The organism is Winogradskyella sp., assembly GCF_013213835.1.
Lineage (GTDB): Bacteria > Bacteroidota > Bacteroidia > Flavobacteriales > Flavobacteriaceae > Winogradskyella.
This window is the reverse complement of the sequence record NZ_JABSSU010000004.1, coordinates 57,672-173,014: the sequence shown is the minus strand read 5'-3', so window position 1 is coordinate 173,014 and position 115,343 is coordinate 57,672. Positions and strand designations below refer to the sequence as shown.

Here is a 115,343-nt window from a genome sequence, read left to right as displayed (position 1 = left end):
TTACGACCATTAAGTTGATGATGGTGATGTGAGTGGTTATGAGAATGAGAGTGACTCAATGATAACGTGTTTTGTCATGCTGAACTAATTTCAGCATCTCATCAGTCAAAATACGCTAAAAAAAGTAATTATTCAATGAGATGACATTGAATAAATTAGCAAGATAAATTAATCTTTTCTACGCGTCTTTGGTGTCGTCCACCTTCAAACTCTGTAGTTAAAAAGGTTTCTACAATTTGTACAGCCTGTTGCGGAGCTGTATATCTTGCAGGTATACAACATATATTGGCATTATTATGTTGTCTTGTAAGTTCAGTAATTTCTTTAGTCCAACACACGCCAGCACGCACATTCTTATATTTATTTGCAGTCATCGCTACACCATTTGCTGTACCACAAATTAAAATACCAAGATCTACTTTATTATCATTAACATCACTAGCAACCGGATGTACAAAATCTGGGTAATCTACACTATCAGCTGTATCTGTTCCGTAATTATTAACAGTATAACCTTTAGATTCTAGTAATTCAATAATTGCTTTTTTGTATTCAGGACCTGCGTGATCGTTACCTATAGAAATTGTCATTTTTTTGTCTTTGCGAGCGCTTTAAAGCAATCTCTTTGTTATTAAATTGAATTTATGCAAAATTACAAATAAGATGTAGGTTTATAAACATGTTCACACCACTTTTAATTACTTGTTAATATCTATCAATAACTCTTAGTAAAAATCTCTTGTTTTATTCCGGAAAATTAACAATTGGTAACTTTCAGTTAACATACAAATCTATTTATGTAAATTTTTTGTGAAGTTATGAGCACTAAATGGTTTGTTGTTAACCTATGTTAAGTTAATTTATTATTAAAAATTAACAGTGAATTACGTTATCAACAATTGTTAATAGCATATATAAAATGCTTCAAAACTAATGGTTTAATTCAGTTTATAACTGTTAATTTCCTTTCAATAATTTTCAATAAAACACTTATCAAAATAAAGCTTCAAAAAGTTATACCGCTATTAACAAACAATAATAATCACTATAATTTTTTAAAATTTTAAAAGAAAAAATAATTAATATAATACTAAATGTGAATAAGTGTTTTTCATTTATTTAACCTTATCTAAACATTTTTAAAATTTAATACTGTAGCTTTGTTGTAAACTTAATAAGTTCTTCTTTCCTGTTATTAAGTTTAATATACTGTCATTCCTGCGTAGGCAGGAATCTATAATAATTCAAGATTCTTCACTCTAATCAGAATGACAACTTAAAAATGAAAACAATATATGGCTAGAAAAAGAAATAAAAAGTCAAGAAAAAATAATATTTCAAATCTTACAAACACCATTCTTGGTATACTAAAAAAAGAACGAAACAAATCCTTTAACTATAAACAAATTGCTGCTATTATCGGTGTAAATGATGCTAGTAGTCGTAATCAAATCATAAAAACCTTAGCAAAACTAGCAGCTAAACAAGAAATAGAACAAGTAGATCGTGGTAAGTTTAGAGCAATAGTGTTTGCAGAGTATTATACTGGTATTTTAGATTTATCGTCAAAAGGAAATGGTTATGTTATAAGTGACGAATTTGATGAAGATGTGTTTATAGCATCTAATAATATCAACAAAGCATTAGACGGTGATGAGGTAGAATTCTATGCTTACAAACGCAGAAAACGAGGTAAGGTAGAAGGTGAGATTACTAACATATTAAATCGAGCTAAAACCGAGTATGTTGGTACCATTCAAATTCATGAGAATAAGAATTTTGCATTTGTAATTGCAGACAGTTCAAAGATGTATAAAGACATTTTTGTACCAATCAATAAAACTAAAAAGGCTGAAGATGGTGATAAAGTATTAATTACCTTAACTGATTGGCCAGAAAAGGCAGATTCACCTTACGGAAAGGTTAAAGAGGTTTTAGGTAAACCAGGTGAACATAGTACAGAGATCCATTCTATACTTGCAGAATATGGGTTACCACATGAGTTTCCTTACGAAGTTGAACAATATGCTAACAAGTTAGATACTTCTATTACTGAAGAAGAAATCGCTAAACGTCGCGATATGCGACAAGATTTAACTTTTACTATAGACCCAAAAGATGCTAAAGATTTTGATGATGCTTTATCTTTTACGGTTTTGGAAAATGGATTGTACGAAATAGGAATTCACATTGCAGATGTATCACATTACTTAGAAGAAGGCACTGTTTTAGATGATGAAGCTTATGAACGTGCAACTTCTATTTATTTAGTAGATCGCGTAGTACCGATGCTTCCAGAGATTTTATCTAATGGTGCTTGTTCTTTAAGACCACACGAAGAAAAGTATACCTTTTCTGCTGTTTTTAAAATGAATGATAAAGCCGAAATTAAAGACCAATGGTTTGGAAGAACAGTGACGTATTCTGATGCACGTTTTGCTTATGAAGAAGCTCAAGCAATTATAGAGCAGAATGTCACGCTGAGCGCAGTTGAAGCGTCTCAACTTAACACCACAATACCAAAAGAAGTCTCATTAACTGGTGAAGCATATAACACAGATGAAAATATTGCATTTGCAGTACTTAAATTAGATGAACTTGCTAAAAAGATGCGTTCAAAACGTATGCGTACTGGCGCCATTTCTTTTGATAAAGTTGAAGTAAAATTTAATTTAGATGAAGCCGCAAATCCGGTTGGAGTATTCTTTAAAACAAGTAAAGATGCTAATAAATTGATTGAAGAATTCATGTTATTAGCTAATAGAAAAGTATCTGAATTTATAGGAAAACAAAATCCAAAGAAAACCTTTGTATACCGTGTACATGATGAACCAGATGAAGCTAAACTAGCACAATTACAAAATGTTGTTGGTCGTTTTGGTCATAAACTAAATTTTAAAGACCGTAATAGTGTAGCATCTTCATTAAACCAATTATTAAGCGATGTAGTAGGGAAGAAGGAGCAGAATTTAGTAGATACCTTAGCAATAAGAACTATGGCAAAGGCCGAATACACAACGCATAATATTGGTCATTATGGGTTAGCTTTTGACTATTATAGCCATTTTACATCACCAATTCGTCGTTATCCAGATGTGATGGCGCATCGTTTATTACAACATTATTTAGATGGTGGACAATCGGCAAATGAAGAAGTATACGAAGAGAAATGTAAGCACTCTAGCAACATGGAATACTTAGCTACAAAAGCCGAACGAGATTCTATTAAATACATGCAGATTCGTTTTATGCAAGACCATCAAGATGAAGAATTTTTAGGTGTAATTTCTGGTGTAACAGATTGGGGAATTTATGTTGAAATTGTTCAGAATAAATGTGAAGGTATGGTAAGTGTAAGAGATATGAAAGACGATACCTATGATTTTGATCAAGACCATTATGCAATGATTGGTAGAAATACACATAGTATGTATCAGCTTGGTGATGAAGTAATTGTGAAGGTAAAAAACACAGATTTAGTAAAGAAACACTTAGACTTTTACATGGTTGGTAAAGCTGAATAAACACCAATTTATCATGCTTAATGTTTTTTAATATCTATAATTAAAATATAAATTATTATGTCAACACAAGATAAATGCAGTGTTTGTGGTTCTAATAAGTTAATGCATGATTTAACTATTGTAGACCATGGACATATGGATGCAAAACATGATTTATCTGTTCATATAAAAACTTCAGATAGACTTATTTTTAATACCTTTAAAAAATCAAAATTAAACGCTTGTATTTGTGGTTCTTGCGGATCAGTAAACTTATCTGTAAATAATCCTCAAGAGTTATGGCAGGCATATTTAAAGCATAAATCTCTATGATATTAACAACAACAAATTCAATAGAAAACTTTAAGATAATAGACTATTTAGGTATCGTAACAGGAGTGGCAATTGCTGAAGAAAAACTTGTTATGGGATTTAGTATGACTAAATACCTAACATCTATTAGAAATAGTGTTGATAGTACAAAGGAAAGAGCTTTTCAGCAATTACAAGAAAATGCAAAGCAATTAAACGCTAATGCAGTCGTTGGTATTAAAGTAGAAATTGAACTTATGTCTAGTAACTATGCTATGGTTTCTGTCACAGGCACTGCTGTAGCCGTTGCTGTTTAAAATAAAATGTATTTGAAATGAAGAAAATTATAATCGCACTAGTCTTAGTATGTAGTATTTCAGCATTTGCTCAAAAAACTATTGAAAGGGAAATAGGTGAATTCAGTACTGTAAAAGTATATGATTTAATCAATCTTAAGATGTATAAGTCCGATGTGAATAAAGTAGTAGTTGCTGGTGATAATAAGGATGATGTTCAAATCATAAACAAAAATGGTAAATTAAAAATCAGAATGATTTTAGAAGAGAGTTATGATGGTGAAGATACAGTTGTAAAACTCTATTATACGTCAGTAGATGTTGTTGATGCTAATGAAGGCGCAAAAGTGACATTTAATGAACCTATAGAACAGTATGAGATCGATTTTAAAACACAGGAAGGTGCTGAAATTACTGCTGAAATAAAAACAACCTATGCTAATTTCAGAGCTGTAACAGGCGGTGAAATTTATGTAACCGGAAGTTCAAAAAATCAAGATATTTCTATTTATACTGGCGGCGTTTTTAACGGAGAAGAATTCATTACAGAAAATACAGAAGTTAGCATTAGTGCTGGTGGTGAAGCATATGTTTATGCAACTGAATACGCGGATATTAGGATAAAGGCTGGAGGAGATGTATATATTTACGGAAAGCCTAAGGAAGTTGATGAAAAAAGAGTTTTTGGTGGAAGAATTAAACGTATGTAATTGGGTTTTGTTTTTTACATTTGTGTAAACTAGAAGCAACTACATGTTTGATGACATCTTAACAGCAATTCCATTCGGAATAATCCTTTCCTTTACCATAGGACCTGTTTTCTTTGTCTTATTAGAAACTAGTGCAACAAAAGGTTTTACTAGTGCAATTATTTTTGATTTAGGTGTCATTTTCGCAGATGTGGTTTTTATCCTACTCATTTTTATGAGTACAGATACATTGTTAGAAAAGATAAAAGACGATCCTAAATTATTAGCTTTTGGTGGCGTTTTGCTCATTGTTTACGGACTAATATCTTTTATAAAAGTTTCTAAATCATTCAGATCTATTGTTAGGGAACATCATAAAATAAGGTTACCAAAAAAAGATTATGGTAAATTATTTGTAAAAGGTTTTCTTCTCAATTTCATAAACATTGGTGTTTTATTAGGTTGGTTAGGTTTTATAGTTATTGGTACATCAATTACGAGTTCAGAAAATGGTGTTGTTGTTTTTATCGTAACAATGTTGACAGCATATTTTTTAACAGATCTAGTCAAAATTGCAGCTGCAAAACGACTTAAAAATAAACTAACACCAAGACGTATTTTTAAAACAAAGAAGATTGTAGCATTGGTAATCTTAGGTTTTGGAATTTTATTACTCTCTCAAGGACTTTTCCCAGAAATTTATGAAAAAGGTAAAGAGCAAATAGATAAGGTGAATCCTATTCATTAAGCCATGACTTACAATGAGGTTATAGAACGCTTTGATACATTAAAGGAACCTGAAAAAGTTACTTTTAAGAAGACAAAGTTTGGCATTGTAGCTCATAATTCTCTTGGTATTTATCATAAAGATTTGCGTTTAATTGCTAAAGAAATAGGGAAAGACAATAATCTTGCTTTGCAGTTATTTGACAGTAGCATTTACGAAGGTCGATTACTATGTAGTAAAATATTTAGACCTCAAGACGTGACCGAAGAACTCATGGAAAAATGGGTTGTAACTTTTGAAAACTGGGAAATTTGTGACAGTTTCTGCATGGCTTTATTTGCTAAAAGTAAGTTTGCATTAGCTAAAATTTTAGAATGGACACATAGAAATTCGGAGTTCGAAAAAAGAGCAGGATTTGCAATTATGGCTGCTTATTGTATGGCAGATAAAACTTCTGATAATAACTTATTTGAACAGTTTTTTCCAATCATAAAAAGAGAAGCTAATGATGACAGAGTTTATGTAAAAAAAGCTGTCAATTGGGCGTTGAGAAGTTTAGGTAAAAGAAATAGAGATTTAAATAAACTTGCAATTGAAGTTTCAAAACAGCTATTAGAATTTGATAGTCCATCAGCGAATTGGATTGCAAAAGATGCTTTAAAAGAGCTTCAAAAAGATAATGTTAGAATGTCTGATTATCCGAGACATATTTACAGAGCAATCTGATTTAATTACTAATTATGAAATATATCAGAACTTTAGTTTTAGTATTTACACTGTTGTATGTCAGTAATTTAAATGCTCAATTTACCTGGACACCTGCAAAGGTAATTTTAAAAAATGGTGAATCATTTAGAGGATTAGTCAAGTTTCCTAAAAACTTTAATAGCATAATAACTATTGGATCTTCAAAATTTAAATATCGAAAAAACAAAAAATCTAAAGTTCAAAAATTAGGTAGTGATACTGTGGAAGAAGTGGTGTTTGGTGATGAAGACTTTAGAACTGTTCACTTTAAATATGTATCGGTAAGCAAGAATAGGTCTATTTTAATGGAAGAAATAATAAGAGGAAAAGTGAGTTTGTTTGCTAGAACAACTTTAACCACTGAAACAATAGTTGATTATACTTTAGAAGATTATGAGACAACCATTTATTACGACAAAATAGACTATTATTTAATTAAAGAAACAGAGATCAAAGCGACGAAGGTTCCTGCAGTCACCACAAAATACATGTATAAGAGTTTCATAAAGAAATATTTTGAGGATTGTGATAAATTAGTAGGTTATATTGAAGATGAACTTTATAGTCGCAATGAATTATTAGAGCTCGTAGAAGATTACAATTTACTATGCGATGAATAAGTCTAGTATAAAAAAAGATATGTCCTAATGGTAATAGCTTTTTGAAGAGTGGACGAATTAGAAGCGCATTAGACTGTAATTAAATTTTTCAAAAATTTATATTTAGAATACTCTCAACATATGTTGAGAGTAAAAATAGTTTTCAAGCAGATTCTGAACCGAATAAGTTTTAATTAATTTTCTTAAAATTTACTCATAAAAAAAGCTACTACTTAAAAAAGTAATAGCTTAATGAAATTTAGAGGTGTCGAGCGGATTCGAACCGCTGTAGATGGTGTTGCAGACCACTGCCTAGCCACTCGGCCACGACACCTTTTTGCAAGGGCAAATATATAAATTATATACGTTTTACCATATATAGGTTTACTTTTTTCGCTTTTCTGAAAGTATTATTGTCACCTTTTCAACATCACCACCAATAGGAGGATTTATTTTACTTACAGTAACTTTAGCTTTTTCTACAAGTTGGTCCTCTTTAAAAATGCGATCAATAATAAGTTTAGCAACGGTTTCAAGAAGTTTTTTAGGTTTTGCCATTTCTTCAACGACTATCTTATTAAGTAATACATAGTCAATGGTATCTTCCAATTCATCAGATTTTGCAGAAGGTAATAAGTTACCTTTTACTTCTACATCAACTCTATAATCGCTACCAATAGCTGTTTCTTCCTTTAAACAACCATGGTTTGCAAAAACTCTTATGTTTTCAACTTTTATTATTCCCATGTTGCGAAGATAAACCTTCTGTCATTATTTCTGTCACACTGTGCTTGTCGAAGTGCTAATTTGTAAAAAAGTCAAAAATATTACTCATTGCACTAGTTTTCGCCTTAAAGAACTCAGTATATGTGCATTTTTTACAAGTAACTGATGTGAATTTTTTATTCTGAATATCAAATATTTTAGACAACGTGCCACCTGTAGCTCTCATTTCATCAATTTCATAAGTTGTATTATCGCATTTAGGACATCTATAATTCATCGTTTTTGGTTTTAGTTATACATTCTATAAGTGTTGAATGGTGCATAAATGTTACATTTTGCTTAGTTTTGCAGTCGAAATTTTTCAATAATGTCAGATTATAAGGCACTCAATTTTATTGAGCAAATCATAGAAGAAGACTTAGCTAATGGTTTATCAAAAGATAAACTAAGGTTTCGTTTTCCACCAGAACCAAATGGTTATTTACACATTGGTCATACCAAGGCTATAGGTATTAGTTTTGGTTTAGGTGAAACCTATAATGCACCAGTAAACCTTCGTTTTGATGATACCAATCCTGCAAAAGAAGAGCAAGAATATGTTGATGCTATAAAGCGCGATATTGCTTGGTTAGGTTACAAATGGGAAAACGAATTGTATTCATCTGATTACTTTCAGAAGTTATATGACTGGGCAGTTCAGATGATAAATGACGGATTGGCTTATGTAGATAGCCAAACGTCTGAAGCGATGGCTGAACAAAAAGGCACACCAACGCAAGTTGGTACTGCGAGTCCATATCGAGATAGAAGCATTGAAGAAAATCTTGATTTATTCACAAGAATGAAAAACGGTGAATTTGAAGCGGGAACTCACGTGCTTCGTGCCAAGATTGATATGGAGGATCCAAATATGCTCATGCGAGATCCAATAATGTACCGTATTATGTATGCACATCATCATAGAACAGGTGATGATTGGTGTATTTACCCAATGTATGATTGGACGCATGGTGAAAGCGATTATATTGAGCAGATTTCTCATTCATTATGCTCGTTAGAATTTAAACCTCACAGAAAGCTTTATAACTGGTTTAGAGATCATGTATATAATTACAGCAATGATTATCTACCAATGCCGCCGAAACAGCGCGAATTTGCACGTTTAAACTTAAGTTATACTATTATGAGTAAGCGTAAGTTATTACGTTTGGTTAATGAAGGTATTGTAACAGGTTGGGATGACCCAAGAATGCCAACTATTTCAGGATTGCGACGTCGTGGATATACACCTAAATCCATTAGAAATTTCATAGAAAAAGTTGGTGTTGCTAAGCGTGAAAATGTCATTGATGTATCGCTTTTGGAATTTTGTGTTCGAGAGGATTTAAATAAAACAGCTAATCGTGTGATGGCAGTTTTAGATCCTGTAAAAGTGGTTATTACTAATTATCCTGAAGACAAAGAAGAATGGTTAGAAGCTGAAAATAACCAAGAAGACGAGAACGCCGGATATAGAAAAGTGCCTTTTTCTAGAGAAATCTATATCGAAAAAGAAGATTTTAAAGAAGAGGCTGGCAATAAGTTCTTTAGATTAAAATTAGGTGGAGAAGTACGATTAAAGAATGCATACATCATTAAAGCTGAAAGCGTGGTTAAAGATGATACCGGAAACATTACTGAAATCCATTGTACTTATGATACAGACACGTCTAAAAAAGTAAAAGGAACATTGCATTGGGTTTCTATAAAACATTCCATTAAAGTTGAGGTTAGAGAATACGATAGGCTGTTTATGGATGAAGCACCAGACAGTCATGGAGACAAAGACTTCATGGAATTCTTAAATCCAAATTCACTGACTGTTAAAGAAGCTTTTGTAGAACCAAGTTTAGCCGAGGTTAAAGTAGGTGAGCAGTTCCAATTTCAAAGATTAGGTTACTTTAATGTTGATAATGATTCTACTGCGGAACATTTAGTATTTAATAAAACGGTTGGACTAAGAGATACCTGGGCAAAACAAAAACCAAAGCCTCAAAATAATCAAGGACAACCAAAACCACAACAGCAAAGACCGCAGCGCAAACCAATTGATGTGATTAAGCAATTAGGGAAGAAATACACGAATCTTCCTGAAGAAAAACAGCAAAAAGTAAGAGCTGAGATATTAGAGCTTGCTAAAGATGTGTTTTACGAGGATTTGGAGCCGTTATTTGGTACAGCTGCAAAAAAAGTAGGCACACGTATTGCAACAATGTTAAGCTTGTCCGTTTTGCTTAAAAATGGCTTAGAACACAATGATGCTATCAATCAATTTATCTCGAAAGCATTAGAAGATAAGAACGAGCTTTTAGTTGCTGAAGCAAAAGCAATAAATTAATAGAATTGTTATGCTGAATTTATTTCGGCATCTCATTAACAAAACCTCTAAGAAATTCGCTTGGAGGTTTTGTTGTATTTTTAATTCAGATAATAAAAACGACAACATTGAAGCCTTATCTTTCATTATACTTCATTTTAGTATTAGTTCTTCTTTCTTGTGAAAAAGATAATAATACAAATCAACCTAGTGGTTCAGACCTAGATTATTGTACAAATACTAATCGGTTTTCTGATATTGATACATTTAGTGTATCTGATGTAGCGTCCGAAACAAATGTTTTATACGGACAGGCAGAAGATTGGCAGGGCAATCTTATTAACCTTGAGTTTGATGTGTATTATCCAAATGACAATGTTGAGGATTTAGAAAATAGACCAGCGATCTTATTAATTCATGGAGGTGGTTTTATAAATGGAAGTAAAGAGGGTTGGACTGATGAATGTGTCGCTTTTGCTAAAAAAGGTTTTGTGGCAATAACCATGAACTATAGATTAGGATGGGATACAAGTAACCCTGAAAATAGGATTAATGCTATTTACAGGGCACAACAAGATGCTAATGCTGCCATGAGAGATATTGTACATAACGCATCCGATTATAACATTGATTCAAATAGGTTGTTTATTGGTGGTGGAAGTGCAGGTGCAATAACAGCCCTAAATGTGATATATGGAAATCAAGAGGACTGGAACACATTTATTCCCAATATTCAAGTTGAAAACGGAAGTCTTAACGGATCAGGTAATAATTTGACAGATCAATTTTCAATTAAAGGCGTATTTAACAATTGGGGAGCAACATTTATTGATTTTGTACAAAGTTCTGAAATGAAACCTCTCATTTCATTTCATGGTGACATGGACGCCACGGTTTCTATAGATGAAGGAGAATTCGGATTATCAGGCTCTAGAGTATTAACAAACTTGCTAAACGAGAATAATGTTTGTACTGATTTTACAATTCAAATAAATGGTGGTCATGGTATATATACGACCACATCAGGTCGACAATTTAGAGTAGATAGAGCAACCTGTTTTTTCAAAAGTATAATGTGTAATTCTTGTGATACATTTTATAGTACGGAACAAGTATTGCCAACTTGTTCTAATCCTTAAGATTTGTCTTAACAAATAGTTTTGTACTTTTAAATCATACTAACTATAAATCAAGTAAAATGGAATTAAATGTTTTAGCAATTGTAGTTGCTGCAATTGTGCCTCTATTTGTTGGTGCCATTTGGTACAACCCAAAAGTATTTGGAAACACCTGGATGAAAGCATCTGGAATGACTGAGGAGAAAATAAAAAGTGGAAATATTGCTGTTATTTTTGGTGTCACTTTAGTCTTATCATTTATGTTGGCGTTTTCTGTAAATGGCATGGTAATTCATCAGATAGCTGCTGAACAATTAGCATTTACAAATCCAGATTCAGAAGCTTTTAAAGCTTTTATGGAAGAGTTTGGTAATGTGCATCGTTCTTATGGCCATGGTGCATTGCATGGAGCAATAGGAGCTTTATTTTTTGTATTGCCAGTATTAGGTATTAATGCACTCTTTGAACGCAAAAGTGGAAAATATATTTTTATTAATGTTGCTTATTGGGTGGTTACTCTAGCAATAATGGATGCTATTCTTTGTGGATGGCAATAATATAATTCCTGCTTTCGTAGAAATCTTATAAAAACAAAAAAAACCTTTAGAATTAATTTTCTAAAGGTGTTTTTTATTCCAAATAACCCTAAAAACTATTCCTCGTTTTTAGGTTTTTTAGCATTTTTCATTGCTTCACCAATCTGATTACTAGCTGTAAAACTTGCAACCATATCGTTAAGCATATTACTACCAGCCTGTGGCGAATTAGGTAATAAAATTAAGTTACTGTTTGTTTCTTGGCCAATAGATTGTAACGTGTCGTAGTGTTGTGTTACTACAATAAGAGCAGAAGCTTCTTGTGAGTTAATTCCAACTTTATTTAATACTTCTACAGACTCTTCAAGTCCACGCGCAATTTCTCGTCTTTGGTCCGCAATACCTTGACCTTGTAAACGCTTACTTTCAGCTTCGGCTTTAGCTTTTTCCACAATAAGAATACGTGCAGCATCACCCTCATATTGTGCCGCTACTTTTTCTCTTTCAGAAGCATTAATACGGTTCATTGCAGCTTTTACTTGCGCATCTGGGTCAATATCTGTAACTAAGGTTTTAATGATATCGTAACCGTATTCAAACATGTATTCTTGTAAATCTCTTTTTACGGCAATAGCGATATCATCTTTTTTTACAAAGACATCATCAAGCTTCATTTTAGGAACTTCGGCACGTACCACGTCAAATACAAAAGATGTAATTTGGTCATGAGGATAATCTAGTTTATAAAAAGCATCATATACTTTATCTCGAATAACTTTATACTGTACAGAAACTTTAAGACGCACAAATACGTCATCTAAAGTTTTGGTTTCAATTATGACATCTAATTGTTGAATTTTTAAACTTAGCTTACCCGAAATACGGTCAACTAATGGAATCTTTATTTGTAAACCAGAATGTCTAATACTTTGAAACCTACCAAAACGTTCAATGACTGCTGCCGTTTGTTGTTTCACAATAAAGAAAGCAGATATTAATATAATAACTGAGAAAAAAATGATAACATAAATAAAAGGTGAACCCATAATTATAGTTTTAAGTTAGTGTATATGAGAGATTAAAAGTAAGTAATATTCGTATAATTTCATTAGGTTTGTTGGAACAAGCCTCAAATTTTATATGAAATATTTCAAACCTATATTATTAGTAGTTGTAACTACCACTTTTGTTACAAATTCTTTTGCTCAACATAGAAGAGTCGTTATTAAAAATGGGTTTTCTATTGGTGGCGGAATTACACAGTTTAATATTCTTACAGATAATTTTGAAACCACACAATCTAACGGTTGGATTATTAATGCATCAGCCACAGCTGAGGTTCCTCATAAGTGGTATGATGTGAGTTATTCAATACAATTGTCCGATAATAATTTTGAAGTGGCAGGTTTGTTTTTTGATGAAGATGTTTTTATTGAAAGACAAATAGAATATAATCTTATGGCAGCACAATTATCCTTTTTAATGCATGCTAAGGTTGTAAAAAATGTGTTTTCAATAGATTTTGGCCCAATGCTGCAATACAATAGCAAGCTTGAATTACAATCTAATAATCCTGAAAATTTAGCGGTTAGAATTAATGAAACTGCGGTTGCAGCAGATGCAATTACAAATATCTCTCAGTTTAATGTTAATGGAGTAGTGGGAGCAACTTTAGGTTTTAAGTACATAAAGTTTAGAGCCCAATATATTTATGGCTTTACCAATATCCTTGGAAAGCTAAATAAAGAAGATATAATTTCTAAGGATTTTAAAGGCAATCAAAGCTTGATTGCCTTAATGGCTCTAATAAATTTTTAGGCTTCTATTAAATTTTGAATTCGTTTTAGACTTTCAGCTTTACCAATCATAAACATTATATCAAAGACATCTGGACCTTGTAAAGCGCCAACCAACGCCACACGCAATGGCATCATTACTTTACCAAAGCCTATTTCTTTAGAAGTTATCCAACCTTTTATTGCAGTTTGAAGTGTTTCTTTTGAAGAATCGTCAGCTTGTTCAACAACAGTAACTAATTCTTCTAAAAGTTGTTTAGTGTCGTCTTTTATGGCTTTTTTGAGTGCTTTTGCATCAAACTCTTTTGGCGCAGCAAAGAAGAAATGCGTTAAGTCCCAAAAGTCAGACACAAATGTTGCCCGCTCTTTAACTAGGTCAATCACCATTTCTATATAGTTGATGTCTATATCTGCAAGTTCTGAAGTTGAATTCTTAAAAGCTTCAGCTAAACCAGCATTAGACTGTACTTGCATGTACTGATGATTAAACCATTTGGTTTTATCTGGGTCAAAACGCGCACCTGCTTTATTAACTTTCTTTAAATCGAATGCATTTACAAGCTCATCTAAGCTAAATATTTCTTGTTCTGTGCCTGGATTCCAACCTAAGAAGGCTAAAAAGTTAACTACAGCTTCTGGGAAATATCCATCTTCGTTATAACCACGAGAAACATCATTGGTTTTTGAGTCATTCCATTCTAAAGGAAATACTGGAAAACCTAATTTATCACCATCACGTTTGCTTAATTTTCCTTTTCCTGTAGGTTTTAAAATCAATGGTAAATGTGCAAATTCTGGTGCATCCCAACCAAAAGCATCATATAACAAATAATGAAGTGCTAAAGAAGGTAACCATTCTTCCCCACGAATGACATGAGAGATTTTCATTAAATGGTCATCTACAATATTGGCAAGGTGATAAGTTGGCATACCATCACTTTTAAACAATACTTTATCATCTAAAATATTAGTGTCTATTTTTATCTCACCTCTAATAATATCTTGTAACACTAAAGTTTCATCTTGTGGCGATTTAAATCGAATGACATAATCTTCACCAGCATCAATTTTAGCTTTTACATCTTCTTCAGATAACACTAATGAGTTTACTAAACGACCTTTTTCTCTGTTGTGCCAGTTGTAAATAAAAGTTTTACCATTGGCTTCATGGTCTTTTCTATGTGTATCTAATTGTTCTGCAGTATCAAAGGCATAATATGCTTTTCCTTCAGCAACTAATTGGTCTGCATATTGCTTATACATAGCTTTACGCTCGCTTTGTCTGTAAGGACCAAATTGACCAGGTTTAGCCGGACTTTCATCAAAAGGAATGTTCAGCCATTCCATTGACTTTACGATATAATCTTCAGCACCTTCAACAAACCTATTTTGGTCTGTATCTTCTATACGGAGCACAAAAGTACCGCCGTGTTTTTTAGCAAATAAATAGTTGAATAAAGCAGTTCTTACACCACCAATATGTAAAGGTCCTGTTGGACTAGGCGCAAAGCGCACACGAACATTTGACATTATCTCTTTTTTTGAAGGGCCAAAGATACTAGACAATATACAGATGTCAAAGTAATTAATTCTTTAAGCTAATACAGAAGGAATCATTTCCTTTGGTACACGTTTGTTCATAATTGAGAACCAAACAGGTGGAATTAGAGAAAGCACCATAGATGTTGGGTAACCATAAGGCATTTGAGGACTTTCATCATAACATTCTAAGATTTGATATTTTTTTGAAGATTTAAAATGATGGTCACTATGCCTTGTAAGTTCATACAATACTATTCGTCCAACGACATGATTAGAATTCCAAGAGTGCATTTCTTTGACACGTTCATAACGTCCAGATTTAGTTTTGAGTCTTAGTAACCCATAATGTTCTATATAATTAACAGTTTCCAACAATAAAAAGCCAACAATTCCAGATAATATAACAAACGTTAGTATCAGTTTACCGAAAAAAAACAGCGTAAGAATCATATAAGTAATTTGTAAAGGCGTATACCAAAGCATATCGTTTTTTAGTGATACAAAAGATGATTTAGAATTTTTGAGAAGCTTGTACTGAATTTTCCATGCGTTAATATACTGTCTTACTGTTGAGGTGATCCAAAACGAATATACACTTTGATTATATTTAGCAGTCGCTGGGTCTTCTGGAGTGGCAGCATGTAAGTGATGGCCGTAGTTATGCTCTATGTAAAAATGCATGTAGAAAGAAGGTAGGAGAAGTGCTTTACCAATAAAACGTTCATTAGTTGTTTGTCTATGACCCAATTCATGCGCAACATTAATACCATTAACACCCAAAACAATGCCAACAGAAAAAACAAGACCAACAAATTCGTAAGTAGCTATTTCGTTATGATTAATGGTAAAAACTGCGAAAAATATAATACCAAACACAAGTGGTAAATTAAGATAGAGCAACCAATCGAAAATTCTTTTTTTGAGTCGACTTTTAACTTCACTTTCTTCTAAGTTTTCATTATTTACAGGTAAAATTAATTCAAAAACTGGAATACAAATAAACGTGAAAAAAGGTGTCAGCCATACAAATTGACCTCTAAATGTTATCCCTAATAGTGCCATCAATGGTATTGAAAAAGCAGCCAAGTATTTTAAATCTTTCATGTAATATTTTAGGTTTTTAACACTTTGATAGATGATCTTAACAGAATCTTACCAAATTTAAATAATTTACAATTAAAATAAAATTGTAGTTTAGTTAGTTAGAATAAGGCATGAGCAATTTCCAATCCATAAAAAGTAAATTACAAGAGTTCATAAAAAAGTATTATACTAATGAACTTTTAAAAGGCGCAATCCTATTTTTTGCCATAGGTTTTCTATATCTCATTGTTACACTTTTTGTAGAATACATGTTGTGGTTAAACCCAACAGCAAGAACTTTTTTATTCTGGATATTTGTTGCTGTTGAATTAGGTTTGTTTGTAAAGTTTATAGCAATTCCGTTGGCGCATTTATTCAATTTGAGAAAAGGAATTGATTTTGAAACAGCTTCACGCTTAATAGGCAATCATTTTCCTGAAGTTAATGACAAACTGCTTAATGTTTTACAATTAGAACAAAACCCAACGCAATCCGATTTACTCATTGCAAGCATAGAGCAGAAGTCTAAAGAGCTACAACCTATTCCTTTTAAATCCGCAATTAACTTTAAGTCTAATAGAAAGTATTTAAAGTACGCCGCAATTCCTGTGGCAATTATATTGTTATCTCTCGTTACAGGACAAATCAATTGGTTTAGTGACAGTTACGAGCGTGTTGTAAACTACAAAACAGCTTACGAGCCACCAGCACCTTTTCAGTTTTTTGTATTAAATGAATCATTGCAAGCAGTTGAAGGTAAAGACTTTACGTTAAATATTTCAACAACTGGAGATGTCATTCCAGAGAATGCTCAAATACATTTTAATGACCAATCGTATTATTTGCAACAAGTTGCACCAGGTGAATTTCAATATACCTTTAGTCTTCCTAAAAATGATATTGAGTTCAACCTTTCAGCAAACGAGGTGAATTCAAAATCGTATCAATTAGAAGTGGTTAATACACCAAGTTTAGTGAGTTTTGAGATGGTTTTGGATTATCCAGTTTACACCAAGAAACAAGACGAGGTTTTAAAAGGAACAGGTTCTGCTGTCGTTCCTGAAGGTACTAATGTGACTTGGAGAGCAATGACTAATGCTACAGATGCAGTAAATATTTATGCCAATGACACCTTAAGCTTTTTAAAAGGTGATGATGACACGTTTGAAGCTACTAAGCGGTTGTTCAGTAATTACAATTACACCATTTCTACAAGTAATACACAGCTAAAAGATTACGAGAATTTAGCATTCAACATCAGCACTGTTAAAGATTTATATCCAGAGATAAATATCGAAGTACAAAAAGACACCATAGACCAACAAAGTTTGTATTTCTACGGACAAGCGAGCGATGACTTTGGGTTGACAAAACTCAATTTGGTGTACTATCCAAGTGATGATGAAACTCAAAAAGTAAAGTTGCCAATTTCAGTTTCGAAATCTAACTTTAGGGAGTTTGTAAGTGCGTTTCCAAATCAATTTAATCTCGAAGAAGGAATAAGTTATCAATTGTATTTTGAAGTTTTTGATAACGATGCCATCCATAATTACAAGCGTACAAAGAGTAGCGTGTTTAGTTACAGAAAACGAACAAAAGAAGAAGAAGAACAAAAGCAACTACAAGAGCAAAATGAAACCATAAAAGACATTGGTAAGACGTTTGAAAAGCTTCAAGAGCAAGACAAAAAATTAGAAGAATTTTCTAAAACCCAAAAAGAAAAATCAGAATTAAATTTTAATGATAAAAAGAAGTTTGAAGATTTCTTAAAACGTCAAAAGCAACAAGAGCAATTGATGAAGAACTTCAACAAGAAACTTCAAGATAATTTAGAAGAGTTTCAAGAAGAAAAGAAAGAAGACCAATTCAAAGAAGATTTAAAAGAACGTTTAAAGGAAAATGAGGAGCAACTCAAAAAAGACGAAAAACTTCTAGAAGAATTAGAGCAACTAAAAGATAAAATCAACAAAGAAGAGTTTACACAAAAACTTGAAGAATTAGCGAAGCAAAACAAGAACAAGAAACGCAGTATGGAACAGCTTTTAGAATTAACAAAGCGTTTCTATGTGATGAAAAAAACTGAAAAAATTGCTAACCAGCTTGAAGACTTATCTAAAAAGCAAGAAGAACTTTCTAAAAAAGGTGAAGAGAATACAAAGGATAAACAAGAAGAGTTAAATAAGGAATTCGACAAACTCAACGAAGATATTGAAGACCTAAAACAAGAAGATAGAAGACTCAAAAAACCGATGGATGTTCCTGTTGATGAGTTTTTAAAAGACGGAATTGAGTTTGACCAAAAAGAAGCAAAGGAAGCTTTAGAAGAAAAGGAGAAGAACGAATCAGAATCACAGCCACAAGAAGCTAAAGAGCAAGAACAAAAAGCAAAAGAGAAACAAAAGAAAGCTGCTAAGAAAATGAAACAACTTAGTGAGCAAATGATGTCTATGCTTGGTGGAGGAGGAGGCGGAGGCGAACAAATTTCTGAAGATATTGAAACGCTTCGTCAAATCCTTGAAAATCTATTGTTGTATTCTTTCGACCAAGAAGACTTAATGAATACCTTTAATAGTATAGATATTAACAATAATAAGTATGGTAAATACATTATTAAGCAGAACAATCTTAGAGAGCATTTTGAACATATTGATGATAGTTTATTTGCATTATCATTACGTCAACCCAAGATTTCCGAGAAGGTAAATTCACAAATAACTGAGGTTTATTTCAATATAGATAAAGCATTAGGTCAACTTACCGAAAACAGACTGTATCAAGGTGTAGCTTCCCAGCAATATTCAATTACTGCTAGTAATGAATTAGCAAGTTTTCTTAGTGACATTTTAGATAATATGGAAATGTCAATGAATCCATCATCTGGTTCTGGTGGTGGAGAACAGCTTCAAGATATTATCATGTCTCAAGAAGAACTTAATAAGCAGATGGAAGAAGGTGTGAAGAAGAGTGAAGAAGGCAAGGAAGGAAAAGAAGGAGAACAAGGCAACAAACCTGAAGGTGAGCAGCCAAGTCAAGAAGGAAAAGAAGGAGAAGGAAAAGAACCTGGCGAACAAGGTCAACAAGGACAAGAAGGGCAAAATGGTTCTGAAGGTGAGAATGGACAGCAAGGAGGACAACAAGGCCAGAACGGCAAACAGAATGGTGAAGGTAATTCAGAAAGAAATGGAGAGAATGATGGTGGTGATGGTAAAAACGGAAAGGGAAAAGATGGTAAAGGAACCGAAGGAAAAGAAGGTAAAAATGATGGTTATGGCGAAGGTGGAAAAGAAGAACAAAACGCAGAGCTGTTTAAAATTTACCAACAGCAACAACAGTTAAGACAAGCCTTAGAGGATAAGCTTTCTAAGGAAGGGAAAATTGAATCCGCTGGTGAACTAATCAAGCAAATGGAAGATATTGAACTTGACCTATTAAACTATGGTTTTACCAATCAGACATTGCAAAAAATGATGGAAGTTCAGCACCAACTTTTAAAGTTAGAGAACGCTGCTTTTATGCAGGGTCAAGACACAAAGCGTGAGTCTGAAACAAATGAAAAGGATTTCAATAATGTAAACAACAACCAAATACCGACGGCTAAAAAATATTTCAATACTACTGAAATCTTAAACAGACAGGCATTACCTTTGCAGAATCATTTTAAGAAGAAACTTCAAGAATATTTTAAAAGCAATAATGATTAATTTCAACTACGAAACTGAGTTTAACCTAGCGAATTCTGAAGGGGAAATCAAATGGATTTCTGACACGATTAAAGAAGAGAATCACAACCTAGGTGAGATTAATTATATCTTTTGTTCAGACGATTATTTACATAAAATTAATGTTGAATTCCTCAATCACGATACACTAACAGACATCATTAGTTTTGATTATACAGTTGGAAAAGAAGTGCATGGTGATATCTATATTTCCATAGATAGAGTAAAGGATAACGCTTCAGATTTCAATACAGATTTTGCTAATGAATTAGCAAGAGTTATGATTCACGGCATACTTCATTATTGCGGATATAAAGACAAGACCGAGAAAGATGCTGAGTTGATGAGGTCTAAGGAGGACTACTACTTGAATAAGCGTTCGTAAATCACAGTATTTCAGCGTATATTTGCAAATTCAAAAATCAAAATTATATAGTTGTTCCACGTGGAACATTAATACATAGGTTATGTTTAGTGATGTTTATGATGTTATTGTAGTTGGTGGAGGACACGCTGGAAGCGAAGCTGCCGCTGCCGCTGCAAACATGGGAAGTAAGACGCTTTTGATTACAATGAATCTGCAAAATATAGCTCAGATGTCGTGTAATCCTGCAATGGGTGGAATTGCTAAAGGTCAAATTGTAAGAGAAATTGATGCGCTTGGTGGTTATAGCGGTATTGTATCTGATACGTCTGCTATTCAGTTTAAAATGCTTAATAAATCTAAAGGACCTGCGATGTGGAGTCCAAGATGTCAATCCGACAGAATGCGTTTTGCTGAGGACTGGAGACTGCTTTTAGAACGAACACCTAATCTTGATTTTTACCAAGAAATGGTATCTGGTTTAATCATTGAAAAGGATAAGATTGTTGGTGTAAAAACATCGCTTGGAATTGAAGTTAAAGCTAAATCTGTTGTCTTAACAAACGGAACATTCCTTAATGGATTAATACATATTGGCGATAAGAATTTTGGTGGTGGTAGAGCTGGAGAAAGAGCGGCCACAGGAATTACAGAAGAGCTTATCGATATTGGTTTTAATTCTGGTAGAATGAAGACAGGAACACCGCCAAGAGTTGATGGTCGTTCTTTAGATTATTCTGTTATGATAGAACAACCTGGTGACCATAATCCAGAAAAATTTTCATATCTAGATATTACAAAACCATTGACAGAACAACGTTCTTGTCATATGACTTACACTAGTCCAGAAGTGCATAATTTGCTGCGTGAAGGTTTTGATAGGTCGCCAATGTTTAATGGAAGAATTAAAAGTGTTGGACCAAGATATTGCCCTTCTATTGAAGATAAGATTAATCGTTTTGCAGATAAGGATAGACATCAATTATTCGTAGAACCAGAAGGTTGGAATACGGTTGAGGTTTATGTAAATGGCTTCTCAACATCATTACCTGAAGATGTTCAGTTTAAAGCTCTACGTTCTGTAAAAGGATTTGAAAACGTAAAATTCTTTAGACCTGGATACGCCATTGAATATGATTATTTCCCACCAACACAATTGAAGCATACATTAGAAACTAAGTTGGTAGAGAACTTGTTTTTTGCTGGTCAAATTAACGGAACTACTGGTTATGAAGAAGCAGCATCTCAAGGTCTAATGGCTGGTATAAATGCGAGCTTAAAGGTTCAAGAAAAAGACGCTTTTACTTTAAAAAGAGATGAAGCTTATATAGGTGTTTTAATAGATGATTTAATTACTAAAGGCACAGAAGAACCTTATCGTATGTTTACGTCTCGAGCTGAATATAGAACATTATTAAGACAAGATAATGCTGATTTTAGATTAACACCTAAAGGTTATGAGCTTGGTTTAGCTTCTAAAAAACGCCTCAAAAGAATGGAGCAAAAGCAGTCAAAATCGGATGCTTTTGTTCAGTTTTTTAAAGACACAAGTGTGAAACCTGATGAAATAAATCCTGTTCTAGAATCAAAGAATTCTGCCAAAGTGAAACAACAGGATAAGATGTTTAAGCTGTATGCAAGACCTAATATTACTATTGATGATATGCGTCAAGTTGCTTCTGTAGAAAGTTATATTTCTGATAATAGATTGGATAATGAAGTGATTGAGCAAACAGAGATTCAGGTAAAATATGCCGGTTATATAGAAAAAGAAAAGAACAATGCAGACAAGTTAAACCGTCTCGAAAATGTAAAGATTCCTTCAAATTTTGATTACTCAAAATTGAAATCTATGAGTATGGAAGCTAGACAAAAGTTAACCGAAATTCAACCAGTTACCATTTCTCAAGCGTCAAGAATTAGTGGAGTTTCACCAAATGATATTTCAGTATTATTAGTTTATTTAGGAAGATAATATTCCTGCATACGCCGGAATCTCAATAAACATATTTAATGTTCCACGTGAAACATCTCTTGGTGGCTTCGAGAGCCTCAGCCACCAATCTGGTCATTGAGGCTCTCGAAATGACCATATAATGAATCAAGAAAAACTGTACTTAGAGCTTAAAGATTATTCTGTTTCAGGTGAAGATTTTCAACTTCTCTATAATGAAGAGTTGGAGATGTTAGAAACATTTCCACAACCAAAAACAGAAAAGTTATCTGAATATTATAAAAGCGAAGATTATATTTCACATACAGACACAAAGCGAAATCTTTTAGAAAAGGTTTATCACATCGTTAGAAGTATTTCGTTAAAAAAGAAATTGAGATTGATTAATTCTTTTAATTCAGAATCTAAAACACTTTTAGATATTGGATGTGGTACAGGCGATTTTTTAGATACTGCACAAAAAGATAATTGGAACGTTACCGGAATTGAACCAAATGAAAATGCAAGACAAATCGCTAATTCAAAAACAATTAACGCAGTTTTTGAAATAGAGCACCTAGAACAACTAGAAGAACATAGTTTTGATGTCATTACGCTTTGGCATGTTTTAGAACATCTTCCAAATTTAGAAATGCACATAACATTGCTTAAAAAACTTTTGAAGCCAAATGGAACATTAATTATAGCTGTTCCTAATTATAAAAGTTTTGATGCTGAATATTACAAACAGTTTTGGGCAGCTTATGATGTACCGAGACATTTGTGGCATTTTTCAAAAACATCTATTGAAAAGTTATTCCGAAAAGAAGATTTTAAATTAGCAGATACACTTCCAATGATTTTTGACGCGTATTATGTAAGTCTACTTTCAGAAAAATATAAGTCGGGTTTTATGAATCCGATTAAAGGCTTTTGGATTGGTATACGTTCAAACTTAAAGGCGAAGCGCTCAAAAGAGTATTCTTCACATATTTATATCTTAAAACACAAGAATTCTTAAAATAAAAAGCATTACTTAATGTTTATGCTTTGAAAGGTGTAATTAGGTTGTTAAAAATTGAAACGCTTTTAAATCGCTTTATTTTCGATTGTTTTTTATAGTTTTTGGATATTGAATTCAAAACTTGTTATTGAATTTACTAATAGTTTCTTTTTTCGTCATTTCACACGTTTACTTGATTACATTTGCAAAAATTTAATTTCAGAATAATCATGAAAAGAATAATTGTAGCTTTAATTGTTTTGGTATCATTTTTATCTTGTCAAGAACAAGCGAAAATTGGTTTTATCGATCGCACTAAAGCAATTAATGAATACCAAGCGAAAATTGATGTAGAAGAAAAATACAAGCCAAAAAATGAGGCTTTCATAAAAAGACGTGATAGTCTGGTAAAACAGTTTGAGTTTGATTATCAAAACGCTGCTGTTAAAGCACAAAGAATGTCACCAAAGCAACAACAAGAGTTGGGTCAAGAGTTTCAGAAGAGAGAAGCGTTGTTAGGGCAACAACTTCAATTCGAAAAAGAGCAGTTAGAAAAAGCTTTTAGTGCAGAAATAGACTCTACAGTTGCGCGTTTTAAATCTTTTGTAAAAGATTATGGTAAGAAAAACGGTTACAACTTTATTTTAGGAACTAGCGAGTTAACAAACTCAGTACTTTACGGTGAAGAAACTGCTGATATTACGGAAGAGCTTATTAAAGCTGTAAATGAAGATTACAAGAAAGAATAGATACTTTAAATATTTATAAGAAAGAGCTGAGCAATTACGCTTGGCTTTTTTTATGTAATAAACGCGTTAATTTTATTGATAAGTCCGTAAGAATAATCTTAGAATTTCCGTTGCGTTCAATATGGTAAATAGCATCTTGTAATTCGTTAGAAATCTCTAAAATATTAGAGTCGTGAACAAAAGGCGCAAATTTCTCAAGTTTAAAATTTTCAGACCTTGGCTCTAAATACACAAGTTCGCTTGCGTTATAATTAAGAAACAAAGCTTGTCTGAAATAATTAAGACAAAAGCTTAAGAATTTCTTCTGGGTTTCGCGTCCAGTTTTTGCAATTTCTTCAGACCACGAAATAAGATCGTGGATTGCACTTTTGTTTCCTTTTGCTTTAAAGGCAGAACGCACCCAAACTACAAACCATTTTTCAAACTGAATATCTTCACTATCTTGATAAATAAGATCACAAGCCTTGTTATAATTACCATTAGATTGATGCGCAATTTTAGCTGCAACAGAATGTTCTATATGATATTGTTTTACTAAACCTTCTGCAATAACATCTTCTGCTAATGGTGGAAAATTAAGTATTTGACAGCGCGAACGAATTGTATTTATAATTTGTTCTTCGTCTTCGGCAATAAGAAGGAATATGGTCTTTTCTGGCGGTTCTTCAATAAGTTTAAGCAACTTGTTTGCAGCAGCAGTATTCATCTTTTCTGCCATCCAAATCAACATTACTTTATAGCCACCTTCATAAGACTTTAGAGATAGAGACTTTACAATTTCTAAAGCTTCATCAACACCAATTTGTCCTTGTTTGTTATCAACACCAAGTAATTTGTACCAATCAAAAAGGTTTCCATATGGCTGTTGCTCAAGTAGTTGTCGCCATTCTTCTAGATAAAAATTAGAAACAGGTTTACTTTTTACTTTGTCACTTGTAGTTACAGGAAATGCAAAATGCAAATCTGGATGCGAGAAGTTTTTAAACTTAAGATTACAAGAATCGTTGCCACCAGTATTTTCACCGTTAGTATTGCCACAAAGTATGTATTGAGCATAGGCTAAAGCCATAGGTAAAGTCCCAGATCCTTCTGGACCAACAAACAATTGTGCATGGGCAATTCTGCCTGCATCAACACTTTTTGTGAGGTGATTTTTAATGTGTATTTGACCTAAAACTTCTGAAAAAAGCATGAGGCAAATATAAATTAATTATAATAGTAACGAATCAATCGATTTCGTAAAAAAACAGCTTTTATCCGTTGCTTTTATTGACTACATTTGTGTTTCAATTTTCAAAACATAACATAATGAAAACGATAAACGACTTCAATTTCGAAAACAAAAAAGCATTAATTCGTGTAGATTTTAATGTGCCATTAAATGACAATTTTGAAGTAACGGACGCTACTAGAATAATATCTGCTAAACCAACAATAATAAAGATTTTAGAAGATGGCGGAAGTTGTGTGTTAATGTCTCACTTAGGAAGACCAAAAGGCGCACAAGAAGAGTTTTCATTAAAACATATCATTTCAGAAATTGAAGATGTTTTAGGCGTTGAAGTAAAATTTGCTAGCGATTGTATCGGTGAAGAAGCAGTACAAAAAGCTGAAGCATTACAACCAGGACAAATTTTATTGTTAGAGAATTTACGTTTTCATGACGAAGAAAAGAAAGGTGATGAAGCGTTTGCAGAAAAACTTTCTAAATATGGTGATATCTATGTAAATGATGCTTTTGGTACAGCACACAGAGCACATGCATCTACAACAATTGTAGCTCAGTTTTTCCCAGAAGCTAAATGCTTTGGTAGTTTGTTAGCTAAGGAAATTGAAAGTATAGATAAAGTACTTAACAATAGTGAAAAGCCAGTTTTAGCAGTTCTTGGTGGAGCAAAAGTGTCTTCAAAAATCACAGTTATAGAAAATATCTTAGATAAAGTAGATCACTTAATTATTGGTGGCGGAATGTCATTTACCTTCATAAAAGCACAAGGCGGAAAAATAGGTAATTCTATTTGTGAAGATGATAAAATGGAATTAGCATTAGATATTTTAAAACAAGCTGAAGCTAAAAATGTACAAGTTCATATTCCTGTAGATGTGGTTGCTGCCGATGATTTTAGTAATGACGCTAATACACAAGTTGTTGATATCAATCAAATTCCAGATGGTTGGCAGGGCATTGACGCGGGTCCAAGAACTTTAGAAAATTTTGACAAAGTAGTGAATCAATGCAAAACCATTTTATGGAATGGACCACTAGGTGTTTTTGAAATGGAAAACTTTGCTCAAGGTACAATTGCACTAGGCCATTCTATCGCTAATTCAACAAAAAACGGAGCATTCTCGCTTGTTGGAGGTGGAGATTCTGTTGCTGCCGTAAAGCAGTTTGGGTTTGAAGATAAAGTAAGCTATGTAAGTACTGGTGGAGGTGCAATGTTAGAAAGTTTAGAAGGAAAAACACTTCCAGGTATTGCTGCTATTTTAAGCTAACTTTCAGAAAAATACTATTTTTAGAAATACAAGCGTTAGGTAAATACATCTAATCAGTTCATAAATGCGCAATATATTCATCATATGTTTTGGCTTCTTTCTAGCCGCTAATTTCACATTTTCTCAAGAGAATAAAACGGTTACAAAGGACACTGTAATTGATGGAAAACCTAATGTTACCGGTAAAGTCATTCCAGTAGAAATGGACTCCATCAATTTAAAAAACTTAGAAGACCTACCTGAAGTCGCTGAACTAGAACAAAAATGGTTAGAGGAATTGTATAACAATTCACTTTATGATACTATTTATAAAACGGTTTCTGAGTTGACTTATGAGCATGTTGATTATCCTGAATTAACAACGGATACTTTAAAAGCAAGGTTAGAACGTTTAAATGCAAGAACACCTTTTAATGTGGAATATAATCCTCAATTAGAAAGTGTTATTAAAAAATACCTTAAGCATAGACGAAAATCTTTAGAACGTCTCATGGGTTTAAGCCATTTTTATTTCCCAATGTTTGAGCAAGAATTCGACAATTATAATATTCCATTAGAGATGAAGTATTTATCAATTGTTGAGTCTGCATTAAAGCCAAAAGCAAGGTCTAGAGTTGGCGCGACAGGTTTGTGGCAATTTATGTTTGTTACAGGGAAAGAGTATAACTTAGAAGTGAGCAGTTATGTTGATGAACGAAGCGATCCTGAACGTGCAACAACAGCAGCAGCTCAATATTTGTCTAGATTGTACAAGATTTTTGGTGATTGGGATTTAGCGTTAGCGGCATATAATTCTGGTCCGGGAAATGTAAATAAGGCCATTAGAAGATCTGGTGGTTATCAAAATTATTGGAATATTAGACCATTTTTACCTAGAGAAACAGCGGGCTATGTACCTTCCTTTTTAGCAACAATGTACATTTTTGAATTTGCAAAAGAGCATGGTTTTAAACCAGAACGACCACCATTTCAGCATGTACAAACAGATACGGTTCATGTGAAGCAAATGATAACTTTAGATCAGGTATCTGAGGTTACTGGTGTTAATATAGAAGAACTTCAGTTTCTGAACCCGTCATACAAACTAGATATTATTCCTAAAATAGAAGGTAAAACTTATGCGCTGCGTTTACCTCGAGAGGTAATCGGTATATTTACAACGCATGAAGAGAAGATTTATGCTTTCGCAAAATCAGAATTTGATAAGCGCGAAAAACCATTACCAGAGCTTGTAAAAGTTGACACTAAAATTAGGTATAGGGTGCGCAGTGGTGATTACCTTGGTAAAATTGCTAGGAAATATGGAGTAAGAGTAAGCCAAATAAAACGTTGGAATGGACTAAGAAGTAACAATCTTAGAATAGGTCAGAGATTAACGATTTATCCTCGAAATCCAGTCGCTAAAACCAAGCCAAAATCTACAAAGACGACGGTTAATTCTAAGGGTAAAACCACATATAAAGTTAAGTCTGGTGACTCACTTTGGAGTATTGCACAGAAATTTCCAGGAGTTTCTGTTCAAAATATTAAAGATTGGAACGATATTAGTGGTAATAAACTAAAAATAGGTCAGACGCTTATTGTGTCCAAATAAATAACCAATAAAAACACTAATTTATGAGAGCTTTGTACGCTTTATTTTTCGTGATCCTTTTAGTCTCTTGCGAAGAAAAAAAAGAAGATGGTAAGATTTATTTACCAGAGTCTAATGGAAATTTAAATAGTATTTCAGTCGTTGTAGACAACGATTTATGGGATGGCAAAGTCGGTGGAACCATAAGAAATATTTTTGCTGCACCACTTAATGGTTTACCAGTTCCTGAACCGATGTTTAAAATAAGACAAATTCCACCACAGGTATTTGATGGATTCGCAACACGCAGCAGAATTATACTCAAAATAGAAAAAGGAAACTTAAAGCCTACTACCGAGATCGTAAATGACGCTTTTGCTAAGCCTCAAACAGTTGCTGTTATTGGTGGTAAAACAGATGAAGAGATTATTTCTCAACTTCAAGAAAATAAAGCAAAAATCATTGATGTTTATAATAAAGAGGAAGTAAAGGAAAAACAGAGAAGAATCAACCTTTCACTGCTTGATGATGCAAAAATGGAGAGTAAACTTGGTTTTACGATTAATGTGCCATCAGCATACAGAATTAGTAAGGAAACAGATGATTTCTTTTGGTTAAGAAAGAACCTTAGTAACTCTAAAACTATTGAACTCATGATTTATGAAGTTCCGCTAGAAACGATTTCAAAAGGAGACAGTACGATTGTGGATATTGTAAAAATGAGAGATAAGATTACTAAAACAGAAATTCCTGGTGAAGATGGTATCTATATGTCAGTTGAAGATGCTTATGCGCCATCAATGTTTGAAACAATCATAGATAACAAGCCAGCATATGAAGTGCGTGGTATATGGGAAATGAATGGTTTTACCATGGCTGGTCCGTTTATAACATATGCTATTGAAGACAAAGTGAACAAACGTTTTTTCATTGCTGATGGCTATGTGTACGCACCATCACTAAATAAAAGTGAATATGTTTTTGAACTAGAATCGATTATTAAATCAATACAGATTAAATAAACAGTTATGTCATTCAGAGTGAAACGAAACATCTCGTTTTTTATAACTCGGATTATATTTTGAATAACACTAACAAAAAAGCCAACTGTAAAGTTGGCTTTTATTTATTGAAGAATTTATTAAGTTATTCTTTTTCCTTAAGGTCTTTAGTATCCTCTTTGCTAGCGTCTTTAAACTCTTTAATACCACTGCCTAATCCTCTCATTAATTCAGGTATTTTTTTACCACCAAAGATTAATAAAACCACCACCACAATTAATGTTATTTGCATTGGCCCGATAGCTAAAGGAATCATATTTAAAGTCATAATTTCTAATTTAGGCTACAAAGTTAATAATTAAACTTTAATTAGCGCGTTGTTAACCTAACTTTAGCACGGGTTGTCGGTAGCATTTCACTAATTTAATTACTTTTGTTTTAATGGCGGAAAAGAAAAAAAAGTCAAGAGAGTTTACAAAAAAGCTACTTCATAAGTATAGGCTTGTAATTTTAAATGAAGATACTTTTGAAGAGCGATTTGCTATTAAATTAACAAGACTTAATGTATTTGTCTTAACCTCTATTTCTGCAATTGTTCTGGTGTTTTTAACCACATTGTTAATTGCCTTTACACCATTACGAGAGTACATTCCGGGTTACTCTTCTGCGAGATTAAAAAAGAAAGCCACAGAATTAAATTATAAAACCGATTCATTACTTCAAGAATTAGAAGTCAATAAGCAATATTATGCTTCAGTAAAAAAAGTGTTGACAGGCGATGTTAGTGCTTTCGGTTTTAATAGAGACTCAATTCTAGAAGCTTCAAAAATAGACGTTGATATTAATGAAGTACAAACCAACAGAGAAGATTCATTATTAAGAGATAAAGTAGAAAAGGAGGACAAATACAACTTATTTGACGATTCAGATCAGACTAACTTTGTGTTGTTTCCACCTGTTAATGGCACCATTTCACAAGAATATAATATTAAAGAAAAACATTTTGCAGTAGATATCGTTGTAGCAAATAACACACCTATAAAAGCAACAGCAGACGGAACCGTAATTTTTGCCGAATGGACAGTAGAAACTGGATATGTAATTATTTTAGAGCATAACCAAGAACTCATTTCTGTTTATAAGCACAATTCTAGTATCACAAAATCGCAGGGTGAATTAGTCAAAGCAGGAGAAGTAATTGCCATGTCTGGTAATGGTGGTGAATTAAGTACTGGACCACATTTACACTTCGAACTTTGGAGCAAAGGCTATCCTGTAAACCCAACAAATTTTATTGATTTTCAATAATGCCATCAATTAAAGCAGCACTTTCAAAACCATTTGCAAAACTCATTGCAAAACGCATCAAAAAATGGTCATCTAGACCAGTTGAAACTCAGCAAAAAGTATTTAAAAGCTTAATTACTGAAGCGAGTCAGACAGCATTTGGAAAAGATCATAATTTCAAAAATATAAACAGTTACGAGGATTTTATTGCTCATGTACCAGTTAGAGATTATGAAGCATTAAGACCATATGTAGAACGTGTAGTTGAAGGCAAAGAAAATATACTTTGGAAAGGCAAACCCATCTATTTTGCTAAAACTTCAGGTACAACTTCTGGAGCTAAATACATACCTATCACAAAAGAAAGTATGCCAACACATGTAGAAGCGGCGAGAAATGCCATTCTCATGTACATCAACGAAACAGGCAATTCAAAGTTTGTAGATGGTAAGATGATTTTTCTTCAGGGTAGCCCAATTTTAGAAGAAAAAAACGGAATTAAACTCGGAAGACTTTCAGGTATTGTAGCGCACTACGTACCAAAATATCTTCAAAAAAACAGAATGCCAAGTTTAAAGACCAATTGTATAGAAGATTGGGAAACTAAGGTAGATGCCATTGTCGAAGAGACGATTAATGAAAACATGACTATTATCTCTGGAATTCCTTCATGGGTTCAGATGTATTTTGAAAAATTGATTCAAAAGAGAAATAAGAATGTTGGAGATATTTTTAAGAATTTCAATCTGTTCATTTTTGGTGGGGTTAATTACGACCCTTATCGTGCTAAATTCGAAAAACTTATCGGGAGAAAGGTAGATACTATTGAATTGTATCCAGCAAGTGAAGGGTTTTTTGCGTTTCAAGATAAGCAAGGTGAAAAAGGCATGCTTCTTCAATTAAATTCAGGCATTTTTTATGAGTTTATTGAAGCAGACCAATTTTTTGAAGAAAATCCAAAACGTATTACAATTAAAGATGTTCAATTAGGTGTCAATTATGTAATGATAATTTCTACCACAGCAGGTCTTTGGGCTTATAATATTGGAGATACAGTTCAGTTTACATCTCTTTCACCTTATAGAGTTATTGTAAGTGGTAGAATAAAGCACTTCACTTCTGCGTTCGGTGAACACGTAATTGGTAAAGAAGTTGAACAAGCTATGCAAGAAGCGATACAAGGCACCTCAATAGCCATAAACGAATTTACGGTTGCACCACAAATTAATCCTAAAGGCGGATTACCGTATCACGAATGGTTTATAGAGTTTGAAAATCAACCTGAAGATGAGGTAGAATTCATTCAAAAACTAGAACAATCATTGCAACAACAAAACAGTTATTATTTTGATTTAATTGAAGGCAATGTGTTGCGTCAATTGGTTATTACCAAAGTAAAAAAAGACGGATTTCAAACTTATATGAAATCTATTGGTAAGTTAGGTGGTCAAAATAAAATTCCGCGTTTATCTAATGATAGGAAAATTGCAGATAAGATGTACGAACTGCAATTGACTAAATAAGCTATATTTGTAGGTTAAAATACTGTATGAGTTCAACTAAGAAAAGACAAGGCAGAACAAGAGCACAAGAAAGTTCTAACGCCATAGAGCGCATGTATATTACAATGCGCCATTTGTTCAATAGAGGATTTTATAAACCCATGGGAGTTTCTGGTGAAACTTTAAGAGAAGCATTACTACTATTAAGACCAGAAATTTATGGTTCTATTGGTGAAGAAAAAGCTGAACTCGAAGGGCTTTTATATGTGATAGATAGATTGCCAATTGGGATTGAGGAATGTACGTTTATTAACCTTACAAGTGATGAAGGCTATGGTAATTCCCATTTTAAAGCTATAATTCCGCCAAAGCGAAGACGAAATTGCTACCGTATAGATGAAGAGCAAATGAATATCGAAATCACCAGAGGACGTTCTGAAATTTATGATATTCTGACGCATTTAACCTTTTTATTTGTTGAATCTCACAAGATAAGTAAGCGTGTTATTATTGATGATGAAGGTCATACCGTTAGAGATTGGAAAAAGCTCGAAGGTGCAGTAACCTCAAAAAAGAAACTCACGCAGAAAGAACGTGAAATAGCAATAACACATACTGCAAATATATTAGGAAGAACGTTCAATGAGTTAACCGAAGCCTACCCGAAATTTGCAACCGAAGAACAACCAGAAAGATTGCTTCATATTATTTATTGGTTGGGCAAGCTTGCTATTGAGGAAGTTGTAAATGAAAATAAAAGAACGATTACATTTAGTCCTGTTTTAAGAGAACGTTTAGGACATCATATTCATGGCGAGGAATGGGCAGATAATATTAAATCAATTCTTCATAAAAACGGATTATTAGAAAGACCTATTCATATTATAAGTGCCAACATGCACAGTGTTATGAATTCTATTTTTGCGAAAGGAACCCTCACTGCCAAAGATTCAGAAAAAGACATTTTTGAAATCTACGAGACATTAAGTGATTCATCCAACAAAGCGATGCGTAAGAAAGTTGAAAAATCTGCGTTACAAAATGGAATGATTTACATCAAAGATGAATCTGGCACGAATATAGATGTTCAAATTTTTGATACTACCAAAATAGATTTTTCAAAGACAGATTTAAAACACACTAGCCAAGAAAAAGCAGTAATATTTGTGATGGATTACGCTTTTGGCGAACAAGCTTACGAGACATTAGACGAGTTTTTAAAACCAATTCAAATAAATGAGGATAAGATTCATTTAGATGTAAAGTCTATTTCTATAATGGGTAAGGCAGGTATTTTAGAAGGCGGAAAAGGAGATGTGATGATACCATCGGCACATATTTTTGAGGGTACAGCAGATAATTACCCTTTTAAAAATGAACTAAGTAGAAATGATTTAGTAGATTGCGGCGTTGATGTATATGAAGGTACAATGATAACTGTTTTAGGCACCTCGTTACAAAACAAAGAAATTTTAAAATTCTTTAAAAAATCGACTTGGGATGTTATCGGCTTAGAAATGGAAGGGGCACATTATCAGAAGGCAGTTCAGGCCGCCTCTAAAGTAAGAGGAAATATTAATGAAGATGTTAAGGTAAGATATGCGTACTACGCCAGTGATAATCCCCTAGAAACAGGAAGTACTTTGGCTTCAGGTGGATTAGGAACCTCAGGTGTGAAACCTACATATATAATAACAAGAAAAATATTAGAACAAATACTTAATTAAACATGAGTGAGAATTCAGCAAATAACCCACAAAATGAAGAAGTAGATTTAGGTCAACTTTTTAATGCAATTGGGAGATTATTTAGCAACCTTTTCAACTTTATTGCTTCTATTTTTAAAGGACTTTTTAAGTTATTAATTTATGCTTTAAAGCCATTAATTAATAATTTTAAGATTATATCAATAATTTTATTAGCCTTAGCTGTAATTGGTTTTGTGGCAGATAAGTTTAGGAAGGATATTTATACTTCAGACATGCTGGTTAAGCCTTATTTTGATTCAAAATATCAACTTGCTAATAATGTGGATTATTTTAATGCACTAATAAAGTCAAGCAATTATAGCGAGTTATCAAGAATATTTGAAATAGATACTTCAGAAGCTAAAGAACTTATTGAGTTTGAAATGGAGATTGGCCCGGAGACTAAAAATGACCTATTGATTGATTATAATGAATATTTAAGTGAAATTGACAGTACTCTTGCAGATGATGTTAGCTTTGATGATTTTATTGCAAATAGAGACATTCTTGCAGCATCTATTTTTTCTATTAAAGCTAAGGCACATCAAATAGATATTTTCAAGAGTTTAGAAAAAGGGTTCATAAATACTTTTGAGAACGAATATTCTAAAAAGCTTAAGGAAATAAGAGATGATAAACTAGATAAAAATAAGGAGATATACTTAGGTCAATTAGAAAAAATAGACAGTTTACAAAATACATATCTTAAGATTAAAACCTTTGAGTCAGAAAACCCTAGCTCTAGTATTTCATCTAGTAATGTTATTCCACTAGTTCAAGAGAAAACTAAAACTAAAGAATACGAGTTATTCCAAGAAGAACTAAAAATAAGAGAAAGGATTAGAGCAATTGAAGAAAAGAAGATTGAAGAGAATGACTATTATGATATTCTTTCAGGTTTTGAAGAAGTAGGAAGAAAGGAATTAGAGATAACAGAGAGAAATATTGTTTTATTACCTGCGTTAGGAATGATTTTAATGGTAATTTCTTTTCTCCTATACAACGTCTTTAATTATATAAAAGACTATGAAGAATAGAAAGATTCTTGTAACAGGTGGTGCTGGATTTATTGGTTCGCACGTTATAAGACGTTTGGTTAACAGATATAGTGACTATCATATTTATAATTTAGATGCGTTAACATATGCTGGTAATCCTGAAAATCTTATAGATGTCGAGAATAGCCTTAATTATTCTTTTGTAAAAGGCGATATTACAGATGAAAATCTCATTAACGACTTGTTTTCTAATTACAGGTTTGACAGTGTTATCCATTTAGCAGCAGAATCTCATGTAGATAGATCCATTAAGGATCCTTTAGCCTTTGTTAAGACGAATATAATTGGGACAATTAATCTGTTAAATGCTTTTAAAAACCTGTGGAATGGTGATTTTGAAGACAAGCTCTTTTATCATATTTCAACAGATGAAGTCTATGGGACTTTAGGTGATGAGGGTTTGTTTACTGAAGAGACTTCTTATGATCCTAATTCTCCCTATTCAGCATCCAAGGCAAGTTCAGACCATTTTGTACGAGCATATGGTGAAACCTATGAGTTACCATATGTTATTTCTAACTGCTCAAATAATTATGGCCCAAATCAGTTTCCTGAGAAATTGATACCGTTATTTATCAATAATATCATAGCAATGAAACCCTTACCAGTTTATGGTGATGGTAATTACACAAGAGATTGGCTATATGTTATTGATCATGCTACTGCGATTGATGATATATTTCATAAATCTAATTTACATGAAACGTATAACATTGGAGGTTTCAATGAAATCAAAAATATTGACTTAGTCAAACAGCTTTGTGATATAATGGATAAGAAGTTAAATAGACAGATAGGAACTTCTCAGCAGTTGATAACTTTCGTAAAGGACAGACCAGGACATGATTACAGATACGCAATTGACGCATCAAAGATAAAGGAAGACTTAGGTTGGAAACCATCAGTAACATTTTCTGAAGGCTTAAATAAAACGGTCGATTGGTACTTGGATAATAAAAAGTGGTTGGATAATGTGACTTCTGGCTCTTATAGAAGCTATTATAAAGAACATTATAAATTATGAAAGGAATAATATTAGCAGGAGGATCGGGTACAAGACTTCATCCGTTAACTCTAGCGGTTAGTAAGCAATTGATGCCTGTTTATGATAAGCCAATGATTTATTATCCTCTAAGCACTTTGATTTATTCCGGAATTAGGGAGATACTTATTATTTCTACACCGCAAGATTTACCATTATTTGAGAAACTTCTAGGTAATGGAGAAAATTTAGGATGTAAATTTGAATATGCTATTCAAACTGAACCTAATGGTTTGGCGGAAGCTTTTATAATTGGAGAAAAATTCATCGGTGATGATAAGGTAGCATTAATACTTGGTGATAATATTTTTTATGGTTCTGGTTTAGCTAAATTACTACAATCTAATAATGACCCGGATGGTGGAATAGTGTACGCATACCATGTTCATGATCCAGAACGTTACGGTGTTGTTGAGTTTGATAAAGTAGGGAATGTCATATCAATTGAAGAAAAACCAGAGTTTCCAAAATCAAATTATGCAGTGCCTGGAATCTATTTTTATGACAATGAAGTTGTATCAATAGCAAAAAGTATTAGTCCAAGTAAAAGAGGCGAGTTAGAAATAACCGATATTAACAAAGCTTACTTAGAAAAAGGAAAACTTAAAGTGAGTATTTTAGATAAAGGTACAGCTTGGTTAGATACTGGTACCTTTAATTCATTAATGCAAGCGTCACAGTTTGTTCAGGTTATTGAAGAAAGACAAGGTCTTAAAATTGGCGCAATAGAAGAAGCCGCTTACAGAATGAGTTTTATAGACGAAAAGCAGTTAGAGACGCTTAGCAAACCTTTTCTTAAAAGTGGATACGGTAAACATTTGTTAGATTTATTATAGAAGATAAAAAATGCAAGTTGAAGAAACAGAATTAGAAGGTTGTTATGTTATTATTCCGAGAATATTTCGAGATAAAAGAGGTGAGTTTTTCGAGTCCTTTAATCAAGATAAATTTGAAGAACTTACAGGCGTGAATCCTAACTTTATTCAAGATAATCAATCAATTTCTCATAAAAATGTCCTTAGAGGTTTACATTTTCAAATAGGTGATTATGCACAGGCTAAATTAGTTAGAGTTATAAGTGGTAGTGTTTTAGACGTCGTTGTGGATATTAGACCTAATTCTAAAACATTTGGTAGATACATTGCTTTGGTATTAGATAACCAAACAAATAAACAACTTTACATACCACGAGGCATGGCTCATGGTTTTTTAACTTTAGAAGACCATACAATTTTTTCGTACAAGTGTGACAATTATTATAATAAGGCTTCTGAAAGAGGAATTATTTTTAATGACAAATCAATTGGAATAGATTGGAATGAAGATGGTGCTAGCCTTATCGTATCAGAAAAAGATTTAGTTTTGCCGACCTTAGAAGAGTATTTTCATGAAGACAGTATTAGTCACGGGCGCTAAAGGCCAACTTGGACAGTGTATTCAAAAACAATCAAAACATCTTAAAGAGAATATTTTTCTGTTTGAAGATTATGACACTTTAGATCTTACCAAAAAAGACCAGGTTAAAAAGTATTTTGAACAGCATAAAATTGATTGGTGTGTAAATTGCGCGGCCTACACGGCAGTAGATTTAGCTGAAGACGAATCTAATGAGGCATTTTCAGTTAATGCAGAAGCTGTGAGTATTTTAGCAGAGCAATGCAACAAATACGGAACAAGACTAATTCATATTTCTACAGATTTTGTCTTTGATGGTGTCATAAATGAACCATACACTGAAGATGCTTTGCCTATCCCATTGGGAGTTTATGGTGAATCTAAATTGAAAGGCGAACAAAATATTATAGAAATCCTTAAACCATACTTTATCGTCAGAACCTCATGGTTATACTCTGAATTTGGGGCCAACTTTATGAAAACCATGATACGTCTTGCTCAAGAAAGAGATTCGCTTAGCGTTGTAAATGACCAAGTAGGTACACCAACATATGCAATGGATTTAGCTGATGTAATTTGCGAAATAATTAGACAAAATTCTGAAGCTTATGGTTTATATCATTATAGTAATGAAGGTAGTATTAGTTGGTATGATTTTGCAAAACAGATATTCGAATATGTTCAATCAAATATTATTTTAAAGCCAATTCCATCTTCAGACTTTAAAACAAAAGCTATTAGACCAAAATATAGTGTTTTAGATAAAACAAAAATTAAAGAAAACTTTAATGTTGAAATTCCTTTTTGGAAGGACAGTTTAAAAATTGCATTAGAAAGAATCAATGAATAAAGAGATAAAAACAGCAATTGAAGCTGCAATACAAGCAGGCGAGCGAATTATGCAAATTTATGATTCGCCAATAGATGTCGAGTATAAAGAAGATGATTCACCTTTAACTAGAGCAGATAAAGAGTCTAATGCTATCATCAACACTTTTTTAATACCAACACAGATTCCTATTATAAGTGAAGAAAACAAGCAGATCTCTTATGAATTAAGGAAACAATGGGATAAGTGTTGGATTGTAGATCCGGTAGACGGCACAAAAGAGTTTATCAAAAGAAATGGTGAGTTTACTGTTAATATTGCTTTAGTTGAACACGGAGAACCAAAATTAGGAGTTATATATGTACCTGCTTCAAAAGAACTGTATTTTGCTGATGTTGATAAACAAAATGCAAAAAAAGTGGTGTTAGGAGATCATATTTATCAAGATGATATGCTACAAAAAGCATTAGTTTTAAAACCAAGAACAGGAGAGAGCAACATAAAGGTTGTTGGCAGTCGTTCGCATATGAATGAAGAAACACAAAATTTTGTTGAGCATTTAAAAAATGAAGGAAACCAAGTAGAGATTGTTTCCAAAGGAAGCTCACTAAAGTTTTGTTTAATAGCTGAAGGAAAGGCAGATATTTATCCGCGTTATGCACCAACTATGGAATGGGATACTGCGGCTGGGCAAGCGATATGTAATGCTGTTGGAATAGATGTGATTTCAAATGCAACTAACAGACCATTGGAGTATAATAAAGAGAATTTGTTAAACCCTTGGTTTTTGGTATCAAACCAACTATAGTTTAATGCAAAAGCTAAAAAAGTCTTCACATACAAGAAGTATCCTAAAAGGGATTTCGTGGCGCATTATAGCGACTACCGACACAGTATTAGTGGTGCTGTTAGTTACTTGCTTAATAGGTGAATGTAGTCTAGAGAATGCTTTAAAGATTGGTGCTTCAGAGTTTATAATTAAACTACTGATTTATTATGCTCATGAACGCCTTTGGTTGCAAATTTTAGACGCACGTGCAGAAACGAACAAACAAATTTTATTTAAATCCATTTCGTGGAGAGTGGTCGCGACAGCCACGACCTTTGTTATCACAGGTGTAATATTAGAAGCTTTCGATGAGATTGCATTATATATAGCATTAACAGAATTATTCACAAAGTTTATACTATATTACCTGCATGAAAAACTATGGTTGAAAATACCGTTAGGCAAGATTAGAAATTTCTTAAAAAGAAATTCATGGAAAAGAACATCGTAACACATTCTTATCAGGTTTCAAGACACGAAAGGAGAGTAAGAAATAATCACAATTCATTTTTAATTTGGTTTACAGGGCTTTCGGGTTCTGGAAAATCAACAATAGCTAACCTTGTTGAGAAGAAACTCTTTAGCAAAGGTATTAGTACATATAGTTTAGATGGTGATAATATTAGAAAAGGAATTAATAATGATTTATCATTTTCTCCAGAAGACAGAACAGAGAATATAAGACGTATTGCAGAGGTTGCCAATTTAATGATTGATGCTGGTCTGGTGGTTTTAGCTGCTTTTGTTTCACCCTACAAAAAAGATAGGATAAACATAAGAAGTATAGTTAAAGATGTTAACTTTGTCGAGGTTTTTGTGAATACTAGCCTAGAAGAATGTGAGCGTAGAGATGTTAAGGGCTTGTACAAAAAAGCAAGAGCTGGAGAAATAAAAAATATGACCGGTATTTCAGCACCATATGAAGCGCCAGAGGACCCAGATATAGAAATAAACACCGAAGAAGAGTCCGCTCAGGAAGCTGCGGACAGAATTGTAGATTTTATTCAGGATAAATTAAAGAAGAGCAATGAGTAAGTATTATTTAAATTACTTAGATGAGTTAGAGAGTGAGGCTATTTTTGTATTGCGCGAAGTTTGGGCGCAATTTCAAAACCCAGTGATTTTGTTTTCAGGAGGAAAAGATTCCATAGTGGTAACACATTTAGCAAGAAAGGCATTTTATCCTAGTAAGATCCCATTTTCGTTGATGCACGTTGATACAGGTCATAATTTTCCTGAAACGATTCAATTTAGGGATAATCTTATCAATGAACTTGGAGTTAATCTTATTGTTGGTTCCGTGCAAGAATCTATAGATCAAGGACGCGTAGCTGAGGAGAAAGGAAAGAACGCCACAAGAAATGCACTTCAGATTACCACTTTGCTGGACGCAATCGAAGTAAATAATGTGGACTGTGCCATTGGTGGAGGAAGGCGTGATGAGGAAAAAGCGAGAGCAAAGGAACGTTTCTTTTCTCATAGAGATGATTTTGGACAATGGGATCCAAAAAATCAGCGTCCGGAGTTATGGAACATTTTTAATGGGAAACATTTTGAAGGAGAACATTTTAGAGCCTTCCCAATAAGCAATTGGACAGAAATGGATGTTTGGAACTACATTGCTAGAGAAAACATCTCAATACCGTCATTATACTTTGCGCATGAGCGCGAAGTCGTATGGCGTCAAAACTCATGGATACCAAATTCGGAGTTCTTAAAACTTGAAGAGACTGAAGAAGTATTGACAAAAAAGATACGTTTTAGAACCTTAGGTGATATTACCATTACAGGTGGCATAGAATCTGAGGCCGATACAGTTGAAAAGATAGCGATGGAAGTATCAGCGATGCGTCAAACAGAACGTGGCAATAGAAGCGATGATAAACGTTCTGAAACTGCTATGGAAGACAGAAAGCGACAAGGTTATTTTTAAAAGCACTGAGAAGAAACATGATAGACAATAACCAATTATTAAGATTTACTACAGCAGGAAGTGTAGACGATGGAAAGAGTACATTAATAGGGAGATTATTATACGATTCTAAATCTATTTTTGAGGACCAGCTAGAGGCAATAGAGACAACCAGTAAGCGTAAAGGGCACGATGGAGTAGACTTGGCTTTATTTACAGATGGTTTAAGAGATGAAAGAGAGCAAGGGATTACGATAGATGTAGCCTATAGATACTTTACCACACCAAAGCGTAAATTTATTATTGCCGATACACCAGGTCATATTCAATATACAAGAAATATGGTTACGGGTGCCTCTACAGCCAATGCCGCAATCATATTAGTTGATGCAAGACATGGAGTGATAGAGCAAACCAAACGCCATTCGTTTATAGCGTCATTATTACAAATCCCACATGTCATTGTTTGTATTAATAAAATGGATTTGGTAGACCATTCTGAGGAAGCTTATAATAAGGTTATCAACCAGTTCGAGGAATTTTCTTCGAAACTATTAGTAAAAGACATACGTTTTATACCAATAAGTGCCTTAAATGGTGATAATGTGGTGAACCGTTCTGAGAATATGCCTTGGTACCAAGGAGCACCATTATTACATACACTAGAAACATTGCATATTAGCAGTGATATTAATAAAGTAGACGCACGATTCCCTGTACAAACAGTACTAAGACCTCAGAGCGAAGCACATAGAGATTACAGAGGTTATGCGGGTCGCGTAGCAAGTGGAGTTTTAAGACCAGGTGATGAAGTTACTGTATTACCATCTGGTTTTACATCTCAGATAAAAAGTATAGATACTTTTAATGGTGAAGTGGAAGAGGCATTCGCGCCAATGTCAGTAAGTATCACATTAGAAGATGATATAGACGTAGGTCGAGGTGATATGATTGTAAGATCAAATAACACACCAGACACGTCGCAGGACATAGAGGTGATGTTGTGTTGGTTACATAATAGTCCAGCAAAGCCAAGAGCTAAATATAGCATCAGGCACACTTCTAATGATCAAAAAGCGATGATTAAAGAAGTTGTTTATAAGTATGATATTAACACTTTAGAACGTCAAACGGAGGATAAAACCCTTACTATGAATGATATCTCAAAGGTGAGAATAAGAACGACAAAGCCGTTAATGATTGATTCTTACAGAGAAAACAGAACTACAGGAAGTATCATCTTGGTAGATGACACCACAAACGAAACTGTGGCGGCTGGAATGATTGTGTAATTAAGACATCACAAAAGAGATGAGAAAAATATTTATCATGATGTTATTTGCGTTGATTTCTTGTAAGGATAGTCCTAAAGAAGAAGTTAATGCAAGTAAACACCTCACATTTGAGCTTTCAGCTACTGTTTATTACGACGATGTTTTTAAATTGTTTTATGTTAACGAAGGGCAACAACATATAACAGTAGATCAGATGGTTAAAGTAGAAGTTAAAAAATCAACTGAAATTCAGACAATAAATTTTACAACTCAAAGCCAGGAAATACCAACTAAATTACTTTTAGTTTTTGGAAATGATGAAAAGCGCCAGAAACTTATTGTGAATTCATGTAGTGTGTCATTAGGCTACGATAAAATAGATATCAGTAGAGACAAGTTTTTTCAAATGTTCATTCCTAATAAATATATAGAATACGATAACGATAAGGCGACAGCAACTGCAGGAGTCGTAAATGGTGATTTTAAGCCATCCTTCAGGGCAAGAGAAATATTAATTGACCGTATGCTTCTAGAGTTTGATTAAAATAAATTGAATTCTCTCTTGTTTTCAAAGCTATCTAGGAAAAGTATTTTGAATGGAATATTTTATATCATGAAGAGAGGTTGTTTTTATTTTTTTGGGTTTATTTGTTAACAATTTATTATCAAATAATTGGTGTTTCAAATAATCTATTAAAAAGCTTTTATTTTGATAGTATTGTTTCATTCTCAGAAAGTATTATGGCGAATTAGATTGATTTTAATAAAGAAGGAATTTTAATAATGTGCTTTGAATAAAATATTGAGCTTGTTTGGAATAAATAGTGGACGTGATTTAAATATAGTCAATCACATAGGTCTATCTTTCTTTTATAAAATTGGAAGTATCGTCTCAAACCTAGCTCTCGTTCCTTTATCCTTAACTTATCTAAATACCGAAGGCTATGGAGTTTGGCTTACTCTAAGTTCTTTTTTGAGTTGGTTTACGCTTTTTGATGTTGGGTTAGGACATGGCTTAAGAAATAAACTTGCTGAGGCGAATGCACAAAAAAATTATAGCTTAGCCCAAGTATATGTGAGTTCTGCATATTTTACAATTATGGGAATAAGTTTGTTAGTTTTATTCCTGTTTATAATCATTAATTTTTTTCTGGATTGGGGTTTGATTTTTAATGTTGAAGGAATGCTCAAAAATGATATAGCTCCATTGATGATTTTGGTTTTCACCTTTTTTTCGATACAACTGATTGTAAAACTAATTTCAAGCATACACCTAGCAGAACAGAATCATTCATTTCAATCAAAAGTACAGTTCATTACTAGTTTACTTTCCTTAATATGTATATGGATACTTCTGAAAACTACAGACGGATCTCTACTACTTTTTGGCACAATATTTTCGGCGCTTCCGGTTGTAGTAATGTTAGTTTATAATTTAATATCTTTTACTAATAAGTACAAACATTTAAGACCACAGCTAAAATTGTGGAGTTCTAAACATGTAAAAGAGATATTAAGCTTAGGCACTAAATTTTTTATTATTCAAATATCTGTAATTGTATTGTTTTCAACAGATAATATTATTATTACTAATTTGTTCAGCCCAGAAGAAGTCGTACCTTACAATATAGCCTTAAAGTATTTTTCGCAAATTTTAATTTTCTTTTCGATTGTAATTGCACCATACTGGTCTACCATTACAGAGGCATTTGTTAAGTCTGATTATAGCTGGATTAAAAAGTCTATGAAAGCAATATTTCGCATTTGGTTATTAGTAATTCCAATTCTTTTAATAATTATGCTAATAATTGCAGATTGGGTTTATAAAATTTGGGTTGGTGACAATGTTGTTATTATGTTTTCTTTAAATATTTCAATGGCCTTATTTGTACTAATTCAGACATTTCAATTAATATATACTAATTTTATAAATGGCGTTGGTAGGATAAAACTGCAAATGATAGTAGGGATAATAGCTCTACTAATTAACATCCCATTAAGTATTTTATTTGCTAAGGAATTGAATTTAGGCACTACAGGTGTTATTTTAGCAACATGCGTTTCAATAGGTTTGTACGCTATATATAAGCCTATTCAGTATTACCTTATAATCAACAAAAAAGCAAAAGGAATCTGGAACAAATAATGAAAAGTTTAATCTTAATTCTTTAAATGCCAAGATTAGGTTGTATTTTGCTTAAAAGAATGTTATTGTATAATAAATTCGTATGGAAGACATTGGTTTATAATCTTCACAAACTTTTAATTAATCTGTGTTTTCTTAAGATTTTAATATCGGATGAATCAAATTTTTATATTTTCTTTACCTAGATCTGGGTCAACGCTATTACAAAGAGTTTTGATGTCTCATGATAAAATTAAGAGCGTTGCAGAACCATGGATTTTACTCCCTCAGATATATAGTCTAAGAGATGAAGGAGTACTCTCAGAATATGGGTCTATGCTTTCGTCTATTGCAATTAAAGATTTTATAAATAATTTACCCTTAAAAGATGAAGATTATTATGATTCTCTTAGAGGTTTTATAACAGAATTACATCAAAAAATAGCTAATAATGGTGAAACCTATTTTTTGGATAAGACACCAAGATATTATCTAATAATTGAAGAAATAGCTAAGGTATTTCCAAATGCCAAGTTCATTTTTCTATTTAGGTCACCTGAACAAATTTATTCTTCAATGATTAGGACTTGGTCAAATAATAGACTGAGACCATTTTTAGGATCTTATCATGATCTTACTTCAGGATTTGAGAAACTTTCTAAAGGCTACACCAAATTACGAGATGATTCAATAGTTGTTAGATACGAAGATTTAGTATTAGAACCAGAGCGTGAGATAAAAAAAGTATTAGAGTTCTTAAATTTAGACTATAAGGATGAATTAATCGAGGCATTCTCTAATCAAGACACAAAAGGTGAATTAGGCGATCCTACAGGGGTTATTAGTTATAAAAACATTAGTAGTCAGAGCTTAATGAAATGGCAAAACACACTTCATACATTCACACGAAAAAAGAGTGCACTTTCAATCATCAATAAAATTGATGAAAACGCAATGACTTTACAAGGTTATGATAAAAATGAAATTGTTTCTAAATTAAAACAGTTAAAGCCTATTTTTTCTTTAAAAAATGAAATTAAAGATTTATTAGATTATAGTATAAATTCTATAGTTAGGCGAACGCAATTGCTGTTGTTTTTTGGAAAAAGATTTAAATGGGTTAGAAAAAGATTTATATCTTAATGGATAAAGGTTTCTTTCCAAATGCCTAAGTCCTTTTCTAAAACCTTTTCGAGTGCCTCAATATCTTTTTTAAATATATTCTGTAAATAAACCCTTACCTCATCATTCATTTTTGGCTTTTTAGAAGGTTTGAATAGAACAGTTTTGTTGATAAACACTTTTGAATTGTTTGGAAAAAAACCTTTTAGAAATGACATTTTTGACTTTAATCTAATAAGGAGTTTGGCGAAATCATTTTTCGGGACAGAAAAAGTGTTATGTATGGTTTCAGTATTAAATGTATAGTTATTTGGAAGATCTAAAAACGCTAAAATTTTAGACAAGCCAATGTCAGTATCGTGAAAAAACTCTTCGTAAATCATAACTTTTACATTTTCTTTACCAAAAATCTCGAAATAAGACTGAACTTGCCTTGAATATAACCCCAATTCCTTGTAGAGCAAAACTTTACCATCACCCCATACTTTTCGGATGATTTTCTCGTCTCTTTTAAAAGCTCTCAAGGCATTTGAATCTTTTTCTATTCCTCCTTTTAAATTCATTAAATAATGAGAAAAAGTACGCTCAATTGGATTTCTGAGAATTATTAAAATTTTGGCTTTAGGAAAATCAGTATGTATTTTTTTTGCAGCACCTTTGTCCCAAAGATAAGATGGACTAGCATCACCAAGAATTTTAAAGTTGTTAGCTTCTTTGTAAAGTGAATAATAAACCTCTCTGTTTTTTATGACTTTATTATGATAAAACATCCCTTTCTTAGGCCTTTTGTAAGCTAACGGGTCCTCTGATTCTATGTCAGAATAAAAGTTTGGCTCTTTAACTTTTGGGAAAAACACATCAGGATGTTGAATCAAATAATTATATAGTGATGTTGTGCCAGACTTGGCAGCACCTACAATAAATAGATTGATGTTTGGTTTAAAACTCATGTGTGTAAAAATATAAAAACATAAATAGCTACAAATATTATTTAATTTTTAAAAGGTATATATTTGAAAACTTGAAATCATCTAATGTCAAAGAAGTTTACTGTAATAACAGCTGCCTATAATAGTGAAAAAACAATTGAGAGAACAATTAATTCAATCTTAAGTCAATCACAAAAGAATATAGAGTTTATTATTGTAGATGGTGCCTCAACAGATAAAACCAAAAACATAATAAAGTCTTTTGAAAGTGTTTTCAATAAATCAGAAATTAGTTATAAGTGGATTTCAGAGCCAGATAAAGGAATTTATGATGCATGGAATAAGGGCTTAAATATGTCAACAGGGGATTGGATTTCTTTTTTAGGTTCTGATGATTATTACAAACCAAATGCCATTGAAAATTATAATGCAGCAATTAAAGAATCTAACGACAATGATATAGATTGGGTATATTCTGAGGTAGAATTTACTGATGGTAAGAGAAGTAAGAAATTAGATTCAATTTGGTCTTGGAAAACATTTAGAAGAAATATTACGATTACTCCTGCACATGTTGGTTCCTTTCACAACAAGAAGTATTTTAAAAAATACGGTAGCTTTAATACCAATTATAAGATTGCGGGGGATTATGAATTATTGCTCAGAGCAAGACACAATTTAAAGACTTTAAAAGTAAATCATATAACAGCAGTTATGAGAGCTGACGGTGTAAGCAATCAAAATTTTTCTAAAGTATTAAAAGAAACACTTAAAGCAAAAACTAAATCAGGTAAGATTCCGGTTTTATTGGCTTTATATGATTATATATATATGAGATTATTAACTCTCATAAAACGATTAATAGGTAAAATTTAGAATTTATTTTACTTAAATTATTTGTATTAACAATGGCTAACTCTAAACAACTTATAATATCTAAGGATAAGTTAAATAGCTACACTCTGGTATTATTGTTATTTATACCTTCTTTAACCCCAATAATTGAAATTAACATTGCTATACTTTCAGTCGTTACTTTTTGGCTTATCTATAATTTCAATTTTAAATATTCTAAGGATTTAATACAATTAGTATTTCCCTTAATTATGATTCTTATCATATCTATATTTTCTACATTCTTTTATTCTAGTGAGATTTTTGATATGGTAAAGGACTTTTTTTTTATTGCTAAACCAATTTTTTACATTTTTATCGGTTATTTTTTAATAACCAAAATAAATGATAAAGATTATTTATTTAAGGCAATAGTCTATATAGCGGCTTTCTTCGCGATTATACACATTTATAAAACAGTTAGTTACATTATAACCAATGATGAAGTAGATATTAATCTGATGAGGAACTATGCAGGAAGAGGTAGTGTTTTAGAGGTTTTTGCTTTAGTATTACTATTCGCAAAAAAAGGTAAAGAGTTATTTAAATTTCAATCTAAATATAAAAGAATTATAATTACTATTCTTATTATATCATTTATTTGTTATGTGTCTAGAACTGTCACTGTATCAGTGGTATTACTTTCTTTAGGTGTTAACGGGTATTTAGCTATTACTAGAAAAGGTTTAAAATATATGATTTATTTGATTGTAGCTATAACTGCCTTATATACTTATTTATTTTCTATAGAACCACAACGTGGAGCGCCTGGAATCGAAGGTTTTTTGTACAAGATAAAAATTGCTCCATCAGAAATTTTTAGTTCTAAAATAGATGTTCATGACCATGTCGACCTTTGGGATCACTGGCGTGCATATGAAGCTCAAAAAGCGTTCGAACAATTACATGATACATCATTTCATTCTGCACTTTTTATGGGGAAAGGTATAGGATCTCTTGTGGATTTAGAATTTTCAGCTCCGCTTAACGGGGAAGAAATGCAATATATTTCTGTACTTCACAATGGATATGCGTTTATTGCTTATAAAGCTGGAATTCTAGGATTAATGTTGTTTTTAGTGTTTTTGCTGATTCTCTATAAACAAGCCTACGTTTCAAGTAAAACACCCAAAGTAATAATTATAAATTATCTATTGTCAGGTATTGCAATTTACTATATGTTTACCACGCTCATTGTTACCGGAACCTACAACCCTAGGGACTTTGCTTGTATTATTATTGGCGGTCTTTTGAGTATTAGATATTATTTAAATAAAAATGGTTTAGAAAAGGTAAATTAATGTTATTTAAGTTGCGCTAAAATTGTAATATGCTAAAGAAGTTATTTCAAAAATTATTGATTAGTTCGGGTAAAGAATACGTTGTCGATACCGCAATACCTGATAGACTAATTTGTAGTTTTGTATTTGGAAGAGTTGTAATGGTTGTTCGTGGTTTTATTAAAACTCGACGAAAAATATTCTTAGGTAAACAGGTCAATATCCTAAACACAAAAAATTTCACTTTTGGTAAATCATGTACTATTGAGAGAAACGTTAAAATTGATTGTTACTCAAAAGATAAAATAACATTCGGTGAAGTTGTTAAGATAGGAGCTTATTCCACAATAAGTACAACAAGTCATATGTCTAAATATGGAAAAGGATTATCTATAGGCAATAACTCCGCAATTGGAGAGTATTCTTATTTAGGATGTTCTGGCGGTGTAGAAATAGGCAATGATGTCATTATGGGTCAATATATAAGTTTTCACTCTGAGAACCATAATTTTAGCGATAGTTCCAAACTTATCAGAGAGCAGGGAGTGACATCTAAAGGGATAAAGTTAGGGGATAATATATGGGTTGGATCTAAGGTTACCTTTCTTGACGGATGTAGCGTAGGTAATAATTCTGTTGTTGCTGCAGGTGCAGTTGTAAACGGAATATTTCCAGAAAATGTTATTATTGGTGGAGTTCCTGCAAAAGTGATAAAGGCTTTATAATGAAAACAATCCTTTACATTCATCAAGCCGCCGAGCTATATGGCTCAGATAAAACACTTTTGGATCTTGTTCAAGCTATTGATAAAAAACCTGGTTTTAATGTTATTGTTATACTTCCTAATGATGGCCCTTTAAAATCATTATTAATTAAGAATGGGATTAAGGTGTTGACCTTACCGGTGATAAAAATTTCAAGAGAAGTGTTTAAGCCTCACAAGTTAATAGCACTACTCTTTTCTATATATCCTTTGTGTAAACGTTTAAAGAAGGCTTTGGGCGAAACAACAATTGATATTGTACACTCAAACACCTTAGCCGTACTTCTCGGGGCTTTTTACGCAAAGTTTAATGGTATTAAACACGTGTGGCATGTTCATGAGATTATTAGAAAACCAGATGTTGTAAAGAACGCTTACCCTTTAATTGTTAATTATTTCTCTGACAAAGTGGTTTTTAATTCAAAGGCCTCAATGAATTTTTTAACGGAAAACAACGAAGGTTTAAAGAAAATATCTCAAGTTAATTTAAATGCAGTTTCAAGAGAAAAAGATTTTCTTGATAAGAATAAAAGACATCAAATAAGACAAGAATTATTTTATGCGACTGAAGAAAATATTGTTCTTGGACTGGTAGGAAGAATAAGTAAATGGAAGGGACAAGATTTATTATTGAAAGCTTTTAGTGAATTGAATCAGAATTACCCTAGCCTAAAACTTGTCTTTGTAGGATCGGCACCACCAAACCAAGAATATTTGGTTGAGGCACTAAATAAGCAAATAAAAACGTTAAAACTTGAGTATAGTTGTAAGATTGTACCATTCCAGGAAGAGATTTGGCCTGTTTGGGATGCCATAGATGTTGGCGTAATACCTTCTAAAGAACCAGAACCTTTTGGTTTAGTAGCTCTGGAGGCAATGCTTTCTAAGAAGCCTTTAATTGTAGCTGAGCATGGTGGCTTATTAGAAATAGTTAAGGACGGTGAAACAGGGTACTTTTTTAAACCGAATGATATTATTAGTTTAAAAAATACAATAGAAAAATTAGTAACTAATGAAGCGGCTTTATTAAGTTTTGGTGAAGCTGGATATAAAAGGGCGAATAAATTCTTTTCAATTGACAAACACATTCATAGTTTTGTGGAAATTTATGAAAATTTAGAGGACAAGAAATGAAAATAGGAATACTAGGAACACGCGGTATACCAAATCACTATGGCGGATTTGAACAATTTACTGAGTTTTTCGCAGTCTATTTAGCAAAAAAAGGACACGATGTTTACGTGTATAATTCTAGTAACCATAAATATAAAGAACCAACCTTTAAAGGTGTAAAGCTTATTCATTGTTATGACCCAGAACATAAGGTGGGAACTTTTGGTCAATTTATCTATGATTACAATTGTATTATGGATTCAAGAAAAAGGGATTTTGACGTACTACTACAGTTAGGATATACGAGTAATACTATTTGGCATAGACTATTACCAAAAAAGCCTGTTATCGTTAGTAATATGGACGGTCTAGAATGGAAACGTACAAAGTACTCGCCACCGGTTCAAAAGTTTCTAAAATACGCTGAAAAGTTAGCGGTAAAATCAAGTGATTTTTTAATTTCAGATTCAATTGGGATTCAAAACTATTTGTTGAAGGAGTATAAAGCAAAATCAGAGTATATTGCTTATGGTGCTGAACCATTTAAAAGTCCTAACATAAGTGTGTTAGAACACTATAATGTGGAAAAGTATAATTATAATATGCTAATTGCTAGGTTCGAACCAGAAAACAACTTGGAAGTCATTCTTGATGGTGCAGCTTTAGCCAAAACAAAAACACCATTTTTAGTTGTAGGAAAGCATGATGTAAATAAGTTTGGTTCATATTTAAAGAACAAGTTTAAGGATTGTGAACATATTCGTTTTATGGGAGGAATTTACAATCTAGAACACCTAAATAGCCTGAGGTATTTTTCTAAGTTGTATTTTCATGGTCATTCGGTTGGAGGTACAAATCCGTCGCTTCTGGAAGCCATGGCCTCAAACGCTTTTATAATTGCTCATAACAATGAATTTACTAAATCCATTTTACAAGAAAATGCGTTCTATTTTGATGATAAAAACGATGTAAAGAAAGTGATTGATAACTTAAAAAAGGAAGATTATTTAGATAAGATTGAAAATTTATTTCAAAAGATAGAAAATGAATTTACTTGGGATATTATAAACAAAAAGTATTTAGACTTTTTACATGAATGCTCTAAAAAGAATTGATATTAATTCTCATGCGTTTTTGGCATATCCATTAGGATTGTGCCTATCTACGCTATTGTTGAGTTACTTTTTAAGTAGTTTATTTGTTGGGGCCTTCATTATACTTTCAGTAAGACATGCTGTAATCAATAAAACTTTAAAAAAATCAATTAAAATAGCAGATAAACGGTTGTTTCTGCCAATTTTATTTTACCTCTTTTGTGTTTTATCATTGTTTTGGTCAGTAGATTCAGCACAGACATTAAAAGGTCTTGGGCGACTGCTTGTACTCATATTAGTGCCTGTTGGTTTTATCTTCGTTGCTAGGTTTGATTCTAAAGCGTATTTAAAAGTTCTAAAGATTTTCACCATTTCTAATTTCCTTATAGGCATCTTTTTTCTAATAACTGCGGCTATCAAATATATAGATTCAAATGAGATAAATGTGTTTACATATCACGAGTTAGTGTCACCACTCGAGTTAAACGCTATTTATGTGTCACTATTTTATGTAATTGGTGTATTGCTTTTAATATGTAAAGAGAATAAGAGTAAATTTGATAAAGTTCAAATAGGATTTTTTTCGGGTCTCCTACTACTCCTTTCCTCTAAAACTTTAATATTTGGATATATTATCTGTTTAGGATTGCTTTTTGTAAGGAATTTTAAAAGGTTTAATAAGCAAACAATTTTTATTTCTTTAATTGTTATAATTTCTACAATGATCATAGGCACAATTGTTTTGTCTAATCGAATTGAAGAAGAAACCAAAACAAGAATTGATCAAGTTTTTGAAAAGGACATCTTTGGAAAAGCATACTATTGGACAGGAACTTCTATTAGACTATTGCAGTTAAGAATTTTAAAAGAACAACTTGAAGAAGACGCAATATTTTTTAAAGGATTTGGTCTTTTTGCGTCTAAAGAAAATATAAAAAAACGCCACGAAGCCTTTAACACTTATCCTGGGTTTCATAGTTATAATTACCATAACCAATATGCACAAACCGTTGCTGAATTGGGAATCATTGGATTATTAATTCTATTCTTGATGATTTTTGCATTACTGTCTAAAGGAATTAAAAGTGCAAATTTTGCAATTATTACTTTTGGTTTAATAATGACTTTAATCTTTTGTACTGAGGCTGTGTTATGGAGACAAAGAGGACTCTTTTTGTTTGTAATATTTTATTGTATTTTCATCGGTTTTCAAGCATTCAACGCTAAAAAACATATTTAAATCTTATGCTAATAATAAATATTATTTCAGGATTTGAATAATATTTAACTAAACTAAAAAAGATTCCTATTTTTACGACCGTTAATGATGCTTCAATAGGAAATACTTGCAATCTAAACAACATAAGGAAAGGCGTTATTCAAGGTGGATTAGACCGATAATTTATTTATTCGATTTATTATTGGTGACTTGTTGTTCAATTTACCTTTTACAATCAAATTTCGATGACACCATTTATTTCACAATTTTCTGGATCACACTTTCTATAGTTTTCTCTTTTTATAACGTATATCGCTATACCAAAATAACCGAAATCATTTCAATAATAACAAGACAAATTATTGTTTATGTATTGTTAGTTATCAGCTATATATATTTTGATAGAATAGACATACAAAACTCTGTACTTTTAAAATTTTCATTCGTTTTACTAGTTGTTTTTATATCATGGCGAATTCTGATTTACCTATTGTTGAGAGAGTATAGAATAATTACAGGTAGTAATTTTAGAAAAGTAATTATTGTTGGTGATGATAGTTCAACAGAACGTTTAAAGGGCTTTTTTGAAAATGAGTTGGAATATGGTTACAGATTAAGCGGTGTTTTTGATAAAAAGAGAAAAGACGAAAAAGAAAACGTTTCAAAGATTTTTAATTTTATAAAGAAAGAAGAGATAGACGAGGTTTATTGTTCACTTAAAAAACTAAGTAGTTCAGAGATAAAGAAATTCATTGATTTTTGTGATTATAATGTTGTAAGCCTTAAGTTTATTCCATCACAAGAGGATATTTATTCTAAGAACCTCAGACTGAATTATTATGATATTACTCCAGTATTATCACTAAGGCAAATACCTCTAGACGACCAACTTAATGCATTAACCAAGAGAGTCTTCGACATTGTTTTTTCTTTGGTTATAATCTGTTTCATATTATCTTGGTTAATACCTATTTTAGGAATTTTGATTATGCTCGAAAGTAAAGGTCCAATTTTCTTTAGACAAGATAGACCAGGAATAAAAGAAAAGGGATTTGGATGTTATAAATTTAGATCTATGACTTTAAATACCGATACTGAATTATCTGCAACAAAAGGGGACTCTAGAGTAACTAAAATAGGAAAGTTCATTAGACGTACAAGCATTGATGAATTACCGCAGTTTTTTAATGTATTGTTTGGAAGCATGTCTGTAGTTGGTCCTAGGCCACATTTATGGCGACAAAATGAAATTTATGCCACAAAAATTTCCAAGTATATGGTAAGACATCTTGTAAAACCAGGTGTTACAGGATTAGCCCAAGTAAAAGGTTATCGTGGCGAAATTCAAACACATCAAGATATAGTAAATAGGACAAAATATGATGTTTTTTACATTGAGAATTGGTCTATGTTATTAGATTTAAATATAATTATTGGCACTATCTTAAATGTGTTTAGAGGAGATGAGAAAGCTTATTAGAGCATTATGTATAACTATATATTCATTTCCGTTTAGAATTAAAATGTAAATTATGGAATTCCGAAGAGGTCGATTTTCTTGGTTGATAAGACCAGCCTTGACTATTTATGATATTATCATAATTAACGTTTTTGCTTACTATTTATTGGATTTTGGTGATGCTGAAATTTACTTTATTACAGATCCATTTTTTAAGAATAAACATTTAATATATTTTATTTATTCTTCTTGCTTTTGGTTACTATCCACGTTTTTTGTTAGGTTTTATAAGGTTTACAGATACACTTCTTTATTAAACATTCTTTCGCTTGTTATTAAGCAATTCTTTGTTTATACCATAATAATTTATGGTTTTATTGGTGTATTCAGAAGTATAGATTTATCAGCATTTACCACTTTAAGGTATCTGGTAATCTGTTTTATTGCCATTGGATTTGGAAAGATTCTTAGTTATTACATTTTAAAGGCATTTAGATCTTATTTTAAAGGCAACGTAAGAAATGTGGTAATCATCGGGTGTGGTAAAAGTGTTCAAAACTTTAAGGCCATTATTACGGATAAAAAAGAATTAGGTTATAAAATAAATGAAGTTTTCTGTGATTCAGCTTTTGGAACAAAACCATTGAAAGACTGCTTCGAATATCTTAAAAATGCCACCTTTATTGATGAAATTTTTTGCGCTATTGATGAGTTAACCGAAAAGCAACTCAATGAACTTGTGAAGTATGCAAGTATCAATCATAGTAATATAAAGTTTATACCAAAAGATGCAGAAATTGTAACTAAGAAACTTAAAGCAGACTATTTTGGGGTGTTACCTGTTTTATCTATACAGAGAGCCTCGTTAAATGACGACATCAATAAGGCAATAAAAAGATGCTTCGATATTATTTTTTCTCTTTTCGTAATTTGTTTTGTGTTATCTTGGGTAACACCAATTCTATTTATTATTACAAAAATAGATTCCAAAGGCCCTTTATTTTATAAACAAGAGAGAACAGGAATTGATTATAAGGTTTTTTATTGTTATAAATTTAGGTCATTAAAAATGGAGGATCAAAAAGATCACGAATCTTATGTGAAGCCTGGCGACCAAAGAGTGACCTTAGTTGGTAAGTTTTTGAGAAAAACAAGCATGGACGAATTACCCCAATTTTTTAATGTTTTAAGAGGTGAAATGAGTGTTGTAGGTCCAAGACCACATATGTCGATGTATACTGACATCTATTCAAAAAAAATTAATAAATATAGCTTTATACAACGTCACAACGTGAAACCTGGTATTACCGGATTAGCCCAAGTCAGTGGATATAGAGGTGAGGTGCAAAGTGATAAGGATATTATTGGGCGCGTGAAATATGATATTTTCTACATCGAAAACTGGTCACTTTTATTAGATGTAAAAATCATATTTCAAACCTTTATCAATATTGTAAAAGGTGAGGATAAAGCCTATTAAGTTATGAATCCTCTTGTTTCCATAATAACACCAATGTACAATAACCAAGTTGTTATTAATAAAACCATAAAAAGTGTAATCAATCAAACCTATTCTAATTGGGAACTACTTCTAGTTGACGATTCTTCTTCAGACAATACTTTTGAAATTGCTAAACAAGAAGCAAGTAAAGACCCAAGAATAAGGGTTTTTAAAAATAATAAAAACGAAGGTGCTGCTGTGGCAAGAAATTTTGGCACAAAGAGGGCAAAAGGCGATTTCATCGCTTTTTTAGATGCCGACGACTTATGGTTGCCAAACAAACTAGAACTGCAACTAGAGGCTCTAAAAAAAGCTGATGTTTGTTTCAGTAGTTACGAATGGATTGACACCAAAGGGAATCCACTCAATATAAAAGTGAATGCTTTAGAATCCTTGACCTACAAAAAGCTATTAAAAGCCAATTATATCGGAAATCTAACAGGAATATATAATGCTAAAAAGCTTGGAAAAATCTTTACCAAAAACTTAAAGAAAAGACAAGATTGGCTATTATGGTTAGAAGCCATTAAAAGAAGTGGTAAACCAGCTGTTGGACTTCAAGATACATTAGCTTATTATCGAAATTCTGAAGATTCATTGTCATCAAATAAGGTTAAACTTATTAAACACAATTATAAAGCCTACAGAAAGGGTTTAGGGTTTTCTATGATAAAATCATGTTTTTACATGATTTTGTTCCTTTATGAGCATTTAATAGTGAAAAGAAGACGCATTAAGAAGATATCTTAGATACAAACTGCTTCAATTTTCCTGCTTTAGTTCGTTGTAGTTGTTTGACGCGTTCAAACTTAACTTTTATTCCAGGTTCTAGGTAGTTTTCCATTTCAGAAGTAATAAATGCTTCTTGAGATTCAGGTAGAGGTTCTTTACTTATATAGATGATTTTAAAAAGGTCTAATGCTAATTGTTCAATAATAAATTCACTAACATTACCATCATTCTCAATAACACTTTTTGTGATGTAATAAAAGGTTAAACCAGCAGCTTTTTTTCCGCTTGGCAACAATGCAATATCATTGGTTCTTCCGGTGAGTTGTTTTAGTATAGGTTTTCTAGTTGTACTTTCTTTAGACAAGACACCAATATCACCAATATCGTACCTAATAAACGGATGTGCTTTGTTATAAAAAGAGGTAATTACAATTCGTCCTTCTTCACCATACGACAAGACATTATCATTCTTATCTAAAACCTCAACCAGAAGTGTTTCACTATTAACTTGCCATTCATCATTTGTGTTTTCAAAAGCAATTAAATCTAGTTCAGAAGCACCATATTCGTTCACCACAGGCACACCAAAATACGTTTGCATGAGAAGTTTATCATCTTCAAAAAGCATTTCCGAAGTCACAATACAAACCTTTAAACTCGGACAAACAGAAGTCAAAACAATATTTTTTCGCTTCAGGAACTTTGCAAATTGAACTATCGGACTTGTATATCCATTGATAAATTCAAAAGAAGTCTTTTCAAACTTTTTAAGAGCAGTTTCAAAAGCGACATCACTCAAATCAAACACCGAAAACCGATAACGATTACTAAACCAATCTTTTAGTCGCTCTTTGTAATAGCCTTTTTTATCTAACGGAATACCATAAAAACGCGCTTGCTTTGAGGTGTTAAAATCGATACCATACCATGAAAACCGATTCATAATTTCTGCCCAAGTCATAGCATGACACCATTTGTCTTTTGCGAAAATGAATGGGTCACCAGAACTACCTGAAGTTTTATTTAAATAAACATTTTTCGTCGAGTAACCTTCGCTTAAGCGATGTTCTATAGTTTGTTGCAAATGACGTTTAGTCATTACTGGAACAGAATTCCAATCATCAACATTTATATCTTTACCAAAGGATTTATAAAACGGATTATGCTCTAAATGATAGTTTACTATAACCTTTTTTTGAGTTTCGAGATAAGTGCTAAAGTCATCATAATTCAATTTTTGAATTTGAGATAAAGTAGATTTTGCTTTATCAATATCAAAGCCGTTTACTTTTAAAGAAAAATCGAATAAATTCAAGCTATATCTAACAAATAAGGTTTATGTAAAATAATTGCTTTTTAAATTTAAAACCAACTATTTTTGCGCAAACAAAATTTAACCATGAATATTTTAGTACTAGGATCTGGAGGAAGAGAACACACATTTGCTTGGAAAATTGCACAAAGTCAACATTGTAATAAACTGTTTGTTGCACCTGGAAATTCAGGAACAGATGCTATTGCTGAAAACTTGAATATTTCAGTTACCGATTTTGTTGAAATAAAGAACGTTGTACTAAAAAATGACATTCAATTGGTTGTTGTTGGACCAGAAGACCCATTGGTACAAGGTGTTCATGATTTCTTTTTAAATGATGAAGAACTAAAATATGTGTCTGTAATAGGACCTGAACAAGCGGCTGCCGAGTTAGAAGGGAGTAAAGAGTTTGCAAAAGAATTTATGATGCGTCATAATATTCCAACTGCAGCATATGAAAGTTTTACAAAAGATAATGTTGAAGATGGTTATAAGTTTTTAGAAACATTACAACCACCATATGTATTAAAAGCAGATGGATTAGCGGCCGGAAAAGGTGTTTTAATCCTTAACGATTTAGCAGAAGCAAAAACTGAACTTAAAAACATGTTGGTTGATGCCAAATTTGGTGATGCGAGTACCAAAGTTGTGATTGAAGAGTTTTTAGACGGTATTGAATTAAGCTGTTTTGTATTAACTGACGGTAAAGACTATAAAATTCTTCCTACTGCAAAGGATTACAAACGTATTGGTGAAGGAGATACTGGATTAAATACTGGTGGAATGGGCGCAGTATCACCAGTACCTTTTGCCACACAAGAGTTTTTAGATAAAATTGAAACTAGAATCGTAAAGCCGACTGTTGAAGGTTTAAAGAAAGACAATTTACCTTATGTAGGATTCATTTTTATAGGTTTAATCAAAGTAGGAGATGACCCTAAAGTGATTGAATATAATGTAAGAATGGGTGATCCAGAGACTGAAGTTGTTCTACCAAGATTAAAGTCTGATTTGGTTGAAATTTTTCAAGCTATGGCAAACCAAACACTTGCTGAGGTAGATATAGAAATAGATGAGCGCGCTGCAACTACTATTATGATGGTTTCTGGCGGTTATCCCGAAGCTTACGAAAAGGGAAAAGAAATCACAGGAATAGAAAATGTTGAAGATTCAATTTTGTTTCATGCAGGTGCAAAAATGCAAGATGACAAAGTAGTGACTTCTGGTGGACGTGTTATGGCTGTAACTTCATACGGAAAAACATACCAAGAAGCCATAAAAAAATCTTACCAAAACATAGAAAAACTACATTTTGATAAGATGTATTATCGAAAAGATATTGGTTTTGATTTATAAATAAGAATGAGAGGAAATACTCTTATCTTCTTCATTGTTAGCGTTAAATTTAGCTAACTGCATCATCCAATATACAAATGCTACAAAACCAATAGCCATAAAAATCCATGAGAACATGTTTGCAGCAAACCAGTTCTCTAATTCTAATGCTCTAAGAGCATCAAGTGGCGCGAATAATACATCAACAAATAAATCTTGTATTCCGTAAAAGAAATCTTTCATAACTTTATTTAAATTTACGTCAACAAAAGTACAAAAAAGCAAATAATATACAACCGTAGTCTGTATTAAAAGACCCATCAATGATTACAACTATCTTCAGAAAATCTAAGCCAATTAATTTTATTATTGTTGCCGCTTACATGATTTTGATTTTTGTAATCTTTAATTACAATTCGTTTTCAACTGATTTTAATGAATTAGCAAATACGTTTCTAAAATTAGGAGTATCGCTTTTCTTCATTTTTATATTAGACTTTATTGTATCTAAAAACAGTCTATCAAAGAAGAATTCTTATGCAATACTAACCTTAGGGTTACTTTTTGGTGTATGTCCAGAAGCATTTAATCATTCTAATGCGCTTATTGCTAATTTATTGGTATTGTTTGCGTTAAGGCGCCTATTGAGTTTACACTCTAACCTCACAATTAAGAAAAAGTTTCTCGATGCAGGATTTTGGATAATGTTAGCGACCTTGTTTTATCTTTGGTCTACTCTATTTTTCTTAATAGTTATTGTTGCTCTAATGTACTATTCACAGAATAATGTTAAAAATATCATTGTGCCCATAATTGGCGCGTGTACAGTTGTAGTATTGCTTTTTGCATATAATATTGTAAGATTCGACACTTATTTTCAGTCATCAGATCTAGATTTTGCTTACAGCTTAGATTTTACTGTCTATAATAGCAAACAGAATATTATAAGATTAACTGTATTAGTGGTCGCTTTTATTTGGACCTCTATTTATTATTTAAATAACCTTTCAGATAAAAATAAAAGGTTAAAACCGTCCTATTTTATTGTGTTTTTTGCGGCTATTTCGGCATTTATTATTGCATTTATAGCACCGGACAAAAATGGAAGTGAGTTTGTATTTTTATTTGCGCCGTTCTCTATAATTATGTCTAATTATATCGAAGACATTTCAGAACGTTGGTTCAAAGAAATTTTTATTGTCTTGCTACTTTTGGTTCCAATAATAAGCTTATTGCTGTAATTTGTTTCCAAAGGCTAAATCACCTGCATCACCAAGACCTGGGATGATATACCCTTTTTCGTTCAATTCATTGTCAATGGTAGCAATCCAAAGATGTGTGTCGCTATCAAATGCTTTCGAGACAAATTCTACACCTGTTTTAGCACCTATCACACTAACAAGATGAACACTTTTTGGTTTTCCAAATGGTTTTAAAGCTTCAAAAGTAGCCACCATAGATTGTCCTGTAGCTAGCATTGGGTCAGCCAGAATGAGTGTTTTATTTTCTAAGCTTGGGCAAGCCAAATATTCTACCACAATATCAAAACTTTCTGGGTTGTGTTTGTGTTGTCTATATGCTGAAATAAATGCGTTCTCAGCAGCATCAAAATAGTTAAGAAGCCCATTATGTAAAGGCACACCAGCTCTTAGAATTGAACAAAGTACAATATCTTTTTGATGTAAAACAGTTTCAGAGATACCCAAAGGTGTTTCTGTTTTATGGGCTTCATAAGATAGCGATGTACTTAACTCATAACCTAAAATTTCACCAATACGTTCTATATTTCTTCTAAAGCGCATACTATCTTTTTGAACCGATTTATCTCTAATTTCCGAAATAAAAGTATTTAGTATTGATGGCTTCTTAGATAGGTCATGAATGTGCATAATTAGAAGTATTATGATGAATTGCTAAGTTAATAATTCAAAGTATATTTGCATTACCAAAATTTTAATCAATTATGTTTTCAGATAAGGCAAACAGTATATTTCAAGAGGCAATAAAGACATATAAAGTTTTAAACACTATAGACCAACCGTTTACGAATAAGTATGACAAAAATGAAGATGTAATTGCGCATTTATTGTATAGAAAATGTTGGATTGATACTGTACAATGGGCTTATGAAGATATTATTAGAGATCCAAACATTGAGCCAGAAGCTGCGTTAAAATTAAAGCGTATGATTGATGCTTCTAATCAGGATAGAACCGATACAGTTGAGTTTATAGACAGTTATTTTTTAAATAAATACAAAGACGTTGAAGCAAAGTCAGACGCAAAGATTAATTCTGAAAGTCCTGCTTGGGCAATAGACCGTTTATCAATTTTAGCACTTAAGATTTACCACATGCATTTAGAAACGGTAAGAGAAGATGCAACAGCGGCTCATAAAGCAGCTTGTCAAAAGAAATTAGATGTTTTGTTAGAGCAACGAACTGATTTAAGCACAGCAATTGACGATCTTTTAGCAGATATAGCCAATGGAGATAAGTACATGAAAGTTTATAAGCAAATGAAAATGTACAATGACGATGAGCTTAATCCTGTTTTGAGAGGACAGAAATAATTCGTTATCCTAAACGGTCACACTGAGCGAAGTCGAAGTGCTGTTTAGGTGCTTTCTTCTATAATAAATGCTAAAGCCAAAACACATCCTTGTCCTTCGATTCTCAGCAATGGGAGATGTTGCTATGACGGTTCCTGTTATTAAGGCTTTAATAAATCAATATCCCGATTTAAAAATTACGGTTGTAACCAGAGCATTTTTTAAACCATTATTTTCAGGTTTGAAGAATGTTGGCGTTTACACTGCGGACTTAAAAGGAGAGCATAAAGGTATTTTAGGACTTTATAAACTATCCAAAGAACTCAAAGCCTTAAATTTTGATGTAGTTGCTGACTTGCATAATGTTCTAAGAAGTAAAATTTTAAAGGTTTTTTTCACAGGAAAAAAGGTAATTCAAATTGATAAAGGTCGACACGAAAAGAAAGCTTTAACATCAGGAAAAGAATTTAAACAACTAAAAACGACGCATCAACGCTATGCTGATGTGTTTGAGAATTTAGGTTTTCCTTTAGTTTTATCTCAGCCGAGTTTTCCTAGTAAAGTTGATTTATCTCAAGACTTAAAAACGTTTATAACAGACGCTAGTAAAAAGACAATTGGTATTGCGCCTTTTGCTGCTCATCAAGGTAAGATGTATCCTTTAGCCCAAATGAAAGACGTGATAAAACAGCTTTCAAAAGAATATAATATCATTTTATTTGGAGGAGGAAAAGAAGAGACGGCGATTTTAAACAAAATAGAAAAGGAACATCAAAGTGTAGTTTCTGCTGCTGGAAAATTAAGTTTTGAAGATGAACTAAGCTTAATCTCAAACTTAGATGTAATGCTTTCTATGGATTCCGGTAATGGGCATTTGGCAGCAATGTATGGTGTAAAAGTTATCACCATTTGGGGAGTTACGCATCCGTTTGCTGGCTTTGTGCAATATAATCAACCAGAAGAACATCAGCTTACGGCAAATAGAGATAAATTTCCTTTAATTCCAACGTCTATTTACGGCAATAAATATCCAGAAGGTTATGACAATGCAGCAGGAAGTATTTCTGCTGATGAGGTCGTAGAGAAAGTTAAGTCTATTATTCCTGCGCAATCGTGATGATGTCACACTGAATAAGCCTGTACTGAGCGCAGTCGAAGTATCGAAGTGTTCTCGAAGCATCTGGAAATTATTAAATCTAGTAAATGAGAAATCTCAATTGTTGCACAGTGTGCTTCTAACCAAAACTCGATTTGACGTATTTGTCATTTCTGCATAGGCAGGAATTTCATAAAGACAAAGAAAACTAATCCCTTATCCCTTTCTTCCTATTTACTTATTTAAACATCATCATAATCCACTACAATAGTAGAAGAAGTCGGATGTGCTTGGCAAGTTAAAATAAGGCCTTCAGCAACTTCACTATCGGTTAAGATATTGTTCTGCCTCATCGTAGCCTCACCATCAGTGATTCTCGCAATACAGCTGCTGCAAATGCCACCTTGACAAGAATATGGCGCGTCAATATCTTGTTTTAAAGCAGCGTCTAAGATGGATTCTTCTTGAGACATTTCAAACTCAAATTCTTCATCGTCAACAACAACTTTAATTTTTGAGTTACCATCTAAAGTTTCAGTAGACGAAGTATTTTCCGTTTCGGTAGGAGCAGTGAATAGCTCGAACAAAATGTTCTTTTCTTTGATGCCGTTTTCAAGCAACACATCTTTTACAGTATGTATCATATGTTCAGGGCCACAGAGATATAATTTTTCTATAGAAACACCTTGGTATTTGTTCTTTACAATAAGGTTTACCGTGCTTTTGTCTATACGGCCAAAAAGTGCATCATCTTCTTGGGTTTGACTATATGTACAATGTAAATGAAAACGGTTACCATAAGTGTTTTTTAGACTTACGAGCTCACTCATAAACATGGCATCGTTTAAAGATTTATTCCCATAAACTAGTATAAAATTGCTAAACGGTTCGTCCTCTAATAGTGTTTTAGCAATACTGAGAATTGGTGTAATACCGCTACCAGCAGCAAAACCAGCAATAGTTCTTGTTTTGGCGGCATTAGCTTCAAAAATAAAGCGTCCATTAGGTTCGGCAACTTCAATACGATCACCAACTTTTAATGATGTGTTAGCAAAAACTGAAAATGTACCATTTTCAACAGCTTTAACACCAACTGTAATATCACCACTAGTTACAGAAGAACAAATTGAATAGTCTCTTCTTACGTCTTCACCGTTAATTGTTGATTTTAGTGTAATGTATTGCCCAGCTTTAAACTGAAAAACTTCTTTTAAATGAGATGGAATATCAAAACTAATAGCAACCGATTTATCCGTTACTTTATCTATAGACTTTATTGTTAAAGAATGAAATTGAGCCATTGCAACTATTTTTTGGCAAAAATAATGAAATACTGCGGTAGCTGAGGTTCTCGAAGCTACCAATTAGACATAAAATTTTCTTAAAGTAATACCTAAGAAAATTATGCATAAGAAAATTATGTATATATTTGTGTTATGAGCAACTCAAAATTATATAAAGGAAGTTTAAACACCATCATTTTAAAACTGCTCAATGAGCAAGATAAAATGTACGGTTATGAAATTACCCAGAAAGTAAAAGCATTGACCAAAGGTGAACTTAATATTACAGAAGGCGCTTTGTATCCTGCGCTTCATAAACTAGAGGCTGAAGGTTTGTTAGATGTTGAGGTTGCAAAGGTTGATAATAGACTCAGAAAGTACTATAAACTTACAGAAACCGGAACCAAAGAAACAGCAAATAAACTCAATGAACTTGCTGAGTATATAAAAACAATGCAAGCCTTAGTTAGTCCTAAATTAGCTTAATAGATGAAGCGCTTATCTAAGGAACAAATACAATTTATCGATAACTATTTAGAGCATTCTGATGTGTTTTATGCTGACATAAGAATGGAAATGATAGACCATGTTGGTGCAGCTATTGAAAGTGAAATGAGAGAGCAAAACACAGAAGACTTTTATACGGTTTTTAAAGATTATATGGTTGCCAATAAGTCAAGTCTTTTGGAGAGTAATAAGAGATTTTTGAAGAATGTAGATAAGGGTCTTTTTAAAAGGCTTTTTAAACTCATGATAAAACCTAAGGCTATTTTATTATTTGTTGCATTAGTAGTTTTTACTTTTGTAATAATTTCAAAAAAGGGTCATGAAAATTTAGTGGAATTATTTTATTGGTTTCCATTTGCTTCAATTGTTCCTTTTTTAATTCTATATACGATAACACTAAGAATTTTCAAGATATCTCGTTTTTCAGGTATTGAAAGAATGGCTTTTGTATACATGGTATTCTTTCAGATTTTAAACCTATCTAGAATACTATTCAGAGGTTATTTTAGCACTGAAACTGCTAATTCCGTTGTAATATCGGTAGTTATTTCAATAATGGTTTTCATTTCAATGCTGTTATTGCAATTAACCTACCAAATATTGAATGAGTACAGAATAAACTACAAGTCTATTTAGAAATGAAACTTACTAAAGCACAAATACAGTATATAGATGATTACCTTAAGAAAAAGGGCATTCAATATTGGGATGTAAGAATTGAAATGGTAGATCATTTAGTGTCTGACATAGAAAACTATTCTGGTGCTGCTGATTTTGAAACTTTATTTCTTAGAAGTTTAAAGAATACCAATTGGGATGGAAATTTAGAAACTGTGCACATACAAAGTTGGAAGCATACAAACAAGATGTACAGAAAAATGCATTTTCAAGAGATATTAAAGTGCCTTAAGAATCCAAAATATCTTATAGGTGTTGCAATGCTATATTTAATATTTTATTTGGTAGCTTTTAAATTTCCCGAAGCGTTAAAAACAGTGGCCTTCATTGTATTTGCTTTGCCTATGGTAGTTATGCTTATTGAACTTATAAAGTCCTTAATTAAGAAATTAGGAAAGTCAGTAAATATGCAGTACGGTTTTTTCTATTTCTCATTTGGCATTATTATGCTGAATTTACCAATACAGTTTTTGCCAAAGGCATATAGCCATATTTGGTTACCTATTGTTATGACTATCTTTTTAGTGGTAATGTTTGCGGGTTATAAGGTGTATTGTTTTGCACTCAATAGGGTATTGAAAATGAAAGTTGCAATGTCATGACATTAAATGAAGCACAAATACAAGACTTATACGCTTTTACAAGAAATCATTATGTAGAACATTATGATTTACAAACTGAGCTAGTAGATCATCTTGCCAATGATATTGAAGGCATGTGGAAGGAGAATCCAAAGCTAAGTTTTGAAGATGCTAAACAAAGCGCATTTAAAAAGTTTGGCATTTTTGGTTTTATGGAAGCGATTGAACAACGGCAAAAAGTAATGGGGAAACGCTATAGAAATTATTTTTGGCGAGAACTAAAACAATGGTTTAGACTTCCTCAAATACTTACCACTTTAGGTCTTTTTTGTTTGTATTATGTCACATTTTCTTCGAGTTATGTAGCTGTTTTTGCTTTCAGTTTTTATGTACTAATTGGTGCTTGGTGTATTTATAAAGGCATACAACTAAATAGACAATTTAGACGAAGAAAAGAGCGATCTAAAAAAAAATGGATGCTCGAGGAGATGATTTATAAACAAGCTGGAGCAATAACACTTGTCTTTATGTCTCAGCTTTTTAACGTCTTTAATATTACTGACAAATTTGTTGAGAATATTTACCACGTACTAGGCTTAGCAGTTCTTTTTACCTTATTAACCTTGTGTAATTATATTAGTTTTCAACTCATTCCAGATAAAGCTGAAGATTTACTAAACGAAACATATCCAGAATTTTGTTTGTAACATTCTGAGTATATTGACTACTAACACATCAAAATCAACCTTTAGCTATGATAAAACACTTTTTAAACTTAGAGTGGAAGCAATATTTTAGATCTTCTTATTGGCAAAAAAGCATAGCACTTAATATTCTTCTGGTCTTATTAGGTTTATACTTTGTTGTTATGTTTTTAGGTCTAGGGTTTGGATTACTATTCATCCTTAAAAAAGCATTACCAGATAAAGATCCGTTTGTCGTTGCAAACAGTTTTATGTTCTTCTGGTTTTTAGGAGATTTAATGATGCGCTTCTTTTTGCAAAAGTTGCCTGTTATGAGTGTAAAGCCTTTACTTACATTACCAATTAAACGCTCTACAATTGTGCACTTTGTTCTTGGAAAATCTGCGCTCAATTTCTTTAACTTCCTACCATTATTTGCTGTAATTCCTTTTAGTATTATGCTAATTAGAGATGGTTATGCAGCTTCAGCCATTTTGCCATGGATGTTTGCTGTTATAATTGTAGTGCTAATTATCAACTTTCTAAATTTTATAATAGAAGCATTTTCTGCAGAAAAAGACTTGTCCTTTTTGCCTTTAATAATTGTGGCAGGCACATTGTTTGGTTTAGATTATTTTAATGTATTACCAATGAAATCCTTAGTTGGTGATTCTTTAGTAGCAATTTCCAATAATCCAGTTTACATTTTAATACCACTATTACTGTTAGCAATATTTTATATGTATAACTTTAAGATTTTAAAAGATAAATTGTTTTTAGACAGTTCATTAAAATCTAAAGTCACTGAGGTTAAAGCTGCAGATTTATCGTGGACAAAGCGTTTTGGAGACATCGCTCCTTTTATGCAGTTAGACCTAAAACTTATTTGGCGAAATAAACGTACTAAGTCTATGACCATGTTGTTATTCATTGGTTTGCTGTATGGTTTGTTCTTTTATCCGCAACCCATGTATAGAGATATGGAATTTATGTTTGCCTTTATTGGTGTATTCTCAACAGGATTTTTCTTAATCAATTTTGGGCAATTCATTCCAGCTTGGGATAGTGGCTATTATAAAATGTTAATGAGTCAAAATATAAAGTACGAACAATATTTGCGCTCTAAATTTATCCTTATGGTAATGAGTGTTGTTATTTTATTTGTGCTTGGTATACCGTACGTATACTTCGGTTGGAAAATACTTATTGCACACTTTGCTGCAGCCATTTATAATATTGGGGTAAACTCACATGTCATTCTTTATGGTGGATCTTTCAATAGGAAGAAAATTGATCTCGATAAAAAAGCTGCCTTTAATTACCAAGGTACTGGGGCAGTACAATGGATCATTGGTTTTCCTTTAATGCTATTACCAATGGGACTATTTGGATTAGTGAATTGGCTAGTAGGGTTTGAAGCAGCTGTAGCACTTTTAATAATAATGGGAGTTACAGGCATTGTGTTTCATAAAAAACTAATGAGTTTCATCACTAAAAAATATTTAGATTCTAAATACAAAATGATTAACGCGTTTAGTCAAGATAATTAATATTACACATCAACATCATGATATATACAAAAGACCTTTCGAAAACATATAACGGAACAACGGTTCTTAACATTGAAGAATTATCTATTCCAAAAGGACAAAGCTTTGGTTTAGTAGGAAATAACGGTGCAGGAAAAACAACATATTTCAGCTTATTATTAGACCTTATTAAGCCATCTACAGGTAGGATAACTAATAATGACGTCGCAGTAGATGCGAGTGAAGATTGGAAACCATTTACATCTGCATTTATAGACGAGAGTTTCTTAATAGGCTATTTGACACCAGAAGAGTATTTCTACTTTATTGGTGATTTGCGAGGACAAAATAAGGCGGATGTTGATGCATTAACTTCTAAGTTCGAAGATTTCTTTAATGGAGAAATCATTGGCAAGAAAAAGTATTTGAGAGATCTTAGTAAAGGAAATCAGAAAAAAGCAGGGATAGTTGCTGCACTTATAGGAAACCCAGAAGTTATCATTTTAGATGAGCCTTTTGCAAATTTAGACCCAACAACTCAAATTAGATTAAAGCAAATCCTAAAAGATTTAGCTGAAAAGCAAGGTGTAACGGTAATGGTTTCTAGTCACGATCTTATGCATGTAACAGATGTGTGTGAGCGCATCGTTGTTTTAGAAAAGGGTAACATTGTAAAAGACCTTGAAACAAACCCAACAACACTTAAAGAATTAGAAGCTCATTTTGCTAGTAATTTAGAAACGTCAGAAGAAGAATAACGCTTTATAAAGATAAAGCAGACTCAATAAAATTCCCTTTTCATCCTAGCGTCTTAGCTAGATTGTAAAAGGGATTTTTAATTCAACATCAGCTTCTATTTCAAAAAGATGATTATTTTTACCACTTAGCACACTAAAAGCTTAATAGTGTAGTTATTTACTTATCAAAAAGAACGTACGTTGAAGTTTAAGGTAAAATATCTATTATCACTTTTGATTGTGGCAATAATTGCCCAAAGTTGTTCAAGAAAAAAGGACACCTTTATCAATAGAAATTTTCATGCATTAGGCACAAAATATAATGTCTTGTACAATGGAAATTTGGCATTAGATAGAGGTAAGCTGTCTGTTAATGATGCGTTTACGGAGAACTTCTGGGAATTACTTCCTGTTGAACGAATGAAGGTAGAAGATGATATTTTTTTACCAGGACAAAAGAACAATCCAGACTTTGACCTTGCTGAAGAGAAGGCTATAAAGGCTATTCAAAAGCATGGAATGAATATTGACGGTAAAGAGAAAAACCCTCAAATTGATGAGGCTTATTTGTTATTAGGAAAAGCGAGGTACTACGATCAACGTTTTGTTCCTGCACTAGCGGCATTCAATAATATCCTTAACAAGTATCCTACAAGTGATAAAATCAACCAAGTGAAAATTTGGCGCGAGAAAGCGAACATGCGTTTAGATAATAATGAGGTTGCAATTAAAAGACTAAAGCGTTTACTTGAAGAAGAAGAAGGTATAATTGAAGGCCAGGATTTAGCCGATGCGTCTGCGGCTTTAGCCCAAGCATATATTAACATTAAGGCAAAAGATAGTGCTATACCACAATTGGCAATTGCCGCCGAAAACACAAAGGTAAAGAGCGAAAAGGCGCGCTTCCATTTTATCAAAGGTCAACTTTATAACGAGTTTGAAGAAAAGGATAGCGCAAATATGGAATTTGATGCAATAATAAAAATGCATAGACAAATTCCTAGAGCCTTCTATATCAATGCACACCTTGAAAAATCATATAATTTTGAGCCTACTTCTAAGGAAAGTGAGATTGAATTTGAAGAGTACATGACAGAACTTTCCGAGAACAGAGAAAATAGGCCATTCCTAGATAAAATTTTCCATCGTATCGCTGAATATCATAAAGGGAAGGCTTCAGACAGTTTAGCAGAGGTGTTTTATAATAAGTCACTTAGAAAAACAACCACAGATAATTATTTGAGAGCGACCAATTATGAGACCTTAGGCAATATGTATTTTGATAGAACCATCTACAAAACAGCCGGCGCTTATTATGATAGTACTATGACTGCTATGGAAAAAAACACAAAGTCATATAGAACCATCAAAAAGAAGCGTGAGAATTTAGATGATGTTATCTATTACGAGGATATCGCACAATTAAATGATAGTATTCTTAGAATGATAAAGCTCCCTAAGGAAGAGCAATTAGCAATATATACTAAATACGCCGAAGATTTAAAGGCGAAGGCAATTGAGGAAGCAAAGAAAAAAGAAATAGAGGCCAGAAATCAAACCAATAGTCGTGTAAACAATCAAGTAAATACCCTAAATGTACCAGGAAAAGGTAATACGAATAATTCGATTTCAAGAACAAGTCCTAACAAAGGAGCCATGCCTATAGGATTACCTTCTAATAAAAATACCAGCAATTTTTATTTTTATAATCCTTCTACGGTTGCATATGGCAAAAGTGAGTTTTTAAAGTTATGGGGCGATCGCAAGTTACAAGACAATTGGAGACTGTCTGATGATCGTGCAGACTTAGAACGCGGGGAAAAAGGAGAGACAGAAAAAATAACAGGTACAGAAAAAGAATATGACCCACAAACTTATATTGCATCCTTACCAACAGATGAAGTTGTAATAGACAGTATAGCTAAGGATCGCAATTTTGCCTATTACCAATTAGGGATATTATACAAAGAAAAATTTAGTGAGTTTGAATTGTCTCAATCTCGTTTTGAAGATCTTTTAACTTATAATCCAGAAGAGCGTCTAATTTTACCTTCTAAATACAATCTATATAAGTTGTATGTTGAATTAGGATTAACCTCTAAAGCAGACGCTATGAAGTCTGACATTATTGCAAACTATCCAGATTCGAGATATGCTGAGATTTTAAGTAATCCAGACGCTGCACTTTCCAAAGACGAAAATAGTCCGGAAGCAATTTACAAGAACTTGTATCAACAGTTTGAAGAACAGAATTATGCTGAGGTAATTGCTGAAACAGAGCGACAGATTAAGCGATTTGAAGGTGATGACTTTGTGCCTAAGTTTGAAATTTTAAAAACATCGGCTAAAGGAAGACTATATGGGTTTGAAGCATATAAGGAAGGTATCAATTATATTGCTTTAACTTATGCCAACTCTGATGAAGGCAAGAAGGCTCAAGAGTTATTGCAGAATGCCATTCCTGTGCTTGCAAAAAAGGAATTTATCTCAGATGATAAGCCAAAGTATTTTAATGTAATTTATCATTTTCAGAATAGTGAAAATGAAGATTTAGAAGCTTTCAAGAAAACTTTGGAAGAAGAAATTGAAAAGAAAATATCTTATTTTGATTTAACGACCTCTATAGATGTCTATGACGAAAGTTCCACTTTTATCGTTGTGCATGGGCTAAAAAGTATACAAGGAGCAAAAGGTTTTGCAGAGCTGTTAAGTTCTGATGAAAAAGATAAAAGAGGAAGAAAGATTAAGCCAAAAATCACTAAGGAATATTTCGCTATATCTTCACCAAACTATACGATTATACAACGTCATAAAAACTTAAATGCATATTTAAAACTAGAGTAAAATAACTGATTATGTTTTCTTCAGATTCAAAATCCAAAAATTATAAAACCATGGAAACTGGCACACAACAAAATATCATTTCACAAGGCACAAAGATTGTTGGTGATATTGAAAGCAATGGACCATTTAGAATTGATGGCACTATTGAAGGTAATGTAAAAACTTCAGGAAAAGTTGTTGTTGGTAAAACAGGCTTAATTAAAGGGACTTTAGTTGGTGAAAATGCAGATTTTGAAGGTAAGTTTTCAGGTAAACTTATACTTTCGGGTACCTTATCATTAAAGTCAACTGCACATATTGAAGGTGAAGTGCACACTAGTAAACTTGCTGTTGAACCAGGAGCTACATTTAATGCAACTTGTAGCATGAAAGGTGCTGTAAAATCTTTAAGCAATGAGTCTTCTCAAACCATAGCAAGTGGACAAGGAAAAACGGCCTAATAAATTTTTGAGATTTACAGGTATTGCATTTCAAATGGGTTTAACTATTTATGCAGGTAATTGGTTGGGTAGTTGGTTAGATACAAAGTATAATTCTGACAAGTACGAATCTGTTGTAACACTGCTCGCGGTATTTTTGTCTATGTATCTAGTAATTTCTCAAGTTATTAAATTATCAAAGGACTAAAATGGTAAAATCTATCCTCATCTATTGTATTACATTTCTCGTAGTTTCTGTGCTGATTTTTTTAGTACACAGTAATTTTGTCGAAAGTTTGACATATAGTCTTAAAAATGTCTACATGTTTTTCGCTGTAAGTTCCTTCATAATTTGCACGTTGTTTAAACTTGGAAGTGGCAATAAAAAAATCAAAGATCAATTAGGTTTTATTTATTTAGCTGCTGTAGTTGTGAAATTGGCGTTTTTTGGTGTGATTTTTTATGATTCAGTTTTTACAGAACCATTGACAATGAAGTTGCGTATTTCGTTATTAATTCCTCTTTTTTCACTATTAATTTTTGAGGTGTTTTTCATTTCAAAAATCTTAAATCAAAAGCTTTAAAATTAATAAATTAAAAAAGAGTTTGAGATAGTAATTAATTGTGTACCTTTGCGCCGAATTTATTGAGCGTAATTTTTCAAAAGAAAGAAATGAAAATAGCACAAAAATCTATCAAAACTTATTTGTTTGCCCTTTTAGCATTGTTATCACTTACGCTACAGGCTAAAGAACCGGCTAATTCTCATGATGCTGGAGAGGTTGACACCAAAGAGGAAGTAAAAGACTATATTGTTCATCACCTTAAAGATTCTCATGATTTTCATTTGTTTTCTTACACTAGTGATGGTCAAAGAAAACATGTAGGTTTTCCATTACCAGTAATTGTATGGTCTAGTGAAGGTTTGGTGACCTTTATGTCTTCTGAGTTTCATCATGATGATAATGGTCATGTAATTGTTGAAAAAGGGGGACTTAAATTCACAAAGATTCACAGCAAAATTTACGAGTTAGAAGAAGGTGCTGCTGAAGTTGCTTTTGATGCAGATCATCATGCAACTAATGCTCATAAAGTTTTAGATTTATCCATTACTAAAAGTGTTTTTGGAGTGCTGTTAGTTGGCTTATTAATGTTTTTAGGTTTTTCTTCATTAGCTAAACAGTACAAGAAAAAACAAGTGCCAACAGGCTTTGGTCGTGTTTTAGAACCATTAGTACTTTATGTGAGAGACGAAATTGCAAGACCAAATATTGGTGAGAAACACTACAGACGTTTTACGGGATATTTATTAACGGTATTCTTTTTCATTTGGATATTGAACTTATTAGGTTTAACACCACTTGGGTTTAATGTAACAGGTCAATTGGCGGTAACTGCATGTTTGGCAATTTTTACATTGATAATATATACAGCTAGTGGAAACAAGGATTATTGGGGTCACGTATTATGGATGCCAGGTGTTCCGGTTTTTGTTAAGCCTGTATTAGCAATAATAGAATTAGCGGGGCATTTCTTAATTAAACCTTTCTCACTACTTGTGCGTTTGTTCGCAAACATTTCGGCAGGGCATATTGTAGTAATGAGTTTAATTGCGATTATGTTTACACTAAAGAGCGAATTAACTGTTGTAGGTGCAACAGGATTATCCTTAGTATTATCATTTTTTATAACATTAATAGAGGTGTTAGTAGCCTTCTTACAAGCGTATATCTTTACAATGCTTTCAGCATTATTTATTGGTATGGCAGTAGAAGAACACGACCACCATTAATATAAGAGTTTGTTTAATTAATTTAAATTTTTGGCTATGACAGTTCCAAATTTAGTAGGTGCAGGATTAATTGTAATCGGTGCTGGTATCGGATTAGGTAAAATTGGTGGAAGTGCAATGGAAGGTATTGCGCGTCAACCTGAAGCTACTGGTAAAATCCAAACTGCAATGATTATCATCGCTGCATTATTAGAAGGTTTAGCATTCGGTGCTTTATTCTTAGGAAATTAAGAATCGAAGAAAAACTAAAAGAACACAAATCCTGCAACGGTTGGTTGCAGGACGTGTTTTAAAAAAACATTAAAATTTACATTAAATAAATACATATAATGGAAACATTATTAAACGATTTTTCACCAGGGTTATTTATTGTTCAGACAATCTTATTATTAGGATTAATATTCTTATTAGTAAAGTTTGCATGGAAACCAATCTTAACATCGCTTAATGAAAGAGAAGAAGGTATTCAAAATGCATTAGATGCGGCCGAAAATGCTAAAAAGGAAATGGAAAACCTTAATGCAGATAATGAGCGTCTTCTTAAAGAAGCTAGAGCTGAGCGCGAAACGATGTTGAAAGAAGCTCGTGAGATGAAAGACAAAATTATCTCTGATGCTACAGAAGAGGCAAACGCAAAAGCAGGTAAGCTTATAGAGCAAGCTCAAGCAGCTATCGAAACTGAAAAGAAAGCTGCAATGGCTGAGTTAAAAACTCATGTTGCAAGTCTATCAATTGATATTGCTGAGAAAGTAGTAAAAGGAGAATTGTCAGATAAGAAGAAGCAACTTGCATTGGTTGATTCTATGATAGGTGACGCAACTTTAAACTAAGAGTATAATGGCAGGAACAAGAGCAGCAATACGTTATGCAAAAGCAGTATTAGATTTAGCCCAAGAACAAAAGGTAGCTGAAGCTGTAAATGCAGACATGAAAGCTATTGCCAATACAATTTCTGAAAATGAAGATTTAGACTTAATGCTTCAAAGCTCAGTTATAAAATCTGAATTAAAGAAAGACACATTATTAAAAGTGTTTACTAAGCTTAACAGTACTACAACAGGATTGTTAGACGTGTTAATTAGTAATAAACGAATAGATATCATTGGTGCTGTTGCAAATAAATATCAAGAGTTGTATGACAAGGCTCAAGGTATTGTGGAGGCTACAGTAACAACAGCAGTTCCATTAACTAAGGAGATTGAAACTAAAGCTTTAGCAAAGGTTAAGGAACTTACAGGTAGTGACAAAGTGGTCATTGCAAACACTGTAAATGAAGACATCATAGGTGGATTCATTTTACGAGTTGGTGATAAAGAGTATAATGCTAGTATCGCTAACCAGTTAAATAAGTTAAAAAGAGAATTTACATTAAATTAAAATAGTTAGAGAACTGACAGAAGTCTAACATCTAACATCTAATATCTAAATAAAGATGGCAGAAGTAAAACCAGCTGAAGTATCAGCAATTTTAAAACAACAACTTTCAGGTTTTGAGGCAAGTGCTTCATTAGATGAAGTAGGAACAGTATTAACTGTTGGTGATGGTATTGCACGTGTTTACGGATTATCTAACGCTCAATATGGTGAGTTAGTAGAGTTTGAAAACGGTTTAGAAGGAATCGTTCTTAACCTTGAAGAAGATAACGTTGGTGTTGTATTATTAGGACCTTCTAAAGAAATTAAAGAAGGTGCAACTGTTAAACGTACTGAGCGTATCGCTTCTATTAAAGTAGGAGAGGAAATGGTTGGTCGTGTTGTTGATACATTAGGTAACCCAATTGATGGTAAAGGACCTATTGGTGGTGACTTATATGAAATGCCTTTAGAGCGTAAAGCGCCAGGTGTTATCTATCGTCAACCAGTAGATGAGCCAATGCAAACAGGTATTAAGTCTATTGACGCTATGATCCCTGTAGGTAGAGGTCAGCGTGAGCTTGTAATTGGTGACCGTCAGACTGGTAAAACTACAGTATGTATTGATACTATCTTAAACCAGAAAGAATTTTATGATGCAGGAGAGCCTGTATTCTGTGTATATGTAGCTGTAGGTCAAAAAGCGTCTACTGTTGCTGGTATTGCTAAGACTTTAGAAGAAAAAGGAGCTTTAGCTTATACAGTAATTGTTGCTGCTAACGCATCTGATCCTGCACCAATGCAGGTATATGCACCATTCGCAGGTGCTGCAATTGGTGAGTACTTTAGAGATACTGGTCGTCCGGCATTAATCGTATATGATGATTTATCTAAGCAAGCGGTAGCTTACCGTGAGGTGTCATTATTATTACGTCGTCCACCAGGACGTGAGGCGTATCCAGGTGACGTTTTCTACTTACACTCAAGATTATTAGAGCGTGCGGCAAAAGTTATTGCTGATGATGATATTGCTAAGAACATGAATGATTTACCAGAATCATTAAAGCCAATCGTTAAAGGTGGTGGGTCTTTAACTGCTTTACCAATTATTGAAACGCAAGCTGGTGACGTATCAGCATATATCCCAACAAACGTAATTTCTATTACTGATGGACAGATATTCTTAGAATCAGATTTATTTAACTCTGGTGTACGTCCAGCGATTAACGTAGGTATTTCTGTATCTCGTGTAGGTGGTTCTGCTCAGATTAAATCTATGAAGAAAGTAGCGGGTACATTAAAGTTAGACCAGGCACAGTTCCGTGAATTAGAAGCATTCGCTAAGTTTGGTTCTGATTTAGATGCTGCAACGTTAAATGTAATTGAAAAAGGTAAGCGTAACGTAGAGATCTTAAAGCAAGCTCAAAACGATCCTTACACTGTAGAAGATCAGGTTGCAATTATCTATGCAGGTTCTAAAAACTTATTAAAAGATGTTCCTGTAGAGAAAGTAAAGGAATTTGAAAGAGATTATATCGAGTACTTAAATGCTAAGCATAGAGATACTTTAGATACATTAAAAGCAGGTAAATTAACAGACGAAGTTATTGATACTTTAACTACGGTTTGTAAAGACTTAGCTTCAAAATATAACTAAGATATTAGTATAGGGTATTGAGATGTTGAATTAAATATCTCAATACTCATTTCTCATTACTCAATACTTAAAGAGAATGGCAAACTTAAAAGAAATACGTAACAGAATATCATCAGTATCTTCGACGATGCAGATTACTAGTGCCATGAAAATGGTATCTGCTGCAAAGTTAAAGAAGGCACAAGATGCTATTACTGCTATGCGTCCTTATGCGGATAAGCTTACGGAATTATTACAAAGTTTAAGTGCGACTTTAGATGCTGATTCTGGAAGTAAATTTGCAGAACAACGCGAAGTTAATAAAGTCCTTATTGTTGCTATAACATCTAACAGAGGTTTATGTGGTGCGTTTAACTCTAACATTTTAAAAGAGGTAAACAAGCTTACTAATGAAACTTATGCTGGTAAAGAGGTGTCTTATCTAGCAGTAGGAAAAAAATCAAACGATGCACTTTCTAAGACAGGCAATGTTATTGCCAATAAGAGTGAAGTTTTTGATGACTTAACTTTTGATAATGTTGCTGAGATTGCACAGATGATTATGGACAAATTTGTTGAAGGTGAGTTTGATAAAGTAGAATTAGTTTACAACAAGTTTAAGAATGCTGCAACTCAGATTGTAATGACTGAGCAATTTTTACCAATAGTTCCTGTTGAAGGTGAGGCTAATGTAAATTTAGATTACATTTTTGAGCCTTCTAAAGCTGAGATTGTTGAAACACTTATTCCTAAGTCATTAAAAACTCAAATGTTTAAGGCAATAAGAGATAGTTTTGCTTCAGAACATGGTGCACGTATGACAGCAATGCATAAAGCAACAGATAACGCAACTGAGTTAAGAGATCAATTAAAATTAACTTATAACAAAGCACGTCAGGCAGCAATTACAAACGAAATCCTTGAAATTGTTGGTGGTGCAGAGGCACTGAACAATTAGGCTTTAGCCAAATGTTTAAAAGGTGCAGAGGCACTAAACAATTAGGCACAAGCAAAAAAATATAGTTGCATAGATTACGCAGAAGTAAGTAGATTTATACAATATTAAAAACCCAACTTGTTAGAGTTGGGTTTTTTATTATCAGAAGATAAAAAAAACATGTATTTTATCGATTAAAAGTTTAAAACGACGTTTAAAAGCACATATTTTATATCTTGTAGGTCCCATAGTAAATCTACCAGAACATGAAAGAACTTAGAAAGGCTGTTTTTGCAATTACATTTTTATTAATAATTCCTTTCGCAATCCAATGCGCTAGCCCTAAGATTACAGTACCAGAGTTTCAGAAACAAGCACCTTTTGCAATTAACAAAGTATATTTTCAAAATTGGTATGCTGGTGTAAAATTGGGAAATACTGGTGTAGATATATTTGTTCCGTTAGAGAATAAAAATGAAAATGTTAAAATAGATAGTATTTTCTTTAAAAACCTAAAGGGTAAACTCTCTGAGAATAAAGGAAGTTATACTGTACTTCTTAGGGAAGAACCAGTATCAATTTTTCAAGAAGAGCCAAGAAATCAATTTGGTTTAGATGATGATGAATTTGTAATTAGTTACATTCAAGATAATGAGACAAAATACTACAAGACAAATAATTCTAAGCAATTGTCCAGTGTATCGTTTCAATATGTAAAGAAATCATATTTAAAGTCTGAAAATAGAGATGTAATTGTGTCTTTAGATGAGGATGAATTTGAGGATTAGTCTTAAATCTTATTAATCAAAAGGCCTCATTTTAATGAGGCTTTTTTATGTTTTAAAATGTCTCTTCTTTTATAGCTTAAGTAGAATTAGATTTAGTGATATAAATTCTATCTTTAAACTTTATTTTTTGACTAACTATTGACTGCATTTTCAAAACTTTTTAAGCAAACATTTATTTATGGTTTAGCAACTGTGCTACCAAGAATGCTAAGTTTTCTTCTTGTGCCGCTATATACCAGTGAAGCAGTACTTGCAAATCCTTCTGAGTATGGTAAAGTCTCTGTGATTTTCTCGTATTTTGTTTTGTTTAATGTGCTCTTGGCTTATGGAATGGAAACGGCTTTTTTTCGGTTTTTTAATAAAGAAGCAGATAAAAATAAGGTCGTTAGTACTTCAACCATTTCACTAATTATAACATCACTTGGCTTTTTTGCTTTGGCAATGGTATTTCAAAACCAAATAGCTAGTGTCATTGATATAGATGTTAAGTATATTAAATTGGTGATATGGATATTGCTTTTAGACGCTTTGGTTATTATACCATTTGCATGGTTAAGAGCAAACGAAAAACCTATGCAATATGCTATTGTTAAAATACTTAATGTTGCAGTTAATATTGGGTTGAATCTATTCTTTTTATTAGCTCTAAAATCCTTAGCTAAAAATGGAAGTGTTTTTGAAAGCATATACATCCCAAACTTCGAAATCAGTTACATTTTCATTGCCAATCTCGTAGCTAGTGCTATTACGCTTGTAGCAATGTCTTCTTTCTTTACAAAACTTACCTATAAGTTTGATAAAGAACTATGGAAACAAATGCTGCGGTATGCTATTCCGGTTTTAGTTGCAGGTATTGCCTTTTCTATCAACGAAACATTCGACAGGATTCTTCTCAAAGAATTATTGCCATCTGACATTGCAGAAAGAGAAATTGGTACGTATTCCGCATGTTATAAGTTAGCATTGTTTATGACCTTGTTTGCGACTGCATATCGTTTAGGAATTGAACCTTACTTTTTCAGTCATGCCAATACTAAGAATCCACAGAAGAATTATGCTAACATATTAGAATTTTTTGTCGCATTTGGTTCAATTATACTTTTAGCAGTTGTTGTATTTGCAGATGTATTAAAGCCGTTAATCATTAGAAGTGAAGCCTATTGGGAAGCGATGTGGATTGTACCAATAATTTTATTAGCTAATTTCTGTCTTGGTATTTATCATAACCTTTCGGTATGGTATAAAATTACAGATAGAACACGTTTCGGAGCCTACATATCCGTGCTTGGAGCTATAATTACTTTAGTGATAAATATCTTGTTTATAGAGAAGTATAGCTATAAGGCTTCAGCCATTGCCACGTTAGTTGCATATGCATCTATGATGCTATTGTCATATGGTTTTGGAAGAAAGTATTATCCAATTCCATATAATCTCAAGAAAATAGGTGTATATCTTACGGTTTCAATAATGCTTTCTGTGATATCTTTTTATAAATATAGAGGAGATTATATTGTTGGTATATCACTGTTAGTTGTATTTTTGGGATTAGTTATTGTGCTTGAAAAGAAACAATTAATGTCCTTCCTGCGTAACCGTTGAGTTGTCATACTGAGCTTGTCGAAGTATATTCAAGGTGTAGCAGGAATTTATAAACTAACAATGAAGTAGATTCAACCTTCAATTGAATTGATTATGAAAATAAGAATCATTAATAAATCTAATCACGATTTACCACATTATGAAACCATAGCATCTGCCGGAATGGATTTGCGTGCTAGTATTTCTGAACCAAGAATTTTAAAACCTTTAGAACGTACAATTATAGGTACAGGCTTATTTATAGAGCTGCCTATAGGTTTTGAAGCGCAAGTAAGACCAAGAAGTGGTTTAGCTGCAAAAAAAGGAATTACAGTCCTTAATGCACCTGGAACCGTAGATGCTGATTACAGAGGAGAAATAGGTGTGATTTTGGTAAATCTTTCTAATGAAGATTTCACCATAGAAAATGGTGAGCGTATCGCACAATTAGTCATAGCTAAACACGAGCGTGCAGAATGGGAATTAACCGAAGCACTTTCAGAAACAGCGAGAGGTGAAGGCGGCTTTGGAAGTACAGGAGTAAAATAAACAACCAAACAATTAAAAGAATCAACTCATAAAATGAAAATAATAGTACCAATGGCAGGTCGAGGTTCTAGACTAAGACCACATAGTTTAACAGTACCAAAACCATTAATTCCGGTTGCAGGACAGCCAATAGTGCATAGACTAGTAAAAGACATTGCAAAGGTTTTAAAACAGCCAATTGAAGAAATAGCATTTGTATTAGGAGACCCAGCATGGTTTGGAGATGATGTGGTTGCTAGTTTAACGGCTTTAGCAGAAGAATTAGGAGCAAAGCCATCTATTTATAGACAAGACAAACCTTTAGGAACTGGTCATGCCATTATGAGTGCAGAGCCATCACTTTCTGGCCCTGCGGTAATTGCCTATGCAGATACATTAATTAGAGCTGAGTTTGATTTAGACCCAAACGCAGATAGCGTTATTTGGACGAAACGTGTAGAAAACCCAGAAGCCTATGGTGTTGTGAAGTTAAATGATAATGATGAAATCGTTGAACTTGTAGAAAAACCAAGCGAATTTGTAAGCGACCAGGCGGTTATTGGGATTTATTACTTCAAAGATGTTGCTGTGTTAAAGCAAAAGCTACAAGAAGTTTTAGATGAAAACTTAATGCATGGAGGTGAATACCAAATCAATGATGGTATTAAGAAAATGATGGCTGAAGGACGTGTTTTTAAAACCGGAACTGTTGATGAATGGATGGATTGCGGTAATAAGAATGTAACGCTAGAGACCAACGCAAAAATGTTAGGTTTCTTAGCCGCTGATAACGAAGAACAATTGATTCATGATTCAGTAGTATTAGAAAATTCAAATATCATTGAACCATGTTGTATTGGTGCAGGTACTGTATTACGCAATACTTCAATTGGTCCAAACGTTTCAATTGGGAAAGACTGTGTTCTAGAAAATTCTAACGTTAAAAATAGTTTAATTCAAAACGAAACAATTATCAAAAATGCTAATTTAGATGAAGCCATGATTGGTAATTATGTTAAGTATGATGGCAGCTTTACTAAAATTAGTATTGGCGATTATTCAGTTTTGGAATAATTATTGGAAATTTTACTTGCAATGTCAGACTGAGCGTAGTCGAAGTCTAAATATAAACTTGGAACAACTTTTGAAATAGACTTGTCATTCCTGCAAGGTCACTAAGGTGTCATACTGAGCTTGTCAAAGTATACTCGAAGTGAACGTAGGAATCTCAAAAATGAAAAAATTAATTTACATATCAATCTTTATCTTCGGAATACTTTGTATACCACAATACGCATATGCGCAGGTAGATTTTAACAAGGTTCCAGATGATGATTTAGGTAATGTGGAAGACGAGTTCCAAGAACACTTTTTTGAAGCCTTAAAACAAAAAGGCATTGAAAACTATGAGCGCGCTGTAGAAGCACTACACAAATGTCTAAATCTAAATAGCAAAAGACCAGTCATTTATTTTGAGTTAGGCAAAAATTATAAAAGCCTTAAGAACTTTGGCGCAGCTGAAGATAATCTTAAGAAGGCCATTAGCATGCAACCAGATAATGAATGGTTTTTAGATGAACTGTATGATGTATACTATCAACAAGATGATATAGATAATGCCATAAAGACCATTAAGCAGTTGGTAAAATATCATCCAGACTATAAAGAGGATTTGGCAGCCTTGTACGTGCGAGAGAAACAATATAAGCAAGCATTAGATATTTTAGACGAGCTCGATAAGCAATTAGGCGTCACTGAACAAAGAGATGCCATGCGTAATGAAATTTATGATATTACTGGCAATGCTGATGACCGCATAGATAATTTAAAGCAACGCATTGCTAATAATCCAAATAATGAAGAAAATCATCTACAGTTAATTTACAGATATAGTCAGACAGGAGACAAAAAAAATGCCTATAAAGCTGCTCAAAACTTATTGAAAATTAATCCGGAATCTAAATTAGTTCACTTGGCGTTGTATAAATTTTATCTTGATGATGATAAAGTTGATAAAGCCATTGCTTCTGTAAAAAAGGTGCTTACAAGTGCCGAAATAAATGCAGATGCTAAAACTAAGGTATTGAAAGATTTTGTGGCTTTTGTAGCTAGAAATCCTCAATATGAACAAGATTTAGTTGAAATTACTAGTCTGGTAGATGATAATAAGACAGCTCAAACTCATGGAGACTTAGCTCAGTATTATTTAAAAGCAGGTGACAAAGCGAAATCTTTATATCATTATAAAGAAGCTTTAAAACAAGACCCTAATGACTTTAAACTAATTAGAGATATTCTATTACTTCAATTAGATTTAAAGCAGTTTGAAGTGGTAATAAACGATAGTTTAAATGCCTTAGAATTATATCCTGCTCAACCAATATTATATTTAACGAATGGTGCAGCTCATAATAATCTTGGCAATTATAAGGACGCCATTGATAATTTAGAAATAGGATTAGATTTTCTGGTTGATAACCCAAAAATGGAAGCTGATTTTTATGCACAATTAAGTGTTGCATACAAGGCTTTGAATAATATAAGTAAGTCAGACTCGTTTGCTAAGAAGGCGTTATTGATAAGAGCACAACAATAAAATTGCGAAGAACATGTCACACTGAGCGCAGGCGAAGTGTTTTTAGTTAACGAAATTGAATTTTTTAATTGAAAATGAATATACTACATATATATTTAAATATTAGAAGCCTGAGAGTCTTAATGGCCTTAGGGATGTTAGTTTTCATCACATCATGCAAATCCGCAAAAAGTGTCATTGCATCCGGTGAAGCCAGTAACAGATTATCTGCCAAGCAGGTTATTAAGGAGCATCAGAAAAATGATGCCGATTTTAAAACCATGCAAGCGCGAGTTAAGATAGATTTGATTCAAGGAGATAAATCTCAAGGTGCTACGTTTAACTTAAGAGTAGAAAAAGATGAAGTCATTTGGTTAAGTGCACCATTAGGATTGGCAAGACTAATGATTACACCAGAAAAAGTACGTTTTTATAATAAGCAAGGCAACGAGTATTTTGATGGTGATTACAAATTACTAAGCGATTTTGCAGGTGTAGATTTAGATTTTAATAAAGTACAGAACATATTACTAGGTCAAGCGATATACGATTTAAAAGCACAACCACATAAGGTGTCAGTTAATGACAATTCATATGCATTGCAACCAAAAGACCAAAATGCGTTGTTAGAGTTATTTTATTTAATAAATCCGGCGCACTTTAAGATGGATAGTTTACAACTTTATCAACAATTAGAAAGACGTCATTTACAAGTAGATTATGAATCTTACCAAGAGGTTGATAAGCAAGTATTTCCTAAGGATGTTAAAGTTATAGCTGTAAATGACAGAGATGAGGTTTCGGTAATAATGGATTTTAAATCTATCACTCTAAATCAAGATGTACGTTTTCCGTTTAAGATACCTAAGGGTTATAAAGAAATGGTGATTAAATAGAATACATGAAGCGATTATATATACTTTTCTTTTTAGGATGCTTATGTTGTTCAATGTCTGTTTCTGCTCAGAGTGATAAACAGAAAAAACTCGAAGCACAACGTCAGCAAATCCTTAGGGAAATGAAACAGATTAATGCTTTACTATTTAATAAGAAGAAAGAGCAAAAGTCTGAAATGACTTTAATTGAAGACCTTAACTACAAGGTAAGCGTTAGAAAAAACCTCATTAGAATTACTAACGAACAAGCAAACCTGCTCACTAGAGAAATTAATACCAATCAGAGAGAAATAACAAGTTTAAGAACACAACTACAGGAGTTAAAGGATGATTATGCTGCAATGATTGTAAAGTCATATAAAAGCAAGTCTGAACAAAGTAAGGTGATGTTTTTATTGTCTTCAGAGAACTTTAAGCAAGCTTATAAAAGATTGCAGTATATAAAGCAATATGCTGATTATCAGAAAGAGCAAGGAGAAGCGATTAAAACTAAAACAAAAGAACTACAAGAACTTAACTTAAAGTTATCAGAACAGAAAAAGGATAAGGACAAGCTTATTAAAGAAAATAGAGTTGCTAAAAGAGCATTAGAAAAGGAACTAAAGCAACACGAAGTACTCATGGCTTCTATAAAGTCAGATATGAGTAAATATACTGCTCAAATCCAAAAGAAAAAGCAAGAAAGAGACAGAATTGATAAAGAAATCGATAGACTAATTAGAGAAGCAATCGCAGCTTCTAACAAGAAAGCTGGTAAAAAGAATTCAACGGGTAAATTCGTGCTAACACCAGAAGATAAAATTGTTGGTAACAGTTTTGCCGCTAATAAAGGGAATTTAGGTTGGCCAGTATCTAGAGGAGTTATAAAAGGAAAATTTGGTAAAAGACGATCATTAACGGATGCTTCCGTGACTAATAATTATAAAAGTATTCAAATCGCTACAGAATCTAATGCCGATGTCAAAGCTGTATTCAATGGTGAAGTTTCTCAAATTTTAATTGTAAAAAATGGCAATCCGGCAGTACTAATTAGACATGGTAATTATTTGTCGGTTTACATGAATCTAGCAAAGATAAACGTAAAAAAAGGTGACAAAATTACTAAAGGTCAAATTATTGGAAAGGTTTTTACCAATAAGGCTAAAGGTGAAACACTTTTAGGCTTTAGAATTTACAAAAATGATAAAGCACTGAACCCTGAATACTGGCTAGCTAAGCATTAAACACGCACAACGACATATCCATTTCTAGTCTTTCTGTAGTGTCTGCCATTAAAATAATAATAGCGTTTACCTTTAACTCTTACAACCTTATATTGACGTGGTAATTTTTTCACAACAGTAACTGTTGTTGGTTGTTTTACTACAACACGTCTTGCACAAGAGGTTGTTCCTAATGCAAACACTAAGACTAAAGTATAGACTAAATATCTCATCATTAAATAAATTTGGTTTAGAGATAAGACTAAATAAGTTTAAAAAGGTTTAATTATCATTCCTGCCAAAGCAGGAAACTTTTTTTGTCTAAAAAAGAGAAAGGTAATATACTTTATATACCAAATCTTAGATGTCAGACTAAGCGTAGTAGATGTCTAAGTGGTGTATTACTCAAAAAGCGCTTTTAATTCGGTAGCATCTAAAGGTTTCATTTTACCAGCCAAAACAAGACTTAATTGTTTACGGCGCAAAGCAGCTTCGTAACGTTGTTTTTCTAGATCCGTTTCAGGCACTAATTCAGCGATTTTAACAGGTCTTCCTGTTTCATCCACAGCAACAAATGTGTAAATGGCTTCATTTGCTTTTATACATTCACCAGATTCTCTATCCTCAATCCAAACATCTAGATACACTTCCATAGAACTTGAAAAGGCTCTGGAAACCTTAGCTTCAATAGTTACAACACTTCCTAAAGGAATAGCCCTATTAAAGGCAACATGATTAACTGAAGCTGTAACAACTATACGTCGACTATGTCTTCTAGCTGCAATACTTGCAGCTCTATCCATACGCGCCAGTAATTCACCACCAAATAAGTTATTTATAGGATTGGTTTCACTTGGTAAAACCAAATCAGTCATTACTGTTTTAGACTGTGCCGCTGTTCTTGGTTGCATAATGTTTGAAATTTCTGCAAAGATAAGTTGATTTTAGATTGTAGGTGTACGATTTAGCATTTTAATCCAAGGTTAGAGTCATCTTACTTGAGTATTAAAAAATGAAAAATGAAGGAAGTAAAAAGCTATTAATCTAACTTCTTAATTAATAACCAAGCATCTTGATTATGCTCTAGTCTGATATTGAAAAGTGCACGCTGGGCATCAGCTCTATTATCATAGCTCGAGTAAACTACTTCATGTAGTCCGTATCTGTTCTTACCTATTTTACGCGCTTTATAACCTAATTCTCTCAGCTGATTTACTTTTTTATCAGAGTTGGCCTCAACTCTAAAAGCACCAGCAACAACATGATAATTACCTGTTTGTTTTTCAAGCAATAAGGTAGCTGCAGGTAATGGGTTAGTGATAACAAACGTTGCTTCTTGCACTTTAGCATCAAGTTGTGCGTTAGCTTCTTCTTGTGCTAATTGATTGTGATCTTCAATTGTTGAATTATAATAATTAGCAGCACCAAAACCACTCAAACCTAAAATAATTACAGCTGCCGCAGCATATTTTAACCAATTGCGACTAGATCGTCTTTCTGGTGTAATTGCTATTGGTGCTACAGTTTCAATTTTAGTAATCTCTTCTTTATAGATTTCACGTTTAATATCAGAACTTCTATAATGAGACAGTCCAAAAGAGTCTGTTAAGTAGTTGATATGATTAGAAGGGTTAAAAAGTATATTCCCTTCAGAATTTAGAATTAAATCACCAATATTTTCTAATTTAATAGTTTCACCTTCTGTCAAATAAGACTTTATGGCTTTAACATGTTTCGATATTTTGTCTATCGCAATGTTGTATGGAATCTTTTCTATTTCGGCAATATAGTTTGCTAAAAGCCCATCGTTATTTTGAATTTGCTCGTTAAACGATAATATCTTTTTTGGAGGATAAAATGTGTGTGTTGTATCATGAATTTTTGCAGATACTCTATTTGATATAAATGCACCAAATTCCGGAATAGTTACACATTCGTAACGGTAAAGAAGATCACTTATATAGGTTTCTAATTGCATACAAAAACAAAGTTAAAAATTTTTGTAGGTGATAAAAGTTTGTGTTCACATAGTTATTAACATCTCAAAATTTAGTTTCTTGTAGGTTTAAAATCAATCACATATAATGACAGATCAACAATTAATTTTTGCATTGGCTTTACAACACGTACTAAAAATAGGTCCAACTACAGCAAAAAAGTTGATTAATCATTGTGGCTCTGCAGAAGCTGTACTTAAAGAAAAGCGAAGTAATCTTCTAAAAATTGATGGCATAGGAGCTGTTACTATAGACGGTCTTTTTGATGATTCATATATTGCTGAAGCTGAACAAGAGTTAAAGTTTATTAGAGATAATAATATTGTTGCTCACTATTTTACAGAAGACAGTTACCCTGAAAGATTAAAGCATTGTATTGATGGTCCAATTGTATTGTTTCAATCGGGTAATATTAATTTAAAACAGCAGCCTATAATTAGTATTGTCGGAACAAGAAAAATAACCACAAATGGTGTTGCGTTTTGTGAAAAGCTTGTAGAAACCTTATCGCCTTACAATCCGGTTATAGTTTCAGGTTTTGCTTATGGCACTGATATTACTGCCCAAAAAGCTGCGGTAAAGCACAATCTGCAAACCATTGGTTGTTTGGCTCATGGCCTTAATCAGATTTATCCTAAAGTGCATAAAAAATACGTTGCTGACATAGAAAACCATGGTGGCTTTTTTACAGATTTTTGGAGTACAGATGTCTTTGACAGAAACAATTTTCTTAAACGCAATAGAATTATTGCGGGATTAAGCGAGGCGACCATAGTTATTGAGTCTGCCGAAAAAGGTGGTAGTTTAGTTACTGCTGACATTGCAAATTCTTATAACAGAGAAGTATTTGCAGTGCCAGGAAGAATAACAGATAGCCAAAGTATAGGTTGTAATAATCTTATAAAATATCAAAAAGCGCATTTGTTGTCGAATCCGTTAGATGTGCCTTATATGTTAAACTGGCAGCTAGAAGATGACACTACAAGTTCTAAATCAGTAATACAAAAGCAGCTATTTGTGGAATTAGATGTAGAAGAGAAAATCATCTATGATTATCTAAAAGATAACGACAAAGAATTGCTTGATACTATTGCCTTTGATTGCAAAATTCCCTCATATAAATTAGCGGGTATTTTACTCAATATGGAATTAAAAGGTCTGGTAAGACCTTTACCTGGAAAATTGTTTGAAATAATTTAAACTATACTAATGAGAAAACTGATTTTACTTTTCTTAATTTTTCAAAATATAAGCTTTGCTCAAAATGATACAATAAAGTCCTTTGATGTAATGACAAAGACAACCTACATTGATACATTGGGACAAGAAGTGTATTATGAAAGGATTAATAAAACCAATGATAGTTTGTTTTTTGAAGACAGTAACTATAGAATTATTGAGAACAAAATTGTAAAGTATGGCGATTATTACAAACATATAAGGAATGGTAAACTAATTAAGGAAGAGCATCATCCAAAACCAAAAAATATTAAGACAATTACCCTAAAAGATAGTCTAGGCAAAACGGAATTCGTGATTAAGTGTCAGGACAATGAAATCAAAGAGATTGATAAATACGAAAAGGAACTTTTAATATTTAGAGCAAAGTACGGCTTAAATAATTTATCTGAAGAGTATGAGTATATAGATGGCGGATTTATTCTATCACAAAAACACTATGGTATTAAGACTAATTATCTGGTGCTTTTGGATGAACAATCTAAAGAAGTAGTCTCAAAATCAAAAATTTCTGAAGAAATACCTGTTAGTATAAAAGAGGATGCTGATGGTTACTATTTTGTTCCAGAAGATCAAGATCTTGAATCTCAATTATATTCACAGTTTAAAAAATACTGTTGTCATAAATAGGGATATATCAACTAGATGTATGAGTTAAAAATTTTAATACCCAACTTTAGCTCTCACACGTTTTAAGACATCATCGGCAACAACTTTCGCTTTATCGGCGCCTTTTGCTAAAGCTGCATCAACTTCATTAAGATTATCCATGTAGTAGTTATAACGTTCTCTAGGTTCAGCAAAACGCTCTAAAATAAGCTCGTATAAAGCTTGCTTTGCATGGCCATAACCGTAGTTTCCACCTTCATAGTTTGCTTTCATAACTGCAACCTGTTCTTCTGACGCTATAATATTATATAGGGCAAAACAGTTACAGGTAGACCAATCTTTAGGTTCCTCTAGTGGTGTACTATCCGTTTGAATGGACATGATTTGCTTACGAAGTTTCTTTTCTGGTAAAAAGATATTAATGGTGTTACCTTTACTCTTACTCATTTTTGCACCATCAGTACCAGGAATTAGCATCGTGTCTTTTTGAATATCCGCCTGTGGTAATACAAATGTTTCACCTCCCATTTTAGCATGAAAACGAGATGCTACATCTCTTGTCATTTCAATATGTTGCTCTTGGTCCTTACCAACAGGTATAATCTCCGCATCATACAATAGAATATCTGCTGCCATCAGCATAGGGTAAGTAAATAAACCACCATTAACATCATCCAACCGGTCAGCTTTATCTTTAAAGCTATGTGCCAATTCTAAACGTTTAAATGGAAAGAAACAGTTGAGGTACCAAGCCAGTTCAGTAACTTGTGCAACGTCACTTTGTCTGTAAAACACTGTCTGATCTATATCTAAACCAAAGGCCAACCAGGTGGCAGCCGTAGAATACGTATTGCTACGTAGTGTTTCTGCATCTTTAATTTGGGTTAAAGAGTGCAGGTCTGCAATAAAGAGATATGATTCGTTTGCATCGTCTTTTGCCTTTTCAATTGCGGGTATAATTGCACCTAAAATGTTACCTAAATGAGGTGTTCCTGTGCTTTGTATTCCTGTTAGTATCCTTGCCATAATATTTCCTGTGAAAGCAGGAATCATTTTAAATTAAACTAAAAAATTCAAAAAAAAAGCTCATAATATGATGAGATTTCTCGACTACGCTCAAAATGACAGCGCAATAAAATTTAAGGAACAAAGATAATTTTTTTAGTAGAACTATTTAATTAGTTTTGATGCCATGGCAATCTTTAAGTATCCATTTTGGATTTTATATCGTATTTATTTCTATATCTTGGTAACACTGCCAATTCTTTTATTGTTGCCGGCACTTTTAATTGTAATATCTAGAGAAAAATGGTATCCACAGTTCTTTAAAATTGCACGATTTTGGGCTAAGTTTATTCTCATAGGTATGGGATTTTCTTATAAGATTAAGACCAAACAAAAACCGAAAACAGGTGAGAGTTATATGTTCATTGCAAATCATACATCAATGACAGACATAATGCTGATGTTGGCAAGTGTTAAAAATCCCTTTGTTTTCGTTGGCAAAAAAGAATTAGCAAACATTCCGCTATTCGGTTTTGTATATAAACGTACATGTATATTAGTAGATAGAAGCAGTGCTAAAAGCAGACAAGCGGTGTTTTTAAGAGCACAGAGGCGTCTTAAACAAGGATTGAGTATTTGTATATTTCCAGAAGGAGGTGTTCCAGATGAAGAAATAATTCTAGATGACTTTAAAGATGGTGCGTTTAGATTAGCCATTAATCATCAAATTCCAATTGTACCAATGACGTTTTATGATAATAAAAAGCGTTTTTCATACACATTTTTCAGTGGTGGACCTGGTAGAATGAGAGTGAAAATTCACGAATTTTTAGACACCAAAGATTTGAAAATTGAAGACACTAAGTCTCTCAATAAAAAAGCAAGAGAAATTATATATAAAGAATTATCAAAATCTTTAAAAAAATAAAAGCTACCCAACCATGAGTAGCTTTTGTCATCATTGCTTGATAATTGCCTTACCACAGGGCAATTCTCTTTTTTTTAACCTAAAACTTATAAATTATTCCTGTATACAACCCAATAAAGAATGGTCTAAAATTACCAAAGGTATTATTGAATGTATTGATTTGATATTTAAACTGAGGCTCTAAATTTATATTCCACTTTTTAGTGACATTATAATTTAGTCCTAAACCAAAATTGGCACTGAAACTTGTATTATTAATATTGTTAGCTTCCCCAATTAAAGTTGAAGTACCGTCTATATCAGCAAAAATTTCATTTTCATTTAAAAAGAAAGTACTGAAACCACCAACAACATTTAACCCAAATTTCTTATCTAATAATTTGTATTCTATCTCAAGAGGTATTTCTATGAATCCGAAGCGTTGATCTAAATCGCCAGTAAGTTTAGTGTTAAAAACTTCTGGTGCTGAGGCTCTATTCATCACTTTAGAGCTCATAAGAGCGACATTAGCACCTTCTCTAAGTGTAATATTACCTTGAGATTGGCTTGATTGAGAAGCGTTATCACTACTTGCTACAATTATATCAGATCCTGAGAATGCATAAACACCTGAAGTTGTATAATTAAGATTCACACGATTAACACCAGCTCTTACTTTAATTCTATCAGAAATAGCATAACTGCCAGTTATGCCATAACTCATGTTAATGTCGCTTCCTTTGCTATTGGTATTAAATTGATTGTGAATCGGAGATCCTTCCCCCAATGAAGCAAAGTAAACAGGCGCAACATTTGGCGTAATGCTCCACCTGTTAGGTTCATCATCTTTTTCTTTTTCAATTATGTCGTCATTATTATTTTCAGCAATAGCACTTTCTATAGATTCTTTTTCCTTTTCAATAGTACTTACTTCTTTTTGTTCATTTATTATAGTACTATTTTCCTTAATGTTATCTCCTTTATTCGTAATTTCAGTAACAGTAGAAGAATTATTTTCTATTGCCTTTTTAAGTTCTGAATTAATAAATTCATTACTCGACAAATCATTTTTAGTTTTCTCTGTGCTTTGAGTGTTGTCGCTTGCTGCTACAGTATTTTTAGGTGTACTTTCTCCATTAATTAATTCATTAACTGAGGATTTTAGAGTTTTACTTGTCTGGTTAGTACTATTATCTTCTGTAAGTAGACCTAGAGTTTTTGTACTATTATTAAATGGTTGTGATGAGGTGTTAGTTAATGCATCATTGCTGTCTGTGTTCTTATCCTCATTGTTTTGATGAATATCAGATTCAACTAAACTAGTATTGTTTAATTCTTCAGAAGATTTAGTTCTGTCATTGGATGCATCTAATGTACTATTCTCATTCTTTTTTGTATCAGAGTTATTTTCTGTTTCTGTATTAACAATAACTGGTGTATCACTAGAATTTTCTTCTGAATTAAAAAACGAAAAACCTATATTTAAAAGAAGTACAACACTAGCTGCAACACCAGCAATCTGCCACCAGATTGGAATCACTCTGCGTTTTTTCTTTTCGTTATTAGGTAGACTTTCGTTTATACGATTCCATATTGCATCGTTTGGTGCAACTTCGAAATCTTTAAACTTTTCCTGAAAAAGTCTATCTATGTTTTTCTTTTCACTCATTTTATAATGACTGCGAATTTAAACTCGCTTTATAACTCTCTATTTTTTCTTTTAAAATTAGCCTTGCTCTTGCAAGGTTAGATTTTGATGTTCCAGTAGAAATATTAATCAATTCACTTATTTCTACATGAGAATAACCGTCTAATACATATAAATTAAACACCAATCTATATCTATTTGGTAATTCTTGGATGATGCCGAGTAAAAAATCTAAACTCAATTCATCATCATTTAAATCTACTGAGACGTCTTCTATATTGCCTTCGTTTATTATATCATAAACTCCTACATCATCTCTGTAGCGTTGCAATGCTGTGTTAATTGCAATGCGTTTTAACCAACCTTCAAAAGAACCTTTGTTTTTATACTGATCTATTTTACTAAAAACAGTAATAAAAGCATCATGCAGAACGTCTTCTGCTTCTGCATAGTTTGAACAATACTTAAGACAAAGCGAAAATAATTTACTTGCATATTGCTTGTATAACTGACTTTGTGCTTTAGCATCTTGTTTTATACACTTTTTAATGAGTTGTTCTAAACTCACATTGTATTGGTTAGTTAGTTAATTTTATTCTACCACCGGCACTTCAACTAAGTGATAATGGTCTACTCCTTCTACAGTACCTTGAAAAAATTTGAATAAATATGTCTCTGTACCAGAAACAGTTAATTCAAAACTAATAGTTTCTTCTTCCGCCTCAAAACTACATTCTTCTTGAGGATAAACAGTATTTAAAATTGTCACTGTTCTCTCATGGTTCTGTATGTCAAATACAAGGTTATTGAATACGTGGCATGTACTTGGCCTTATATAAGTCATAAATATTTCATACGTTTCACCTTGTACAAATTCTTCCGGAATTTCAACACTTTGTACAGGCATAACTTCAATGTAAAACTCAGCTGAATTGTCATTGTCTAAACTACAAGAAGTGCACAATGCCAATGTCAAAATCATTAATAACAGATACCTTTTCATGTCTTTTTACATAATATTACACCTTCTAGATGCAGAAAGTATAAAAGGGTTGCGTCAAAAAATAAAAAAATCCTGAATTATTCAGGATTTTTATTTTTCGTTTATTGTTCATTTACAATTTGTCTAACTTTTTCTTCGAGTTCATCCATTAAATCAGGATTATCCTTAATCAAGGATTTAACAGCATCACGACCTTGTCCTAGCTTAGTGTCTTCGTAGCTAAACCAAGAACCACTTTTCTTTACAATATCGTGCTCAACAGCAATATCAAGAATTTCACCAACTTTAGAAACACCTTCACCATACATAATATCAAATTCTGCTGTTCTAAATGGTGGTGCTACTTTATTTTTTACAACCTTTACTCTTGTTTTATTACCCATTACATCTCCATTGCTACTTTTAATTTGAGTAGAACGTCTAATGTCTAAACGGACAGAAGCATAGAATTTTAATGCATTACCACCAGTTGTTGTTTCAGGGTTACCAAACATTACACCAATTTTTTCACGTAATTGGTTAATGAAGATCATGGTACAGTTAGTTTTACTAATGGAAGCCGTAAGCTTTCTTAAAGCTTGAGACATCAAACGTGCATGAAGTCCCATTTTAGAATCTCCCATTTCACCTTCAATTTCACTTTTGGGTGTCAAAGCAGCAACAGAATCGACAACAACAATATCAATTGCGCCAGATCTTACTAAGTTATCTGCAATTTCTAAAGCCTGTTCTCCATTATCAGGTTGAGAAATAATTAGATTTTCTAAATCAACACCAAGTTTTTCAGCATAAAAACGATCAAACGCATGTTCTGCATCAATAAAGGCAGCTATACCACCAGCTTTTTGAGCTTCTGCAATAGCATGTAAAGTTAAAGTTGTTTTACCGGAAGATTCTGGGCCATAAATTTCAATAACTCGACCTCTAGGGTAACCACCAACTCCTAATGCAATATCAAGGCCTAAAGATCCTGATGAAATGGCATCAACATCTTCAATCGCTTGATCACTCATTTTCATTACAGTGCCTTTTCCGTATGCTTTGTCTAGTTTATCTAGGGTTAACTTAAGTGCTTTTAATTTTGCATCTTTTTCACTACTCATTGTCTTCTTTTTTCTTTGTTAAAATGTACTCAAAAATACCACTTATTTTATTTTTTTCAATTTTAAGACGCAACCATTTTATACTTTTTACATCTACTATTTGAAAAAGGAAAAAATTGCTAAGAAAAAGTAGTTAAACAAACGTGATGTATTTGCTTTAACGATTTTCAAAAAAGATTTGACTAATCTTTTACAAAAAAGCTCTTTTTGATTAGTTTAAGTTAGTGATTAAAGAAGCGCCTGAGAGTATCTCAAGGCGCTTTTTTAGTGCTAGTTATGTGAAAAAGAATACCTTTGTGAAGAATTACGTCTAGATCATCTAGGTGGATAAAAATTCTTTAACCTTAAAAAATTAGTATAGCATGCAACTGTACAATAACTTAAGCGCTAAAGAAAGAGCAGAACTAATTGAAAAAGCGGGAAAAGAACGCTTAACAATCTCTTTCTACAAATACGCCAAAATTGGCAATACGCAACTTTTTAGAAATCACATGTTTTTAGCATGGGATGAGCTTGATGTACTCGGTCGAATATATATTGCTTCCGAAGGCATTAATGCCCAATTATCTGTACCAGCTGAAAACTTTGAAGCGTTCAAAAATCATTTAGACACCATTTCTTTTTTAGAAAATGTAAGATTAAATATTGCTATAGAGCATGATAATTATGCGTTTCTTAAATTAAAAGTAAAGGTGCGTCATAAAATTGTTGCAGATGGACTAAATGATGACACTTTTGATGTGACTAACAGAGGAATTCATGTAAATGCAGAACGCTTTAACGAACTTATCGAAGATCCTGATACGGTTTTGGTAGATATGCGTAATCATTACGAAAGTGAAATAGGTCATTTTAAAAATGCAATAACACCAGATGTAGATACATTTAGGGAATCTCTAGATCTTATTGAAGAAGATTTAAGTGAACATAAAGAAGATAAAAAATTAGTCATGTATTGTACCGGCGGTATCCGATGCGAAAAAGCTAGTGCCTATTACAAACATAAAGGTTTTAAAAACGTCTATCAGTTAGAAGGCGGAATCATTAATTATGTGCGCCAAGTTGAAGCAGAAGAACTCGAAAATAAATTCATTGGTAAGAATTTTGTATTCGATCAACGAAGATCAGAACGTATAAGTGATGATGTTATAGCGCAATGTCACCAATGTGGTGCACCATGCGATACACATACGAATTGTGCTAATGAAGCTTGTCATTTACTTTTTATTCAATGTGATGATTGCAAAGCAAAAATGGATAATTGTTGTTCTTCACATTGCCAAGAGATAATTAAATTACCTTACGAAGAGCAGAAAGCATTAAGAAAAGGACAAGCAAATAGCAATGATATTTTCAAAAAAGGTAGAGCTAATCATTTGAGAATTACTAAAGATTTGAGAAATATCTCTGAAAGCTTTATGAATAAAACATCTTCTGTAAAAGAAAACTAATCAACTTACTAAATCAATCATGAATCATATAGAATTAATGGCGCCAGCTGGTAATTTTGAATCGTTACAAGCGGCCTTAGATAATGGAGCAGACTCCATATATTTTGGTGTAGAGCAACTCAATATGAGAGCAAGAGCATCAATAAATTTCACCTTAGATGATCTTGAAGAAATCTCGAGACGTTGTAAAGAAAAAAATGTAAGAACCTATCTTACTTTAAATACCATTATCTACGACCATGATTTATCAATTGTAAAAACTTTGATAAAGCGTGCAAAAGAAGCGGAAATTACTGCTGTGATTGCAATGGATCAAGCTGTCATTGCTACTGCAAGAGAGTTTGACATGGAAGTTCATATCTCTACTCAAATCAATATCACAAATATCGAAACTGTTAAGTTTTACGCCATGTTTGCTGATACCATGGTGCTAAGTAGGGAATTAAGTTTGCGGCAGGTTAAAAAAATTACTGAGCAGATAGAGAAGGAACAAATAAAAGGACCTTCTGGGCAATTGGTAGAAATTGAAATTTTTGGTCATGGCGCGCTGTGTATGGCAGTTTCTGGCAAATGTTATATGAGTTTACACTCGCATAATTCATCAGCAAATCGAGGAGCTTGCAAACAAAACTGCAGGAAGAAATATACGGTTATCGATCAAGAAACTGGTGTAGAAATGGAACTCGATAACGAGTATATTATGTCACCAAAAGATTTATGTACTATTGACTTTTTAGATCAGGTTGCAGATGCAGGAATTAAGGTACTGAAAATTGAAGGTCGTGGTCGTGCACCAGAATACGTAGCAAAGGTTATTGGATGTTACAGAGCGGCAATAGATAGCATTGCAGACGGAACTTATGATAAGGATAAGGTGATTTCTTGGATGCAAGAATTAGAAAAAGTATACAATAGAGGTTTTTGGAATGGCTACTATTTAGGTCAAAGACTTGGCGAATGGAGCAAAGGTTCTGGCTCTCATGCCACTCAGAAAAAAGTATACCTTGGCAAAGGATTACACTATTTTCCAAAAGCTAAAATAGGAGAGTTTAAGATTGATGCTTACGATCTTGAAATTGGTGATTCAGTTTTAGTTACTGGCCCAACAACAGGAGCAAAAGAATTTGTCTTGAACGAGATGTTAGTTAATGATGAAAAACTTAAAAAAGCTACCAAAGGAGATTCAGTAACGATTCCTTTAGATTTTAGAATTCGCGCTTCAGATAAGTTGTACAAAATTGTTGAAAACAAAGTTGAAGTATAATGGTTGTAATCACGCTTCAACGCAACAAATGTATAGGTTGTAATTACTGTGTAGAGATTGCACCAGAGCAGTTTCAGATGTCAAAAAAAGACGGGAAATCTGTGCTGCTACATTCCTTTGAAAAAAAGGGCTTCTACACTATGAAGTCTAAAGATCACAGTATCTATGAGCAAAGTAATCAGGCTGCAAATGTATGTCCTGTAAAAATCATTACAGTTAAAGAAAGTTGATTGATTTAAGCGCTTTAAAAAAGCGTCTTTCAAATTAAAAAGGGTTAAAGATTTTAACTAAAGAAATAATACTATCTTTACTCAATTAATTACGAATCCTTAAATCTAGGTGAATAATCTAGATCTAATATATATAGTTTTATGGCTTGTAACAGTTGCTCAACTGGTAAAGATGGCCAACCAAAAGGATGCAAAAACAATGGTACTTGTGGCACAGATAGTTGCAATAAACTCACTGTTTTTGACTGGTTAGCCAACATGTCACTTCCAAACGGACAAGAACCTTTTAAAGGTGTAGAAGTAAGATATAAAAATGGAAGAAAGGCATATTATAAAAATACAGAAAACCTTACGCTGAGTATAGGAGATATTGTTGCTACTCAAGCAAAATCCGGACATGATGTTGGTATGGTCACCTTAACGGGAGAATTGGTTAGGGTACAAATGAAGCGCAAGAAGATTGACATTGATGATTCTGAAAATGTTCTGAAAATCTACAGAAAAGCGTCCCAAAAGGATATAGACATTTGGTCTAAATCTAGAGACAAAGAAGAACCTATGAAGGTTAAGGCGCGTCAATTTGCCATAGATTTAAACTTAAAGATGAAAATCTCTGACATCGAATATCAAGGTGATGGAAGTAAAGCGACATTCTATTATACCGCTGAAGAGCGTGTAGATTTTAGAGAATTGATAAAAGTCTTTGCTCGCGAGTTTAAAACTAGAATTGAAATGCGTCAAGTAGGTTTTAGACAAGAAGCAGCTAGACTTGGTGGTATTGGTTCATGTGGTAGAGAATTGTGTTGTTCTACTTGGTTGACAGATTTTAGATCTGTAAGCACTTCTGCGGCGCGTTATCAGCAATTATCATTAAATCCATTAAAGCTTGCTGGGCAATGTGGTAAGCTAAAATGTTGTTTGAATTATGAGCTAGATGCTTATTTAGATGCATTAAAAGAATTCCCTAAGACAGATGCAAAACTATACACCGAAAAAGGTGTTGCTATTTGTCAGAAGACAGATATTTTTAAAGGTTTAATGTGGTATGCTTATGAAGGTGAATGGATGAATTGGCATGTCATTACAGCTGAACAAGCCAGAGAAATTGTTGCTAAAAACAAGAAAAAACAAAAAGTTGTTAGTCTCGAAGAATATGCCATAGACATTAAGGAAGAGACTAAAACCGAGTTTGAAAACGTTGTAGGTCAAGACAGTTTAACACGTTTCGATAATCCAAAATCAAAAAAGAAACGTAAAAACAATAGGAACAGAAATAAAAACCGTAACCGAAATCGTAATCAAAAACAAAATGCAAAAAAAAACTAATTGGGTAATTCTTCTAGTTGCTGTTTGTTCAGTTTTAATTACAGGTTGCGATTCTAATGCGGTATACGATGAGTATAGGTCTGTTCCTAATAAGTGGCACAAAGATTCGGTTATAGATTTTAGTTTTAAATCACCAGATACTATAAACAATTATAATCTTTATGTAAATCTTCGAAATACTAACGATTACGAATTCAATAACTTATATTTAATCGTTCAGTTAAATCACCCAAATGGCAAGGTTATAAAAGATACTTTAGAGTACAAAATGGCAGCGCTAAATGGTGAGCTTTTAGGTGCAGGATTTACTGATGTTAAAGAGAATAAGTTATGGTACAGAGGATATGAAACTCCATATCAATTTTCTGAAGATGGAGATTACAAGGTTTCCATACAACATGCAATGAGAAAGAATGGAGAGGTTTATGGTGTTGACGAATTAAAAGGTATAACAGACATTGGCTTTAGGGTAGAACAAGCACAATAGATTTAGTATGGCAAAAAAGAAGACAACAAAGGCAAAATCAGAAGCTTTAGATTTTACGAAATATATACGTTGGTTTTGGACATTGTTTTTAGCAGGTATTTTGGCCATTGTCTTATTATTTCTTTTGGCATCTTGGGGTCTTTTGGGTGAAATGCCAGACCATACCAGATTAGAAAACCCAGAAACCAATCAGGCTACTGAAGTCATTTCTTCCGATAATAAAACTCTAGGTAAATATTATTATGATGATAATAGAACTCCTGTAAGCTTTGAAGATTTACCAAAAAACCTAGTTGATGCCCTAATCGCTACTGAAGATATTCGTTTTTATGACCATTCCGGAATAGATGCAAGAGGTGTACTAAGAGCTATGGCTGGTCGTGGTGGCGGAGCCAGTACAATTTCTCAACAATTAGCGAAGCAATTATTTACAGATCAAGTATCAAGAAATAAATTCCAGAGAGCACTTCAAAAAGTTCGTGAGTGGATTATAGCCATAAGACTAGAAGAGCAATACACTAAAGAAGAAATCATAGCTATGTACTTCAATATTTACGATTTCAATAATAATGGTGATGGCATTCGTTCCGCTTCGAGGATATATTTTGGCAAAGAACCTCAGGAATTAGATATGAAAGAATCAGCAATGCTGGTTGGTATGTTTAAAAACTCGTCTTTGTATAATCCAAGGAGAAATTCAGTAGGTGTAAAAAACAGACGAAATGTGGTCTTAGCACAGATGTATAAATATGACTATATCACTGAAGAAGTTAAAGATTCGCTTCAAGATACAGAGTTAGATCTCAATTATACACCAGAGTCACATCGTGAAGGTATTGCGACCTATTTTAGAGAGCATTTAAGAAGTTTTTTGAAAGAATGGACAAGCGACAAAAAGAATAGAAAACCAGACGGGAGCAAATATGATATTTATAGAGATGGGTTAAAGGTTTTCGTTACTATAGATTCTCGCATGCAAAAACACGCTGAAGATGCTATTGCATTACATATGCCAAGACTGCAAGCAGAGTTTGATCACCAAAATACACCAGATAGAAACCCAACTGCACCATTTAGAGAATTGAGTAAGTCTGAAGTAAAGCAATTAATGAAAAATGCCATGCGACGTGGCGAACGTTGGAGAATTCTTAAGAATCAAGGTAAATCCACTAAAGAAATAGAAGCATCATTTTACAAGCCGGTTGAAATGACTGTTTTTAAATGGATAGATGGTAAAGCAGGTGAAGTTGATACTATAATGAAACCAATTGACTCAATGCGTTACTATAAGTCTTTCTTAAAGCCTGGTATGATGTCGATGGATCCTATCACTGGCCATGTAAAAGCATGGGTTGGTGGTATGAATTATAAGCATTTTCAATACGATATGGTGCAGCAAGGTAAGCGTCAGGTTGGTTCTACCTTCAAACCATTTGTTTATGCAACGGCTATAGATCAATTACAACTATCGCCGTGTGATTCGTTCCCAATAAAACATTTAAATATTGAGGCTAATAAATTTGGTAATCCAGAGCCATGGACCACTAAAAATTCGGATGGTAATTACTCTGGTAAACAGACCTTAAAAGACGCCTTAGCAAGTTCTACCAATACCATTACAGCACGTTTAATGAACGAAATTGGACCACAACCTGTGGTAGATATGGCAAAGAAATTAGGTGTAGAACAAGATATTTTACCGGTACCAGCAATTGCACTTGGTACGCCTGATATTAGCGTTTACGAAATGTGTGCAGCCTACTCAACCTTTGCTAATAAAGGTGTCTATAACAAACCAGTATTAGTAACACGCATTGAGGATAAAAACGGAACTGTGTTGTACCAAGTGGCACCTGAGAGTAAAGATGTATTAAGTGAAGAAGTAGCATATGTCACTGTTAATCTTATGGAAGGTGTGACACAAGCAGGATCTGGCAGAAGACTTCGTAGCAAAGGCGTAGATAAATATAATGCCATGTATCGTGAGATTATGACAGGATATCCTTATGAATTCGATAATCCAATTGCCGGTAAAACTGGGACAACTCAAAATCAAAGTGATGGTTGGTTTATGGGTATGGTGCCAAATTTAGTGACAGGTGTTTGGGTAGGTGCTGAAGACAGAGCAGCACATTTTAATAGTATTACTTACGGTCAGGGAGCTTCTGTTGCATTACCTATTTGGGGCTTATATATGAAAGCCTGTTATGCAGATACAACACTCAATGTCTCAAAAGAAGATTTTGAGAAACCTGAGGAACTTTCAATTAATGTAGACTGCTCAGTTGTTGATGAAGGTGATATTGGTGATAACCCCGAAGAAGAAGACACTTCAATAGATATCGACTTTTAACAATAAGTTTTATTAGAGTTTTAATATGAAATCTCGCAGGTCTTTTGTACTTTTCTGAAGTCTAATTTTCGTATTCATGATAAATAAAAAAGTAGCTAATGTTACTGAAGCCTTAAAAGGTGTAAAGGATGATATGACCTTTATGTTTGGTGGCTTTGGACTATCTGGTATACCAGAGAATGCAATAGCCGAACTCGTTAAATTGAACATTAAAGGACTCACATGTATATCTAATAATGCAGGTGTTGATGACTTTGGTTTAGGCTTATTACTTCAGCAAAAACAAATAAAAAAAATGATTTCCTCATATGTAGGTGAGAATGATGAGTTTGAAAGACAGATGCTTTCTGGTGAGTTAGAGGTGGAATTGATTCCTCAAGGCACACTGGCAGAACGTGCTAGAGCAGCTCAGGCTGGTTTTCCGGCGTTTTACACTCCAGCTGGTTACGGAACTGAAGTTGCAGAAGGTAAAGAAACAAGAGAATTTAACGGCAAAATGTATGTTCTTGAGGAAGCATTTAAAGCGGATTTTGGCTTCATAAAAGCCTGGAAGGGTGACGCTGTAGGGAATTTGGTCTTTAAAGGAACAGCACGGAATTTTAACCCAAACATGTGTGGAGCTGCTCATATAACTGTATCTGAGGTTGAGGAATTGGTGCCTGTTGGTGAATTAGATCCTAATCAAATTCATATTCCTGGAATTTTTGTACAACGAATTTTTGAAGGAGCACATTTTGAAAAACGCATTGAACAACGAACAGTAAGACAGAGGTAATATGTTGGATAAAAACGGAATAGCAAAACGAATAGCAAGAGAAGTTAAGGACGGTTACTATGTGAATTTAGGCATAGGCATTCCGACGTTGGTAGCTAATTTTGTAAGAGAAGATATAGAAGTAGAGTTTCAAAGCGAAAATGGTGTCCTTGGTATGGGTCCATTTCCATTCGACGGTGAAGAAGATGCTGATGTTATTAATGCAGGAAAACAAACCATAACAACTTTGCCGGGTGCTTCATTTTTTGATTCAGCAACAAGTTTTTCTATGATAAGAGGACAACATGTTGATTTAACCATTTTAGGAGCCATGGAGGTTGCTGAAAATGGCGATATTGCCAATTGGAAAATTCCCGGAAAAATGGTTAAAGGAATGGGAGGTGCAATGGACTTAGTGGCAAGTGCAGAGAATATTATTGTGGCTATGATGCATACCAATAGAGCAGGAGCTTCAAAACTATTAAAGAAATGTACCTTACCATTAACAGGTGTTGGTTGTGTAAAAAAGATCGTTACTAATCTTGCCGTAATAGAAGTGACATCTGAAGGGTTTAAGCTTCTAGAACGTGCGCCAGGAGTTTCAGTTGAAGATATTGTCAATGCTACTGAAGGACATCTTATTGTAGATGGTGATGTTCCTGAAATGTCACTATAATTTCATTATCATAGGTTAAAGTAATTTGTAGGTAAATACATTTAAAAGTTAAAAAAATATGTATTTAATCGATTTATAATGTAATTAAACTAATTAATTCAAAATCTGTTGTATATTAGCATCACCAAATCGAAAGTAAGTTCAACCAAAATTACCATAAATTAACCAAAAGATTTTGCCCCAAATCTACCATGAATTTAATCTATGAAAACTAAACCAAATCTATCTGAACCTACTTTTAATGAAAATGTTATGTTATGCAACTTTAGAAATGCACTACGAGTAATATCAGGTGTTTTTAAGTTGACCAAAAAATTATTCATGCTTTAGCCTTTTGGGTATAGCGTGAATTAATTTTTTGGTGTATTCCTTTTTAGGTTTGCCATAAATTTCATCAGCATCACCTATTTCTTCAATTTTTCCTTTATTCATTACAATAAGCTGGTTGGCCATATATTTTACTACAGCTAAGTCGTGTGAAATAAATATATAAGTAAACCCAAAATCCTGTTTAAGATCATTTAATAAGTTTAAGACTTGAGCTTGTACCGAGATATCTAAAGCTGATACAGATTCATCACATACAATAAGTGTTGGTTCCAAGGCTATAGTTCTTGCTATACCAACCCGTTGTCTTTGTCCGCCAGAGAATTCATGAGGATATTTATAGAATGAATCTTCATTCAATCCAACCTTAAAAAGAAGTTCAATAACTTTTTGCTTTCTATCGTTATAATTGGTGCCGATTTGGTGGACTGTCATTGGTTCAATAATCGCATTACCAACAGTCATTCTAGGATTTAGTGACGCATACGGATCTTGAAATATAATTTGAATTTCTTTTCGAAGACTTCTTAATTCATTGCTATTAAGTGTTCTAATATCATTGCCTTTATACTTAATAATACCAGCAGTGGCTTTATCTAATTGTAAAATAGCATTACCTAAAGTAGATTTACCACATCCTGATTCTCCTACAAGGCCAACCGTTTCACCTGGGAATACCTGAAAGCTTACACCATTAACAGCCTTAAAGCGTTTGTCCTTTCCAAAAAGTCCTTTTTGAGTAATGTATTCCTTTTCAACATCTATAATTTCTAAAAGAGGATTTTTACCATATAGTTTTTTATGATGTGTGGCACGATCTTCATCAGTAATTATGGTTTTATCTACCTTATCCTCAATGAAATCTTTAATGGTTGGGAGTTTTTTTAGTCTAATTTCTGAAGAAGGTCTTGCACCAATCAATGCCTTGGTGTAGTTGTGTTTAGGATAATGAAAAATTTCTGCTGTAGAACCTTGTTCAACAATTTCACCCTGATACATTACTATGACTTTATCAGCAATTTGTGAGACCAAGGACAAATCATGAGAAATAAATATGATACTCATATTAGTTTCCTTCTGTATGTCCTTTAATAAGTTTATAATATCCTGTTGTACTGTAACATCTAATGCCGTGGTTGGTTCATCTGCTATTAGTAATTTTGGTTTACAGGCAATCGCCATAGCTATCATAACACGTTGTTTCTGTCCACCAGAAATTTCATGTGGATAAGATGTATAGATGCGCTCAGGATTTGGCAGTTTCACTTGGTTAAATAATGAAATAATTTCCGTCTTAATTTCTTTATTAGAGAGTGAAGTGTGCTGCTTTAAAATTTCTTCAACTTGCCTACCACATCGCATGGAAGGATTTAAAGAACTCATAGGTTCTTGAAAAATCATTGCAATATCATTTCCCCTAATCGTTTGAAACTCTTTTTGACTTAAATAGTTTAATTCTTTCTCGTTGAAAATGATTGAACCAGATTTTAGTCGTGAGATCTTTTTAGGTAATAATCCCATTATAGAAAGAGAGGATACGGATTTTCCAGAACCTGATTCGCCAACAATAGCGACTACTTCATCTGAATATATTTGATATGAAATGGATTTGATGATTTCTTTTTCTTCAGAATTAGAAAGAAAGGAAATAGACAAGTCGTTTATGCTGAGTAAGGCGGATTTTGGCATATGTAAAAATACATAAAACCAGACTTTTCGGCTCAATATAAAATTACCGCTAAGGAATTTGTAAAAAAATGTAAAATGTAAACCCTTGATACAAAGCTGTATAAAATACAAATGTTAAAATAAAATGCACTTTAACGACGATATTTGCATTTTATCTATATTTAATTCTATATTTGTAATCCCTAAATTTATTAACTCCAAATCGATGAAAAAGTTTTACCGCTTATTTTTCATGGTTGTAGTTGTTTCGCAGTTCGCGTCAGCTCAAAACCAACATTCTAGAATATCAATTTCTCAACCTAGTCAAAGCACACTAAACTTATTAGCCCAATATGGTGTAGATCTTAGATGTGGTGTAAATCATGACCATCGTCAAGATAACTTAACGATAGATATATCTGACGCCGATAGAAGTGTTTTAGATCAAAATGGTATTTCATACACGACTAAAATAGCAGATTTAACAACATTCTATAATCAAAGGGCTGTCGCTATGATGCCAAGAGCTATGCAACAGGCACAATTAGAAAATGCAAGAACAAGATCTACCTATAATATAATGATGCAAAAAAGCGGATCTATTACCGATGCTGTATTAGATAATTACCTTCAATATGCAGAATTGGAAGAAAAGGATTGGACGAAACCAATCAATTTCGAATTAGGCTCAATGGGCGGTTGTTATACCATAAGCGAAGTATTATCAGAATTAGATGATATGAGAACGTATTCTCAGACTAATGGTTTAAATATTGTTTCATCCAAACAAGACGCATCTTCTTCAGGTATTACAACTTGGGGAAATCCATCTGGTACCATAAATAACAATGGACTAACTTATACAGGTCAAGGTAACACAAGATGGAATCCACAGACCATGTACTATGTTAGAATTACTGGTAATGAAAGTTCTACAGCAGAAGGTTCTAAACCTCAAATGTTATTTACTTCTATGATTCACTCAAGAGAAGTTAGTGCACTTATGAATAACATGTACTTTATGTGGTACATTATTGAAAATTATAATTCTGATAATGCGATTAAAGAATTGGTTGATAATAACGAATTGTATTTTATTCCTGTTGTAAATCCTGATGGTTTAAGGTGGAACCAACATTTAAGTGCATCGGGTGGTGGAATGCAACGTAAAAATTTAAGACCTAATACAGGTGGTACCTCTAATTCTTCAGCCAATAGAGGAGTTGATTTAAACAGAAACTTTGATTATTTCTGGGGATCTGCAGGTACAGGTTCTTCGGGTAATCCAAGTCAAGACTCATATCGTGGTCCAAGTCCAGAGTCTGAACCAGAGACACAAATTATAGTTGAATTTGTACAAAGTAGAAACTTTAAAACGGCTATTTGGAACCACTCTTGGGCCAATTCTATTCCACACCCATATGGTGGAAATCCAAACTTTGTATCGGGTAGAGAAGACGAAATGCACGAAATGCATTCAGATATGACAAAGTATAATAGATATGTATCAGGTGCAACAATTTTTTCTCCATCTAACGGTATCGCCGATGATTGGATGTTAGGAGGTAATGCAGATGCTAACGGTTCTATTGGTTCTGGCAAAAATGTTCTTGCAACAACTCCAGAGCATGGTGGTTTAGGGTTTTGGCCAACACCAACAGAGATTATACCTATTGCAAAACGCTCAATGAGAATTTCATTAATGGGAGCATATTATGGTGGTAAATATGCGAAGTTTCACGATTTAACACAGAGTGATATAACAAGTTTAACATCTACGTTAGACTTTGCATTAGAACGTATTGGTCAAACCCCAAGTAGTTTTACATTAAACATTACTCCCATATCAACTAATATTACAAATATTGTTTCCCCGGCAACACAGTCTGGTATGTCAATTCTAGAACAAAGAAATTTAAGTGGTACAATTGAATTAGATCCATTAATTCAACCAAATGACAAAATTGAATATAAAGTGCAATTATCTAATGATGAAGGTGTGTTTTATGATGTAAATGTTGTAAAGTATTATCAACCAACGGTTATTTTCTTTAGTGATGCACAAGCAGGTTTTTCAGATTGGTCAAATTCTGGTTGGAGTAGACCTAATGTTGGAGGATATACTGGCTCAAGAGTATTTAGAACTGGTAATACGGTGCCTTATGCAAATAATACTACAAAGACAGTAACTACTGCAAATAACTACGATTTTTCTAGTTCAAACAAAGTGTTAGTACAGTTTTACACTAAGTGGGATATTGAAAGAAATTTTGACCTAGTGGAACTTCAAGCATCTACGAATGGATCAAATTGGGTAACCTTGAATGGTAAATATTCAAAACCGAAATCCTCTTCAAGCACAAATGATCATGCGCTTAAAAGTACAACTAATGAAGCTTTTCAGGGTAATAATAGTTCTGGACATATCTATGATGGTGATCAAATGGATAATTGGGTTATGGAAGAAATTATTATTGACGATTCAAATAACAGTTCATTGTTAGCCTCATCAACAGTATCATTTAGATTTAGAGTGAGGTCTGATGGTGATAACCAATTCGAAAACTATTCTGCGAATGCTGAGGGCTTTTTCTTTGATGATTTTAAAGTAATAGGAATTACAATACCTTGTGCTACAGACGTGCCTACTAGTTTAAATGCTAACTCTATAACTGCTTCTTCAGCAACATTAGATTGGGCCTCAATTCCTTCTGCTACTTTTGACGTAAGATATAGAGTGTTAGGTGTTGGTACATGGACAGAAGTTACTGACCTAGCCAGTAGTTCTTATGATGTTAATAGCTTAACTGCTGTGACAAATTATGAGTTTCAAGTACGATCTAAATGTGGTGTATCCACTTCTGAATATTCAGATAGTACACAGTTTACAACATCTCCAATAAGTTATTGTAATTCTCAAGGGAATAATTCTAGTTACGAATATATCTCAAGAGTGCAATTAAACACAATAGACAATAGTTCTAATGCGCAGGGTTATTCAGATTTTACAAATGTTTCAACAACACTCTTAGAAGGTCAAACTTATACAATAACATTAACTCCGGATTGGCAAGGTCAAATTTATTCCGAGGCCTATAGTGTTTGGATTGATTATAATAAGGATGGAGACTTTAATGATTCGGGTGAGCAAGTGTGGACGCAATCTCTTACACAGAATTCACCAGTAAGTGGCTCATTTACAATTCCATCTAACGTTTTTCAAGGATATACGAGAATGAGAGTATCGATGAAATACAATGGAAATCCAACAGCATGTGAGACATTTACTTATGGCGAGGTAGAAGACTATACTGTAAGATTATTTGATGGCTTATTGTATAGTAATAATGCATGGACGCCAAATGCACCATCAAATGCAACAGCTGATAAGAATGTACTCATTCAAGACGGAACTTACGCTGTAAACACAGATATTGAAGTAAATAGCATTACTGTTGATGCTGGAGCTACAATGAATATTGAGAAAACAGCATCAATAATTTCAAATGGCAGTATTTTAAATAATGGTGACATTAGTATGTTTTCAGATTCTGATGAATATTCCAGCTTAGTAGTTGAAGGAACTGTGACTGGTGATGTTGTGTACAACCGTCATGTTAATTCTGTTGCAAACGGTAATGACTTAGTTGCACCACCAGTTAGCGGGCAAATATTTACAGACTTTTTAAGTGATAATACCAACATACACTCTAATACGGCACAGACCCTTTATTTATTTGGACCTTTTGAAAAACCAATTAATGAATACCAGATCTACTCTAATACCGAAAGTGCGCAATTAAATTTAGCTACAGGTTATAGGGCTGCATCTACTGATAATGGCACGTTTGCGTTTACTGGGAATGTAAATACTTCGCTGGTGACAATACCTATTCAAAAAGCTGGTCCGACTTACGATAAATGGAATCTCGTCGGAAACCCGTATACATCGTATATTAAACTTCATGAGTTTTTATTAGAAAATTTATCGGATTTAGATAGCCAGAGTGTTGCAATTTATGGGTACGACGCAGATGATACAGATGGAAGTAATTGGACAATATTAAATTTAGCTAATACTAGTGTAGATGCAGTAATTGCACCCGGACAAGGATTCTTTATTTCCTCTAAAGATGGTGGAGCAGATATCAATTTTACACCGGAAATGAGAGCTACTGGTAATTCAGATGATTTTATATCTGGAAGAAATGATAATACTTTATCTAATGCTATAATAACAATGACTTCAGATTCTGAATCATTTAGTACTGACTTATATTTTAATGAAAACACCACACTTGGTCTAGATGTTGGATACGATGCTGAGCATTTTAATGGCGCGCCTTCGGGTTATTCAATTTTTACCAAACTAGCTTCAGGTGATTTAGATATAGATGTGGCAATTCAGGCTATTAGCTCAAGTGATATTGAGAGTACTACAACTATTCCTTTAGGAATTAATTTATCTCAAGGTCAGCAAGTAACCATTAGTATGGAAGCTAACAACTTAGATCACGATATTTATCTTGAAGATACACAGACAAACACATTTACTTTATTAAATACTACTGATTATACTTTCATTGCGGATGCAGACTTGTCAGGTTCAGGACGTTTTTATTTAGTTTTTGCACAAACTACCTTATCAGATAGAGAAGAAAGTCTAGAAACCGTTGAGGTGTATTCGGATAACAATCGAAACCAAATAGTCGTGAAAGGACAATTACATAATGATACGCAGTTTAAGTTGTATGATGTACAAGGTAGAGCGATTTACAGCACAGAGCTTTCAGCCTCAAACCTAAGACATGCAATTGATACGGCTAACTATTCTAAGGGCATTTATTTAATTGAATTATCTAATACTAATCATTCTAAAACACAGAAAGTTGTGATAAAATAAATCTTAACTAACTTTATTTATGATGAAGAGCTCAGATTTTATATCTGGGCTTTTTTTATATGTAATTTCTGCGAAGGTTGGAATCTCAATGATTAAAAGAGCCATACTATATAAGTATAAGATTACTTAACTAACATTCGTAATGATGGTTATTAAATATGTAGAATCTCATCGTCATTTAGTAAATCATCACCACGAAGTCTAAGAAGTATTTGAGCCACAGCAATTGTATCTTTTTCGCAATATGTTATAATTCTGTCAATGTTATTGTCTTGGTAATATACGCTATAAACTTCGCTACCATCAATATCATCTTTTGGTGAAGGAATGCCAAGTACATTAGTTAAAAGTTTAAGAGAAGTATAGGTTTTATAATCGCCGAATTTCCATAGTTCTAAAGTGTCAAGATGAGGCACTTCCCAAGGTTTCTTACCAAATAAATTAAGTTTATAAGGTAATTCTATATTATGAATAATCATTCTCCTTGCGATATATGGAAAATCAAATTCTTTACCGTTATGTGCACAAAGCAAGTGTTTAGCTTGGCTGAAGTGAGAAATCAAAAGATTTTTGAAGTCCTTTAAAATCGTTATTTCATCACCAAAAAAAGAAGTTACTCTAAACTGTCTTGGTTCACTTGATGCATTGGAAAAGTAGCCAACAGAGATACAAACAATTTTACCAAATTCTGCCCAAATGCCGGCTCTATCGTAAAACTCTTCTGGTGTAAACTCGTCTTTACGCTGGTAACGAGATTTTGCTTCCCAAAGCTCTTGTTTTGTGGCATCTAAATCTGAGAAATTTTCAGTTTCAGGAACTGTTTCAATATCTAGAAATAAGATGTTTTCGAGATTGAGTTTTGAAATCATGAATCGTTATTGTTTATGATCTCATAAATGTAGGAAAATAAAACTTAATCAAAAATCTTATGATTTGTTATTCAGCATTTTATAGGCCTCTTCAATGTATAAATCGATATCGCTTGTAAATACCGGTTTTCCTGAATCTGGTGCTTTTTGATGACCTAAACGAACTATGATGATATTATCCTCAGGTTGAATAATGACATATTGACCAAGGTGACCACGCATCATTTTAAAGTTTTTACCAAGCACATCTTTCATCCACCAGCCATATCCATATTCAGGACTTTCAGGAAATCTTGGTGTGATGGATTTAGCCACAAAAGCAGAGTCTAGTATTTGTTGACCGTTCCATTTACCATAGTCCTTATGCAGCTTTCCATATCTCGCAAAATCTTTAGCATTACTTGCAATACAGCAGTAGGCTTTAACCAAATCATGATCTTCGCTATCTACTTGCCATAATGTTTCATTTTCACTACCTAGAGGTTTCCAAAAGCTTTCTTCAAAATAGGTGTATAGTTTTTTGCTCGTTGCTTTTTCAATTACCATAGCTAACATTTGTGTATCACCACTAGCATATTTAAAAGCTTATCCTGGGTCAATTTCATCACCATTTTCATCCCAACCCATTTTTAAGCCATTGATAACCTTAGCTAAATCATCATCAAAATAAGCACGCGTTGTAATTGATAATGGCGAGTAATAGGCTTCATCCCAATTGGTACCTGACGCCATAGAGGATAAATCACCAACCGTCATTTTTGCAGCTTTTCCATCACAAAATGCTGGTAAAAAATCACAAACAGGTTGTTCTAAACTTTTAATATAACCTTCTTGAATGGCTTTAAACATTAAACCAGTTACATAGCTTTTTGCCATAGAAAATGAGTTGGATTGTGAATCTTCATTAAACCCATCGTAATAGCTTTCATGCCATATACTATCATTTTTGATAATAACGTAAGCAATAGTTCCCCAATCTTTATGTGCTTTTTCTAGTCTTTCAGTTAATTCAACTGAATTATAATCTCTATGATTAGACCAAGGTTGAGGATTGTCACTTGCTGCTATTGTTTGATTATCAAATTCCTTGTAATCTTCTAAATAAGCGGTTGTATGACCTTTCATGTATATTGTTCTTACAGCTTTTAGTAGATAATCCGTATCTGTGATATAAAGTACAACAACCAGTAGGCCGACGAAGATGACCAAAAATTTGAGTAGTTTTTTAAGGAATTTCATAGTAGTTAGTTATTAGTATATTTTCGATTTTCAATCTTCTTTTTATAGAATGTCTTGTTAGCTACATACATAGTTTTTTTAAAGGTAGCGATTATATTTTGTTGAGTATCTACCAAATCCATAGACTTACAAATATCCATTTCATTTTGTTCAGCAAGATTTTTTTTAAGTGTTTCTATTTCTTTTTTTGAAAATTGAAACGTTCCGTAGATAACAGACTTTGCGGGTCTTTTATAACGTGCCTCAACCATTTTATCCCATACAACATAATTATTACCTAAGATTTGTAGTAATTGAATCATATAAATAGGGTCTGTTGCTGAGAGCATGCTGCCACCAAAAATAGTACCTGCATAATTACGGTTTTTCCAATTTGGTTTTAGACGAATTTTCACTTTGTATAAGTCGTCACTTACCTCAATGATTTTGGCAGTAGTTCTGCGATACATTGGTGACCAATTAAAGCCATATTTATAAATTGTAGAGGCTTTAAAAAAGCGATTTAAAAATTCAGTAATCACTTTATACATTAAAAAAGTGTTTGTTGTTTATAGTCGTTTTCATGATTAAGCAACCATTGCTTTCTGTATAATCCACCAGCATATCCTGTTAAACTTCCGTCTGTACCAATTACCCTATGACATGGTATTATTATCCATATTGGGTTTTTACCAATGGCATTAGCGATAGCTCTAATTGCCTTTGTGTCTTCTAACCGCTTTGCAAAGTTGAGATACGAAATAGTCTTCCCAGATGGAATGGTGTGAAGTGCGTCCCAAACTTTTTTCTGAAACAAAGTACCTTCTGGATTGAGTTTTAAATCGAAAGATGTACGTTCTTCTCTAAAATATTCTTTCAGTTGGGTTACACAGTCTAAAAGAGTTTCCGGGATAATGGTAGATAATTCTTCCTGTGTGTCTAATATTGAAACAGAACTCACACCATTGTTGTCTCCAACAATTTTAGCGTGTCCAAGCGGTGTTTCAATATAGCAGGTCTGCATTACATTAATCTTCAGGATTTTCTTTTTCCTCTTCTATAAGACCAAGACGTTTTGCTCTTGTCTCCCAGCTTTTTCTGGCCAATTGTTGAAGGTCAGATACATTATCACTTTCGTCCATGATTTCTAAGCCTAAAAGTGTTTCTATAACATCTTCCATAGTGACTAAACCACTCACAGATCCATATTCATCAAAAACCAAAGCCAAGTGATTCCTACTTTCAACTAAATTTTCAAACAACGTAGGAATTGGAATACTTCGATTAACAACAATAATGTCTCTTTTAATCTCGGACAATGGTTTAGAGCCATTACCAAGAGCCATTTCTTTAAAAACTTCGTCTTTAAGGACTAGTCCGGTAATGTTATCAGGATTATCTGTATATACAGGAATTCTAGAAAAACGTATGTTATGATTAGCATTAAAGAAAACTTCAATAGTTGTGGTTTCGTCCTCTATTTTCATTACCGTACGTGGCGTCATGATATCTTTTGCATGAACTTCTTTGAAAGTCAGTAAGTTTTTTATCACTTTACTCTCACTTTCTTCAAAAACACCTTCTTCCTCAGCAATTTGAGTCATTGCTGAAAAATCTTCACGGCTAAGGACACTGCCGTGATGACCTTTACCAAACAGCTTTGTAAATAATCGCATTAACCATAATACACCAGTCCACTTACATATGAAAATTAAAATATTTAATGCTTTTGTTGAAAAGTTGGCCAATTGTTTCCAATAGGTTGCACCAATAGTTTTTGGGATGATTTCTGAAGCAACTAAAATTAAAATTGTCATGACTGTAGATACTAATCCAACCATAACGTCAGAAGTAAATTCTATACCAAGAATAGTACTTACAGTGCCATCTTCAGGATACATTTCTGAGTAGGCCACTTTAGCTTGCACACCAACAAGAATTGCCCCAACAGTGTGTGCAATAGTGTTTAAAGTGAGAATTGCAATTAGAGGTCTATCGACATCTTTTTTTAATTCTTCTAAATCTTCAGCATATGCCTTGCCTTCTTGTTTTTTTACATTAATGAATGTCGGAGTGATACTCAGTAAAACGGCTTCTAAAATGGAACATAAAAATGAAAAGAAAATAGATATTACAGCGTAAAAAAAGAGTAAAGCCATTAAATAATTTTATTTAATGGCTAATTTAAATAATATCTGTGATATTCTCTGTTTGAAGTATGGCAAATTAATTATTACCAGCACGCTCAACGTCACGCTTTGCTCTTGCTAATTCTCTTTCTGCACGTTCTAGCTCACGCTCTGCTTTTGCCTTGGCTTTTTTACTTTCCTCCAATGCGCTTGTGCCAGAAACATAATGTTTTATGTCATTACCTAATTCGCTTATTTTATTCACGAAATCTTCAGAAGCTTCTAGTTTATCAACAAAGATTCTCAATTGACCCTTACTAAGTCTACATTTAAAGACTTCACCACCAGTACTCTTATCTGTCCACGTAAAAGTACTACCAGTAACTTTGAGGTTATCTTTATCAAGATTCTCAAGAAGCATAGCTTTAACACCTTCAGTTTTTGATTTATTGTATCGTGCTCTAAATTTGTAATTTTCATTAGTCGTAGCTACCGATATAGAGCTACTTGAGTTTTCTTCCATATTTCTTGACGTGGATACTGAGCGTGTTTCACTCGTGGATGTCTCTGGTGGATTAGGGGTTTGTGGTGGATTTGGCGTAGATTGTGCACTAAGACTTAATGTTGAAAAGAGTGCTGCAACAAATGCCGTGCAAATTGCTTTTTTAGCGTCTACAATTCTAATACTTCTTTTTAATTTTTGTGTGTTTTGAAATTCCATAATAATTCGTTTTTAATTGATTATGAAACAAATGTATATGAGAAAAACAGTCTAAAAAAGAAATTATAAGTCGTTAACCCATCGTTAACCTAGGTCGCAGTTCTTATTAACTTACCTTAAACTCTAGACCTACATTTCTTATACTTTCAATAGTTATTGATGGGTCTAATTTGAAGTATTTACGAAGTCTACTAATAAAAACATCCATGCTCCTTCCTGAAAAGAAATCATCATTTTTCCAAACAGTGTTTAAGATGTCTTCACGTTTAAGAAGTTGATTTTTATGATTATATAAATAGATGATTAATTCACCTTCCTTTTGTGTCAGTTGCTTTTTGTAGTCGTTGCAAGTTAGTTCTAATCTTTTGGTGTTGAGGTTATAATCTCCAATGTTTATAATTTCAGTTAGCTCTAATTGAGTACGTGATTTTTCGGAACGTTTTAATATGTTATTCAGCCTTAAAACAAGTTCGTCGGCCTCAAAAGGTTTAACGATATAATCATCGGCACCCAGCTTTAATCCTTTTATTTTATCTTCTTTAAGTTTTCGAGCGGTTAAGAAAATAAAAGGTGTCTCTGGACTTAATTCTATGATTTTTTCTGCTAAGGTAAAGCCATCCAATTTTGGCATCATC

Annotated in this window: 112 protein-coding genes, 1 tRNA gene and 1 pseudogene (2 of these 114 cut by a window edge); 83 read left to right on the top strand and 31 right to left on the bottom strand. The window is 32.9% G+C overall.

Features of this window, described 5'->3' with window-relative positions; genetic code table 11:
* Together HRU50_RS06565 and rpiB are read right to left on the bottom strand one after the other, a co-directional pair.
* Positions 1 to 59, bottom strand: the beginning of a protein-coding gene (locus tag HRU50_RS06565) for a cation diffusion facilitator family transporter (RefSeq protein ID WP_296349447.1). The gene continues 859 nt to the left of window position 1, outside the view; 59 of the gene's 918 nt are visible here — the first part of the coding sequence; it begins with the start codon at positions 57 to 59; its stop codon lies beyond the left edge, outside the window.
* A gap of 96 nt (positions 60 to 155) precedes the next feature.
* Entirely contained in the window at positions 156 to 590 is a 435-nt protein-coding gene (gene rpiB / locus HRU50_RS06560) for a ribose 5-phosphate isomerase B (protein ID WP_296349445.1), read from the bottom strand.
* A gap of 705 nt (positions 591 to 1,295) precedes the next feature.
* Here rpiB and rnr point away from each other — a divergent pair.
* Genes rnr through HRU50_RS06525 form a run of 7 tightly spaced genes read left to right on the top strand, consistent with a single transcriptional unit; the run spans position 1,296 to position 6,894 of the window.
* Positions 1,296 to 3,524: a ribonuclease R gene (rnr, locus tag HRU50_RS06555; RefSeq protein WP_296349442.1), complete on the top strand. Its 2,229-nt coding sequence runs from the start codon at positions 1,296 to 1,298 to the stop codon at positions 3,522 to 3,524.
* Between the two features lie 57 nt (positions 3,525 to 3,581).
* Entirely contained in the window at positions 3,582 to 3,836 is a 255-nt protein-coding gene (locus HRU50_RS06550; RefSeq protein WP_296349440.1) for a hypothetical protein, read from the top strand.
* Positions 3,833 to 4,132 (top strand): heavy metal-binding domain-containing protein, encoded by a 300-nt coding sequence (locus tag HRU50_RS06545; RefSeq protein ID WP_296349438.1) that lies wholly within the window; start codon positions 3,833 to 3,835, stop codon positions 4,130 to 4,132. Before HRU50_RS06550 ends, HRU50_RS06545 begins: the two co-directional genes overlap by 4 nt.
* A gap of 17 nt (positions 4,133 to 4,149) precedes the next feature.
* A complete protein-coding gene (locus HRU50_RS06540; protein WP_296349436.1) occupies positions 4,150 to 4,821 on the top strand; it encodes a head GIN domain-containing protein in 672 nt (223 codons plus the stop codon).
* 43 nt (positions 4,822 to 4,864) lie between these two features.
* Positions 4,865 to 5,548, top strand: a complete 684-nt coding sequence (locus tag HRU50_RS06535) for a LysE family transporter (protein ID WP_296349434.1) — start codon at positions 4,865 to 4,867, stop codon at positions 5,546 to 5,548.
* A 3-nt stretch (positions 5,549 to 5,551) separates the two neighbouring features.
* Entirely contained in the window at positions 5,552 to 6,253 is a 702-nt protein-coding gene (locus tag HRU50_RS06530; protein WP_296349432.1) for a DNA alkylation repair protein, read from the top strand.
* 14 nt (positions 6,254 to 6,267) lie between these two features.
* Complete coding sequence (locus HRU50_RS06525) at positions 6,268 to 6,894, top strand: hypothetical protein (protein ID WP_296349429.1); 627 nt, start codon at positions 6,268 to 6,270, stop codon at positions 6,892 to 6,894.
* A gap of 242 nt (positions 6,895 to 7,136) precedes the next feature.
* Here the strand turns inward: HRU50_RS06525 and HRU50_RS06520 are convergent.
* The 3 genes from HRU50_RS06520 to HRU50_RS06510 all read right to left on the bottom strand — a co-directional run bounded on the left by HRU50_RS06520 (position 7,137) and on the right by HRU50_RS06510 (position 7,876).
* Positions 7,137 to 7,207: transfer RNA gene (locus tag HRU50_RS06520), tRNA-Cys, on the bottom strand.
* A gap of 50 nt (positions 7,208 to 7,257) precedes the next feature.
* On the bottom strand, positions 7,258 to 7,620 hold the full coding sequence (folB, locus tag HRU50_RS06515; protein ID WP_296349427.1) for a dihydroneopterin aldolase: 363 nt from the start codon (positions 7,618 to 7,620) through the stop codon (positions 7,258 to 7,260).
* 55 nt (positions 7,621 to 7,675) lie between these two features.
* The gene (locus HRU50_RS06510) at positions 7,676 to 7,876 is read right to left on the bottom strand and encodes a zinc ribbon domain-containing protein (RefSeq protein ID WP_296349425.1); all 201 of its coding nucleotides are present in this window, start codon (positions 7,874 to 7,876) and stop codon (positions 7,676 to 7,678) included.
* Positions 7,877 to 7,963: 87 nt separating this feature from the next.
* Between HRU50_RS06510 and HRU50_RS06505 the strand changes: the two genes are divergently transcribed.
* The 3 genes from HRU50_RS06505 to HRU50_RS06495 all read left to right on the top strand — a co-directional run bounded on the left by HRU50_RS06505 (position 7,964) and on the right by HRU50_RS06495 (position 11,630).
* The gene (locus HRU50_RS06505; protein WP_296350153.1) at positions 7,964 to 9,976 is read left to right on the top strand and encodes a glutamine--tRNA ligase/YqeY domain fusion protein; all 2,013 of its coding nucleotides are present in this window, start codon (positions 7,964 to 7,966) and stop codon (positions 9,974 to 9,976) included.
* 107 nt (positions 9,977 to 10,083) lie between these two features.
* The gene (locus HRU50_RS06500) at positions 10,084 to 11,094 is read left to right on the top strand and encodes an alpha/beta hydrolase (protein WP_296349423.1); all 1,011 of its coding nucleotides are present in this window, start codon (positions 10,084 to 10,086) and stop codon (positions 11,092 to 11,094) included.
* Between the two features lie 59 nt (positions 11,095 to 11,153).
* The gene (locus tag HRU50_RS06495) at positions 11,154 to 11,630 is read left to right on the top strand and encodes a DUF1761 domain-containing protein (protein WP_296349407.1); all 477 of its coding nucleotides are present in this window, start codon (positions 11,154 to 11,156) and stop codon (positions 11,628 to 11,630) included.
* A gap of 95 nt (positions 11,631 to 11,725) precedes the next feature.
* Here the strand turns inward: HRU50_RS06495 and HRU50_RS06490 are convergent, their stop codons facing one another.
* Positions 11,726 to 12,655: an SPFH domain-containing protein gene (locus HRU50_RS06490; protein ID WP_296349405.1), complete on the bottom strand. Its 930-nt coding sequence runs from the start codon at positions 12,653 to 12,655 to the stop codon at positions 11,726 to 11,728.
* Positions 12,656 to 12,749: 94 nt separating this feature from the next.
* Here HRU50_RS06490 and HRU50_RS06485 point away from each other — a divergent pair, with 94 nt between their 5' ends.
* Complete coding sequence (locus HRU50_RS06485) at positions 12,750 to 13,427, top strand: hypothetical protein (protein WP_296349402.1); 678 nt, start codon at positions 12,750 to 12,752, stop codon at positions 13,425 to 13,427.
* Here the strand turns inward: HRU50_RS06485 and gltX are convergent.
* Together gltX and HRU50_RS06475 are read right to left on the bottom strand one after the other, a co-directional pair.
* The gene (gltX, locus tag HRU50_RS06480; protein ID WP_296350151.1) at positions 13,424 to 14,938 is read right to left on the bottom strand and encodes a glutamate--tRNA ligase; all 1,515 of its coding nucleotides are present in this window, start codon (positions 14,936 to 14,938) and stop codon (positions 13,424 to 13,426) included. The genes HRU50_RS06485 and gltX overlap by 4 nt on opposite strands.
* A 60-nt stretch (positions 14,939 to 14,998) precedes the next feature.
* Complete coding sequence (locus tag HRU50_RS06475; protein ID WP_296349400.1) at positions 14,999 to 16,051, bottom strand: alkane 1-monooxygenase; 1,053 nt, start codon at positions 16,049 to 16,051, stop codon at positions 14,999 to 15,001.
* A gap of 110 nt (positions 16,052 to 16,161) precedes the next feature.
* Between HRU50_RS06475 and HRU50_RS06470 the strand changes: the two genes are divergently transcribed.
* From HRU50_RS06470 to HRU50_RS06450, 5 genes are all read left to right on the top strand, one after another.
* On the top strand, positions 16,162 to 19,731 hold the full coding sequence (locus HRU50_RS06470) for a DUF4175 family protein (protein WP_296349399.1): 3,570 nt from the start codon (positions 16,162 to 16,164) through the stop codon (positions 19,729 to 19,731).
* Positions 19,724 to 20,134: an rRNA maturation RNase YbeY gene (gene ybeY, locus HRU50_RS06465; protein ID WP_296349396.1), complete on the top strand. Its 411-nt coding sequence runs from the start codon at positions 19,724 to 19,726 to the stop codon at positions 20,132 to 20,134. The genes HRU50_RS06470 and ybeY overlap by 8 nt, the downstream gene beginning before the upstream one ends.
* Before the next feature lie 82 nt (positions 20,135 to 20,216).
* Positions 20,217 to 22,088, top strand: a complete 1,872-nt coding sequence (gene mnmG / locus HRU50_RS06460; protein ID WP_296349393.1) for a tRNA uridine-5-carboxymethylaminomethyl(34) synthesis enzyme MnmG — start codon at positions 20,217 to 20,219, stop codon at positions 22,086 to 22,088.
* Between the two features lie 121 nt (positions 22,089 to 22,209).
* Entirely contained in the window at positions 22,210 to 23,067 is an 858-nt protein-coding gene (locus HRU50_RS06455; protein WP_296349392.1) for a class I SAM-dependent methyltransferase, read from the top strand.
* A gap of 212 nt (positions 23,068 to 23,279) precedes the next feature.
* On the top strand, positions 23,280 to 23,798 hold the full coding sequence (locus tag HRU50_RS06450) for an OmpH family outer membrane protein (protein WP_296349390.1): 519 nt from the start codon (positions 23,280 to 23,282) through the stop codon (positions 23,796 to 23,798).
* Between the two features lie 34 nt (positions 23,799 to 23,832).
* Here HRU50_RS06450 and HRU50_RS06445 read toward each other — a convergent pair whose 3' ends face one another.
* Positions 23,833 to 24,990 carry a DNA polymerase III subunit delta' gene (locus tag HRU50_RS06445; RefSeq protein WP_296349387.1) on the bottom strand — a complete coding sequence of 386 codons (1,158 nt, stop codon included), beginning with the start codon at positions 24,988 to 24,990 and terminating at the stop codon, positions 23,833 to 23,835.
* Positions 24,991 to 25,106: 116 nt separating this feature from the next.
* On the opposite strand from HRU50_RS06445, the gene HRU50_RS06440 reads away from it, so the two are divergent.
* From HRU50_RS06440 to HRU50_RS06430, 3 genes are all read left to right on the top strand, one after another.
* Positions 25,107 to 26,294, top strand: a complete 1,188-nt coding sequence (locus HRU50_RS06440; RefSeq protein WP_296349385.1) for a phosphoglycerate kinase — start codon at positions 25,107 to 25,109, stop codon at positions 26,292 to 26,294.
* Positions 26,295 to 26,496: 202 nt separating this feature from the next.
* Positions 26,497 to 27,888, top strand: coding sequence for a LysM peptidoglycan-binding domain-containing protein (locus tag HRU50_RS06435; RefSeq protein WP_296350149.1), 1,392 nt, complete (start codon positions 26,497 to 26,499; stop codon positions 27,886 to 27,888).
* Between the two features lie 23 nt (positions 27,889 to 27,911).
* Positions 27,912 to 28,889 (top strand): DUF4837 family protein, encoded by a 978-nt coding sequence (locus tag HRU50_RS06430; protein WP_296349383.1) that lies wholly within the window; start codon positions 27,912 to 27,914, stop codon positions 28,887 to 28,889.
* Positions 28,890 to 29,013: 124 nt separating this feature from the next.
* On the opposite strand, the gene HRU50_RS06425 is transcribed toward HRU50_RS06430, so the two are convergent.
* Positions 29,014 to 29,196, bottom strand: coding sequence for a twin-arginine translocase TatA/TatE family subunit (locus tag HRU50_RS06425; protein ID WP_296349381.1), 183 nt, complete (start codon positions 29,194 to 29,196; stop codon positions 29,014 to 29,016).
* Positions 29,197 to 29,309: 113 nt separating this feature from the next.
* Here HRU50_RS06425 and HRU50_RS06420 point away from each other — a divergent pair, with 113 nt between their 5' ends.
* The 16 genes from HRU50_RS06420 (at position 29,310) to HRU50_RS06345 (ending at position 45,012) form a co-directional block, all read left to right on the top strand.
* Entirely contained in the window at positions 29,310 to 30,176 is an 867-nt protein-coding gene (locus HRU50_RS06420) for a M23 family metallopeptidase (protein ID WP_296349378.1), read from the top strand.
* Positions 30,176 to 31,678 (top strand): GH3 auxin-responsive promoter family protein, encoded by a 1,503-nt coding sequence (locus HRU50_RS06415; protein WP_296349376.1) that lies wholly within the window; start codon positions 30,176 to 30,178, stop codon positions 31,676 to 31,678. Before HRU50_RS06420 ends, HRU50_RS06415 begins: the two co-directional genes overlap by 1 nt.
* 26 nt (positions 31,679 to 31,704) lie before the next feature.
* Positions 31,705 to 33,384, top strand: a complete 1,680-nt coding sequence (locus HRU50_RS06410; protein WP_296349375.1) for a hypothetical protein — start codon at positions 31,705 to 31,707, stop codon at positions 33,382 to 33,384.
* A 2-nt stretch (positions 33,385 to 33,386) separates the two neighbouring features.
* Entirely contained in the window at positions 33,387 to 34,442 is a 1,056-nt protein-coding gene (locus HRU50_RS06405) for a hypothetical protein (RefSeq protein ID WP_296349372.1), read from the top strand.
* Entirely contained in the window at positions 34,432 to 35,487 is a 1,056-nt protein-coding gene (gene rfbB / locus HRU50_RS06400) for a dTDP-glucose 4,6-dehydratase (RefSeq protein WP_296349370.1), read from the top strand. Before HRU50_RS06405 ends, rfbB begins: the two co-directional genes overlap by 11 nt.
* The gene (rfbA, locus tag HRU50_RS06395; RefSeq protein WP_296349368.1) at positions 35,484 to 36,341 is read left to right on the top strand and encodes a glucose-1-phosphate thymidylyltransferase RfbA; all 858 of its coding nucleotides are present in this window, start codon (positions 35,484 to 35,486) and stop codon (positions 36,339 to 36,341) included. The genes rfbB and rfbA overlap by 4 nt, the downstream gene beginning before the upstream one ends.
* A 10-nt stretch (positions 36,342 to 36,351) precedes the next feature.
* Positions 36,352 to 36,921 carry a dTDP-4-dehydrorhamnose 3,5-epimerase gene (gene rfbC / locus HRU50_RS06390; RefSeq protein WP_296349366.1) on the top strand — a complete coding sequence of 190 codons (570 nt, stop codon included), beginning with the start codon at positions 36,352 to 36,354 and terminating at the stop codon, positions 36,919 to 36,921.
* Entirely contained in the window at positions 36,893 to 37,750 is an 858-nt protein-coding gene (rfbD, locus tag HRU50_RS06385; protein WP_296349364.1) for a dTDP-4-dehydrorhamnose reductase, read from the top strand. The genes rfbC and rfbD overlap by 29 nt, the downstream gene beginning before the upstream one ends.
* Positions 37,743 to 38,537: a 3'(2'),5'-bisphosphate nucleotidase CysQ gene (cysQ, locus tag HRU50_RS06380; protein ID WP_296349362.1), complete on the top strand. Its 795-nt coding sequence runs from the start codon at positions 37,743 to 37,745 to the stop codon at positions 38,535 to 38,537. Before rfbD ends, cysQ begins: the two co-directional genes overlap by 8 nt.
* 4 nt (positions 38,538 to 38,541) lie before the next feature.
* Positions 38,542 to 39,009 (top strand): DUF2061 domain-containing protein, encoded by a 468-nt coding sequence (locus HRU50_RS06375; RefSeq protein WP_296349360.1) that lies wholly within the window; start codon positions 38,542 to 38,544, stop codon positions 39,007 to 39,009.
* The gene (cysC, locus tag HRU50_RS06370) at positions 38,991 to 39,593 is read left to right on the top strand and encodes an adenylyl-sulfate kinase (protein WP_296349357.1); all 603 of its coding nucleotides are present in this window, start codon (positions 38,991 to 38,993) and stop codon (positions 39,591 to 39,593) included. Before HRU50_RS06375 ends, cysC begins: the two co-directional genes overlap by 19 nt.
* Positions 39,586 to 40,491: a sulfate adenylyltransferase subunit CysD gene (gene cysD, locus HRU50_RS06365; protein WP_296349355.1), complete on the top strand. Its 906-nt coding sequence runs from the start codon at positions 39,586 to 39,588 to the stop codon at positions 40,489 to 40,491. Before cysC ends, cysD begins: the two co-directional genes overlap by 8 nt.
* 17 nt (positions 40,492 to 40,508) lie before the next feature.
* Positions 40,509 to 41,762: a sulfate adenylyltransferase subunit CysN gene (gene cysN, locus HRU50_RS06360; protein WP_296349353.1), complete on the top strand. Its 1,254-nt coding sequence runs from the start codon at positions 40,509 to 40,511 to the stop codon at positions 41,760 to 41,762.
* 19 nt (positions 41,763 to 41,781) lie between these two features.
* Entirely contained in the window at positions 41,782 to 42,288 is a 507-nt protein-coding gene (locus HRU50_RS06355) for a hypothetical protein (RefSeq protein ID WP_296349351.1), read from the top strand.
* A gap of 246 nt (positions 42,289 to 42,534) precedes the next feature.
* A complete protein-coding gene (locus HRU50_RS06350; protein WP_296349349.1) occupies positions 42,535 to 43,890 on the top strand; it encodes an MATE family efflux transporter in 1,356 nt (451 codons plus the stop codon).
* Between the two features lie 153 nt (positions 43,891 to 44,043).
* Positions 44,044 to 45,012, top strand: a complete 969-nt coding sequence (locus HRU50_RS06345; RefSeq protein WP_296349347.1) for a sulfotransferase — start codon at positions 44,044 to 44,046, stop codon at positions 45,010 to 45,012.
* Here the strand turns inward: HRU50_RS06345 and HRU50_RS06340 are convergent.
* The gene (locus tag HRU50_RS06340; RefSeq protein WP_296349345.1) at positions 45,009 to 45,941 is read right to left on the bottom strand and encodes a sulfotransferase; all 933 of its coding nucleotides are present in this window, start codon (positions 45,939 to 45,941) and stop codon (positions 45,009 to 45,011) included. The two genes, HRU50_RS06345 and HRU50_RS06340, sit on opposite strands and share 4 nt — an antisense overlap.
* Positions 45,942 to 46,025: 84 nt before the next feature.
* On the opposite strand from HRU50_RS06340, the gene HRU50_RS06335 reads away from it, so the two are divergent.
* The 9 genes from HRU50_RS06335 to HRU50_RS06295 all read left to right on the top strand — a co-directional run bounded on the left by HRU50_RS06335 (position 46,026) and on the right by HRU50_RS06295 (position 55,993).
* Positions 46,026 to 46,796, top strand: a complete 771-nt coding sequence (locus tag HRU50_RS06335; protein WP_296349343.1) for a glycosyltransferase family 2 protein — start codon at positions 46,026 to 46,028, stop codon at positions 46,794 to 46,796.
* A gap of 32 nt (positions 46,797 to 46,828) precedes the next feature.
* Positions 46,829 to 48,115, top strand: a complete 1,287-nt coding sequence (locus HRU50_RS06330) for a hypothetical protein (protein WP_296349341.1) — start codon at positions 46,829 to 46,831, stop codon at positions 48,113 to 48,115.
* A gap of 29 nt (positions 48,116 to 48,144) precedes the next feature.
* Positions 48,145 to 48,819 carry an acyltransferase gene (locus HRU50_RS06325; RefSeq protein ID WP_296349338.1) on the top strand — a complete coding sequence of 225 codons (675 nt, stop codon included), beginning with the start codon at positions 48,145 to 48,147 and terminating at the stop codon, positions 48,817 to 48,819.
* Positions 48,819 to 49,991, top strand: coding sequence for a glycosyltransferase family 4 protein (locus HRU50_RS06320; RefSeq protein WP_296349336.1), 1,173 nt, complete (start codon positions 48,819 to 48,821; stop codon positions 49,989 to 49,991). The genes HRU50_RS06325 and HRU50_RS06320 overlap by 1 nt, the downstream gene beginning before the upstream one ends.
* The gene (locus tag HRU50_RS06315) at positions 49,988 to 51,085 is read left to right on the top strand and encodes a DUF1972 domain-containing protein (protein ID WP_296349334.1); all 1,098 of its coding nucleotides are present in this window, start codon (positions 49,988 to 49,990) and stop codon (positions 51,083 to 51,085) included. The genes HRU50_RS06320 and HRU50_RS06315 overlap by 4 nt, the downstream gene beginning before the upstream one ends.
* Positions 51,063 to 52,304 (top strand): O-antigen ligase family protein, encoded by a 1,242-nt coding sequence (locus HRU50_RS06310; RefSeq protein WP_296349332.1) that lies wholly within the window; start codon positions 51,063 to 51,065, stop codon positions 52,302 to 52,304. The genes HRU50_RS06315 and HRU50_RS06310 overlap by 23 nt, the downstream gene beginning before the upstream one ends.
* Before the next feature lie 184 nt (positions 52,305 to 52,488).
* On the top strand, positions 52,489 to 53,763 hold the full coding sequence (locus HRU50_RS06305; protein ID WP_296350147.1) for an undecaprenyl-phosphate glucose phosphotransferase: 1,275 nt from the start codon (positions 52,489 to 52,491) through the stop codon (positions 53,761 to 53,763).
* A gap of 52 nt (positions 53,764 to 53,815) precedes the next feature.
* A complete protein-coding gene (locus HRU50_RS06300) occupies positions 53,816 to 55,222 on the top strand; it encodes an exopolysaccharide biosynthesis polyprenyl glycosylphosphotransferase (protein ID WP_296349330.1) in 1,407 nt (468 codons plus the stop codon).
* 3 nt (positions 55,223 to 55,225) lie between these two features.
* Positions 55,226 to 55,993 (top strand): glycosyltransferase family 2 protein, encoded by a 768-nt coding sequence (locus tag HRU50_RS06295; RefSeq protein ID WP_296349327.1) that lies wholly within the window; start codon positions 55,226 to 55,228, stop codon positions 55,991 to 55,993.
* On the opposite strand, the gene HRU50_RS06290 is transcribed toward HRU50_RS06295, so the two are convergent.
* Positions 55,977 to 57,290: a phenylacetate--CoA ligase family protein gene (locus HRU50_RS06290; RefSeq protein ID WP_296349325.1), complete on the bottom strand. Its 1,314-nt coding sequence runs from the start codon at positions 57,288 to 57,290 to the stop codon at positions 55,977 to 55,979. The two genes, HRU50_RS06295 and HRU50_RS06290, sit on opposite strands and share 17 nt — an antisense overlap.
* An 84-nt stretch (positions 57,291 to 57,374) precedes the next feature.
* Between HRU50_RS06290 and purD the strand changes: the two genes are divergently transcribed.
* Positions 57,375 to 58,646 carry a phosphoribosylamine--glycine ligase gene (gene purD, locus HRU50_RS06285; protein WP_296349323.1) on the top strand — a complete coding sequence of 424 codons (1,272 nt, stop codon included), beginning with the start codon at positions 57,375 to 57,377 and terminating at the stop codon, positions 58,644 to 58,646.
* Here purD and HRU50_RS06280 read toward each other — a convergent pair.
* Positions 58,641 to 58,868 carry a uracil phosphoribosyltransferase gene (locus tag HRU50_RS06280; RefSeq protein WP_296349320.1) on the bottom strand — a complete coding sequence of 76 codons (228 nt, stop codon included), beginning with the start codon at positions 58,866 to 58,868 and terminating at the stop codon, positions 58,641 to 58,643. The genes purD and HRU50_RS06280 overlap by 6 nt on opposite strands.
* An 80-nt stretch (positions 58,869 to 58,948) precedes the next feature.
* Between HRU50_RS06280 and HRU50_RS06275 the strand changes: the two genes are divergently transcribed.
* Complete coding sequence (locus HRU50_RS06275; RefSeq protein WP_296349318.1) at positions 58,949 to 59,866, top strand: DUF6427 family protein; 918 nt, start codon at positions 58,949 to 58,951, stop codon at positions 59,864 to 59,866.
* Here HRU50_RS06275 and upp read toward each other — a convergent pair.
* Positions 59,855 to 60,514, bottom strand: coding sequence for a uracil phosphoribosyltransferase (upp, locus tag HRU50_RS06270; protein ID WP_296349316.1), 660 nt, complete (start codon positions 60,512 to 60,514; stop codon positions 59,855 to 59,857). The two genes, HRU50_RS06275 and upp, sit on opposite strands and share 12 nt — an antisense overlap.
* Before the next feature lie 74 nt (positions 60,515 to 60,588).
* Here upp and HRU50_RS06265 point away from each other — a divergent pair, with 74 nt between their 5' ends.
* Together HRU50_RS06265 and HRU50_RS06260 are read left to right on the top strand one after the other, a co-directional pair.
* The gene (locus tag HRU50_RS06265; protein WP_296349314.1) at positions 60,589 to 61,197 is read left to right on the top strand and encodes a DUF4254 domain-containing protein; all 609 of its coding nucleotides are present in this window, start codon (positions 60,589 to 60,591) and stop codon (positions 61,195 to 61,197) included.
* A 67-nt stretch (positions 61,198 to 61,264) separates the two neighbouring features.
* A complete protein-coding gene (locus HRU50_RS06260) occupies positions 61,265 to 62,293 on the top strand; it encodes a glycosyltransferase family 9 protein (protein WP_296349312.1) in 1,029 nt (342 codons plus the stop codon).
* 221 nt (positions 62,294 to 62,514) lie between these two features.
* Here the strand turns inward: HRU50_RS06260 and HRU50_RS06255 are convergent, their stop codons facing one another.
* A complete protein-coding gene (locus tag HRU50_RS06255) occupies positions 62,515 to 63,573 on the bottom strand; it encodes a ferredoxin--NADP reductase (RefSeq protein ID WP_296349310.1) in 1,059 nt (352 codons plus the stop codon).
* A gap of 135 nt (positions 63,574 to 63,708) precedes the next feature.
* On the opposite strand from HRU50_RS06255, the gene HRU50_RS06250 reads away from it, so the two are divergent.
* The 23 genes from HRU50_RS06250 (at position 63,709) to HRU50_RS06145 (ending at position 84,842) form a co-directional block, all read left to right on the top strand.
* On the top strand, positions 63,709 to 64,041 hold the full coding sequence (locus HRU50_RS06250; RefSeq protein WP_296349308.1) for a PadR family transcriptional regulator: 333 nt from the start codon (positions 63,709 to 63,711) through the stop codon (positions 64,039 to 64,041).
* A gap of 3 nt (positions 64,042 to 64,044) precedes the next feature.
* A complete protein-coding gene (locus HRU50_RS06245; RefSeq protein WP_296349306.1) occupies positions 64,045 to 64,698 on the top strand; it encodes a hypothetical protein in 654 nt (217 codons plus the stop codon).
* 2 nt (positions 64,699 to 64,700) lie between these two features.
* The gene (locus tag HRU50_RS06240) at positions 64,701 to 65,342 is read left to right on the top strand and encodes a hypothetical protein (protein WP_296349303.1); all 642 of its coding nucleotides are present in this window, start codon (positions 64,701 to 64,703) and stop codon (positions 65,340 to 65,342) included.
* Positions 65,339 to 66,028 (top strand): hypothetical protein, encoded by a 690-nt coding sequence (locus tag HRU50_RS06235; protein WP_296349301.1) that lies wholly within the window; start codon positions 65,339 to 65,341, stop codon positions 66,026 to 66,028. The genes HRU50_RS06240 and HRU50_RS06235 overlap by 4 nt, the downstream gene beginning before the upstream one ends.
* 47 nt (positions 66,029 to 66,075) lie before the next feature.
* A complete protein-coding gene (locus HRU50_RS06230) occupies positions 66,076 to 67,554 on the top strand; it encodes a DUF5687 family protein (RefSeq protein WP_296349299.1) in 1,479 nt (492 codons plus the stop codon).
* A gap of 17 nt (positions 67,555 to 67,571) precedes the next feature.
* Complete coding sequence (locus HRU50_RS06225; protein ID WP_296349297.1) at positions 67,572 to 68,291, top strand: ABC transporter ATP-binding protein; 720 nt, start codon at positions 67,572 to 67,574, stop codon at positions 68,289 to 68,291.
* 180 nt (positions 68,292 to 68,471) lie between these two features.
* Positions 68,472 to 71,114, top strand: a complete 2,643-nt coding sequence (locus HRU50_RS06220) for a hypothetical protein (protein WP_296349294.1) — start codon at positions 68,472 to 68,474, stop codon at positions 71,112 to 71,114.
* 11 nt (positions 71,115 to 71,125) lie between these two features.
* Positions 71,126 to 71,554 (top strand): polymer-forming cytoskeletal protein, encoded by a 429-nt coding sequence (locus HRU50_RS06215; protein WP_296349291.1) that lies wholly within the window; start codon positions 71,126 to 71,128, stop codon positions 71,552 to 71,554.
* Positions 71,532 to 71,741, top strand: a complete 210-nt coding sequence (locus HRU50_RS06210; RefSeq protein WP_296349290.1) for an AtpZ/AtpI family protein — start codon at positions 71,532 to 71,534, stop codon at positions 71,739 to 71,741. The genes HRU50_RS06215 and HRU50_RS06210 overlap by 23 nt, the downstream gene beginning before the upstream one ends.
* 1 nt (position 71,742) lies before the next feature.
* Complete coding sequence (locus HRU50_RS16030) at positions 71,743 to 72,117, top strand: DUF6168 family protein (RefSeq protein WP_366927349.1); 375 nt, start codon at positions 71,743 to 71,745, stop codon at positions 72,115 to 72,117.
* Positions 72,118 to 72,206: 89 nt separating this feature from the next.
* Positions 72,207 to 73,325 (top strand): F0F1 ATP synthase subunit A, encoded by a 1,119-nt coding sequence (gene atpB / locus HRU50_RS06205; RefSeq protein WP_296349288.1) that lies wholly within the window; start codon positions 72,207 to 72,209, stop codon positions 73,323 to 73,325.
* 36 nt (positions 73,326 to 73,361) lie between these two features.
* Positions 73,362 to 73,556, top strand: coding sequence for an ATP synthase F0 subunit C (atpE, locus tag HRU50_RS06200; protein ID WP_296349286.1), 195 nt, complete (start codon positions 73,362 to 73,364; stop codon positions 73,554 to 73,556).
* A 98-nt stretch (positions 73,557 to 73,654) separates the two neighbouring features.
* Positions 73,655 to 74,155, top strand: a complete 501-nt coding sequence (locus HRU50_RS06195) for a F0F1 ATP synthase subunit B (RefSeq protein ID WP_296349284.1) — start codon at positions 73,655 to 73,657, stop codon at positions 74,153 to 74,155.
* Positions 74,156 to 74,162: 7 nt separating this feature from the next.
* Entirely contained in the window at positions 74,163 to 74,702 is a 540-nt protein-coding gene (gene atpH, locus HRU50_RS06190) for an ATP synthase F1 subunit delta (RefSeq protein WP_296349281.1), read from the top strand.
* A gap of 55 nt (positions 74,703 to 74,757) precedes the next feature.
* A complete protein-coding gene (gene atpA, locus HRU50_RS06185) occupies positions 74,758 to 76,335 on the top strand; it encodes a F0F1 ATP synthase subunit alpha (RefSeq protein ID WP_296349279.1) in 1,578 nt (525 codons plus the stop codon).
* 76 nt (positions 76,336 to 76,411) lie between these two features.
* The gene (gene atpG / locus HRU50_RS06180) at positions 76,412 to 77,272 is read left to right on the top strand and encodes an ATP synthase F1 subunit gamma (RefSeq protein WP_296349278.1); all 861 of its coding nucleotides are present in this window, start codon (positions 76,412 to 76,414) and stop codon (positions 77,270 to 77,272) included.
* 245 nt (positions 77,273 to 77,517) lie between these two features.
* Entirely contained in the window at positions 77,518 to 78,039 is a 522-nt protein-coding gene (locus HRU50_RS06175) for a hypothetical protein (protein WP_296349277.1), read from the top strand.
* A 138-nt stretch (positions 78,040 to 78,177) separates the two neighbouring features.
* The gene (locus tag HRU50_RS06170; protein WP_296349275.1) at positions 78,178 to 79,641 is read left to right on the top strand and encodes an oligosaccharide flippase family protein; all 1,464 of its coding nucleotides are present in this window, start codon (positions 78,178 to 78,180) and stop codon (positions 79,639 to 79,641) included.
* Positions 79,642 to 79,734: 93 nt separating this feature from the next.
* Positions 79,735 to 80,169 (top strand): dUTP diphosphatase, encoded by a 435-nt coding sequence (gene dut, locus HRU50_RS06165; RefSeq protein ID WP_296349273.1) that lies wholly within the window; start codon positions 79,735 to 79,737, stop codon positions 80,167 to 80,169.
* 33 nt (positions 80,170 to 80,202) lie between these two features.
* Positions 80,203 to 81,222, top strand: coding sequence for a sugar phosphate nucleotidyltransferase (locus HRU50_RS06160; protein ID WP_296349271.1), 1,020 nt, complete (start codon positions 80,203 to 80,205; stop codon positions 81,220 to 81,222).
* 160 nt (positions 81,223 to 81,382) lie between these two features.
* Entirely contained in the window at positions 81,383 to 82,744 is a 1,362-nt protein-coding gene (locus HRU50_RS06155; protein WP_296349268.1) for a tetratricopeptide repeat protein, read from the top strand.
* A gap of 74 nt (positions 82,745 to 82,818) precedes the next feature.
* Positions 82,819 to 83,619 (top strand): DUF4292 domain-containing protein, encoded by an 801-nt coding sequence (locus HRU50_RS06150; protein WP_296349266.1) that lies wholly within the window; start codon positions 82,819 to 82,821, stop codon positions 83,617 to 83,619.
* 5 nt (positions 83,620 to 83,624) lie between these two features.
* A complete protein-coding gene (locus tag HRU50_RS06145) occupies positions 83,625 to 84,842 on the top strand; it encodes a peptidoglycan DD-metalloendopeptidase family protein (protein ID WP_296349265.1) in 1,218 nt (405 codons plus the stop codon).
* Here the strand turns inward: HRU50_RS06145 and HRU50_RS06140 are convergent.
* The 3 genes from HRU50_RS06140 to HRU50_RS06130 all read right to left on the bottom strand — a co-directional run bounded on the left by HRU50_RS06140 (position 84,839) and on the right by HRU50_RS06130 (position 86,799).
* Positions 84,839 to 85,057 carry a DUF6515 family protein gene (locus HRU50_RS06140; protein ID WP_296349264.1) on the bottom strand — a complete coding sequence of 73 codons (219 nt, stop codon included), beginning with the start codon at positions 85,055 to 85,057 and terminating at the stop codon, positions 84,839 to 84,841. The two genes, HRU50_RS06145 and HRU50_RS06140, sit on opposite strands and share 4 nt — an antisense overlap.
* Positions 85,058 to 85,222: 165 nt before the next feature.
* A complete protein-coding gene (locus HRU50_RS06135) occupies positions 85,223 to 85,732 on the bottom strand; it encodes an acyl-CoA thioesterase (RefSeq protein ID WP_296349262.1) in 510 nt (169 codons plus the stop codon).
* 128 nt (positions 85,733 to 85,860) lie between these two features.
* Positions 85,861 to 86,799, bottom strand: a complete 939-nt coding sequence (locus HRU50_RS06130; RefSeq protein ID WP_296349260.1) for an SPOR domain-containing protein — start codon at positions 86,797 to 86,799, stop codon at positions 85,861 to 85,863.
* A gap of 106 nt (positions 86,800 to 86,905) precedes the next feature.
* Here HRU50_RS06130 and dprA point away from each other — a divergent pair, with 106 nt between their 5' ends.
* Both dprA and HRU50_RS06120 read left to right on the top strand, forming a co-directional pair.
* Positions 86,906 to 88,018 (top strand): DNA-processing protein DprA, encoded by a 1,113-nt coding sequence (gene dprA, locus HRU50_RS06125; RefSeq protein WP_296349258.1) that lies wholly within the window; start codon positions 86,906 to 86,908, stop codon positions 88,016 to 88,018.
* A gap of 9 nt (positions 88,019 to 88,027) precedes the next feature.
* On the top strand, positions 88,028 to 88,687 hold the full coding sequence (locus HRU50_RS06120) for a hypothetical protein (RefSeq protein ID WP_296349257.1): 660 nt from the start codon (positions 88,028 to 88,030) through the stop codon (positions 88,685 to 88,687).
* A gap of 33 nt (positions 88,688 to 88,720) precedes the next feature.
* Here the strand turns inward: HRU50_RS06120 and trpS are convergent, their stop codons facing one another.
* The gene (gene trpS / locus HRU50_RS06115) at positions 88,721 to 89,692 is read right to left on the bottom strand and encodes a tryptophan--tRNA ligase (protein WP_296350145.1); all 972 of its coding nucleotides are present in this window, start codon (positions 89,690 to 89,692) and stop codon (positions 88,721 to 88,723) included.
* 166 nt (positions 89,693 to 89,858) lie between these two features.
* Here trpS and HRU50_RS06110 point away from each other — a divergent pair, with 166 nt between their 5' ends.
* Positions 89,859 to 90,599, top strand: coding sequence for a 1-acyl-sn-glycerol-3-phosphate acyltransferase (locus HRU50_RS06110; RefSeq protein ID WP_296349255.1), 741 nt, complete (start codon positions 89,859 to 89,861; stop codon positions 90,597 to 90,599).
* A 79-nt stretch (positions 90,600 to 90,678) separates the two neighbouring features.
* Here the strand turns inward: HRU50_RS06110 and HRU50_RS06105 are convergent, their stop codons facing one another.
* The 4 genes from HRU50_RS06105 to recA form a co-directional block, all read right to left on the bottom strand.
* A complete protein-coding gene (locus HRU50_RS06105; RefSeq protein ID WP_296349253.1) occupies positions 90,679 to 92,247 on the bottom strand; it encodes a hypothetical protein in 1,569 nt (522 codons plus the stop codon).
* Between the two features lies 1 nt (position 92,248).
* The gene (locus tag HRU50_RS06100) at positions 92,249 to 92,794 is read right to left on the bottom strand and encodes an RNA polymerase sigma factor (RefSeq protein ID WP_296349250.1); all 546 of its coding nucleotides are present in this window, start codon (positions 92,792 to 92,794) and stop codon (positions 92,249 to 92,251) included.
* 24 nt (positions 92,795 to 92,818) lie between these two features.
* Positions 92,819 to 93,229 (bottom strand): hypothetical protein, encoded by a 411-nt coding sequence (locus HRU50_RS06095; protein WP_296349248.1) that lies wholly within the window; start codon positions 93,227 to 93,229, stop codon positions 92,819 to 92,821.
* Between the two features lie 101 nt (positions 93,230 to 93,330).
* Positions 93,331 to 94,332, bottom strand: a complete 1,002-nt coding sequence (gene recA / locus HRU50_RS06090; RefSeq protein ID WP_296349246.1) for a recombinase RecA — start codon at positions 94,330 to 94,332, stop codon at positions 93,331 to 93,333.
* Positions 94,333 to 94,694: 362 nt separating this feature from the next.
* On the opposite strand from recA, the gene HRU50_RS06085 reads away from it, so the two are divergent.
* The 8 genes from HRU50_RS06085 to HRU50_RS06050 all read left to right on the top strand — a co-directional run bounded on the left by HRU50_RS06085 (position 94,695) and on the right by HRU50_RS06050 (position 102,873).
* Positions 94,695 to 95,783, top strand: coding sequence for a rhodanese-related sulfurtransferase (locus HRU50_RS06085; RefSeq protein WP_296349244.1), 1,089 nt, complete (start codon positions 94,695 to 94,697; stop codon positions 95,781 to 95,783).
* Positions 95,784 to 95,802: 19 nt separating this feature from the next.
* Positions 95,803 to 97,047: a peptidase U32 family protein gene (locus HRU50_RS06080; protein WP_296349242.1), complete on the top strand. Its 1,245-nt coding sequence runs from the start codon at positions 95,803 to 95,805 to the stop codon at positions 97,045 to 97,047.
* Positions 97,047 to 97,277: a ferredoxin gene (locus HRU50_RS06075; protein WP_296349240.1), complete on the top strand. Its 231-nt coding sequence runs from the start codon at positions 97,047 to 97,049 to the stop codon at positions 97,275 to 97,277. Before HRU50_RS06080 ends, HRU50_RS06075 begins: the two co-directional genes overlap by 1 nt.
* Before the next feature lie 141 nt (positions 97,278 to 97,418).
* The gene (gene ricT, locus HRU50_RS06070) at positions 97,419 to 98,603 is read left to right on the top strand and encodes a regulatory iron-sulfur-containing complex subunit RicT (RefSeq protein WP_296349238.1); all 1,185 of its coding nucleotides are present in this window, start codon (positions 97,419 to 97,421) and stop codon (positions 98,601 to 98,603) included.
* Positions 98,587 to 99,090: a gliding motility lipoprotein GldH gene (locus tag HRU50_RS06065; protein ID WP_296349236.1), complete on the top strand. Its 504-nt coding sequence runs from the start codon at positions 98,587 to 98,589 to the stop codon at positions 99,088 to 99,090. Before ricT ends, HRU50_RS06065 begins: the two co-directional genes overlap by 17 nt.
* A 7-nt stretch (positions 99,091 to 99,097) precedes the next feature.
* Entirely contained in the window at positions 99,098 to 101,443 is a 2,346-nt protein-coding gene (locus HRU50_RS06060) for a transglycosylase domain-containing protein (RefSeq protein ID WP_296349235.1), read from the top strand.
* Between the two features lie 76 nt (positions 101,444 to 101,519).
* A complete protein-coding gene (locus tag HRU50_RS06055; RefSeq protein WP_296349233.1) occupies positions 101,520 to 102,218 on the top strand; it encodes a CoA transferase subunit A in 699 nt (232 codons plus the stop codon).
* Position 102,219: 1 nt separating this feature from the next.
* Positions 102,220 to 102,873, top strand: a complete 654-nt coding sequence (locus HRU50_RS06050; protein WP_296349230.1) for a 3-oxoacid CoA-transferase subunit B — start codon at positions 102,220 to 102,222, stop codon at positions 102,871 to 102,873.
* A gap of 315 nt (positions 102,874 to 103,188) precedes the next feature.
* Here the strand turns inward: HRU50_RS06050 and HRU50_RS06045 are convergent, their stop codons facing one another.
* On the bottom strand, positions 103,189 to 104,889 hold the full coding sequence (locus HRU50_RS06045; protein ID WP_296349228.1) for an ABC transporter ATP-binding protein: 1,701 nt from the start codon (positions 104,887 to 104,889) through the stop codon (positions 103,189 to 103,191).
* Positions 104,890 to 105,094: 205 nt separating this feature from the next.
* Here HRU50_RS06045 and HRU50_RS06040 point away from each other — a divergent pair, with 205 nt between their 5' ends.
* Positions 105,095 to 109,771, top strand: coding sequence for a M14 family zinc carboxypeptidase (locus HRU50_RS06040; RefSeq protein WP_296349227.1), 4,677 nt, complete (start codon positions 105,095 to 105,097; stop codon positions 109,769 to 109,771).
* A gap of 152 nt (positions 109,772 to 109,923) precedes the next feature.
* Here HRU50_RS06040 and HRU50_RS06035 read toward each other — a convergent pair whose 3' ends face one another.
* From HRU50_RS06035 to HRU50_RS06005, 7 genes and pseudogenes are all read right to left on the bottom strand, one after another.
* Complete coding sequence (locus HRU50_RS06035; protein WP_296349225.1) at positions 109,924 to 110,640, bottom strand: 3'-5' exonuclease; 717 nt, start codon at positions 110,638 to 110,640, stop codon at positions 109,924 to 109,926.
* A gap of 57 nt (positions 110,641 to 110,697) precedes the next feature.
* A pseudogene (locus HRU50_RS06030) lies at positions 110,698 to 111,879 on the bottom strand (serine hydrolase).
* A gap of 5 nt (positions 111,880 to 111,884) precedes the next feature.
* On the bottom strand, positions 111,885 to 112,409 hold the full coding sequence (locus HRU50_RS06025; RefSeq protein ID WP_296349222.1) for a DUF4442 domain-containing protein: 525 nt from the start codon (positions 112,407 to 112,409) through the stop codon (positions 111,885 to 111,887).
* On the bottom strand, positions 112,409 to 112,882 hold the full coding sequence (locus HRU50_RS06020; RefSeq protein WP_296349219.1) for a methylated-DNA--[protein]-cysteine S-methyltransferase: 474 nt from the start codon (positions 112,880 to 112,882) through the stop codon (positions 112,409 to 112,411). Before HRU50_RS06020 ends, HRU50_RS06025 begins: the two co-directional genes overlap by 1 nt.
* A gap of 4 nt (positions 112,883 to 112,886) precedes the next feature.
* Positions 112,887 to 114,017: a CNNM domain-containing protein gene (locus tag HRU50_RS06015; protein ID WP_296349217.1), complete on the bottom strand. Its 1,131-nt coding sequence runs from the start codon at positions 114,015 to 114,017 to the stop codon at positions 112,887 to 112,889.
* Positions 114,018 to 114,084: 67 nt separating this feature from the next.
* Positions 114,085 to 114,708, bottom strand: a complete 624-nt coding sequence (locus HRU50_RS06010; protein WP_296349214.1) for a hypothetical protein — start codon at positions 114,706 to 114,708, stop codon at positions 114,085 to 114,087.
* A gap of 106 nt (positions 114,709 to 114,814) precedes the next feature.
* Positions 114,815 to 115,343: the 3' portion of a response regulator transcription factor gene (locus tag HRU50_RS06005; protein WP_296349213.1), read on the bottom strand. The gene runs 158 nt beyond the window's last position; the window shows 529 of its 687 coding nt (coding positions 159-687); its start codon lies off the right edge, out of view; the stop codon is at positions 114,815 to 114,817.

What these genes read in the sequence shown, in the direction of transcription:
- rpiB (WP_296349445.1), bottom strand. Translation starts at nt 590, where the DNA reads ATGACAATTTCTATAGGTAACGATCACGCAGGTCCTGAATACAAAAAA.
- rnr (WP_296349442.1), top strand. Translation starts at nt 1,296, where the DNA reads ATGGCTAGAAAAAGAAATAAAAAGTCAAGAAAAAATAATATTTCAAAT.
- HRU50_RS06550 (WP_296349440.1), top strand. Translation starts at nt 3,582, where the DNA reads ATGTCAACACAAGATAAATGCAGTGTTTGTGGTTCTAATAAGTTAATG.
- HRU50_RS06545 (WP_296349438.1), top strand. Translation starts at nt 3,833, where the DNA reads ATGATATTAACAACAACAAATTCAATAGAAAACTTTAAGATAATAGAC.
- HRU50_RS06540 (WP_296349436.1), top strand. Translation starts at nt 4,150, where the DNA reads ATGAAGAAAATTATAATCGCACTAGTCTTAGTATGTAGTATTTCAGCA.
- HRU50_RS06535 (WP_296349434.1), top strand. Translation starts at nt 4,865, where the DNA reads ATGTTTGATGACATCTTAACAGCAATTCCATTCGGAATAATCCTTTCC.
- HRU50_RS06530 (WP_296349432.1), top strand. Translation starts at nt 5,552, where the DNA reads ATGACTTACAATGAGGTTATAGAACGCTTTGATACATTAAAGGAACCT.
- HRU50_RS06525 (WP_296349429.1), top strand. Translation starts at nt 6,268, where the DNA reads ATGAAATATATCAGAACTTTAGTTTTAGTATTTACACTGTTGTATGTC.
- folB (WP_296349427.1), bottom strand. Translation starts at nt 7,620, where the DNA reads ATGGGAATAATAAAAGTTGAAAACATAAGAGTTTTTGCAAACCATGGT.
- HRU50_RS06510 (WP_296349425.1), bottom strand. Translation starts at nt 7,876, where the DNA reads ATGAATTATAGATGTCCTAAATGCGATAATACAACTTATGAAATTGAT.
- HRU50_RS06495 (WP_296349407.1), top strand. Translation starts at nt 11,154, where the DNA reads ATGGAATTAAATGTTTTAGCAATTGTAGTTGCTGCAATTGTGCCTCTA.
- HRU50_RS06490 (WP_296349405.1), bottom strand. Translation starts at nt 12,655, where the DNA reads ATGGGTTCACCTTTTATTTATGTTATCATTTTTTTCTCAGTTATTATA.
- HRU50_RS06485 (WP_296349402.1), top strand. Translation starts at nt 12,750, where the DNA reads ATGAAATATTTCAAACCTATATTATTAGTAGTTGTAACTACCACTTTT.
- HRU50_RS06475 (WP_296349400.1), bottom strand. Translation starts at nt 16,051, where the DNA reads ATGAAAGATTTAAAATACTTGGCTGCTTTTTCAATACCATTGATGGCA.
- HRU50_RS06470 (WP_296349399.1), top strand. Translation starts at nt 16,162, where the DNA reads ATGAGCAATTTCCAATCCATAAAAAGTAAATTACAAGAGTTCATAAAA.
- ybeY (WP_296349396.1), top strand. Translation starts at nt 19,724, where the DNA reads ATGATTAATTTCAACTACGAAACTGAGTTTAACCTAGCGAATTCTGAA.
- mnmG (WP_296349393.1), top strand. Translation starts at nt 20,217, where the DNA reads ATGTTTAGTGATGTTTATGATGTTATTGTAGTTGGTGGAGGACACGCT.
- HRU50_RS06455 (WP_296349392.1), top strand. Translation starts at nt 22,210, where the DNA reads ATGAATCAAGAAAAACTGTACTTAGAGCTTAAAGATTATTCTGTTTCA.
- HRU50_RS06450 (WP_296349390.1), top strand. Translation starts at nt 23,280, where the DNA reads ATGAAAAGAATAATTGTAGCTTTAATTGTTTTGGTATCATTTTTATCT.
- HRU50_RS06445 (WP_296349387.1), bottom strand. Translation starts at nt 24,990, where the DNA reads ATGCTTTTTTCAGAAGTTTTAGGTCAAATACACATTAAAAATCACCTC.
- HRU50_RS06440 (WP_296349385.1), top strand. Translation starts at nt 25,107, where the DNA reads ATGAAAACGATAAACGACTTCAATTTCGAAAACAAAAAAGCATTAATT.
- HRU50_RS06435 (WP_296350149.1), top strand. Translation starts at nt 26,497, where the DNA reads ATGGACTCCATCAATTTAAAAAACTTAGAAGACCTACCTGAAGTCGCT.
- HRU50_RS06430 (WP_296349383.1), top strand. Translation starts at nt 27,912, where the DNA reads ATGAGAGCTTTGTACGCTTTATTTTTCGTGATCCTTTTAGTCTCTTGC.
- HRU50_RS06425 (WP_296349381.1), bottom strand. Translation starts at nt 29,196, where the DNA reads ATGACTTTAAATATGATTCCTTTAGCTATCGGGCCAATGCAAATAACA.
- HRU50_RS06420 (WP_296349378.1), top strand. Translation starts at nt 29,310, where the DNA reads ATGGCGGAAAAGAAAAAAAAGTCAAGAGAGTTTACAAAAAAGCTACTT.
- HRU50_RS06415 (WP_296349376.1), top strand. Translation starts at nt 30,176, where the DNA reads ATGCCATCAATTAAAGCAGCACTTTCAAAACCATTTGCAAAACTCATT.
- HRU50_RS06410 (WP_296349375.1), top strand. Translation starts at nt 31,705, where the DNA reads ATGAGTTCAACTAAGAAAAGACAAGGCAGAACAAGAGCACAAGAAAGT.
- HRU50_RS06405 (WP_296349372.1), top strand. Translation starts at nt 33,387, where the DNA reads ATGAGTGAGAATTCAGCAAATAACCCACAAAATGAAGAAGTAGATTTA.
- rfbB (WP_296349370.1), top strand. Translation starts at nt 34,432, where the DNA reads ATGAAGAATAGAAAGATTCTTGTAACAGGTGGTGCTGGATTTATTGGT.
- rfbA (WP_296349368.1), top strand. Translation starts at nt 35,484, where the DNA reads ATGAAAGGAATAATATTAGCAGGAGGATCGGGTACAAGACTTCATCCG.
- rfbC (WP_296349366.1), top strand. Translation starts at nt 36,352, where the DNA reads ATGCAAGTTGAAGAAACAGAATTAGAAGGTTGTTATGTTATTATTCCG.
- rfbD (WP_296349364.1), top strand. Translation starts at nt 36,893, where the DNA reads ATGAAGACAGTATTAGTCACGGGCGCTAAAGGCCAACTTGGACAGTGT.
- cysQ (WP_296349362.1), top strand. Translation starts at nt 37,743, where the DNA reads ATGAATAAAGAGATAAAAACAGCAATTGAAGCTGCAATACAAGCAGGC.
- HRU50_RS06375 (WP_296349360.1), top strand. Translation starts at nt 38,542, where the DNA reads ATGCAAAAGCTAAAAAAGTCTTCACATACAAGAAGTATCCTAAAAGGG.
- cysC (WP_296349357.1), top strand. Translation starts at nt 38,991, where the DNA reads ATGGAAAAGAACATCGTAACACATTCTTATCAGGTTTCAAGACACGAA.
- cysD (WP_296349355.1), top strand. Translation starts at nt 39,586, where the DNA reads ATGAGTAAGTATTATTTAAATTACTTAGATGAGTTAGAGAGTGAGGCT.
- cysN (WP_296349353.1), top strand. Translation starts at nt 40,509, where the DNA reads ATGATAGACAATAACCAATTATTAAGATTTACTACAGCAGGAAGTGTA.
- HRU50_RS06355 (WP_296349351.1), top strand. Translation starts at nt 41,782, where the DNA reads ATGAGAAAAATATTTATCATGATGTTATTTGCGTTGATTTCTTGTAAG.
- HRU50_RS06345 (WP_296349347.1), top strand. Translation starts at nt 44,044, where the DNA reads ATGAATCAAATTTTTATATTTTCTTTACCTAGATCTGGGTCAACGCTA.
- HRU50_RS06340 (WP_296349345.1), bottom strand. Translation starts at nt 45,941, where the DNA reads ATGAGTTTTAAACCAAACATCAATCTATTTATTGTAGGTGCTGCCAAG.
- HRU50_RS06335 (WP_296349343.1), top strand. Translation starts at nt 46,026, where the DNA reads ATGTCAAAGAAGTTTACTGTAATAACAGCTGCCTATAATAGTGAAAAA.
- HRU50_RS06330 (WP_296349341.1), top strand. Translation starts at nt 46,829, where the DNA reads ATGGCTAACTCTAAACAACTTATAATATCTAAGGATAAGTTAAATAGC.
- HRU50_RS06325 (WP_296349338.1), top strand. Translation starts at nt 48,145, where the DNA reads ATGCTAAAGAAGTTATTTCAAAAATTATTGATTAGTTCGGGTAAAGAA.
- HRU50_RS06320 (WP_296349336.1), top strand. Translation starts at nt 48,819, where the DNA reads ATGAAAACAATCCTTTACATTCATCAAGCCGCCGAGCTATATGGCTCA.
- HRU50_RS06315 (WP_296349334.1), top strand. Translation starts at nt 49,988, where the DNA reads ATGAAAATAGGAATACTAGGAACACGCGGTATACCAAATCACTATGGC.
- HRU50_RS06310 (WP_296349332.1), top strand. Translation starts at nt 51,063, where the DNA reads ATGAATGCTCTAAAAAGAATTGATATTAATTCTCATGCGTTTTTGGCA.
- HRU50_RS06300 (WP_296349330.1), top strand. Translation starts at nt 53,816, where the DNA reads ATGGAATTCCGAAGAGGTCGATTTTCTTGGTTGATAAGACCAGCCTTG.
- HRU50_RS06295 (WP_296349327.1), top strand. Translation starts at nt 55,226, where the DNA reads ATGAATCCTCTTGTTTCCATAATAACACCAATGTACAATAACCAAGTT.
- purD (WP_296349323.1), top strand. Translation starts at nt 57,375, where the DNA reads ATGAATATTTTAGTACTAGGATCTGGAGGAAGAGAACACACATTTGCT.
- HRU50_RS06280 (WP_296349320.1), bottom strand. Translation starts at nt 58,868, where the DNA reads ATGAAAGATTTCTTTTACGGAATACAAGATTTATTTGTTGATGTATTA.
- HRU50_RS06275 (WP_296349318.1), top strand. Translation starts at nt 58,949, where the DNA reads ATGATTACAACTATCTTCAGAAAATCTAAGCCAATTAATTTTATTATT.
- upp (WP_296349316.1), bottom strand. Translation starts at nt 60,514, where the DNA reads ATGCACATTCATGACCTATCTAAGAAGCCATCAATACTAAATACTTTT.
- HRU50_RS06265 (WP_296349314.1), top strand. Translation starts at nt 60,589, where the DNA reads ATGTTTTCAGATAAGGCAAACAGTATATTTCAAGAGGCAATAAAGACA.
- HRU50_RS06260 (WP_296349312.1), top strand. Translation starts at nt 61,265, where the DNA reads ATGCTAAAGCCAAAACACATCCTTGTCCTTCGATTCTCAGCAATGGGA.
- HRU50_RS06255 (WP_296349310.1), bottom strand. Translation starts at nt 63,573, where the DNA reads ATGGCTCAATTTCATTCTTTAACAATAAAGTCTATAGATAAAGTAACG.
- HRU50_RS06250 (WP_296349308.1), top strand. Translation starts at nt 63,709, where the DNA reads ATGAGCAACTCAAAATTATATAAAGGAAGTTTAAACACCATCATTTTA.
- HRU50_RS06245 (WP_296349306.1), top strand. Translation starts at nt 64,045, where the DNA reads ATGAAGCGCTTATCTAAGGAACAAATACAATTTATCGATAACTATTTA.
- HRU50_RS06240 (WP_296349303.1), top strand. Translation starts at nt 64,701, where the DNA reads ATGAAACTTACTAAAGCACAAATACAGTATATAGATGATTACCTTAAG.
- HRU50_RS06235 (WP_296349301.1), top strand. Translation starts at nt 65,339, where the DNA reads ATGACATTAAATGAAGCACAAATACAAGACTTATACGCTTTTACAAGA.
- HRU50_RS06230 (WP_296349299.1), top strand. Translation starts at nt 66,076, where the DNA reads ATGATAAAACACTTTTTAAACTTAGAGTGGAAGCAATATTTTAGATCT.
- HRU50_RS06225 (WP_296349297.1), top strand. Translation starts at nt 67,572, where the DNA reads ATGATATATACAAAAGACCTTTCGAAAACATATAACGGAACAACGGTT.
- HRU50_RS06215 (WP_296349291.1), top strand. Translation starts at nt 71,126, where the DNA reads ATGTTTTCTTCAGATTCAAAATCCAAAAATTATAAAACCATGGAAACT.
- HRU50_RS16030 (WP_366927349.1), top strand. Translation starts at nt 71,743, where the DNA reads ATGGTAAAATCTATCCTCATCTATTGTATTACATTTCTCGTAGTTTCT.
- atpB (WP_296349288.1), top strand. Translation starts at nt 72,207, where the DNA reads ATGAAAATAGCACAAAAATCTATCAAAACTTATTTGTTTGCCCTTTTA.
- atpE (WP_296349286.1), top strand. Translation starts at nt 73,362, where the DNA reads ATGACAGTTCCAAATTTAGTAGGTGCAGGATTAATTGTAATCGGTGCT.
- HRU50_RS06195 (WP_296349284.1), top strand. Translation starts at nt 73,655, where the DNA reads ATGGAAACATTATTAAACGATTTTTCACCAGGGTTATTTATTGTTCAG.
- atpH (WP_296349281.1), top strand. Translation starts at nt 74,163, where the DNA reads ATGGCAGGAACAAGAGCAGCAATACGTTATGCAAAAGCAGTATTAGAT.
- atpA (WP_296349279.1), top strand. Translation starts at nt 74,758, where the DNA reads ATGGCAGAAGTAAAACCAGCTGAAGTATCAGCAATTTTAAAACAACAA.
- atpG (WP_296349278.1), top strand. Translation starts at nt 76,412, where the DNA reads ATGGCAAACTTAAAAGAAATACGTAACAGAATATCATCAGTATCTTCG.
- HRU50_RS06175 (WP_296349277.1), top strand. Translation starts at nt 77,518, where the DNA reads ATGAAAGAACTTAGAAAGGCTGTTTTTGCAATTACATTTTTATTAATA.
- dut (WP_296349273.1), top strand. Translation starts at nt 79,735, where the DNA reads ATGAAAATAAGAATCATTAATAAATCTAATCACGATTTACCACATTAT.
- HRU50_RS06160 (WP_296349271.1), top strand. Translation starts at nt 80,203, where the DNA reads ATGAAAATAATAGTACCAATGGCAGGTCGAGGTTCTAGACTAAGACCA.
- HRU50_RS06155 (WP_296349268.1), top strand. Translation starts at nt 81,383, where the DNA reads ATGAAAAAATTAATTTACATATCAATCTTTATCTTCGGAATACTTTGT.
- HRU50_RS06150 (WP_296349266.1), top strand. Translation starts at nt 82,819, where the DNA reads ATGAATATACTACATATATATTTAAATATTAGAAGCCTGAGAGTCTTA.
- HRU50_RS06145 (WP_296349265.1), top strand. Translation starts at nt 83,625, where the DNA reads ATGAAGCGATTATATATACTTTTCTTTTTAGGATGCTTATGTTGTTCA.
- HRU50_RS06140 (WP_296349264.1), bottom strand. Translation starts at nt 85,057, where the DNA reads ATGATGAGATATTTAGTCTATACTTTAGTCTTAGTGTTTGCATTAGGA.
- HRU50_RS06135 (WP_296349262.1), bottom strand. Translation starts at nt 85,732, where the DNA reads ATGCAACCAAGAACAGCGGCACAGTCTAAAACAGTAATGACTGATTTG.
- HRU50_RS06130 (WP_296349260.1), bottom strand. Translation starts at nt 86,799, where the DNA reads ATGCAATTAGAAACCTATATAAGTGATCTTCTTTACCGTTACGAATGT.
- dprA (WP_296349258.1), top strand. Translation starts at nt 86,906, where the DNA reads ATGACAGATCAACAATTAATTTTTGCATTGGCTTTACAACACGTACTA.
- HRU50_RS06120 (WP_296349257.1), top strand. Translation starts at nt 88,028, where the DNA reads ATGAGAAAACTGATTTTACTTTTCTTAATTTTTCAAAATATAAGCTTT.
- trpS (WP_296350145.1), bottom strand. Translation starts at nt 89,692, where the DNA reads ATGGCAAGGATACTAACAGGAATACAAAGCACAGGAACACCTCATTTA.
- HRU50_RS06110 (WP_296349255.1), top strand. Translation starts at nt 89,859, where the DNA reads ATGGCAATCTTTAAGTATCCATTTTGGATTTTATATCGTATTTATTTC.
- HRU50_RS06105 (WP_296349253.1), bottom strand. Translation starts at nt 92,247, where the DNA reads ATGAGTGAAAAGAAAAACATAGATAGACTTTTTCAGGAAAAGTTTAAA.
- HRU50_RS06095 (WP_296349248.1), bottom strand. Translation starts at nt 93,229, where the DNA reads ATGAAAAGGTATCTGTTATTAATGATTTTGACATTGGCATTGTGCACT.
- recA (WP_296349246.1), bottom strand. Translation starts at nt 94,332, where the DNA reads ATGAGTAGTGAAAAAGATGCAAAATTAAAAGCACTTAAGTTAACCCTA.
- HRU50_RS06085 (WP_296349244.1), top strand. Translation starts at nt 94,695, where the DNA reads ATGCAACTGTACAATAACTTAAGCGCTAAAGAAAGAGCAGAACTAATT.
- HRU50_RS06080 (WP_296349242.1), top strand. Translation starts at nt 95,803, where the DNA reads ATGAATCATATAGAATTAATGGCGCCAGCTGGTAATTTTGAATCGTTA.
- HRU50_RS06075 (WP_296349240.1), top strand. Translation starts at nt 97,047, where the DNA reads ATGGTTGTAATCACGCTTCAACGCAACAAATGTATAGGTTGTAATTAC.
- ricT (WP_296349238.1), top strand. Translation starts at nt 97,419, where the DNA reads ATGGCTTGTAACAGTTGCTCAACTGGTAAAGATGGCCAACCAAAAGGA.
- HRU50_RS06065 (WP_296349236.1), top strand. Translation starts at nt 98,587, where the DNA reads ATGCAAAAAAAAACTAATTGGGTAATTCTTCTAGTTGCTGTTTGTTCA.
- HRU50_RS06060 (WP_296349235.1), top strand. Translation starts at nt 99,098, where the DNA reads ATGGCAAAAAAGAAGACAACAAAGGCAAAATCAGAAGCTTTAGATTTT.
- HRU50_RS06055 (WP_296349233.1), top strand. Translation starts at nt 101,520, where the DNA reads ATGATAAATAAAAAAGTAGCTAATGTTACTGAAGCCTTAAAAGGTGTA.
- HRU50_RS06050 (WP_296349230.1), top strand. Translation starts at nt 102,220, where the DNA reads ATGTTGGATAAAAACGGAATAGCAAAACGAATAGCAAGAGAAGTTAAG.
- HRU50_RS06045 (WP_296349228.1), bottom strand. Translation starts at nt 104,889, where the DNA reads ATGCCAAAATCCGCCTTACTCAGCATAAACGACTTGTCTATTTCCTTT.
- HRU50_RS06040 (WP_296349227.1), top strand. Translation starts at nt 105,095, where the DNA reads ATGAAAAAGTTTTACCGCTTATTTTTCATGGTTGTAGTTGTTTCGCAG.
- HRU50_RS06035 (WP_296349225.1), bottom strand. Translation starts at nt 110,640, where the DNA reads ATGATTTCAAAACTCAATCTCGAAAACATCTTATTTCTAGATATTGAA.
- HRU50_RS06025 (WP_296349222.1), bottom strand. Translation starts at nt 112,409, where the DNA reads ATGTATAAAGTGATTACTGAATTTTTAAATCGCTTTTTTAAAGCCTCT.
- HRU50_RS06020 (WP_296349219.1), bottom strand. Translation starts at nt 112,882, where the DNA reads ATGCAGACCTGCTATATTGAAACACCGCTTGGACACGCTAAAATTGTT.
- HRU50_RS06015 (WP_296349217.1), bottom strand. Translation starts at nt 114,017, where the DNA reads ATGGCTTTACTCTTTTTTTACGCTGTAATATCTATTTTCTTTTCATTT.
- HRU50_RS06010 (WP_296349214.1), bottom strand. Translation starts at nt 114,708, where the DNA reads ATGGAATTTCAAAACACACAAAAATTAAAAAGAAGTATTAGAATTGTA.